This is a genomic window from bacterium 336/3, assembly GCA_001281695.1.
Taxonomy (GTDB): Bacteria; Bacteroidota; Bacteroidia; order Cytophagales; family Thermonemataceae; genus Raineya.
In genome coordinates, this window is record LJIE01000002.1 from 1 (window position 1) to 115,343 (window position 115,343).

A 115,343-nucleotide genomic window follows, 5' to 3' on the forward strand; every position below is an offset into this window, starting at 1 on the left:
AGGTACAAACCTTTTTTTTACTTCCAAATTTTTTTCGAAAAATTTTTAAAGTTTTTTTTAAACTCCTTTTTTCAATGTGTTCAGCGTTTCAATTTCGCCTCGACCTTCTGTCGATTTGGGAGTGCAAAGGTACGAAGTGTTTTTTAATCTCCAAATTTATTTTTAAATTTTTTTAAAAAAATCTAAAAAACCTTCAAATTTCAAGAAATAAGGACTATTTTTTCTTGAAGGGTATCAAACTTAGTATAAAAAAATGACAATTCCAAAATATTTCAACTAAAATATCATTATAATAGCAACCTATTTTTAAACTAAGCTCTATTATGGATATATCTTATATTATCAATGAATTGGGAGAAGAAAGAGAACTTTATATGAACTCTGTTGCTCCTCCTATCTTTCAAACCTCTATGACTTGTTTTAATACTGTGGAAGCTATGCGGGCAAGTCTTTTTAAAGAATCTGAAACTCCATTTTATACAAGAGGTAATAATCCAACTACTGATATCCTCAGAAAGAAGCTTGCCGCTTTAGAAGAATCTGAAGATTGTCTAGTATTTGGTAGTGGTAGTGCTGCAGTAGCTGCAGCTGTATTGAGTTGTTTAAATAGTGGAGATCATATTATATGTGTTCAAAAACCTTATAGTTGGACTAATAAATTATTAAACATTTGGCTTAAGCGATTTAATGTTTCAGTTACAATGATTGATGGCACAGACACTAATAATTATGAAAAAGCTATTCAATCAAATACAAAAGTAGTATTTCTTGAAAGCCCTAATTCATTTACTTTTGAATTACAAGATATTGAAGCAGTTGCTCAGATAGCCAAAAAGCATGGTTTAGTTAGCATTATAGATAATAGTTATGCAACACCATTAAACCAAAAACCTATTCATATGGGGATAGATATGATTGTTCATTCTGGAACAAAGTATTTAGGAGGACACAGTGATGCTGTTGCTGGTGTACTTTGTGGTAGTAAAGCTCATTTGAAGAAAATTTTTGAAGGAGAATTTATGACTTTGGGAGGGGTTATTTCACCTTTTAATGCTTGGCTTCTTCTAAGAGGACTTAGAACTTTACCTATTCGTATGGAGAGGGTTGCCCAAACAACGCCCCAAATTATTGATTTCTTAGCCGACCATCCTAAAGTAAAAAAGATTTATTATCCGTTTCATCATTCGCATCCACAATATGAATTAGCAAAACGCCAAATGAAAAATCCTGCGGGGCAGTTTTCTATTGAAATTGAGGCAAAGAACATTGAGGAAGTAGAGATGTTTTGTAATTCGTTGAAACGTTTTTTGATGGCAGCCTCTTGGGGAAGTTATGAATCACTGATATTTCCTGCATGTACATTATATGGTTCAGAAAATTATAGCTCTGCTCCTTTTCATTGGAGTTTGATACGTTTTTATATTGGCTTGGAGGAAGCAGATGTACTAATTGAAGATTTAAAACAGGCTTTTGATAAGATAAATAATTAAAAAAACAGGCAAAGTGAATACTTTGCCTGTTTTTTAATCTCCTAAATTATACTGAAAGATGGGATGAAGTGTTTTAGGGTCATCTACTAAAACATCTAAATCTTTTATTTTTCCTGTTTTTAAGTCAAACACCCAACCATGAATGCTCAACTCTCTATTAGCCCATGCCTTTTGCACAAAGGATGTTTCTGCAAGGTTATAAACTTGCTCTTTTACATTTAACTCTACAAGTCTATCAGCTTTTATCTTTTCATCTTCGATGTTGTCAAGCTCTTCACGATGTTTGAAATATACTTCTTTAATATTCCAAAGCCATTTATTAACCAAGCCAAAATCTGTATTCTTCATGGAAGATATTACACCACCACAACCATAATGCCCACATACAATAATATGTTGTACATGTAATACTTGAACAGCGTATTGCAAAACACTTAAAAAATTCAAATCTGTATGAACTACCAAATTAGCAATATTTCTGTGTACAAAAACTTCGCCTGGTTTAGCTCCAGTTACTTCTTCAGCAGGTACTCGACTATCAGAGCAACCTATCCATAAAAATTTGGGACTCTGGCCTTTAGCGAGATCCTCAAAATAACCTGGTTCTTTTTCAATCTTTTCTGTTACCCATTTTTCATTATTAAGTAACATTTGTTGGTAAATACTTACATCTACTGCCATAGTATTTTAAAGTTATATGAATTAGTAATTTCAACGAATATAAAGTATTTTTCTTATATTAGGGTATAATTTTAGTTAGAAGAAAAATATTTGCTTGTAAATTTAAACCAAAATATTACATTTGCGTTAAAAACACTACTTAACTTAGTATATTTAAAAAAAAAAATCTATTTTTACATTTTTTACTAAATACTCGTTATATTTAAATACACTTACAACTATTTTTTAAGAAAATTTATACCTTTGAAAATGATTTTTACTTTACAAAAAAACTATGTTCAGTAGCGAAACTCTCTTTTTTTCCTCATTTCTTATTTTTATATTAATCATGCTAGCCCTTGATTTAGGAGTTTTTTCCAAATCAAGTCATATAATTAGCTTTAAAGAGGCTATTATTTGGAGCATTGTTTGGGTTTCTTTAGCATTAGCGTTTTTTGTATTTTTAAGATATGAAGGGCATCTAATTCATGATCCTCAAAATTATGAAGAAATCATTAAACGGGTTGATACAGAAGATAAAGAACTCTTAAAACTTAGCCCTAACAGGCCACATGAAGAGAACCTCCAAGAGTATAGAAATTATATTTCTATAGAATTTCTAACAGCATATTTGATAGAATATTCGCTCTCTGCAGATAACATTTTTGTTATTATTTTAATTTTTGCATCATTTGGCTTACGGGAGGAGTACTTTAAAAAGGTACTGTTCTGGGGCGTTCTGGGTGCTATCATTATGCGTTTTATTTTTATATTTTTAGGCATAGAATTGGTTCAACGATTTCATTTTATCCTTTATATTTTTGGTGCATTCTTGGTGTATCAAGGTATCAAGATTTTCCTTGAGAAAGATGAAGATGATGAGAATATAGATACTCAAAAACACCCTATTGTACGTTTAGCCTCAAAATATTTTGCTGTCTATCCACACTATGAACATGATAAGTTCTTTGTAAAAAAGGATGGTAAAAATATGATGACAACTCTGTTCATCGTTCTCTTAATAGTTGAATTTACTGATTTGGTATTTGCAGTGGACTCTGTACCTGCTGTTTTAGGTATTACACATGACCAACCCATAGCCTACTTTTCTAATATATTTGCAATCATGGGATTACGTTCTATGTTCTTTTTACTATCTAATATCATGCATTTATTCCATTATTTGAAGTATGGTTTAGGTGTACTCCTTACTTTTATTGGAGCAAAGATGTTATTAGAAGTTCCTTTAAAGTCCATAGGGTTCAAACCATCTTATTCTATATATATAATTTTGGCTATTTTAGTAACAAGTATAGTTTTATCTCTTATTTTCCCTAAAAAGGAGGATGAAGACTTGAATAAATCTGTTGTATCTGATGATAAAAAACCCAGTGATGTATGAGTAAAGTAAAAAAATATGGTATTATCGCTTTAATAAGCATTGTTTTAATATTTATAGCTTATGCCTCATTTATGTCTTTTGCTTGTTATAGCGAAGGTTCTCGTTCAGGGGTATTAGATAAATTTTCTAAAAAAGGAGCTATTTTTAAAACATGGGAAGGTGAATTGAGACAAGGCACTGAAGATAGAATTAACCCTCAGAAATTTGTTTTTTCAGTAAATTCATCAGAAGAGCAAACACTTAAAGATTTAGATAGTTTTTCAGGAAAGCAGATTAAGGTCTATTATTGTCAAAAATATTGGACTTTTCCTTGGCAAGGAGATAGTGAATATTTTGTTAATAAAGTTGTTCTTGTTAAATAACTCATCAGTTTATATAAACAAAAAAGCCTTTCTAATTGAAAGGCTTTTTTGTTATTTAACTACAGTAGCTTCTGTTACTTCTTCATTGAATTTGGATATAAAATCTTCAATTTTAAAACTACCTAAATCTCCTTGTCCATGTCTACGAATTGATAGACTGTTATTTTCTTGCTCTTTTTCACCTACTACAAGCATATAAGGAATTTTTTTCACTTCAGCATCTCTGATTTTACGTTGTATTTTCTCATCTCTTTCGTCTACATATCCTCTAATATCTTTTTCAGCTAAGATATTTAAGACTTCCTTTGCATACTCATTGAATCGTTCAGAAATTGGTAAAACTGCAATTTGCTCAGGAGCCAACCACAAAGGGAAATTACCTGCACAATGTTCTGTAAGTACTGCAATAAAGCGTTCCATTGAACCAAATGGAGCTCTATGAATCATTACAGGACGATGTTTTTGATTATCAGAACCAACATACTCTAGTTCAAAACGATCAGGAAGTTGGTAATCTACTTGTATTGTACCTAGTTGCCATTTTCTACCCAAAGCATCACGTACCATAAAATCTAATTTTGGTCCATAAAATGCAGCCTCTCCATACTCTACAACTGTATTTAGACCTTTTTCTAAAGCTACGGCTTGTATATCTGCTTCTGCTTTGTCCCAATCCTCCTCTTTTCCTATATATTTTTGTCTTTCTGTTTGATGACGTAGAGAAATTTGTGCTGTATATTCTTCAAAACCTAAAGCTTTGAAAACATATAAAACCAAATCTATTACTTTTCCAAATTCACTACGAACTTGCTCTGCTGTACAAAAAATATGAGCATCATCTTGAGTAAAACCTCTCACACGAGTAAGTCCATGTAATTCTCCACTTTGCTCATAACGATATACTGTTCCAAACTCTGCTAAACGTAGAGGCAAATCTTTGTAAGAGCGAGGTTTTGACTTATAAATTTCACAATGATGTGGACAATTCATAGGTTTAAGCAAGAATAATTCATCCTCTTCTGGTGTATGAATAGGCTGAAAAGAGTCTGCTCCATATTTTTCCCAATGTCCAGAAATCTCATATAACTTCTTACTTCCAATATGAGGTGTAACTACAGGAGAATAACCTGCCTTCATTTGAGCTTTTCTTAAAAATTGTTCTAAGCGTTCTCTCAATAAAGTTCCTTTTGGTAACCATAGAGGTAAACCTTTACCAACATTTTCAGAAAAAGTGAATAATTCTAATTCTTGCCCAAGTTTTCTATGATCTCTTTTCTTTGCTTCTTCTAGTAAATGTAAATATTCTTTTAGCTCTTTATCTTGGGGAAATGTAACTGCATAAACTCTTGTTAATTGTTTTCTATCAGTTTGTCCAAGCCAGTAAGCTCCTGCAACATTCATTAGTTTTACAGCTTTAATAAAACCTGTATTAGGAATATGAGGTCCACGACAAAGGTCTGTAAAATTTCCTTGTTGATAGAATGTGATTTCACCATCATTCAGTCTATTTAAAAGTTCTAATTTATACTCATCTCCTTTTTCTTGAAAATATTTAATAGCATCTGCTTTAGATATCTCTGAACGTATATATTCATTTTTTTGGCGAGCAAGCTCTAACATTTTTGCTTCTATTTTAGCAAAATCTTCTTGTGTTAAAGCTTTATCTCCTGTATCTATATCATAGTAGAAACCCGTTTCAATCGCTGGACCAATACCAAATTTTGTTCCTGGCAATATAGCTTCAATGGCTTCAGCCATTAAGTGAGCAGAGGAATGCCAAAATGTAGCTTTTCCTTCTGTATCTTTCCATGTTAATAATTGTAGGTGAGCATCTTGATTAATGGGGCGTGTAACATCTTGTACAATTCCATTTATTTTTGCAGAAAGTACGTTACGAGCTAATCCTTCGCTGATACTTAGAGCCACATCTAAGGCTGTAGTACCTTTATTGTACTCCTTTACTGCCCCATCAGGCAGTGTAATTTTAATTTTGTCCATAAAATAAAAGGTTAATATCAAAAACGCACAACTGTTCTTGACAAGTGAAAACTGTTGCAAATGTAATAAAAAAGCCACACTGTATACAGTGTGGCTTTTTTATTTTTTATTTTAAAGATTAGAATTCCCAAAGATTATGTTCGAATTCCATCAATTCCATTTCAGCTTCTTGAGCTTTGTAAAGTTCTTCTATCTGATCTGTATAGATTTGATTCAAGTATTTATCATCTGGGTTAGATACTTTCAAGATTCTTGAAGAGAATACTCTCAACTCAAAGGCATCCATAATACACATGTGTCTGCGATTATTATTAGGATTGTACCAAAGAGCTTCTTTTTGATTAGACTCTACATAAATTTGTCTGAAGTATCTATCAACTTCTTTGTATTTGAAACTAGCTACCTCTTTATCCCCTCCACCTTCACCAAAACCAGGAGCTATTAAGTTAATAGCAATAATATTCATATACATTCTAGAACGTCTTTTATCAAAAATAATTTCTTCTAGAATTTCCATAACATAAATATCATCTGGCTTCAACAATACTGGTGTAATCTGCTCATAAGGGTTTCCTGCCTGATCTATCAACTTTACAGTTTCGAAACCTTTATCCCAAGCAGTATCCTTCACTAGATCTTTTTTATTCAAGAAGAGATCTGTCATACTGGTTGTGATATCATAAGCAGCTACTTTTCCTTCTTTACCTGCTTGTATTAGTCGTGCTGGAAACTCGTAGCCTACTGCTAAAAAAGGTTTGTTCTGTTTTTCTTTCAGATTAATCCTTCTTACAACAGTTTTTCTAAACATAACATCATCTTCCAATACAGGTCTAACAGCATTAGGGTTATACCCAAACTGAGCATTTACAGAGAAGCTTACAAGAAATAACAGAAATAAACAACACTTTTTCATAATATAATAAACTTTGAGTACGCAACACAATTTTAGTTAAGAGGAACGTTCACAATAGGGTTAGCAACTTTTGCAGGAAGAACAGAACCTCTAAAATTAGTTCTTTTAACATCTGTAACTTTGATAGAATATAAATCACCTGGTTTTGCTTTTGCAGAAAGTGATCCTAAAGCTCCTAGACCAGGGACAGTCATAACTGTTCTACCACCACTCTTTAAAGCAATACTAACACCGTCTGCTCTATAGTTAGCTTCTCTAGGTAGAGCTGAAGCGAAATTTGGTTCAGGTTTGATAATAACAGATAGGTTTGATAAACGAGAGCTAATACCATTTGATATATCTACTTCTACACCACCCATCATTACAGCAACTCTAGCTAAAGGTACAGCTTTTACACCAAATTTACGGTCACCAACACGGCTTCCACCACTTGATACAGTCAAAACGCATTCTTTAGCTCCATCATTAGGGATGATAATAATATCGTTTTTAGTAGAGCCTGAAACAAATGAACCACCAGAAACACCATAAGAAGGATTATAACTAGCTCCAAGTTCAGGAACACTTACTTTTAATTCATTACCACAACCTTCATACAATGCAATAATATTAGGGTTTTCAACTACAATGTTGGGCTGAACAACTGTATATTCTTGCTTGAATGTGAAAGTTGTATCTTTACCTTTTACTTTGGTTTTAATTTCACCATTGATGGTGTTTTTACCTGAACCACCAGCAGTAAATTCAATTTCTGCAATACCTTGAGCATTTTTCTTTAATGGAGAACCATTTAAAAATGCTTCCATAGGAATTTTATCAGATGTTGCAGCTAAGAACATAGAACCTTTGATTTTCTGACCTGTAGCCACAACAGAAGATTCTAATGAAATAAAGCCTTGGTATTGATCAGGAGAAGGAGGAACTTCGTTCACACCTACTTTCTTTACAGCTTCTGCTTCATATCTGCGAACCTCATTTTTTAAATGAGCAAGTACAGCTATTGTAGCAGCAACTGGAGTTTGTCCAAAACTTCTGTTTGGATAATCTTTTTTCTTATCTACTTCAGTAGTACCTATAAAGTCATTACATAAAGGTTCTAATTTGAAGCCTTTGAATTCTGCATCAACATTTTGAACAATGTTAGCAAGATCATTAGCGAAGCTATTCATTTTCTTTTGTAATGTATAACCTTCACCACCTTTGCTACCAGCTGCACCAATCATCAAACCTTCCATTTTGGTTTCACCTTGTACGTCAACTGGTTTTTTAGTTTCAGGATTAATACCTCCTGCTTTTTCTATTACCTTTTTCTCAACATCATTCAAGTAGTTAATAGCTTCTGTTGTCTTAACTCTTAAATCTTGAATAGCTTTTACCTTTTTTAAATGTTTGGGTTCTTTATCCAATCCATCTTTTCTTGCTTGTTCTTCAAAAGCTTTTACAGCTAATCCTGTAGCTTTTTCTGATCTTGAAGCACTTTCATCAAGAGCTTCAGCCAAGAAGAAGAACTTATCAATAATTGATGAACTTACCTGCAACGCAAGTAGGGCGGTAAGTACCAAGTACATCAGGTTAATCATCTGTTGCCTTGGGGATTCTTTTGCACCTGCCATATATAAATGCTCTTAGTTTTTAGTTCAAAGTTTATACCAAATTTTGTATGAAGGAGTAAATTTCGTTGGAAATTTACTCTACCATGATTTATGCTTGAGCTCCTTTCATAGCTGTAAGCATACCACCATATACTTTATTTAAAGAAGTTAGGTTGGTAGTTAAGCCACTTAATTGAGTTTTCAATCCTTCAGCATCTTTAGCAGTAGCAACTACATTTTCTACAAGAGAAGTCATACCACCATAGTATTTAGTCAATGCTTCGCTAAATTTCTTGCTATCTTGCAATTCCATTTGGTATGCAGCATTTAAACTGCCCAAAGTTTTTGTCAAAGATTGAATTTGGTCATGGTACGATTTTGCATCTTTCGAAGCATCTGCCATAGCTGTCATAGCTGTCATGGTTGTACCATAAGACTTGTTCATTTCAACTAAAGAGTTTGCTGCTAATTTCACATTTTTAGCATATTCTGCAGTAGCAACAGATGCATCTCCTAAGGTAGTCATTTTGCTCACACTGTCAGAAAGTTGTTTCATACCTGAACCAAAGCTATTAACAGAATCAGCAGAGATAGAATTTGCAATATTTGCTTCAATAGCTGCTAATTTTGCAACCACACCAGCATCTTTTTGAGGTCCATCACCTACACCAGCAAGGCTCTTAGCGATTTTGTCCCAATCAGGTTCTGTATGAGGAGCATCAATCGGAGCAAACGCATACATAAAGAAAATTACTGCTTCAGTACTCAAGCCTAAGATTAGAGCAATCTCAGCACCAGGCCAGTGCATTAGTTTAAACAGGGCACCAATGATAACTACTGATGCACCTATACCAACTACTTTAGGAACGAAGTAGGTATAAAACTTTTCTTTTCCACTTAAAACTTTGTTAGCCATTTTAGTAAAAATTTAGTTGTAACAATTAAAGATATAGTAAAAAACTTAATTCTATATAAAATTATATTTTGTGTATTACTCTTAATAATTTTGAATTAGGATAGTAATACACAAAATATAACGGTTATTATCTTACTCTTTTAATTTCATTTCCTGAAGAGCGACCTAAATATGTCATTGCACAACGGAATCCAATTGAAGAAGAAGTTGAATCAAAATGTTGATATGTTCTGGTACCAGTTTCTAAGAAATAAGCAATATCTTTCCAAGAACCACCTCTCACCACACGGCGAGGATATGCACCAATATTACTGTAACCAATGCTATTAGCATCTGCTTTTTTAATTTGAGGGTCAAATACAGGGTTCAAATCCCATACTGTAGGCACAGCTGCTTCATAATAAGCATCTTGACACCACTCAGCAACATTACCAGCCATATCATATAGTCCCCAGTCGTTTGAGAAATAAGAAGCTACAGGAGCAGTATAAGAGAAACCATCATCATAATAATTACCTCTACCTGGCTTGAAGTTTGCAAGCATACAACCAAGTGTATTTCTTACATAAGGGTTACCCCAAGGATACTTTGCTAAATTTCTACCACCTCTTGCTGCATACTCCCATTCTGCTTCTGTAGGAAGTCTGAAACGAGGGATTGTAGGTAAACCTTGCATACCTCTGTGATAGTCAAGGTGTAAGGTTCTCCATTTGCAGAAGTCTTGAGCAGCCGTCCATTTGATACCAACAACAGGATAATCATCAAATGCAGGATGCATAAAATAATATTCTGTCATAGGGTCTCCCATGTGGTGAGCATATTCGCTACCCCAACGAAGGCTATCAGGTAATAATCTGTTTAGAGTGTTTGTATCAGGGGTGGGAGTTAGATTTTTGAGTACGTTATCTACATAATCAGGATCTATTTGTACCCCTCCACTACTACCGCCTCTTGCATAAGCAGACATTACGTCTGTGAACAAGCGATATTGGTTATTAGTAACCTCCGTTTCATCCATGAAGAAGGCACTAATTGTAATTTGTTTGTTGTAGTTGATTTGAGTGTGAGGTACATCCTCATCTGCTTGTCCCATGTGAAAAGTACCTGCAGGTATTACAACCATGCTTTGTGGAATATATTGATTCCAACCAGGTCTAACCACATCAAATCGATAAATCTCTCCTTTAGAGCTTATGATACGAGCATTGAGGTCTTGATTTTTCATTGTTTTATTCTTGCCACCTCCAAGCAAACCACAACTCTGTAGGAAGATACTCCCAGCGATTAGGAAGTATAACCACACATAACGATGAATCATTTTATTCATAACACCTTTGTATTAACATTGTTGAGTTTTCATTACAAATATAGTGCTAATTTTTTCAAAAAAATTAGCAAAGAGAAAAAAATAAATTTTTTTTATTGGAAAAAACTATCTAGTGCCATGTCTAGGCGTTTCCTGAGTAGGTTTTGCATAACGTTTCACAGGTAAACCATAAGACAAAAATATTTCATGAGAAGTTGGGGCTTTTCCTTGTTTACCAGAAACGGTATAGTCAAAAGCATAGCCAACTCTCATTCGGTTATCTTTAGTAGGATACATACCAATCATGGCTGTCATAGCATCAGATTGTCTATATGCAAGTCCTCCCCAAAATTTTTGATTATAAGTTCCCAAAACAGAAAACTCTATAGATGTGCTTTTTAATCCATTTTCTGGGAGGTTTTTAATGAGAGCAGAAGGTTGTAGCAACCATTGATCATTTAATTGATAATTGTAACCTCCAGTAAGATATAAGTTTCTAGCTAAAGCATTTTCCAACTGTTCTAACCCAAATGTAATTTGAGATTTAAGAAGATGATTGGTGCTAATTCCAACATAAAATTGTTCTTGGGAATACCAAACTCCAAATGCAAAATCTGGTTTTAATTCAGATTGTTTACCATTCAATTGTAAAGCGATTTGATCTGATTCATCAACAAATCTGAATTTATCAAAATCAATTACTTGGTTATAAATACCTGCTCTACCACCAAAAGATAATTTTCCTTTATCTGCAATACTTAAATGATATGAAAAAGAGAGGTGAGCTTCTAAACTATTTATAGGACCTCTTACATCTCTTACTGCATGTAGTCCTATGCCAGAATTTTTCAAATAAACAAAGGGAGCTGTAACAGAAAATATTTGGGTTTGTGGAGAGCCTCCATCATCAAAGGTTGCACCATATCCTGCCCACTGAGTTCTATGCATTAATAGGAAGTTAGCTTTACCATCTGCTCCAGCAACCGCAGGATTAAGATAAAAGCTATTGAACATATATTGACTAAATTGAGCATCTTGTTGAGCTGCAACCCACTTAGGCATTATAGTTAATAATACAATTATAGATGTAAGCTTTTTGATAATATTGGTCATTCTATTAGTTTTAGAAAACTTTGGCTAAATATAGATAATATTTTTTGAAAATTTCAAAATAAATTTCCATAAAAACGCTATTTATTTACACAAATATCTGAAAATAATTATTTTATCCAAATATTCTTTTTATTTAATTTTATTAGCAAGCTTAATATAAGCTTCTAAAGCACCTGTCATTGATGGAGCATTAGGCAACGGAGCTTCGATATCAAGTACCAAGCCCGCATCTTTAACAGCTTTGGCTGTTGTGGGACCGAATGCTGCAATACGAGTTGCGTCTTGTGTAAATTCAGGGAAATTTGTAAATAAAGAAGCTATTCCTGATGGACTATAAAATGCTAATATATCATATTTTACATCTGCCAAATCAGAAAGGTCAGAGGCTACTGTATGATACATCACTGATTCTGTAAAATTAATTTTATTTTGTTCAAGTAAAACGGGTAGTTCATCTTTACGAATATCTGAACAAGGATATAAGAATTTTTCGTCTTTATTTTTTTTAATTGCAGGCATTAAATCTTCAGCTGTTTTCACTCCTGTAAAGATTTTGCGTTTTCTTACTACAATATATTTTTGAAGATAATTTGCAGTTTGCTCAGATATGCAAAAATATTTTGTTTCAGCAGGCATTTCGATACGTAATTCTTTGCAGATACTGAAAAAATGATCAACAGCATTACGACTTGTGAAGATAACACCTGAAAAGTCTAAAGGATTTATTTTTTGTTTTCTGAAATCCTTCATAGCTATTCTATCCACTTGTATAAAAGAACGAAAGTCTATTTTCAAATTATATTTCTTAGCCAGTTCAAAATAAGGTGATTTGGGGTCTGTTGGAGCAGGTTGAGTAACCAAGATGCTTGCCACTTTTTTCATTCTGTTCTGCACGTCTTTAAATAGCATTTCTTTCATTCTAAATTGTTTTTTAATTCTAAAAAGACCTTATTTTTATATAAAAAATAGAATTTTGATATAAATCATAAGGGGTATGATTTCTGAAACGCAAAGGTAAGAAAAAAAATCTAATTTTCTAAATTCTGAAAAGCTATTTGCATTATACCATAATATGATTGTACGTAAAATATATACAAATACTAAAATTGTTTTAAAGATATTATACCAAGTATGCATTTGGTATGGTAAGTGTAGACCTAATAGAAGTAGTCCAAATATTAGGATTAGGTAAAAAAAATGAGATATACGTATGTATTCATAAAAATGTACATTGATAAGTTTTGAGACACTTAGTAAATTCGCTGATGTCCATATAATCATGTACTTTGTTAATGTCCATAAAATAAGTATGCCTACCCAGATACCCCAATTTGCCCATGATAAATTTAGTAACTGATTATTATATTTTTGAAATATTAAAAGTGAGCTTCCTTGATTCATAGCATCTAATAAGTGAAAGAAAGTACCCGTTAGTATTGCATAAGTCAGTAAGAAAAGTATATTGTTATTTTGAAAAACCCTGATAAACAGTGGATTATCTTGTCTTCTTTGTACCTGAAAAAACTTGCTGATTTGTAGATATTCCATCAACATTTTTACATCATATTGTCTTACAAGTGTATATGCTATCAATATAATCAAAATATAAAATGTCAGATGTTTCCTATATTCTTGGATATGATTCTTATTAATGATATCTATTGTTTTTTCTATATTTTTAGATGCTTTTGAGGGTACACCTATTATAGAACTTTCAATATTACCATACAAACTTATAAATATATTTTCTTGGGGGTATTTATTTGCTAAACTATCCAAAGATAAGGTTTGCTCTCCTTTTTTGTACTTTTGTTGTAGTTTATGATTGATATACAGATAGGTATCCTCTTTTAGATTCAAAATGAGTTTGTATTGTCTAAACTGTTTGGGTTTAAGCCAAAAATGTATTAATTTATCTTTTTGATGATTATTTGAGATATAGGCTATATAGCTATTGTAGGAAGCATCATAATAGAGCCAATAATCTTTGAGGTCTAATATGATTTTTTCAATTTTGTTATTTGCGAAGGATTTACTTCCTAAAAAAAGAAAAAAGATAAAAAAAAGAGTTATTTGTTTAAGCCATTTCAAAAATATCATGCTATTGATAAGTAATACGGGTTTGGATACTTCTTCCTAAAGTAATTTCATCAGCATATTCTAATTCGCCACCAATTGGTAAACCTCTTGCCAACGTTGTAACCTTTACAGGATATTCTTTTAGTTTTTTAGTAAGATAAAAAGCTGTTGTGTCACCTTCCATACTTGTTGCTAAAGCAAGTATTACCTCTTGTGTTTCTTCAGATTTCACTCTATTTATCAAACTTTCAATATGAAGTTCTTCAGGACTAATGTTTTCAATAGGAGAAATAAGCCCTCCCAAAACATGATAAAGCCCTCTATATTGAGCTGTATTTTCAATGGCTATGAGTTCCTTAAAAGATTCTACAACACAAATTGTTTTTACATCTCTATTCTTACTGAGGCAAATATTACATAAATCTTCATCTGCAATATTGAAACATCTAGAACAGTATTTGATTTCTTTACGAAGTGTTGTAATAGCATTAGCTAAACTCTCTGTAAAGGTTACATCTTGTTTGAGAAGATGCATAACAAGTCGTAAAGCAGACTTTTTGCCTATCCCTGGAAGTTTAGCTACCTCATTTACAGCATTTTCTATTAATTTGGATGGAAGATTCATAGGTAGAGATTAAACTTCCTAAAATTACTAAATTTCTAAGAAGTTTAAAAGATAAAATTGTCTTAAATTCTAAAAAATTTCAGCAGAAATACCTCTTTCGCAGATACCTTGACGCATGGGTACGAGGTCATCAAAACTTCCAAATTTTACTGTACATTTGCCTTTATAATGAATCAGCCATGTACATTGCTCTGCTTGTTCGGGAGTATGTTTGCAAACCTTGATAAGTGTCTCTATCACATGATCGAAGGTATTAAAATCATCATTAAATACCACCAATTCATGTTCTTTAGCATCTAACTCATCTAAGGCTATATCTTCCTCTACAGTAGGCTTTGTCAGTGTTTTGGTACTCATTATTCTATTCACAATTCATTGAAATTTTAGCTCAAAATTAGCAAAAAACAGAATGTATAACGCATAAAATTGAAATAAATTTTATGTAGGAATATGTCTTTCATAAAAAAAGCTCCAAAGTTTCCTTTAGAGCTTTTCTTTATATAGAAAAAAAATTATTTACCCAAAGCTTTCAAAATTGTAGCTCCTATATCAGCAGGAGAATGAACAACATGAATACCACAGCTTTCCATAATTTCCATTTTGGCTTGGGCAGTATCATCTTTTCCACCTACAATTGCACCAGCATGCCCCATTCTTCTTCCTTTGGGAGCTGTTTGTCCTGCTATGAAACCCACCACAGGTTTTTTATTGCCTGTAGATTTAATATATTCTGAAGCTACAGCCTCATAATTTCCACCAATTTCACCAATCATCACAATAGCATCTGTATCAGGGTCATTCATTAGTAATTCTACTGCATCTTTTGTAGGTGTTCCAATGATAGGATCGCCACCAATACCAATTGCAGTAGAAACGCCTAAACCAGCTTTTGCTATTTGGTCAGCAGCTTCATAAGTAAGTGTACCAGATTTAGATACAATACCTATTCTACCTTGTTTGAAGACGAAACCAGGCATAATACCTACTTTTGCCTCACCTGGGGTAATTACACCTGGGCAATTAGGTCCAATTAAACGAGATTTTTTTCCTTTTAAGTATTCTTTTGCATACATCATATCTTTTACAGGAATACCTTCTGTAATACATATAATTACCTCTATTCCTGCGTCTGCTGCTTCCATAATTGCATCTGCTGCAAATGCTGGTGGTACAAAAATAATAGATACATTTGCTCCAGCTTGTTCTACAGCTTCTTTTACAGTATTGAATACATCACGTTCTAAGTGTTTTTGTCCACCCTTTCCTGGAGTAACACCTCCTACTACATTTGTTCCATATTCAATCATTTGCTGGGCATGGAAAGTCCCCTCAGACCCTGTAAAACCCTGCACTATTACACGAGAATTTTTATTCACTAAAACAGCCATGTTGATAATTTTTATTTTTATGAACTCTTTTTCTAAAACGCACAAAAATACATCTTTTTATAGCTTATCCAAATTTTTAGAAAAGACATACCCAATAACTTTTTTAAGTACAAATATTATTATCTGTTAATCAGCTTATTAAAAACAAAGAGGCAAGAAATCAATCCTACCTCTTTATTCTAATTTTATAATGTATAATTTTTAGTTTACACTAATTTTCATCCAATATAACATCAATAAAACTACTGCTGTAGAAGCTGAAACACCTCCATAATACAAACCAATGCTCAAACCTGCTCTACCAGCTTTTGCTCTATTTAAGACATATGGTAAAGAAGCAATTGCCAAAAGGCTATATACAGCTCCCATTACAACAATCATCATAAAAGAAAATATTTGGTTTCTGACAAGTAAACATGGCAAAGCTATTATAAAAGCAGCAATACAACCATTGATAATAGATTTTGCAGGTCCCCATTTTTCTACTAATTTACTGACAGGTAGAGCTATTATTGCAGAGAAAAGTAGCATTCCAGATTGTAGGTAATCAGGGTCAGTGAAGAACTCTTTGTAAGTATTTCCAAAAAATTGATGATGTACCCACACAGCAGGAATTGCGAACAATAACAATGTTTTAAATAAACCAACAAAGAACCCTGTCAAGAATAAATCTCTTTTTTCTGAACCTTCTACAACTACTTTTTCTAAAGCCTTTTTATCCTCTTCAGTTGGTGGAGTCATAGAAATATTACGAATAGAATATGCTGTAAGTAATACTAAAGCTCCTCCCAACATAAATGTTGCTGTAAGACCTATCTTATTTAATATAAAAATCAAAAATGGTTCAATAGTATAAATTACACCAAATACCATTGTAAGAATAGCTGCTACTTGTGGAAATTTATGGACAGGTGTAAAAGATTCGACTAATGAGATAGCTGGGCTATGAAATGTTGCCATTGCTGCAAGCCAAAAAGTTACTAAAATGGGTAATATCCACTTCAAACCACTACCAGGATCAGTATTTAGTGCTACACTTACAGAAAGGAATATAACAGCGGCAAATGCTGCTCCAGAAATGATAACAGGGAATTTTGTTCCTTTTTCTCTAAAGGCTTTGTCTGCTAAATTTCCTGAAATAGGGTGAAATATCGCTCCTAATATACCTTGTGCAATTAACAATATAGATGCAAATTCTGTAAACTGAAATTTGGAAAGTAATACTGGCTGATACTTCTCATAAGCCAACCAGCCTATCGTAATGGCAGCCTCTAAAGCAGCCAAACTGACTATTTGCTTTGTGAATGAACTCGCAGGTGTTTTTTGAAGTGCAACTTCCATAATTTTTATTTTTAAATTGTATAAAACTATTCTGTTTTTATGTACACGAAATATACGTAACTTGCTTCAAATTTGGATTTAGGTTTCTTAAAAATTATGTTAAAAAAATTAAAAATAGGCACAAGAAGCAGTAAATTGGCTTTATGGCAAGCATATTATATAGAAGAAAGATTAAAAAAAGCAGGATTTGAAACTGAAATTATACACATAGAAACAAAAGGAGATAAAATCTTAGATCGTTCTTTGTCTAAGATAGGTAGTAAAGGGGTTTTTACAGAAGAATTGGAAGAGCAACTCAGAACAGGAGATATTCACTTGGCTGTACATAGTGCTAAAGATTTACCCTCAGAGATGCCCAAAGATTTAGAAATTATTGCTTTTACTGAAAGAGAAAAAGTAAATGATGTTCTGATTAGTTTCAAAAAAGGGGTTTCTTTACAAGATAATATTGTTGTTGGGACTTCTTCTACAAGACGAGTAGCTACTCTCAAACATTTTTATCCACATATCCAAACAGTAGAAATGCGTGGAAACTTACAAACACGTATGCAAAAGCTAGAGAATGGAGCTTGTGATGCTATTATTTTGGCTTATGCAGGTGTACACAGAATGAGTTATGATGAGCATATTGTAGAATATTTGCCTACTCATATTTTTACTCCTGCTGCAGGGCAAGGTAGTGTAGCTATACAAGTTTCAGAGACTTTGGATAAGGAAACAAAAAATGTTATTCAAAACACACTCAATCATACTGAAACATCTTATTGTTTACAAGCTGAAAGAGCTTTTTTACATACTTTACAAGGAGGATGCAGTGTACCTGTGTTTGCTTTGGCTACTGTTCAAGAACAAACACTTTATTTAAGCGGTGGGGTTATCAGTTTGGATGGTGTTCAATTCATTCAAAAAGAAATAAATGCCTCTATAGAAAAAGGAATAGAATTGGGAAATAGTTTAGCTGAAGAAATTTTAGCTTTGGGTGGAAAAGAAATTTTAGAAGCCATTAAGCGATAGTACTATCGCTTAATGGGTATAATTAACTCTCTACCAGGATAAAACTCATCTTTTTCATCTACTGGAGCAATTTGATTGGCTCTTAAAATTTCAAACTTAGTTACTCCATATTTTTGTCCAATTTGCCATAGTTCTTCTCCATCTAAAACTTTATGGAAATCTCTGATAACCACTCTTAAACCTACATCAGCTCGGAGTGTAGATTTATTCGTCATTCCATTAAGTTCTTTTACATGTGAAGCACTCATATTATATATTTCTGCAATTGTTTTGAGAGTTTCACCTTTCTGTACTTTATGAATATGTATTTTCTGTAAATTTTCAGCTTTTCCACGAGCAATTTTAGCACTATCTCTCAAATATTCTTGCTTTTTAGCCTTCTGAATTGAATCTATGCCCTTTCTTATTCTTGCTTTATCATAAAGGTCATAAGCAAGAGTATTGGCTTTATTATCATCATCAGCTACTGTAAATACTAGTAGGGCAAAAATAATACCTACAACTCCTAAAATTATCAAAGGTAAGTGTTTGAAAGCATGTTGATCTTCTACTTCTTCTTTAGAAGTTTCTTCTGTAAGAGCAGTAGCAAATTCTTTACAATCTTTAAATCTTTGGCTTTCAGAATTTTCTGTTGCTGCTTTAATGGCTTCTAATGTTTTTGCTGATATTTTTTTTGCTTTATGAATATCAGGGCTACCTACAAGCATGGTAGTCAATATCTTACCTAAAGAATATATATTACTTTGAATAGTTTTTGTTCCACTTTTCTTGTCTTCAGGACTTTGATAAGCCTCTTCTACAACAGAATTATGAACATTAAAACCTCTTACCTTTACTTGATTGCCGTCTATTAAGATATTTTGAGCACTCAGTTGTGGATGTATGAGTCCTATTTGATGAGCTGCTCCTATAATTTCTAAAATTTGAGAGAATAGGCGAAGAGCTTTATCCTCAGTCATAACTCCCAAACTCTGCACGTACTGATTGAGTGTCAGTTTGCTGTCAGGTCTTTCTGTAATAAGATACCCATTATCAGAAGTTTCAATCAAATCATAGATTAACAAAATCTGATTATGCTGAAAGTTAAGCTTTTGGCTTTCACGCTTTAATTGTTCTTTGGCTTGGGCACTACCTATATGATTGGCATTGAGTGTTTTTACCAACACTTTTCTATCAAACAAAAGATGTTCTGCTTCATAATAATCGAATATTTCATCAGAACTCAGATGTTTTTTTATTTCGTAATTTAATAGCCTTTCGCCAACCAAATTTGCTTTCATTGTTGTCTTCTTTGAAGCAAAATTAATAATTTTTATGAATTAAAATAAATCGTTTTCAAACAAAAAGTTTTGATAAGCGTTGTTGAGTTCTTGCCATAGTTTTGGTTCTTTTTCTTTAGACATGACCTTCAAGCCTTTTTCGTAGACTTCTTTCGCTTTTTCTATTTCTTCTTTTTCTACATAAGCTGAAGCCAAATGATAATAATTTGCTGTGTATTCTGGAAAATCCGTCCAAACTTTTTCATAATAAGGTATGGCTTCATCTAAATTATATTTCCTGTATTCGGTAGCTAATGCATACCAATTGAAAGGGTCTTGAGGCTCTTGTTTACAACAAGTATGTAGCATTTCTAATCGTGTCATGGCAGATTTTGTTTAGATGTAGGCTTTTTGTAGATTTGTTTTCTTAGCAAATTATAGCCTGTGGAAAATCATCTTTATTACAATTATACAAAAGAGGAACTAATTAGAGAAATAGAAAATCTCAAAATTTTGCTCGCTAATGATGAGTTATTAGCAGAACTTCAAGAAACGAACGTTGCATTGCAAGACTTGTTAGACAATTCGAACGATCTGATATTTGTTTGTAGCTCCAAAGGAAACTTATTATTTGCAAATAAAATTTTTTCCACAAAACTAGGCTATCAGTTAGATGATTTGCCTTTTATTAATTTTAAATCTCTTTTAAGCCCATCTCATAAGGTTTCGTTTTTAAGACAACTAAGTAAAGTTTTACATCAAGAAGATACCTCTAAATTCAATCTTGTATTGCTCAACAAACAAGGACAAAAGGTTTATTTAAGAGGCAAACTAAGCATCAGATATGATGATGAGAATATTCCTGTAGCTATCAGAGGCATTATGTATGATGCAACAGATAGAGTTCGTATCCAAGGTGAGCTGACAAGTCAGACGGCTCGTTTGAAAGCCATTTTCGAGAGTGGTTCTCATATTATGTGGTCAGTAAACAGAAAACGAGAGTTTACTTCTTTTAACCAAAATTATGTAAAAGCCTTGCAAATTCAGTATGATATTGTTCCAAAAGTAGGTAATAATTTAGATCATTTGCGTAACGCTTTAGAAAAAGAAGGTTTGGCCGATTTCTGGAAGAAAAAAATGAAAAAAGCTTTTGCAGGTGAACTACAACATTTTGAAATTCAGGCTCGTGATATTTATGGAAATCCTGTTTGGCAAGATGTTTATTTGAACCCTATCCCCTCTCCTGATGGCAGTATAGATGAAGTTTCCGCAATAGCTCATGATATTACAGAAAATAAGAAAGCAAATCAAGAAGCTTTAAAAGCCAAAGAACTTGCAGAACATTCTTTAAAAGTGAAAGAGTCTTTTTTGGCAAACATGAGCCACGAAATCCGAACACCTATGAATGGGATTATCGGAATGGTTGATTTACTGATAGATACACAACTCAATGCCACACAATACGATTATTTGCATACCATCAAAAAATCTTCTGAAACTTTGATGATTATATTGAATGATATTTTAGACCTTTCTAAAATTGAAGCTGGCAAAATGACATTGATAAACAAGCCTTTACAGGTCTACCCTATGATTGAAAAGGTCTATAATCTTTTTTTACCTCAAGCCACTCATAAAAATAATACTCTTAGCTTTGAAATTGATGATAATATTCCCCAAACAATCATTGCTGATGAAACAAGACTTATTCAAATTATTTCAAACCTTACTTCTAATGCTATTAAATTTACAGAGCTTGGGAGTATAAATATTAAAGTTTCTTTGTTAGAAAACTTAGAGAACGAAATGTTGATCCAAATTGATATTATTGATTCAGGCATAGGTATTTCTGAAGAAGACAAAAATATTTTATTTCAAAATTTTAGTCAATTGGATAATAGCCTTACAAAATCCCAAAGTGGAACAGGTTTAGGACTTGCAATTTCTAAAAATTTAAGCCAGATGATGGGTGGAAATATTGGTGTAAAAAATAATTTAAAAGGTAAAGGAAGCATTTTTTATTTCACTTTTAAAGCTCAAAAAAATTTCTTAGAAGAAACTAATTATCAAAAAGTTATACAACAAAAAGATCACCCTCTGACTTTAGATTCTAAAAAAGTTTTATTGGTAGATGATAATGCCATTAATCGAAAGGTAGCGTCAGAAATGCTCAAAAAAATTGGTTTGGAAGTTATGCTTGCCGAAAGTGGAAAAAAAGCCATTCATTTAGCAGAAAATAATTATTTTGACGTAATTCTGATGGATGTTCAAATGCCTGAGATGAATGGTATTGAAGCTATGAAAACTATCAAAAAATTGCCCATCCAGATTCCCTATATTGTGGCTGTTACGGCTTATGCAATGCAAGAAGACAAAAATAATTTACTCATGCAGGGCTTTGATGGATATCTAGCAAAACCTATCAAATTGGAGAATTTAATAGAAATTTTTACAGAAGTAGAACCTCTAAAAACTGGAGAAAACCCAGAAATTCAAGAAATTAATTTGGATGTATGGAACTCTCTAAAAGATATTGCTGATACTGATTTTGTACAAGAGAGTGTAGAAGATTGTATCCATGAAACAAATATTTTGATAAAAGAAATTTGGCAGTATTTTGATAATCAAGATTTTGAGAACATTCAAAAACATTTACACACTCTCAAAGGCTCTACAGCAACTGTTGGCTTTGAGAGGTTTGCCAAACAAACAGAAAGATTAGAACAATTGATTAAACAAAAAGAATTATCTGATTTCCAATTTCATCTATCTACATGGCAAAAAGTTTGGGATAAAGCTATTTTGTCTTATTCAGATACTTTTAAAATATGGAAAGATATATCTTAAACGCTTACTTTTTTAAAACATAATTTTTATACTCTCCAATAATGTATCCTCCTGTTAATTTTTCGACAATTTTTTTCAATTTATCCTTGAATTTGAGCTTATTATAGCTCAAATCTCTATCAAAATGCCAGTTTTTTTGTTCAATACGCTTTTGCATCACTTGAGGATGGGTTTCTGTAAATTTTTCGAGCATGTCTATCTGACTATAATCAAAATCAGCTTTTTTAGGAACATTCTGATTCATCCAATTATCATCATGCCAGTATTTATTGAAGTTTTCTTGCTTTTGTTGCATGGCTTTCGGCTCTTTTACCCATCCATAATGATAGATATAAGCATCTATCAGACATACATTTAATTTCCTATCATTATCTTTTCTAAAACCTTGAGCATCTTTATAAGAATAAATGCTTTTATCATTTCGAATCACTCTTATTTCTCTTCGATACCATTGATACGAATTTCCCACATAATCATAGGAACCATAAAAATGTAAGTATTTAAAAAGTAAGCCATCAATATTGGGCCTGTTTAGGTTTTCTTGCATAGCATTTTTGATAGTCGATAAGTAACGTTCATGTACTACCTCATCTCCTTGTATATAAAAAATCCAATCTGTGTTTTCAGAAACAGCTTGTAATGCCTTATTAGTCTCATCTGCAAGTACTCGCCCACCTTCTCTAAGACTGTCATCCCATGTAGTTTGTATAATTTTAATTTTATGAGGATCAATGTTTTGTATAAGATTCAAGGTATTATCATCAGAGTTTCCAACAGCTATCACAAATTCATCGCAAATGGGTAAAACAGACAATATTGCTTCTACAATAGGATAATCATATTTGATAGCATTTCTAATAAAAGAGACTCCTGTTACTTTCATAAACTCCTTGTTTCTTAGTTTTTCTTTCATAAAATTAAGTTTCTTTCTTATTTTTTCAAAAAAAACATACTTTTACATAAAAATTAGTATTAAAAATGATACAGCAAGAAGAAGACCAGTGGTCAGAAGAAATTACCCCTAAAAACAAATGGTTTGATATTCGTTTAAATGAACTTTGGAAATATAAAGATTTAGTGGGTTTATTTGTTTATCGAGATTTTGTTTCTGTTTATAAACAGACCATTTTAGGTCCACTTTGGCATATTATTCAACCTTTATTTACAACACTTGTATTTTCTATTGTATTTGGGAGTATTGCTCAAATCAATACAGATGGTATTCCACATTTTTTATTTTACTTGTGTAGTATTACTATTTGGAACTATTTTGCAAATTCTATCAACAGTACATCCAATGTATTTGTAACCAATGCATCTGTTTTTGGTAAAGTATATTTTCCTCGTCTTACTGTACCAGTAGCCAATGTTATTTCAGGTTTTATGGCATTTGGTATTCAGTTTCTATTATTTTTAGGTGTTTACCTTTACTTCTTTTTATCTGGAAGTCAAAGTTTTGTACCTAACTTATGGGTATTAGCTGTTCCTGTTTTTGCATTTAATATGGCTTTATTAGGTTTAGGCTTTGGAATTATTGTTTCATCATTAACTACCAAATATAGAGATTTGACTTATGCTATTGGATTTGGGGTACAACTAATGATGTATGTCTCAGGTGTTATTCATCCATTATCCTACATTTCTGAAGAAAAACGTTTTTGGATGATGTTAAACCCTATTTCTACTGTCATAGAAGGATTTAGGTATGCTTTTTTTGGTAAAGGAATTTTTGAAGCTTCAATGCTTTTTTATAGTTTGGGAGTTAGTTTTATCATTTTTATCATAGGAGTTGCTTTATTTCATAAAGTAGAAAAAGGTTTTATGGATACAGTTTAGATTTACAGTATTTTTTATTGTTTATTTTGTTTTTTTAGGTAAAAAAGACTATTTTTCACAAATTTTACCAAATTAAGTATTAAACAACATAGAAAAATGAAAAAATCCTTACTGTTGTCTATTTTCATCTTTTTTACATATCATGTTCTACAAGCTCAATTTGTAATAGCAGATTTTATAGCCTCTTCTAATAGTATTTGTACAGGACAAACTGTTACATTTACAAATACTTCACTTGCAGGTGGTGGTGCAGCTCCAATAAATTCGTGGACATGGAGTTTTGATTTTACCTCAGTAGGTGGAGCTTCTCCCTCTACAGCGAACACTGCTGGCCCTCATACAGTTACATTTAACACTGCGGGTACCTATTTAGTAAGACTTACTGTTACAAATGGTACACAATCTGATACAAAGAGTTTAGCCGTGAATGTATCCGTAGGTATTCCTGTACCCATCGTGGAAGGTTTTGAAGGAACTTTTCCAGCTGTTGGCTGGAGCACAAGCAATACAGGAGGCAGTACCAATTGGGTACAAAATAATTCAACAGGACAAAGTAGCTCAAAAAGTGTTTGGGTAGATTTATTTTCAAATAGCATTGGTTCAAATTCTTTGTTTCTAAATTTACCTCGTGTGAGCCTTACAGGTTATGTAGGAGGAAATGTAGAGTTTTATTTAGCTCATAGAGGTAGTTTTGGTCAATATGCAACTCTTACATTAGAAGCAAGTATAGACTGTGGCGTAAATTACACACAAGTATGGCAAAAAACTGGTTCAGCATTAGCAACCACCACTCCAACAGATGGTTCTGAACTAAATACTCCTGCTACTGGAGATTGGCGTTTAGAAAGTGCTGATATTAGTAGCCTCACTGGTAATCCTGCTGTGCAGTTTCGATTTAAATTGCAAGACCCCGATTTCACCAATAATATATTTTTAGACAATATTAACATCACAGCTTTTACGTCCACTCCTCCCAATGACCCAACAAGTTTGGTAGCAAATGCTCCTGCTTTTAATCAGGTAACTTTAACTTGGACAGACAACTCTAATAACGAATTTGGTTTTAAATTGGAGCGTTCTTTAGACAATATATCATTTAATCAAATTGGTGGAAATTTACCTGCCAATACAACTAATTATACAGACAATACTGTAACCACTAATACAACATATTATTATCGTGTTAGGTCTTACATTGGTACTATCAATTCTAATTATAGTAATACGGCCACTATTACTACGCCTTCTGTAGCTTTAAATACTCCAAGTGGACTAACTGCTACAGCTGTTTCTTCTTCCAGAATTAATTTGGCATGGGTAGATAATGAAATAAATGAGCAAGGCTATAAAATTGAACGTTCTTTAGATGGAACCAACTTTATAGAAATAGCTTCAAACCTCTCAGCAAATGCTACCAATTACTCCGATTTGAGTCTTAGTCCAGGTATACTTTATTATTATCGTGTACGTTGTTATTTGGGAGGTGTAGATTCTCCATACAGCAATATAACCCAAGCCACTACATTTGTAATTATTGGTACCCCCACTACTTTAACAGCTTCAGCAGCTTCAGCAACATCCATTAATTTAGCATGGACTGATAATGCAACCAATGAAAATGGTTATAAAGTAGAACGTTCATCTGATGGACTTGTTTTTACAGAGATTGCTTCCAATCTTCCTGCCAATAGCAATTCTTATTCTGACATAGGTTTGAGTTCAAGCATTTTATATTTTTATCGTGTAAGAGCTTTTAATGGCACTGTTAATTCCAATTATAGCAACACAGCCCAAGCTACCCCAACTGTAACGATTGCAACTCCTACAAGTTTGCAAGCAAATGCTGTATCACCTACACAAATCAATCTGGCTTGGACTGATAATTCTAGTAATGAGGCTGGGTTTAGAATAGAACGTTCCACTGATGGTACAAATTTTACAGATTTAGGTGGTGGTTTACCTATCAATGCTACTACGTTTGAAGATGGAGGATTAATTCCTAATACCACTTATTTTTATAGAATTAAAGCTTTTAATGGTCCTCTTTTAAATTCTGCATTCAGTAATGTAGCTCAGGCGATAACACCTTTACCTACTGCTCTCAAAAATGACATTTCTAATAATATTGTTGTCTATCCTAATCCCAACAATGGTAATTTCTTTGTGGATTTGTCTGAGTTTTCTATCCAAGTACAAAACATTACATTATATAATGCAATTGGTGCAAAAGTATATGAAATCACAAGTGTAATTGACAAAAAAGTTGGTTTTGAACTTACTAACATAGCAAAAGGAGTTTATTATATACATATTATTAGCCAAGATTCAAAAGCTGTTAAAAAAATTGTGATTCATTAATAAAACATTTATCACCACTAAAGTCGTTTAGCATTATGTTAAACGGCTTTTATTTTTATTAAAACAAATATTTTATGAAGTCTTTGTATTTTAAAGAAGAACACACTTTGTTTAGGAATAGTGTTCGCCAGTTTATGGAAAAAGAGGTAGTTCCTCATATAGAAATATGGGAAAATGAGCGAAAAATCCCGAAAGAAATTTTCAGAAAAATGGGTAAACAAGGCTATTTGGGACTAAACTTCCCTGATGCTTATGGTGGTGTCAATGCAGATTTTTGGTATTCAGTTATTTTTCTTGAAGAGATTGCCAAAGTAGGAATTGGAGGTTTCCCAACTGCTGTGAGTGTGCATCAGTTTATGGCTATCAATCATATTTTTAAGACTGGCAGTGATTTTTTAAAAGAAAAATATTTACGTCCTGCTATTCAAGGTGAAAAAATAGCAGCTTTGGGTGTGAGTGAGGCTGGAGCAGGCTCCGATGTATCAGCACTGAGAACAAAAGCTGTGAAAGATGGTGATTTTTATATCATTAATGGTTCTAAAACATTCATTACCAATGGAACTTATGGTGATTTTATCACTTTGGCTGTTTCTACAAGTCCTGAAAATAAGGCTGGTGGTATCAGTTTGATAGTTGTAGATTTGGATAGTGAGGGTATTACACGTACTAAGCTCAACAAAATGGGCTGGCATAGTTCTGATACAGCAGAAATTAGTTTTGACAATGTGAAAGTTCCTATTGAAAACTTGATTGGTATAGAAAATTTTGGGTTTTATTATATTATGGAGAGTTTCCAACTTGAGCGTTTGGTAGCAGGTATTATGGCTGTTGCTAGCTCTCAATGGGTATTAGATCAAACTATCCAGTATATGCATGAACGAGAAGCATTTGGTAAAAAAATAGCTAAATATCAAGCTCTTAGACATACAATTGCAGATTTAGCAACTGAAATAGAAGCAGCCAGACAACTTGTTTATCATACTTGTTGGTTACAAGCGGAAGGAGAAGTAGCTGTTAAACAATGTTCTATGATAAAACTGTATTGTGCTGAGCTTGCTAATAAAGTAGTAGACAAGTGCCTGCAAATCTTTGGAGGTTATGGTTATATGGAAGACTATTTTATATGTAGAGCTTACAGAGACTCAAGAGTAGGTACAATAGCTGGCGGTACCTCAGAAATTATGAGAGAAATTATTTCTAAAATGGTAATTGATGATGTTGATTACAAGCCTATTTATAAAGGTAAATAAATTTATTTTTTTTGTAAGTCTTGAAGAACTTTTTGAATGGAATCAAGTTGTTTTTGGTTCCGTTCAAGTTGTTTTCTTTTTTCAGTACTATCTAATTTCCGCTCCTCAGGGCTTCGTATATCTTTATACTTCTCTAATCCTGACTTTAACATAAAAACTAAATAGAGATATGAAGATAGCAACAATATACTCGCTATTCCTATACCAGCTACTCCATAAGAAATGTATTTTTTGTTTTTTTGAAATAATTGAAGAAAAATAATTAATAGGCTTCCACTTCCTATTATTATTGCCATTATTTGTAATACAAAAACTATCATACTCTATTTAGGCTGATTAAACATATTAGGAACATTATCAGACTCTATTTTTACAATTCTTGTAGGCAATGCAAACTCTCCTCCATTCTGCTTTACAATCTCATAGATTTTAAAGTTTATCTCATCTTTGATACTCATGTATTCAAAAAAATCGTTTGTAATGGCAAAAAAGAATATTGTCATTTTAACAGCATTTGTACCAAACTCCGAGAAAAAAACATGACTATTTTCGTCTGTTTTTGAATGTTTTTGTAAATAATGATGAATCTGTAATTTTATTTCTTGTAAATTAATAATAGGTGTTTGATAGGTTATTTCTATATCAAACCGAGAACGCCAAACATGCCTTTCATTCCAATTGTCTAATGGTTGGTCTATCATCATTTTATTTGGCAAGGTAATCAAGGAGCGTTCTACTGTTCTTATTCTGGTAGTCCTAAAACCTACTTTTTCTACTCTGCCCAAAATACCTCCAACTTGTACCAAATCCCCAGTAATGAATGGCTTATCTAAAAAAATTGTAAATGAAGCAAAAAGATTTTCTAAAGTTTCTTTTCCTGCCAATGCAACAGCTATACCTCCTATCCCCAAACCAGCAACAAGTGTAGTCACATTAAAATCCAATACTCTACTAAGTGTAAAAAATAGTATTAAAAGAATAGCTATAACTTTTGTAATTTCCTTAAAGAAAGGTGTTAAGTGATCATCCAGCTTGCTTTCAGTATATTTAGCTTTTTCCTGAAAATAATTTCCCCAAAAACTTATTACTCTTAAAACTAGAATTGTCCCTAAAATAACCAAAAAGACCTGATACGTTTTGTGTAAAAACATTTGTAAACCAAATTCCTTGGCAGACGTCATATTCCAACTTTTTGGAAATCTTAACTCATTGAATGCTGTGTACACAAATACAAAAACTAATAACCTACCTAGATGATTTTTGGTATATAATACAAAATTAGTAATTAGATTTGTTTCTGTTTTTCTCATAAATATTTTTGAGAAAAACCTGATTACGAGTGGGGCCAAAACTCCTTTAAAAAGTGTCCCTACTAATACCAAAGCTAAAAAATTGGCAATATGTGATGGACTATTATCCAAAATATTACCTTTAAAATACTGATTAACCCACTCAAACATGATTGAAGAAATATAGTTTTAATGACTAAAAAATGGGCAAGTTATTATAAACTCGCCCATTTTTTATTTTTTATAAGTTACCTCTTAGCTCTTGTTCTCTTTCGATTGATTCAAACAATGCTTTAAAATTACCCTTACCAAATGAGGTAGCTCCTTTACGCTGAATAATCTCATAAAATAATGTAGGTCTATCTTCTACAGGTTTTGTAAAAATTTGTAATAAATATCCTTCATTATCTCTATCAACCAAAATATTCAAATCCTTAAGTTTTTTTACATCTTCATCTATCATTCCTACTCTATCATACAAACTTTCATAGTAATTATCAGGTATATACAAGAATTCTACTCCTCTTCTTCTCAACTCGCTGACTGTATGAATAATATCATCTGTTGCTACTGCAATGTGCTGAACACCCGCTCCATAATAAAAATCTAAATACTCTTCTATCTGTGATTTTTTCTTACCTTCAGCAGGTTCATTGATAGGGAATTTAATATAACCTGTACCATTTGAAACTACCTTCGACATCAAGGCAGAGTATTCTGTGGAAATATCTTTATCATCAAACGTTAAAAGCAGTTTAAAGCCCATCACATCTTCATAGAACTTCACCCACTCATTCATTTTACCAAGCTCTACATTTCCGACACAGTGGTCAACGTATTTCAAACCAATAGGTTCTATTTTCATTGTACTTTTAGCAGGTGCAAAACCTGGTATAAAAACCCCTTTATAGTTTTTACGCTCTACAAATGTATGAATAGTTTCTCCATAAGTATAAATTGCAGACATTACAACTTCGCCATATTCATCTGTTATTTTTTTGGGTTCAAATGCAGACTTGGCTCCTCTACTCATGGTTTCATAATACGATTTTTCAGCATCATCAACCCATAAAGCAAGTACTTTTACGCCATCTCCATGTTTTTTTACATGTTCAGAGATTTCGCTATTAGGGTCAAGTGAGGTAGTCAGAACTAAGCGAATTTTATCTTGTTGTAATACATAAGACGCTTTGTTTCTTACTCCTGTTTCAGGACCTGCATAAGCAATGAGTTGATAACCAAACGCAGACTGATAATAGTAAGCTGCTTGTTTAGCATTTCCTACATAAAATTCTATATGGTCTGTACCAAGAATTGGAAGAAAATCTTGCATAATTGTAAATATTTTAGTAAAATGAATGTATTGAAAAGTTTAGAAGCACGTTCAAAAGTACAGTTTTTTATTTTTTTTTCAAAAAAAAAATGGTTTCTTTGAGTTTATAGCAAACTTATATTCAACATATGACATCTAACCTCCAAAAACTCAATCAGGATTTAGTAGAAATAGTAGAAAAAAGAATTCAGCTTGCTGATTTAAAATATGATGACAGTCGTTATGATGAAATAGAAGAACAACTTCATAACTTAGAAGATGATTTTTTGAAAAAATACGATGATTATTTAGAAGATATTTTTTTAGATATTCATGATGAGTATTGTCCTGAGACAGAAGTTCTATCTCCTATTGCTTATTTAGCTAAAAATTATCTTCGTAAAGATGACAAGTCGTATGATGCCCCTGAAGATCAAGGTGTTTGGGTCGAAATCGAAGAAATCCCTGAAAAAGAAGCTCATTTAGTCTTATTACCCAATCCATTACGCATTGTTTTAGCTTCAGGCAGTTTTAGAAAATCAGTTTGGAAAGCAGAAGAGAAATAAACATACTACCATGAAAAACTTTAAGATTCGCCAAATAGCTTATTTCTTTGGTTTTATTTTGTTAATGATGACATTTGTGAATTTCATTGTTGTAAATTCCATAGCCATCCACCCAAAAGAAACTCAGATTATTGGTTATACATTACAAATACGTGAAATCGCTAACCAATTAAAGCTAACACTTACCATTTTGGCTAATCAAGAGTTTTATAATGAAAACTTAGCTGATGATATTAAGCGATTAGAGGGGAAATACAATACCAGTCTTTCTGTTTTAGAGGTTGGTGGACAAATTGAGCATAATGGACAAAAACTATATTTTCCTAAACCTGATGCTTCTACCAAAGTCTTACTTTCAAAAATTAGATATCAATGGACTAGTTATGGCAAAGATGTAGATTTGGTAATTGATAAACTCACAAAAGGAGCAAGTACTGATACACTAAAATTAGATGAAAAGTGGGTTATAGACAAATATGATTTGTTTGTAAATTTACATGATAAGCTTACCACTCTGTATCAAGATAAACTTGAAAATCAATATGCTGGTCTTAATTTAGCCTTTATTTTGTTAGGAATTTTCAATTTAGCAATTATAGCATCTATTTATTATACTGTAAGAAATCTCATTCTTATTCCTATTCAACAGATTTCGGTCACATCCCGAGAATTAGCTCAGGGTAATTTGAGTAAAAAAGTACGGTTCACTTCCAAAAATGAAATAGGTTATATTGCTCAAAACATCAACGATTTAGCTGAAATTGTAGAAAAAGCAACAGACTTCTCTAAAGAAATTGGTCAAGGAAACTTAGATGCCGAATATAAAGGAGATGTTAGAATATTGGAAAATAAGGGTAGTATTGTAGCCGCTCTACAACTTATGCGAGACCAGCTTCGTGAAATTGCCCTCAAAGACCAACAAGAACGTTGGTTGAGTGCTGGTATTGCCGAGTTCTCAGAAATGCTTCGAAATCTTGATACCAGAAATATCAATGAAATGTGCTACCACATTATTAGTTTTGTTGTTCGTTATGTAGAAGCAAATCAGGGACTTATGTTTATATTAAATGATGATATCCCTACAATTAACGAACATTATTTAGAAGCTACAGCAGGTTATGCTGCTAATAAAAGAAAGATATTTAACCAAAAAATCAAAATTGGTGAAGGACTTATAGGACAAAGTTTTACAGATAAAGAAACTATTTTATTAGATGAAGTACCAAATTCTTATGAAAAAGTAATCTCTGCATTGGGTATGGCTACTCCTCGAAATGTTTTAATAGTTCCTTTTACTTATCATGAAGTAGCTTTAGGTGTATTAGAAATACTTTCTTTAAAAAATATTCCTCCATATAAAGTAACTTTTGTTGAAAAAATAGCTGAAATTTTTGCTTCAACAGTATCAGTAGCTAAAGCTTATAACAAAAGTCAAAAACTATTTGCTGAATCTTTGGAAGTAGAAAAACGTATCAGTAGAAGAGGTTAGGCTTTTGTTTGTTTAAAAGGTTTATTTTTAGATGTTTAATTTATAATGTTTTTTTACTAACTTTGTAAAAACTACTAGAACCCTATGAAAATTACTCCTATAGAAATAAGACAAAAAACCTTTGAAAAAAAGGCTTTTGGTGGTTATGATAAAGATGAAGTTACAGCCTTTTTACAAGCTCTTTCTCAAGAATGGGAAAAACTAAACAATGATTTGAGAGAGTTTAAATTAAAACTTGAAATGGCTGAAAAAGAGGTTGGACAGTTACGTCAAGTTGAGTCATCTCTTTTCAAAACACTTAAAACAGCTGAAGATACAGGAAGTCATATCATAGAGCAAGCCAAAAAAGATGCTGAACTGAAGGTAAAAGAAGCTCAACTCAAAGCAGATGAAATTTTAAATGATGCTCGTTCACAATCGAAAAATTTAGTTCAAAAAGCAGATATGAAAGCAAAATCTATGCTTCAACAAACATTATCTGAAATGAAAAAAATGAAAGGTGAATGTAGTATGCTTGAAGATTATAAAGAAAATTTGCTTTCTGAACTCAAAAACATCTCTTATTCTATTTTAGATCGTGTGAATCGTAGTGAAAGCAAAAGTATATTAGATACTTTTGATTCCAAAATAAGAGAAACAGAGGCTGAATTAGAAAAACAAACTGAAGATTTTGAACAAATTGCTGAAAAATATAAAGATGAGTTGCCTCAAAATGATACTCCTAAAAATGATACAAACAACAATTTAGCCTCTTTTTTCGATTCTATTATTTAATTTTTTTCTCTAAAACTTCTTTTAAAGGCATTATCATACTATCTATATCCCCCGCTCCAATCGTTACCACAATTTCGCAAGGCAATGATTGAATAATAGATGTTAAATTTCCCTTGTTACAAAGTAATTTCTCGGTAGCTTGAGCCTTTCCTAAAATCATTTGAGAGTTTATCCCTTCTATGGGTTTTTCACGAGCAGGGTAAATATCCAATAAAATTAGTCTGTCTGCCAAAGATAATGTTTCAGCAAATCCATCCGCAAAATCTCTTGTTCTTGAGTACAAATGAGGCTGAAAAATAGCTGTGATGTGCTTTTCAGGATACAACATTCTCACCGCTGTCAAAAATGCTCGTATTTCTTCAGGATGATGAGCATAATCATCTATTTGGATAATTTCAGGCGTTTTCAAAATATACTCAAAACGTCTTTTTACACCTTTAAAACTCTCTAAACCAGCTTTTATTGAAGATCCTTCTATACCTATACTCTCAGCAACAGATAATGCTGCTAAAGCATTTAGAATATTATGATACCCAGGAACACCTAAAGTAATATTTGAGATGACTTGGGTAGGCGTTTGAACATCAAAAATAAAGTTACCTTCTTGGATTCTTATATTTTGAGCATAATAATCACATTGTTGCAATCCAAAATTCCGTACTTCTATCTGATTTTCAATTTTCAAATTCAATGAGGATTTGATAAAAAGCTTGCCATTTTCTTTAATTTTTCTCACAAACATTTCAAAAGATTCTTTAACGGCATTTGAATTTTGATAAATATCCAAATGATCAGCATCAGTTGAAGTGATGATAGCAATATCTGGGTGAAGTGTTAGAAATGACCTATCATACTCATCTGCTTCTACCACAATTAAAGCTTCTTTATCTTTGCTCAGGAGTAAGTTCGTTGCATAATTTTGCGTAATACCACCTACAAAAGCTGTTACAGGTTTTTGAGCATAATGCAACAGATGGGCTACTATAGATGATGTCGTTGTTTTCCCATGTGTTCCTGCAATCGCAATCGTAAAATTATCTTGTGTGATGAGTCCAAGAGCTTCTGCTCTTTTCAATATCTTAAAATCATTTTTCTTAAAATATTGCCAACCCAAGTGTTCTGTTGGAACAGCAGGTGTGAAAACAACTAAAGTATTTTCACGCAAAAAATTGGAAGGTATCAGATTTGGAGTTTCATCAAATACAATAGACATTCCTTCCTCTTGCAATTGTGTTGTAAGTTGCGAAGGGGTTTTATCATAACCAGATACTTCATATCCTTGAGCCTGAAACCAACGAGCCAAAGCACTCATTCCTATCCCTCCAATACCCAAGAAATAAACTTTTTCAAAATCTTTAAGATTCATAGAATAATTTTAATGATGTAAGTTCTGGCAATTTAATTTAAAAATTTGGTTTTGAACAAAATTTATCTTTATAAAAATTAGATTTTAGCATAAAAATTGTTATATTTATCATGGTATCTAAAATTGATTTATTATGAAGAACTATAAGCTTTTTTCGGGTTTGGTATTGGGAATCAGTACCTGCGTATTGGTAGCATGTGGAGTGGGTGGAGGCTCTAATCTTTCTGTGAATACTGTGGGATGGTCAGCAGAAACACCCGTTGATGTAAAGTTTACTCCAACAAACGATAACTTTAAAGAATTTATAGGAAATTTTCAGCAAGCAAAATTCCCTATGCAATTAGATGAGAGAAATATAGCATTTTTCAGAGCAAAAGCTTCTTTCAAAAATGACCAAATGCAATCTCAAGAGCCTACATGGAAGAAAAAGCTTATTGCCGATAAATTTGAAGAATTCGTACCATCTATCAACGAAGGTAGATTTAGCAGAGTTCCTACACATAGCGAAACACAATATGTAGCAAAACTTGCTGAAAACTCTCAATTTGTAGCTGTTATTTACAGTATTTCTACAGCTTATGGCGATTATGGCTATTCTGAAGATTCAAACAATACACCAGTTCGTTTTATGCTCAGCACTTACAACAATAAAGGTGAAATTATAGACGAAAAAGTGATTGCATATAATGATAGAATGGGAATGTCCACTGCAACTATTGAGAAGAATCTCAAAGTAAAAACTCAGAAATTTGAGAATGTATTTGGTAAAGATGAAGATGGAAATTCTAACTATATCCCAACAGGCAAAAAAGTAAAATCAGAAATTACTTATCAAATTTCTAAGAATGGAACAATTGAGACAGTTGGAGAAAGTAAATCAAAAGATAAAGAAGCGAAAGATAGAACTGATTATGTATTTTAATTAAAAGCTATAAAATAAATTAAAAACTCTAACTCAAAATGGTTAGAGTTTTTTTATGCTCATATATATTTGTTTATCTTTTATAAGTATTAACCAATTTATGAGTAACGAAAAAAACTCATTTAACATATCTGATTATTAAAAAAGTAAATCATAATTAAGTATTTGAAACTCTAAAATTTCTATTATTTAATAAACTTTAAATAATATCATAAACTATAAAAAAGCAAAAGGGCTCTAAATAGAGCCCTTTTATTATGTTTTTTTGTTTTACTAAGGGAATACAACGCCTCTGATATTACGAGCATTTACATCAATCAAAGGAATTTGAGCAATGTAAGTAGTGTTGATAGCCTTGATAAATTGGTTTGCTACAATTGCATAACCTTTAGGAGTTAAGTGAACACCATCTAAAGAGAACAAACCACCACTAATAAATGCAGAGTTTACAGAAACACCATCAATACCGTTATTTTGGATAATTTGGTTAAAGATAGCGTCAGCATCTACAATAGCTAAACCTTTAATTTGAGCAGCAGAACGAAGTTTTGTATTGAATGCTGTAGTTGCTGTACGAATGATTGTTACTTCTTGTCTATCTAATACGATATTGTCTGCAATAGGATTAGCGAGAACAGGAAAATTTGCAGGTCCCACAGGGTTTGCAGGGTTAAAGCTTGGGTTTGGTCTCACAACACCTAAACCAGCAGATAAACCAGTTGTAGCATTTGTAAGAGTAGCTTGTCCTGAAAGCAAGAAGAAATCTATTGCTGGATTCATTTGAAGAACTCTATTACCTCCTGTGATATATACAGCATAGTTGTTTGAGCCTGTTGTAAAACCAGGGCTGTTAAAACCTGCTAACTGATATGCTAAGTTCGCTTGAGCTGCTGTTAAACCACTTGATAAAGGGAATGTAATTCTTGGGAAAACTCCACCATTCGCTGCTGCAACTGCAGGATTTACAGTTCTGACAAAAGGAATAGTTGCAACATCAGGGATAGTAGCCACAACACCTTTTGCTCCATTAGCAGTTAATTTATTTATTAAACTATCTGTACTTGCATTAAATAAAGGCGTTGCTGTAATTGTACCAGGGATACCTGTAGTACTTATAGGATATTGACCCGAAACAAATATACCAGTTGAGTCTCCACCACGAGTAGCATAACCTAATACGTCATTGTTACCTAACCAACAAGTAAAGAATGTAGGATTAGCTTCAGCTACAAAATCTGTATATTTTTTAGCTGTAAGAGGTGGTAATAGACGTTCAAAATAAGGGTTTAATTGAGCAACAGAAGCATTTGTAACTTCTACCATTCTCAAACCTGGGATACCCAAGTTATTGTTAGGACCTTCATGACGAGCCAATTGTCCTGTTGTAGCGTTTGTTACAGCCAATTCTGTTGTTACAGGAGTGATGATAGGACTACCAGTAGATGTCCAACCTGTAATTTGTACATATCCTGAACCGTTTTTCTGAGCTTCGCTAAAAAGAGGCTGAGGGAAATCTCCACCACCTACAAGCTTGAACTGACCAGCAAGATAGTTAGGATATGATTTCATTTGTACATCTCTGTATAAACCACCATCTGCAAAACCAGCAGTAAGTGAATTACCAACAGATACATATTTAGTAAAATCTAAGCTTTTTCCTTTTGAAATAGGCGTTTGATCTAACTTGGGTTTACAAGCAGCAAGAGCCAATGTTCCAAGTGCTGCGTATGCAAAATTTTTATAAGATATCAATTTCATATTAATTTCAAGATTTTTAGATACGAGTTAAACATTTTAGAAACTGTAAGATACACCAAGACTACCAACAATTACTCTTGTTTTGTAAGTTCCCGCAGGACCAACTGGAGCATTTCTATTGTCTAAAGCCACATTAGAGTTTGTTCTTTTAGCTTTATCACCATAAAGAACACTTGCATCAATGTTTAATTTGCCAATTTTATATCCTAAACCACCAGATAAATAAGTAGTATTTGCATCTGGAGTTTCTGCAGTCATGTAACCATCAGGTACAGGAGTAGGGTCAAAATAACCACCAGCTCTTAAACTCAAGTCTTTGATTTTGTACTCAGCACCAGCACCCAATACAATTCTGTCTTTGTAATTACGTGGAGAAGCAGAAAGCGTTGAACCAGCTACAGCATCTTTGAAAGTGAATGCTAATTCTTTATAAGCACTCCAGAATGTATAACGAATATCAAAGTTAAAAGTAAAATTTTCATTGGGCTGTAAAGAAGACCCAAAAGTAAGCACTGCAGGCAAAGGAAGCTCAGAAGTGAAACTTGTTGTAGATGTTCCATTTGCTAAATTAGGGAAACTCGCTGCAAGACTCGCTCCAGCAGGACCTTGTAAGTTCGGAAGGTTTGAGAAAGTAGCTGTTCCATCTTCTACCTTAGCTTTAATTTCAGAACGGTAAGCAATACCTACGCTGATTTGCTCTACAGGTTTGAAAGTTACCCCTAAATTCCAACCAATGCCATTTGCTTTACCATCCAATTCAGAATCAGCAAACAATCCATTAACAGGAAGAGCTGTTTTTCTTTGAAGATTTACACTGCCTAGCATGTATTGGAAACCAGCACCAACAGAGAGTTGTTTGTTGATACGATAAGCGAATGTAGGCTGAATGTAAATAGCTCTTAAAGTTAGTTGTTGTAAAGATGTCTGTCCAACCCAACCATCTTCCCACTTTACTGTAGAACCATAAGGTGTAACTACACTCAAGCCAGCTTTGAAAGCTTTGTCTTTACCAAAACCATAAGCTCCATGTAAATAAAATGGTGTACTAACAGGGTTTTCTGTCTTATAGATTTCACTACCCAATGTAGGTGAAAATTCTATATTAGAGAAAACTGCATTCACACCCACAGCAATCCCACCAGATTCAAGGAAACCAATCGAAGCAGGGTTATAAAAAGCATTACTTACATCTGCTAAAGCAGAACCAGTATTGCCCATCCCTGTTTGTCTAACTCCTTGTAGTATTACCTGAAATCCGCCTGCTTCTGCCCATAACGCAGTACACAAGCCCAGCATTGTAAAAATTATTTTTCTCATAATAAGATAGCATTAAGTTTAAGTTAAGGAAAATTAAATTTCGACAAATTTAAAAACTATAATATAATTTTTGCAATATATAGTTAGTTTTTTTAATTCTGAAAAAACTAAAAAATATTTTTTTATTCAATGACTCTATCTATTGCATGTATTACGCCATTTTTAGCAGGAACATCAGCAACCACTACTTTTGCATCACCAATTGTTATGTTATCACCATTTACAATTACCTTTAATTTTTTACCTTGTAAAGTAGTAATTTCAGGTGTTTTTTGAAGACTTGCAACATCAAATTTTCCTTTTATAATATGTCCTTTTACAAAACTTGCTCCTTGTTTAAGTAGTTGAGTCATTTTTGCTTCACCTAATTGCTCTATTGCTTTGTTGTTGGGTACTAATATAGTATAGGTATCTTCTTTACCGAGCATTTCAGATACATTTGTATTGAGATAAGACGCAAATAAAGAAAAATTTTCGTTTGTATTGAGCATGTCTAAAAGTGTAGGTGTTTCTTGAGCGTTTTCAACAGGTTTTTGCTTCTGAAGAACTTTTGTAGAATCTTGCTCCGTAGCCAGCCCATTTGTTTTTTCTTCTTTACTTCCACAAGAAAGGATAAATGTGGAAATAAAAATCAAATAAATAAGTTTGTGGTACATTTCTATGTATATTTTTTAGATTAAAAACAAAACTTTAGCAAGTTATATAAAATTTGTATAATTTTTGTGCTTTATTTCTCAAAACTTTTACAATGCCTTATTTGTTAAAATATGGCAAAACAACCACTTATGAAACTATTCTTTTTTTTCTTATGGGGATTTCCCTTTTTTTGTTTGGGGCAATATCAATTTCAATTTGATAAAAATCATCAAATTGAGCAAGGTGGCTCAGCAATTCAAAACCCTTGGGCAGGTGGTTTAAACTCTCCTCAGATTTCTACCATAGACTTAAATTTAGATGGGACATTGGATCTATTTGTTTATGACCGCACCAATCAGAAGGTTTATACTTTTATAGCCCATTCTTTTTTGAAAAAGTATATTTATCAGCCAGAGTATGAGAACCTATTTCCTGATTTTAATGGTGCTGGTTGGGTGTTGTTATATGACTATAATAATGACAACAAAAAGGATATTTTTGCTGGCTATAACTTTGGTGTTCAAGCTTATAAAAACACTTCCGTTTCTATTTTGAGTTTTACTAAACAATATGAATTGTTAGAAACAGAAAGTGTTGGTATTCCTTTTAAATATAATCTTTCAATTTTCAGTACAGATATACCTGCATTCCAAGATATAGACGCAGATGGCGATTTAGATGTTCTTTTTTTAGATTTTCATAATGGACAAATGGAATTGCATCTAAATAGAAGTAAAGAAAGATATGGTAATACTGATTTTTTAGAATTTGAACGTATTAATTATTGTTGGGGCGATTTTTTAATTCAAGAGATTAATTGTGATGATATTGTTTTTAATATTGCTTGTCCTTTCAATAATCTAAAATTAAGTGATGGAAGGCAAAAAATAAACCATACAGGAGCTTCTGTATTACTTTCAGATATTAATGGTGATGGTTTGCAAGATTTACTAGTTTCTGGGGTCAGTTGCAATAAAATCTATGTGATGATTAATCAAGGAACAAATAAAGGAGCTGTCTTTAGAGATTTTACAAGCCAATATCCTGCTTCTTTTCCAATTAATTTAGGGGTCTTTACTGCTCTCTACTCTGAAGATGTAACATTTGATGGTAAAAAAGATTTGATAGCAACTTCTAATTTATACGAAAATGAAAATAATTTAGGAGATTTTAGTCAATCTGTTTGGCTCTACAACAATGTTGGTAGCAACAGTATTCCTCAATGGAACTTTTTACAAAAAAACTTTCTACAAAGCGAAATGATTGATATTGGGCAAGGAGCTTCCCCAAGTTTTGTAGATATAGATGGAGATTCAGACCTTGATTTATTTATTGGCAACGAATTCTTTTTCAGTAAACAAAATCCTAACAAATCAACTGTAAAGTTTTATAGAAATAATGGAAATGCCAATCAAGCTCTATTTACTTTGGAGAATGAAGATTTTATGGAGTTATCCAAATATAAGTTTTTAGAAATTCAGCCACAATGGAAGGACTTAAATAATGATGGTAGCCTTGATTTTGGATTGATCACCACCGATTCTACAAATAAAAAAACAACTTTTTACTTTTTTTCTAATCAATCTCCTAAAAACAGAGCTGTTCAATTAAATTCACAAATTCTTCCGTTTCCTATTGCTTTGGAGAAAGGTGATAGACCTTATTTTTATGATATAGATGCAGATGGCGATTTGGATATATTCAATACCAAACCTTTGGGAAATATCGTTTTGTTGGAAAATAACAAAGGTAGTTATGTAGAAAAAAACACAAATGTTTTAAATATTCAAATTTCAGCATTAGGGAGAAATCCAAGCATCACGATTGCTGATTTTGACTTGGACAGGAAGGATGATTTAGCTTTCATTAATAATGTAGGTTTTTTGGAAATTTACTCAGATATAAAGAGTAATTATAATACGAGTCTTTTACCTCAAAGAGATATTATAAAAACTTCTTTAATATCAAGCCAATCAAAACATTTTTTTGGTTCTTTTTCTAAAATATCCAACACTGACCTAAATGGAGATAAAAAGCCAGATATAATTATTGGTTCACATACAGGAGGTATTCAAATTTTATCAAATACTATTGCCAAAGAAATATTACCTTTACCTGAACAAACGGATTTAATATTAAAACCTAATCCTACTCGAAATTATATATATATTCAACCACTTGGTATAGGAGATATTAATATTTATAGTTATACAGGACAAATTCTTTTTTCTTCAAGAATCGAAAGTGATAAAGAATTTGTTGTAAATGTAGAAACATGGGCATCGGGTTTATATATTGTTCGTTTCAAAGATTTAACAGGTGTTAATAAAACTGCAAAATTTGTAAAAATCAACAACTAATTTATTGTGTTCTATGAAAATTATTCTAAAATATAGCTCTATCCTTGCATTTTTATTGCTGATGCTTCCCTTTTCAGGGTATGCAACTCACTTGCAAGCAGGGCAAATAACCCTTACACGCCTCGACCCTGTTCAGCTTACTTACAGAATTACTCTAATTGTTTACAGAGACAAAGTAAATTTATTTGGAAATGGAAACACTGCAGAATTGGCAGAAACTGCAAACATTGTAATTTATGATAATAATAATAGAGAAATTACAAGGCTTACAGCCCCTCTTACCAATTTAAATGATTTAAACTCTGATGTACAACAAGGTACTTATGTAATTAATTATACATTTGCTGGAGCTGGAGCTTTCAAGATAACTTTTGCAGAAAGTTATCGAAATGGTTGTATTGTAAATATGACATCTCCTGATGGCACAGATTTATATGTTGAAAGTCAAATTATTATCAACTCTTTCTTAGGAGTAAATAACTCCCCTATTTTACTTGCTGCACCCATTGATTATGCTGGGTTAGGACAAAAATTTTTACATAACCCTGCTGCTTATGATCCTGACGGAGATAGTTTAGCTTTTAAATTAGTTACTCCTCAAAGTGCCTTAAATACAAATGTTCGTAATTATAGAGATTTAGTAAATTTTTTAGGGCAAGCAGAAGGTGGTGGGCCAGGCTCCGTAAGTATTAGTCCAACACAAGGAACTCTTACTTGGAATACGCCTAACTCTATTGGCTGTTTCAATGTAGCTATTAGGGTAGAAGAATGGCGTAAAAACTCAACTGGTAGATATGTTTTTTTAGGTTATGTAGTAAGGGATATGCAGATTATTGTGAGAAACTCTAATAATCGAAGACCAATTCTTACTTTACCTAACAACCTTTGTGTTGCTGCCAATGAAACTATTGCTACACAAATTTCAGCTTCAGACCCTGATTTACATTGTGTCAAAATAGAAGCTACTGGACAAATGTTTGATGCTAATTCTCCTGCTCCAAGGGCTTTTCTTACTACAAGTAATGGCAGTAATTACACAGGAAATTGTTTAGCATCACCTGCAAATATTACTTTAAATTGGACTCCTTCTTGCGATTATATCAGACAACGTCCTTATCAAATTATTTTTAAAGCTACAGACGGGCCTCCTCCTGTAATAGGTCCAAGTTTGGTAGATATTAAGGTTTTAGAAATTACTGTTGTTGGACCTAAACCTCAAAACTTACAAGCTGTTGCAGATAATACCAATGATGTCATTAATTTAAGTTGGAATCCTTATATCTGTGCTAGTAAAGCACGAGATATGATTATTTGGAGAAGAGACGGATGTCCTACAAATAATCCAGCAGTTTGTGATGTAGGTGCACCAGATGGACAAGGTTATTATGAAATAGGTAGAGTTCCTATTGGGACAACCAATTTTGTAGATAGAACTGCAAAAATCGGGGCTGTTTATTCTTATCGTGTTTCTGCTACTTTCCCTCCTCCTCAAGGTGGTGAAAGTTATGCTTCGGATGAATCTTGTGTAGCATTAGTGATTGATGTTCCTATATTTACTAAAGTAGATGTAACAGAAACTTCTACCACAACAGGCAAAGTACGAGTAGAATTTATTCAGCCTTTTGAATTTCCTTTAGGCAAACCATCTGACCCTTTTGGATATAAAGTTTATAGGGCTGAAGGTATCAATCCTGCTAGTAAAGTGGGCAATTATGCAGAAGTTTTTAGTTTACTCAACAAAAACTCTAATGATACAGATATTATTGGATTTACAGATAATAATCTCAACACCACTGAAAAGCAATATCATTATCGAATAGCATTTTTCTCTAATGCAACCAATGAGGGTAGCAAAGTATTTCGAGATTCTTCGGATGCTGCCTCTACTGTTCGTTTAGATTTAGAATATGCTTCCAGTTGTTTACGCCTTCTTTGGAAATATGATGTTCCTTGGGGAAACAGAGGCTATAATCATGATATTTTCAGAAGTACAAGCAACCCTAATGGTTTTAGTGATATAGGAGATTATTTTGTAAGCTTTCAGAGTAGTGGTTTGTTTGATGATGGTACTGTTTTACAACAAATAAACTATTTCTACTATACTACTACACGAGGTTGGTATTTTAACAATGCCATTAGTGCAAGATACCCAAGTTTAGCTGTACCTTTAGTAAATAATTCTCAAATAGATAATGACAGCCCAAAAGATGTCATTAAGCCATGTCCTCCTATTTTGAGCATTAATCCTATAGATTGTAATAATTTTACACAAACAGAGCCTTACACCAATTTTATCAGTTGGATAAATGACCCTGAAGGAAATACTAATCCTACTTCTTGTGGTAATGTTGGAGATGGGTGTGAATTTGAACCCAATAATATAGCTTTCTTCAAAGTGTATTATAAACCTACATTACAAGCTCAATATACTTTCATTGGACAAGTATCTGGCTCTACATTCAGTTTTGAACATACAGGTTTAATTTCTTTGGCAGGTTGTTATGCTGTAAGTGCTGTAGACAAAGCAGGAAATGAAGGCGATTTAAGCAATGAGGTTTGTGTAGATAATTGTATCAAATTTGAATTGCCAAATGTTTTTACCCCAAATGGAGACAATGTAAATGATGTATTCAAACCTTTTGAACCAGTAAGATTTGTAGAAAGAATAGAATTTGAGGTTTACAATCGTTGGGGCAAGAAAGTTTTTGAGCGAAGCAACGATATTAGAATCAATTGGGCTGGGAATGTAGCCAATACAGTAGAAGATGTAGCGAATTCTGCATTACCAGCAGGTACATATTATTATGTTGCAAAAGTTCGATTCTTCCGATTAGATACATCCAACGCCGAAAAGGTTTATAAAGGTTGGGTACAAATCATGAAATAAAAATAAAAGGCAAGGTTTTCTTGCCTTTTATGCTTTTTGATATGTATTTTGTAATTCTCTTATAGAATTTCAAACATTCAATGTCTTCACTTCGCAGATTAGCCTCAGATACAGTTTGGTATGGTGTAAGTAATATTATTAGCCGTTTTGCCAATTATTTAGTTACACCTATTCATACAAAAATATTTTTACCCAAAGAATATGCTATCATTGGGGATTTGTATATTTATGTTACTTTTTTGAATGTAATTTTCACTTTTGGTACTGAAACCTCTTACTTCAGGTATGCCAATGATATGGATGAAAAGAAGATTTATAATCAGAATTTCACTTCATTACTACTTTATAGTTTTTTACTCTCAGGGATAATTATAGCCTTTTCTACACCTATTACAGAGTTTTTAGGTTATCCTAATAAAGAGAAGTACATTTTATATTTGGGTATTTTAATGGCTGTAGACACACTTTTGAGTCTGCCATTTGCTCGTGTAAGACAACTCAAAAAGAATAAACTTTTCGCTTTTGCAAAAATATTTAATATAGGAGTATATTTATTTTTAAATATTTTCTTTTTATGGTTTTGCAATGATATCTCCCAAGGAAAATACTTAAACTTCCTCCAACCACTAATCACACCCTGGTTTGATACAAAAGATTTGATAGGTTATGTATTTTTATCTCAGCTATTAGCCAATATTCCTTTATTTTGGCTTTTAAGAAAAGAGGTATTTAACTACTCATTTGTTTGGGATAAGGCTTTAGTAAAAAAAATATTTATATATAGTTATCCTATAGCCATATTAGGTTTGGCGGGGACACTTAATTCAGTAGCAGATAGATTTTTTATCAAGAACTATTTACCCAGTCATTTTGGAAATAGAGAACATCTTTTAGGAATTTATTTTGCTTGTATCAAGTTTTCAGTTTTTATTTTAGTCCTTATTCAAGGTTATCGTTTTGCAGCAGAACCTTTCTTTTTCTCCAAAGCTAAAGATAAAAATGCTCCAGAATTGCTTGCTAAAGCTATGGAGTATTTTGTGATTGTTGCCTGTTTTTCTGTATTGGCAGTTAGTTTGAATATAGATTGGCTTAAATTTTTATTATTAGGGAAAAGAGAGTATGATGCAGGTTTAGTCATTGTTCCTACATTTTTATTTGCCAATGTACTTTTAGGCGTTTATTATAATTTAACTGCTTGGTTTAAAATCAGTGACAAAACTTATTATGGAACATATATTTCTATTATTGGTGCTATCATTACTATTATTGGCAATTTAGGTTTACTACCAGTTTTTGGAATATTAGGTTCATCTATTGCTAGCCTTATTACATATAGTTCTATGGCTTTTCTATGCTATTATTGGGGACAAAAATTTTACCCTATTCCCTATAATTTAGTAAAGATATCAGGTTATATTTTATTTTCTACTATTTTAGTTTGGGTAGCAAGCCAAATAGTATTTGAAAATTTATGGACTGGTTTCTTCTTCAAAAACATACTTAATATTATATTTTTGGCCGTTGTTTTTTTCTTTGAAAAAAAGACATTGATGCCTTTTATCAACAAAATTAGAGGTAGAGTTTCTTTGTAAAAAAATTATTACTATTTTTGCGGAAAATTATAATTCACTATTATTCATTATATTATGGCAAAGGCATCTGATGTTTCAAGAGGAAATTTTATTCGTTATGATGGAGAATTGATGCAAGTTGTGGAAGTATTACACCGTACACCTGGCAACTTGAGAGCATTCTACCAAATGAAATTAAGAAATATTAAAAATGGTAAATTGGCAGAAAATCGTTTCCGCCCTGACGAAACTGTAGAGATTGTTCGTGTAGAATTAAAAGAAATGATGTATTCATACAGAGAAGGGAAAAGTCTTGTTTGTATGGATAACGAAACTTTTGAACAAGCGTATATTGATGAAGTAGCTTTTGGAGAAGGTCTGCAATTTTTGAAAGAAGGTATTGTAGTGAAGGTAAGCTTTGATGATACTAATAATGCTATTTCTGTAGAATTACCTGCATCCGTTGAACTTCTAGTTACTTATGCTGAACCTGGTGTAAAAGGAGATACAGCTACCAAAACACTCAAACCTGCAACCTTAGAAACAGGTGCAACTATTAGTGTTCCTTTATTTGTAAATGAGGGAGAACTTATAAAAGTAAATACCACCACAGGTGAATACATGGAAAGAGTAAAATAATTTGAAAAAAACCTTGCACTTGCAAGGTTTTTGCTTTTAGTAAGAATATTTATTAAATTTGATTTGTGTTCATTTATTTAACTAACTTCTTTTCAAGTATGAAAAAAATTATCTTATCAGTATGTTTTTTATTAGTATCTGTATTAGGATATTCACAAAAAGCAGAAGATGTATATCAAGAAGCTTTAGCACGTCTACAAGCTAAAGAATATAAAGAGGCTATTGAAAAGTTAGATTTAGCAATTACTATTAATCCTAAATATCAAGATGCTTATTTACAAAGAGGTTTTGCTAAGAAAGCTCTTTTACAATATCAAGGAGCTTTGAATGATTTTACCAAGGTTGTAGAACTTAACCCTTCACTTACAGAAGCTTACTACGAAAGAAGTAGCCTTTATATGCAAATTGGAAAAGAAACTGAGGCTTTACAAGATTTACACAAAGTAAATCAACTTGATTCTACACATGTACATGCTTATGTAGATAGAGGTAATATTTATAAATCCAAAGATGGTAAATTAGCTATTAAAGAGTATGAAAAGGCTATCAAAGTTAATCCTAAGCATGAAGCTGCTTATTATCATCTAGCTTCATACCATTACAATATTGAACAATATGCAAAAGCTACTAGTGAGTTAAAAAGATTATTAGTTGTTAACCCTAAACATGCAGGAGCATATTCTTTAAAAGGAGAAATTGAATTAACTCAAAAAAAGTATAAAGAGGCCCTTGTTGATTTAAACAAATCTATTGAGATTGACAATACAGTGGGTAGTACATTTACATTTAGAGGTATAGCTCATATTCATTTAGGGCAAAAGAAATTAGCTTGTGAAGACTGGAAAAAAGCCCAAGAGTTGGGAGATGTAGAATGTGAAGAATATTTAGAAAAACACTGCAAATAGTAAAAGCCCAGTTAATAACTGGGCTTTATTTTTTTATAACAGATTTTATACTTTCAATGACAAAGCTAATTTCCTCCTGACTCATTGGAACATATAATGGTATAATAATACTCTTATCACATAAATCCTCTGAGATGGGCAATTTTTCTGTTGAATACCCCTTATAAGCTGTTTCTCTATGTGATGTCATCACTCCTGAACGAGTTGCTATTCCCATATCCAAAAGTTTTTGCATTAACTCATCTCTCAAAATAGGTGTATTTTCTTTGAGATACATAGAATATGACTGATAGTTAGAAAAATATCCTTCTTGTTCAATAGGCAACATAAAAAAATCTATGTCTTTAAATGCCTCATGGTATTGCATCGCTATTTTTCTGCGTTCTTCTACAATCCAATCAAGTTTTTCAAGTTGCTTAATTCCTACAGCAGCCTGAATATCAGTCATTCTATAATTATAACCCAGTTCTAAATGATCTGTAATAATTACTTTTGTAGATTCATGACGAACTCTGTCATTTATAGCCATTCCATGCTGACGAAGCAACTTTAATCTTTCATAGAAGTCTTCTCTTGAGGTAGTTATCATTCCTCCATCTCCAGTTGTAATTACTTTTCGAGGGTGAAAAGAAAAACAGACTAAATCAGAATAATAACCAATTTTATGCCCTTTATAGCTTGAACCAGCAGCACAAGCAGCATCTTCTATCAAAGCTATATTTTGTTCCTTACATAGACTTGTAAAAGCCTCTATATCAGCAGGCATACCTATTTGATGAACAATTAAGATTGCTTTTGTTTTAGATGTAATTTTATTTTTTACATCCTCTATATCAAGATTATATGCTTGATTCACTTCTGCAAAAACAGCTCTTGCACCCATATAACGAATGCAATTAGCTGTAGCAATGTAGGATAGTGATGGACAAATCACCTCATCTCCTTCTTGTACACCAGCTACAATCATAGCCAAATGTAAACCTGTAGTACAGTTAGAAACAGCCACAGCATATTTAGAGCCTACATAAGTTGCAAATTTTTCTTCAAATTCAGCAACTTTAGGTCCTTGAGTAACCCATCCTGTCAAGATGGTATCATAAGCATATTGTGCTTCTTCTTTATCTAAATAAGGTTTTGCAACAGGTATTTTCATAGCTTTAGTTTTTCCAATTTTCAACTTTTACTTCTTGTATAAGATTTTTTTGTTGCATGAGATTTTGATAATATTCTACTGTTTCTTTCAAACCTTCTTTAAAAGTATAGGAAGATTTAAATTTTGTGATTTCGTAGAATTTCTTGGCATCTACCCACAAACGAGGAACATCAGCAGGACGGTCAGGTAGATACTCTATACCTAATTTTTCTTTATTCATGGTTTTGAGTAAGCCTTCCAATAAAAATTTCATAGTATATTCAACACCAGTACCAATATTAATAGTTTCTCCGTTTAAAATAATTCCTTTATCTGACTGTTGTATTTTTAGTAATTCAAATAGAGCTTTGGCTGTGTCTTTTACATAGAAAAAGTCTCTTGTGATACTTCCATCTCCAAAAATCATAGGTTGTTCATTGTATAAAACTCTCACAATACTTCTTGGAAGTATTTCTCCTGCATCTCCTTCATAATGAGCTCTTGGCCCATAATTATTGAATATTCTTAAAACTGTACCTTTCAATCCATAACATTCATTATAGGCATGAACATAGTGTTCGCCAACCAATTTGCTTGCTCCATATACTGTTAAAGGAGCTGTAGGTGCTTGTTCTGTGATAGGAAATTGCTTTGTTTTCCCATAAATTTCAGAAGTAGAAATATAGAAAAAGTGCTTAACGTTCACTTTTTTGGATGCTTCTAAAATGTTCAATGTACCTTCTGCATTGACTCTGTGGTTTTCGAAAGGGCTATGAATAGAATGTCTTACTCCTAAACAAGCTAAGTGAAATACATAATCTATTTCTTGTAAAACAGCATCACAAGTGTTTTTATCTAAAATATCTCCTTTGATAAATTCAAAGCTTTGATTTTTTTGAGCCTCTTCAAGATTATCTAATTTTCCATTAACAAGATTATCTAGTACTCTTACAGAAAATCCTTCCTTTAATAATTTATCTACCAAATGAGAGCCTATAAAACCAGCCCCTCCAGTAACCAATATTTTCATATTTTATTTTGATTTATTTCAACAATTTCATCTATAATAAAAATAGGTCTTTTTCTGCTTGCATCCAAAGTTCGCCATAAATATTCAGCAATAATCCCAAGTGATATATTAGTAATTCCAAAACCAATCATGAGAATAGAAGTTAATGCTGTCCAGCCTTCTTTTATATCATCCAATATCAACTTTCTGGTTATCAAATATATAGCAAATAAAATACCAACAACAAATAAAATTATACCCACAACACTCACTAATCTAATAGGGAAAAAGGAAAATGCGACGAATGAATCTACTAGTAATTTTATTTTTTTATTGAGCGTCCATTTTGACTTTCCTGCTTTTCTAGGTTGTTTTTGATATTGAATAGTGGTTTGTTTGAAGCCAAGTGTGAGTATTTGCAAGAAAATAGAAGAATTGGATTCTATATTCTGATTGAGTTGTTTTTGGATTTTTTGGCTAAACATTACTATATCAAAACCATTTTCAGGAAAATTTTTCACAGCAAAACGTTGCATTAATCTTGCATAAAATCCTGAAAACCAATTTTGTTTTTCATTTCTTACAGCCCATACAATTTCTTTATTATCTTTCTGAATTTCTTCATATAACTGATTTATTAGCTCCAAAGGATCTTGTAAATCGGCGTACATAAAAGTAATGTATGTGCCTTTTGCGTGAAAAATACCAGCTCTAAGAGCTGCATGAGAGCCATAATTTTGCGATAACTTTATAATTTTTGCTTCAAAATAGTTCATAGAAGCACTTTTTAATAGCTCAAAGGAATTATCTTTTGAGCCATCATCAATAAAAATCACTTCTATTTTTTTTTTGCTATTCGTTTTACAAAACGCTATCAAAGAGTCTATTAAGAAAGGGATATTTTCTGATTCATTCAGAAAAGGAATTAATATGGAAATATCAATGTTCATACTATTTCTTTGGCTGGATTGCCCACAATTTTTTTATGAGTACCAAAACTATTTATTACATTTGCTCCCAAGCCTATCATAGTTTTTTCTCCAATGATAGTATTATTTATAATATTTGTTCCACTTCCTATATAGCAACTCTCACCAATATCACAAAAACCAGCAATTACAACATTTGAGCCTATGCATGTATAATTTCCAATTTTTGTATCATGGTGAATTACACTGTTAGGCAAGATAACTACATTATCTCCTATTTGGGCGTTATGGGTAATTACTACTCCTGCCATAATCAAGCAATTGTTACCAACTTTTGCATATTTAGAAATTTGAGCCGTTGGATGAATAATATTCATAAACCTTTCTTGAGGCAAATTTAGACTTTGAATAATTTCCTTTCGTTTTTGAAAATTATTCGGACTACCTACACAAGCAAGAACTTTCGCCATAGAAAAATTGAGGAATGCTTTTCTATCAAATATTTGAAAATCAAGATAAGTATTTCCTATTTTCTCTGGATTGTCATCTACAAACCCTAAGACTTCAAATCTATCATCCAAGCAATCCAAAGCCTCCATACTATTGCCTCCAAATGGAAATAGTAAAATTTGCGTTTTCATTAATATTGATTTATTTTTTCAATAATGTAGTTTACTTCTTCATTTGTAAGTTCTGCATACATCGGCAACGACAAACAATGTTCTGCCAAATATTCAGCATTAGGGCAATCTCCTTTTTTATATCCTAAATGAGCATAAGCCTTTTGTAAATGACAAGGTACAGGATAGTGCATACCAGGAAATATACCTTGTTCGTTTAAGAATTTTTGCAAATTATCTCTGTTTTCAGTTGTAATTACAAATAAATGATAAACAGAATCCGCAAAATCAGGCTGGGCTTGCATTTTAATTTTTGCGTTTGTAACCCCTTTCTGATACATCTTAGCAATTTCTTTTCTCCGATTATTCCAATTATCTAAGTATTGTAATTTTACACTTAAAACAGCTCCTTCTATTCCTCCCATTCTCATATTATATCCTATTTGATCATGATAATAACGTACTATCGAACCATGATTTCTAAGACTTTGCAAGTGTTTAAAGTATTTTTCGTTATTAGTCGTAATACCTCCACCTTCTCCATAAGTACCTAAATTTTTACCAGGGTAAAAGCTAAAACATGCCATTTCACCAAATTGACCAATTCTTTTACCTTTATAATAAGCTCCATGAGCCTGAGCAGCATCTTCGATTAAAAACAAATTATGTTTTTCACATATTTTTTTTACTGCATCTATATCAAATGGTTGTCCATATAGATGAACTCCTGCTATTGCTTTTGTTTTAGTGGTTATTTTTTTTTCTATTTGTGTCGTATCTATTTCCCATGTATCAGGGTTACAATCTACAAAAACAGGAGTAGCATTAGCGTAAGAAACACCCCAAGCTGTTGCTACAAATGTATTTGCTGGCACTATTACTTCATCTCCTTCTCCTATACCCAATGCCAACATAGCTAAGTGTAATGCAGATGTACCATTATTAACAGCTACAGAGTAGTTAGTTTCACAATATTTTGCAAAACTACCTTCAAACTCATCAACATATTTTCCTCCAGAAAAAGCCGTATCATTAAGTACTTGTTCTATTTTTGGTAGAACTTCTTCTTTAATTTGATTATATTGTTTTTTAAGGTCTAAAAATTGGATTTTCATATATTTAATTAAATTACATCATTTATTTCTATTGAGTTTTTAAGACTATAAACTTTTCTTGTGTATTTTCATCCACAATTATAGTTTTTATATCTTTTATCAAAAAATCTATATCTGCAAACTTAGAAGCAACAATATAGTTTATTTTATAATCTTTAATAAATTTTTTTCTCGCCTCAATAACATCTTTATCCTTTATTCTCTTAAAATATTTATCAAAGCATGACACTTCTATCATTCTGCTGACAAATTTATCATTTTTATTAGGTATATCATGAACAGATAAGCAGATTGTATTAAAATTATTGGCAACATACTTAAGGTTTGCTCCCAATACTGAAACATTGGTATTTACAGAAAATTTATGGTTAATATAATAATTAGTGTTTTCAGGTTTATAATCATCTACCCCAAATAAAGAAGCCCCTATAGGATTCAGGGGGGTTATTTTTTATATAACTCTGAATATCATTCAAATACCTTTCACTATAAAATTGTTCAGGATATTTGTTAAAATTAGTTTGGAAGATACATAATCCAATAGTCGTAAAAAAGATAATATACCCCCATTTGTTCGCCTTTTCAAGTGATAACAGGTATAAAAAGTTTATCGTAAAAACCACATTGAGACAAACAATTCCTATATTTTGAAACAACTAAACAGAATCTATCATGGGATTAAACAAAGCCCAACAACATCGAGCAGATGCTACAATCAAAAATAAAGGTAGACATATAGGACTCAAGGCTATATACAATTGTTTAAAAGTTACCTTTTTAATATATACAACGAATATCATAAATATAAAAAAAGGCAGGCTCAACAACATAATTTGCAAAAATGTTCCTCCTACTATATTAATACCTGTTTTTATATAAAATTTTATACTATTGATTGGCTCATAATGAATATTTTGAGATGAATCACCTGTGAGTTGATAGAATAAAATGATTAGCCCAAAGAGTATAAAGGGCAATAAAACTAGTTTCAATATTTCTTTTTTCTTATCCTTTTCTAAAAGGCTTATAACCAACAAAATAACTACTACACTCATTAAAATAGCTGGTGCTACTGTAAAATAAGCTATTGGTATAAGGAGTAGGTTGAGAATACCTTTGTGAATATTTTTTTGTAAAAAAAGTACAGAAGTATAAATTATTGCAATGTATAAGAATGCTATTTTGGGCATTGAAAACCCATTATTGGAAAAAAATTCTATTCCAGAAAGAAATTTAATGGTAATAATAAATTTAAGAAATATACACAAGACTCCTACAAATAAGTCTAATATATTGATATTTTTTTTGAAGTGTTCTATCAATGATATAAATCCGTATGCTATAATGCTTAATAAAAAAGCATTGATTACTATTTCTTGTAAAAAAATGCTTTTTTGTCCAGTAATTTTTATCAGAAAAGCAACTAACCATTCATTAAAATAATGGTATGGTGTTGTTTTATGATAATCTTCTGAAATTAAGTTCTGTACTTGCCAAATATTTTCTTTACCTATTAACGCTAAATACTCACTAATTCTTGCATAACTTATATAATCAACATTTGGAATAGACTTGGGGATTTTTCCTGTAAAATCTCCAAATAAAATATAATATTGAAAGAAATAAAAAAATGAGAATATAGACAATATTAAAAATATACTTTTGAATAATCTCCCATTCTTTAAACTATTATATATTGATACTTGATTAAAAACAATACTTTTTTTGAAGATTATTACATATAACCTCAATAAAATAGGTACAAGAACAAATACCGTTTTAAAGTTTGTTTGATAGATAGCAAATACACATACAACAAGAAATATTCCTATATAGAAATCAGAAAATACTTTTTGATAAGGTTGGTTATCTTCTTTATTAAAAGCATAACTTGCAAGCCAGCCCAATACATACACAAAAAATGTGAAAAGGATATAAACGAGATAGTAGTTTAGTAGCATAGTTCTTTAACTATTTTTATTATTCTATTTTGTAATCATACAGATTTATAAGTTTGATATTAAGTATTTACATTATTTTTTGTTTTATACTTTATTAATTTATCCATAAAGTATATTGTTCCTATCATTAAAATAGGATACGAAGGTATCCAGAATCTCCATTCTGCCAGTTTTATAAAGAAACAAAATAAAATCAAGATATAAATAGGTATTGCAATAAACGTATAGTTTTTATAGTTATTTACACCATATATCAACCCCATGAAACCAAAAACTAAAGTACCATAATATAATAAAGATTGACCAATTTTTATTATCATTTGATATGATTCATAACATTTAAACCATTGATTAACAGGCAAATAGTATGATCCACTATGAAATATTAAATCTTTTACTCGCCTCAAAGAAGATAACAGATAATAATTTAATGGCTTTTCTTTTTGATAATTAGCACTTAATTTATCAAATTCTTGAGCTAGCTTTATATCTTCTTTTTCAGTATAATTTTGATTTAATTCTATCATTCTTTGTTTTAAGACAGATAATTCTTTTGTGGTATATGCCTCTGTCAAGGCATAAGAAGGAAATACATATTCTTTTGTATACTTATCTTCATGAAGGAAATAATAACTTGGAGCTTTTGTTTCCCAAAACACTGTATTTCCTCCCCAACATTTTATAAAGTTGTTCATAGCCTGATGGCTTTGGGATAACCAATATCCTCCAGTAGTATCTTCTTGGAAAGGCACAATTTTTTTATAAACAATATAATTTCTAACAATCCACGGAGATAACATAATTAAGAGTGGTAAACTCACATAAACAGATTTTTGCAAAACTATTTTATATTTCTTATCATATCTTATAAACTCTATACCCAGTAATACAAACAGTAAAACAAAATAGGGTTTTAACAAACATAAGAAACTCAAAAACAGCCCTGATAGATATAAATACTTGTTTATTCGGCTACTTAAATAGGAATAATAATTATAAATAAAAAATATCAGAAGACTTACTGAATAACTTTCTGGAAGTAGATAAAATGACCATGATGTAGTATTTAGGCTTACCAACATGGCTAATATACTCAAAACAAAAAATATTTTTTTTTGTATAATTTGAAGTATCAATAAAGCCAATACCACAATACTCAAACTTTCTAATAAAATCTGGGTAATAATTACCAAATCAGCACTTACAGACTTATCAAAGAACAACCTGAACACATAGTAGGGAATACCATAATATGGCATTCTTCCTGCGTATATTTTTGTTTTTTGTGTAGGATGTTGGTTATAAAAAAAGTACTCTCCTGTTGTCCTATAATTTTCTATGGCTCCTATATAGGAAAATGTATCCCCTCCTATAATAGAAAGTTCTCCTGCTTTCAAATCTGGACTATTACATATAGTTAGTTTTTGAAGATAATAGACTGTACCCAACTTTATGATAAACACGAAAAGAGATACTAATAGTAACTTTTTTCTACTCATAAAATTTATAGTAAAATTTCCTCTCCTTTGTTTTTTATAGATTTTTGAGAAGCTTCTAAGATTTTCACAACTGTTGCTCCTATATGGGCTGATGCTTTTGGGGTGTTTTTTTGTTGAATACTATCTATAAAATCACTTGCCATTGCATATAATGCCTCTGTATTGTTTAATTTGGGGACATAAATATCTCCTACTCGATAATCTACCAATATTTTAGTTTTATCTTCTTCTGATTTGATTTCATAGCCTGTATCATAGACTTTTATTTTTTCTGTAGCTTCTAAATCATTCCAAACAATCATTTTTTTATTCCCTCCTACAAGCATTTGTCTAACTTTTACAGGTGAACTCCATGAACAATTGAAATGTGCTATCTTATTAGAAGCATATTTTAGAGTGAGGTAAGCAATATTTTCTATATCATTATTAGTATGAGAAATACCCGTAGCTTGTACTATTATAGGCTCTTCATTAAGCAAATAATTGCAAATAGATATATCGTGTGCAGCTAAATCCCATAGAACATTGACATCTGGCTGAAATAAGCCAAGATTAATTCTTGTGGAATCTATATAATTGACATTTCCTAATTCCTGTTTTTCAATGAGTTCTTTCATTTTTTGAACAGCCCCTGTATACAAAAAAGTATGGTCTGTCATCAGAATAAGTCCTTTGTTCTCAGCTATTCTGATAAGCTCTTCTGCTTGAGCATATGAAGAAGTCATAGGTTTCTCAACAAGCACATGCTTGCCAGCCAAAAGAGCCTTTTTGGCTAATTCGTAATGACTAAAAACAGGAGTGGCAATCACAACAGCATTTAGAGAGTCATTTCCAAAAAATTCCTCTATAGAAGATGTTGTATTTACATTGGGATAGCTCAGTTTTAAAGCTTGTAGCTTTTTCTCATCAAAATCCAGAACGGTGTGTAGTGTAGCATTCTTCTGAGCGTAAAAATTTCTAACTAAATTTTTACCCCAGTATCCATAACCTATTATACCAATATTCATTTAATTTTAGTTATTTTTTGTTTAAAAATAACTAAAATTTATAAAAAATATAATTGTTCAACATTTTTTCCCAAAATAGAATTTATGGGTACATTCAAGTGATTTTTGAGAATTGTAGCATAGATGCTTCTAAAGTCAATTTCGTATTTTAAATCACCTTCGTCTAAAGACTCTAACTTGGGTGAGCTATTATAAAAACCTTTTTTCTTTAGAGAATTTCCAATAATAAATAAATTATTGGCTGTTCCATGGTCAGTTCCTCCTGAAGCATTTTGAGCTACTCTTCTACCAAATTCAGAAAAAGTTAAAATCAATGTATTGTCCAAATTTCCACTTTGTTTTAAATCTGTTACAAGACTATAAATAGCATCAGAATAAATACCTAATAGTCTTTCTTGTGTATTTAGTTGATTCACATGTGTATCAAAACCTGAAAGAGAGGCATAATATACTTCAATTTCCAAACCACTTTTAATCATTTGAGAAATTGTTTTTAATCTTTGACCAAATTCGTTTTGCGGGTAGTCAACACTTGTCTTTTGTATTTTATTCTTTTCATAAATATATTCAGCAGAAGAAACAGTTTCAGAAAGTGTTTTATACAAATAAGCTACATTTTCATGTTCATGATGATGATTTTGGGAAGAGTTTATCTTTTTATTTTTAGCCATTTTATAAAACTTTTCAGGATTTTGAAGAGCCAAGCCTTTTACTTTCTCCCCTTTCATAGCCAAACTTAAAGTATCATCTAATTCTATAGCAGAAAAAGCTTTACAGTTTTTTTCACAATTTGCATCTAAAAAACGTCCTATCCAGCCACTAGAAAGGTATTCATTGCTATCACTAGCTGTATGCCAAATATCCATAGAACGAAAATGAGACCTGTCAGGATTGGGATAACCAACACTATTAAAAATACAAAGTAAGCCTTCATCATAAAGTTGCTTCATTTTACTCATAATTGGATGCAAACCTTGTTCTGAATTTAATTTTAATACATTTTCTTTGGGAATTGCTAGACGAGGGCGAGTATTGTAATATATATCATTCTCAAATGGAACGATTGTATTTAAACCGTCATTACCACCTGATAATTGTATTATTATCAATCTTTTACCTGCAAAATTTATATTTTGCTCCTCAAAAGCTTTCAGGAAAGACGGTATCAGCCATGTACCTACAGTGGCTAAAGTAGATTGTTTTAAGAATTCTCTACGTTTCATAATTTTTAGATTAACATAACTGAAACTCAGGACTTGTTGTAAGTTGTCTAATTGTATTTTTAATAAAAACCTCTCCAGAACCTTCTATTTTATCATCAGATAAGTTTTTAGAAGCTATTGGCAATAACCAGTTTTGTAGTTTTTCAAAAATTTCTTTTTGAGATGAAGTTTTGATATGTTTTGTAATCTTGTTCCAATCAACTCTTGATTGCAGAATTTTGGCTTCTCGTTTTCCTAAACCTTCTGTATCTACATCTCCATCATCTTTTGAATTAATCTCTACTTCTTTTTGTCCAAAAATCAGATCTGGCAAGGTCATTCTAAACAGTAGAGTTGAGCTATCTATCCAACTTTTTCCTTCTTGCCAACCAGCTACATTGGGTGGATAAAATAAAATTTGTCCTAATACTTTTTGGACAAAAAGCCATGAACGTTCATCTTCAAAGTCTAATCCAAAGAATTTCTGATAATGCACTAAAAGCTCAATCGGAGATTTAATATGTGTTCCTATATTTTTCTGCTCATAAAACCAATCTGCAGAAAGTATTTTTTCTAACAAGGCTTTTATGTCATAGTTTGTTTTTCTAAAATAAGAAGCTAAATCTTGTACAATAGCTTCATCAACTTTATCATTTACAAAATGAGTGTATATCTTTCGAACTATAAAAAGAGCTGTTTTGGGGTTTTCTAAAATGATATTGATAATATCATCTCCATTGAAATTGCCTGTTTTTCCAAAAAAAGTTTTTGAATCAAAATCGTGTTGACGTTCTCTGAATACATATTCCCCTGAAAAATCGAACCCCCAACCAGTAAAAGCTCTTGCTGCTTCTTTGATGTCTTTTTCGGTATAATTGCCTCTTCCTAATGTAAAAAGTTCCATCAATTCTCTTGCAAAGTTTTCATTAGGCTTTTCTTTTCTATTTTGTTGATTATTGAGAAATTGAAGCATTGCAGGGTCTTTTGATATTGCATGCAACAAATCACCAAATTTACCTAGAGCATAGTTTCTCAATAAATTATTTTGTTTTTGAGTCAGATAAGCATTTTGCGTTTTACAAGCAAAATGATTGTGCCAAAAGAGTGTCATTCTTTCTCTTAAAGCACATTGAGGCTCTGTCATTTGCTTGAGCCATAGAACATTAAGGTTTTTTATTTTTTGACGGCTTTCTTTCCTTAGTAAACGTCTTTCTTGTTCAGTAAGATTGTTTCTATCTGCAATTTTAGGACGTTCTACAATTTCTATATTTTTTATTTTGGAAGCTTTGTCGAAAACCTCTTTGATAATATTTTTTAGGTTTTTATTCTTTTGCTGTTCCAGTTCTTCCAAACTTGCTCCAAAACAGGCTCTAAAATATAAGTGTTGTATTTTTTGTTGCTCCTTCATAAGCATTTTTATTTTTATTTTGGACTATCTAAATTGTATAAGGTTTAAAATTTTATTTTATTTATTTTTTTGACATCTTTAGCATAAGTTTTGTGTTAAACAAAACAACTATTTACCTTCAGATTTGGTTATTCTATAAAATTCTATAATTATGCGTTCATCATTAGTTTGTTCCCTCACATTCCTTACCTTCAATATTTTTGCACAACAAGTTGAGCCTGGTGCTATTGGCTATTATCAAGATGCTAGCATTTTTGCTCAATCTACTGTTCCTATGGGAACAGCAAGAGTGCAAGGTTTGGGAGGGGCTAATGTTGCAGTGGGTGCAGATGCTTTTTCTACTGTTTCAAATCCTGCAGGTTTGGGACTTGTTAAAAATGGACAATTTAATATTGGTTTAGCTTTCAACAACTATGGTTCTAAATCTTCTTATATCAATACTGACACTCAAGGTTCTTATAACTATCTGAAATTAAACAATATAAGTATTGTTATTCCTATTGAATCTTTTGGAGATAGCAAATACAAAGGAGGAGGTATTGGTATTTCGGTTATCAGAACCAATAATTTTCAAAGAAGATTTAGTTATTCAGGTACAAATACTCGTAGTACAATGGCAGACCGTTTCACTGCTTTAGCAGATGGAATTAATGCTAATATTCTTGAAGCAGAAGCAGCTTCTGGCGAAATATTAGATTTAGCATCATTGTCTTACTCAGGTTTTGTAATTAGTCCTTATTTAGATGATAGCACTTCTTATTATACTGAGTTTAGAGATGTTAATAATAATTTAGTAGCTCCCATTCGTCAACAAGAAACCTATCAAACCAAAGGAGGAGAAACCACATTTCATATTTCTTATGGAGGCAATTACAATGACAAACTATTCTTTGGTTTTGGATTAGGCATTACGACTTTACGTTACAGCTTAAATAGTGTTTATAATGAAAGTTTGACTCGTCAAGCAGCACCTAGTGAGTTGCAAGAATTTACACTAAAAAATAATCGTTCAACAAAAGGTGGAGGTGTTAATTTTAATTTAGGATTTATTGCTCGCCCAGTAGACTTCATCCGTTTTGGAGCTTCAATTACTACTCCTACTTTTTATGCATTGGCAGAGAAAGATGAAAACACAATGATTGCTATTTCAAGGAATTTCAACCCTGTAACGAATAGCACAATACCTTCAGAGTTAAACTTCCAATATACAAGTCCTTTGAGAGCAAATGCTGGGGCTGCCTTTTTCTTTAACAAAGCAGGTTTCTTCACTTTGGAAGCAGAATGGGTTAATTATAAGGGCATGTCAGTAACATCTTTAGATACTGATATTGAGGCCGACAACAAAACCATTAAAAATTTGTATGGCTCAGCTTTTAATATAAGAAGTGGTATTGAAGGCAGGTTTGATATTTTTAGAGTAAGAGGAGGTGCAGCCTATATGCAAAATGCTTTAAAAACAAAACTTGATGATGTAAACAGAGATATTTTCTCTTTCAGTGGTGGATTAGGATTATATTTAAAAACATTTTCTTTAGATTTAGGAGTGACTTATACACCCAGTAACAGTATTTATACACCTTATACACTCAATAATAGGGATTTGTTTTATTCTGTAGAGAGTAAGAATACTCAAATTTCAGGAATCATGACTGTGTCATTCTTATTTTAATTATAAGTATGTAACATTTTATTTAGTAATTTGTTAGTATGTAGTGTTTAAAACGATACTACTATGAAACAAATTCTGTTAACTTTTTACCTTTTATTTATTTCTTATATATCTTTTTCTCAAGGCTGTAGTAGTGCTGGTTTTTGTACTATGGGAGCTTTGAAAGCAGACCAAACTTTTTCTCCTATTAAAAAAGTAAGGCTTAACTATGTTGAAATTAGCCATCTTATAGCATTTAACGGATTAGGAGAAACTATTCAGGCATCAACAATAGATGCTTCGATTAGTGTTTCTTCTAAAAATAAAATTCAACTTCGTTTGCCATATGCTTGGGTAGAAGGAGATTTAGGAAAGACAAGTGGTTTTGGAGATGTTTACTTTACATACACCAGAAGTCTTTTTCAAAAAGACAAGTACAACATAAGTGTAATGGCAGGAACTAAGATTCCTCGATTTTCTACAAATTTCAATACAAAAGAAAATTTACCCCTTCCTATGTATTATTCACCAAGTTTAGGAACATATGACCTAATTCTTGGAGCTTCTTTCATTAATAAAAGTTGGCTATTGGGTATAGGATTTCAAAAACCTATTTATAATAGAAGTATTGATAATCATTTTTCTCCAGATAAGTGGTTAGGGTCATCTTTGGAGCAACAAGCTAAAAAATATACATATTCTGCTGGTTTGCAGAGAGGTAGTGATATTATGTTAAGAATTGAAAAAAATATCCGTTTCAATCGTTATAATTTTCATGTAGGCTTATTGCCCGTTTACCGTATTGAAGCAGATGAAGTACTCCAAGATAATGTTAGAAAAAAGTTAAAAGGCTCACAAGGTTTAGCAATGACAGGCATTTTAGGTGCTGGCTATAATTTTGATTTACATTCTCGTATCAAATTATTTTATGGACATCGTTTGGTTGCCAGAGAATCTAATGCAGATGGATTGATGAAAACTTCTGTAACCACAATTGCTTATGAATGGCGGTTTTAAAGTTTTATATTTTAATTTTATTTTCAATATATTTGCTGATAGCCTAAATTCATTTTTGCATGAAATCATTTTTCTTTGTTTCCTTATTTTTTATTATAATCTTTGACTCATTTAGTCAATCTGCAAAAGAAAATTATCTTAAAGCATTTGAATTACAGGAGAGAGCTCTTTATAAAGAAGCTAAAAGCTATTTTGAAGAATCTGCAAAAGGTTTTGAACAAAATAAAGATTATGAAAATTATCTACAAGCCAAAACTGACTTATCTTATAATTTACTTAAAAACAATCTATTAAATGAGTCAATTGGTTTATCTGAAAAGAATCTTCAAGAAGCAGAAAAGTTCTCATCAAAATCTGATTTTTGGAAAGCAAAAAATCAGAAAAATATAGCTGAAGCATATCTTATTTTAGGAAAGTCTGATAACAGCAAAGATATTTTAAAACAAAGCATCAATAAATTAGAGCAATTAAATTATCCTGATGTATTAGCTGAAAGTTATAGTCTTTTAGGCATTATTTATTGGCAAGAAGGTAATAATAATTTGGCTTTGGAGTATTTGGAAAAAGGTCTGGATTTACGTCAAAAAAATAATTCAACTGATATAGCAGCTTCTTACAACGATTTGGGCTTAGTATATCAAAATATTGACCCTAAAAAGTCTTTGGAGTTTTATCAACAAGCTTTTGATGTATATAAGACTAAATATATATCCATTCATCCTAAAAATGCTGTTTTATTTACAAATATTGGACTTGTTCAAAAATCGGAAAAAAAATATGCATTAGCTCAAGAAAATTTTGAAAAAGCACAAAATATTTGGAAAAGCCTTTATCCTAATGGACACCCTAACGAAGCTTTTGCGATTAGTAATATTGGTCGTGTTTTTTTAGAAAAAAAACAATATAATACAGCTAATAACTATTTTCAAAAATCTTTAACAATTTATGAAAATGTTTATAACGGGAAACATCCTGAAATAGCAAATACTTATAATCTGATAGCCAAAACATATTTTGAAAGTGGAGAACCTAAAAATGCTTTAGAAAATATTCAAAAATCTTTTATCAATAACTCTAATTCTTTCAGTTCTACCAATATTAAACAAACTCCCTCAACACAAGACGTCATTAATTATACTACATTTTTATACAGTTTAACCCTTAAAGCTGAAAGCTTAGAGCAATTGTATACCACTCAAACTGTAAGACTAAATGACTTAAAAACAGCTATTTATAACATAAAAATTGCTGATACGTTGATTAGTCGAATCAGGCAAAACGCTTCCAGCAAAGCAGATAAGATTCAGTTGGGACAAATTTCTGCTGAACTTTATGAACGAGGTGTTAGATTGTGTCATTTGATGGCTGTTGAATCGAAACAGAAGAAAAAATACAATGAACAAGCATTTTATTTTTCTGAAAAGGCGAAATCTGTTGTCTTACTAGAAGCTATTGGTGATAGCAAAGCCAAAAGTTTTGGAAATATTCCACAAGAAATTTTAAAAGAGGAAGAAGAATTACGATTAAAAATCACTTTTCTAGAGCAACAAATAGCTCAAAAACCATCCGAGAATATCCTTTTAGAGTATAAAAGTCAGTTATTTGAGTTCAATAGACAATATGATGCTTTTCAGAAAAAATTAGAAAAAGATTTTCCTGATTATTTCAACTTAAAATATAGTTCAAAATCTATTAGTATTCAAGATATTAGAAGTGTTTTAGATGAAAAAACAGCTATTCTATCATATATGATTGGTGACCACCATATCTATATTTTTACACTTACTAAAACAAAACTTGAGTTACAGAGTATCAACAAGCCTGAAAATTTTGAAGATAATATAACTTTTTTTCTCAATACGATTCGTTTTAGTGCCTACAAAGGTTTTATAAAAATGGGTTATAAAATTTATAGTGAGATTTTTCCTAAAAATTTACCCAACAAGATAGAAAACCTTATTATTATTCAAGATGGGAAACTCAGCGTTTTACCTATGGAATCTTTGATTACAAAAAAAGTGAATCTGGAGAGTGAAGTAAATTTTCATAATCTACCTTATCTAATTCTCAAAAAATCTGTTAGTTATTCATATTCAGCAACTTTATGGTATCAGAATTTAGTTAAAACTAATAATGCAACTAATCAAGGGATTGCTCTAATTGCCCCTATCGAATTTGAGGGTAGTATAGCTACTTTACCTGGTACAGAAAAAGAAGTGAATGAAATTGCTACTGTTTGTAGGCTTAAAAATTTCAAAACCAATACTTTAATCAAAAAAGAAGCACAAGAAAAACTTATCAAAGCCCTTGATTTGAAAGATTTTTCTATTTTGCACTTTGCCACTCATGGACTTGTAGATGAAGAAAGTCCTGATTTATCACAAGTTTTTTTGGGTAAAAGTGAACAAGAAGACGGAAATTTATTTGCAGGTGAAATCTATAATTTGCGTTTAAATGCCGATTTAGTTACACTTTCAGCATGTGAAGTAGGCTTAGGAAAGCTCACCAAAGGTGAAGGTTTGATAGGTTTGAGTAGAGCATTTCTGTATGCAGGGGCTAAAAATTTGGTTGTTTCTCTTTGGAAAGTTTCAGATGAATCTACAGCAAGGCTTATGATAAACTTTTATACCAACCATTTAGCAAACAAGCAAATGAGCTATGGACAAGCCATGAGAGATGCAAAATTGAGCCTTATTCAAGAAAAAAAATATGCAAGACCTTATTATTGGGCAGCTTTCATTGTTTTAGGCAAATAGCAGAAAATTTGCATTGCACTGTTTTTTTTCATAGTCTTGCATAAAAAACACACATGAAAGGGATTATTCTTGCAGGAGGCTCAGGCACACGCTTACATCCTCTTACATTGGCTATCAGCAAGCAAATTATGCCTGTTTACGACAAGCCTATGATTTATTATCCATTATCTATCTTGATGATGGCACATATCCGAGAAATTCTTATTATTTCAACACCTCACGATTTACCATTATTTCAAAAACTTTTGGGTGATGGTTCTAACTTAGGTTGTAAATTTGAATATGCAGTTCAGGAAATACCCAATGGTTTAGCTCAAGCTTTTGTAATTGGAGAAAAATTTATTGGAGATGACAAAGTAGCTTTAGTACTTGGAGATAATATTTTTTATGGAACAGGGCTTTCTAAAACTCTACAAGCCTGCAATAATCCTGATGGAGGCATTGTGTTTGCTTATCATGTCAATGACCCTGAAAGATATGGCGTAGTTGAGTTTGATAAAGATATGAATGTGATTTCCATTGAAGAAAAACCTCAACAACCTAAATCAAATTATGCTGTACCTGGTCTGTATTTCTATGATAACAGCGTAGTTGAAATAGCTAAAAACTTGAAACCTTCTGCTCGTGGCGAATACGAAATTACAGATGTAAACAAAGAATATTTACAAAGAGGTAAACTTAAAGTACAAATATTAAATAGAGGAACTGCTTGGCTTGACACAGGAACTTTTACATCCCTGATGCAAGCAGGACAATATGTACAAGTCATTGAGGAAAGACAAGGGCTTAAAATAGGCTGTATTGAGGAAATAGCATACCGAAGTGGCTTCATCACAGCAGAACAACTCCAAAAGGTAGCCGAACCTCTTACAAAAAGTGGCTATGGTCAATATTTGCTCAATATCTTAAAACAAGGTAATTAATTCATTCATAAGCATTTTAGATAGTGATAAACTTTTTTCGTAGTAGTTCCATTGGAGGCACTATTCTATTAGCTATTCTGTTTTTAGCAGTTCGGATACCTGCCTATATTTTAGGGGTTGATATTTCTGCTACTGAAGTAAAATATTTGGCTTTAGCCGAAAAAATAGCTCAAGGAGATTGGCTTTATTTAGATATTTGGGATAACTCCGCCCCTTTTTCTGCTTTTTTTTATACTATTCTTTATGGAATTTTTGGTAAAACTAATACTCCTTACTTAGTAATCAGTGGGCTTTTAGTTTTTATACAGGCTATTCAATGGAGTTATTGGCTTGTACGTACAAAAATGTATCAAGAAAGAAATCAAGTACCTGCCATTATTTATTTAGTGATGGCCTGTTTGTGGGCAGATTGTTATACTCTCTCTCCAGAAATTATGGCAAATACATTCCTGATTATGGCTCTTGGAAATACCTTTATGCATCTGAATGAGCAAAATCAGACAGAAAAATCATTTGAGATTGGCTTATATTTGGGTATTGCAGGAATGTTTCATTTACCTTATTTTTTGTTTGTAGGAGGTGTTATTTTAGCTTTTTTATTATTTTCAGGAACACGATTCAAAGAATACGTTCTATTATGTCTAGGTTTATTACTCCCTTTTACACTCATTGGACTTGTTTTTTATTTTAAAAATGGATTTCCAGCATTTGTTAATTTTTTCATTGTTGGCTTTATAAATGTTCCACATCATCTCAATTTAGATACTCTTACTTTTATTACTATAGGAGCTTTTCCTGTAGTTTTAACATTATTTAGTTTTTTAGCTTTGCTACAAAGTGTAGGTTTTATCAATTACCAACTTCGTTGCCAACAAAGTATGTTTTTGGTTTTGATTTTTGGAGTAATTGCATTTTTTATAAACCCTGAAATAGGAATAGGTAGTTTAGCTATTTTGTGGTGTGCTTTATCATTTTTTATAGCTCATCTTTTTTTACTATTCAAAAAGAGAATATTAAGGAATATTATATTTTTATTGTTTTTATTTATAGGCATTGGGATAAATTTTGCTTTTTTGCTCAACACTATTCCTAAAGATTTACAGTCTTACTACCCTAAACCCAAAAAGATAGTCATTCCTCCTATTAAGCAATCAAAAGTTTGGGTATTGAGTTCAGATGTGAGTTGGTATTTATATAACAAAGCCATCACTCCTTTTTTCAACTGGGATTTATCCAAAAAATACCTACAAAAACTTGATTATTACGATATTCAGGCAGATATTTATAATAAAATCATGTTTGAAAAACCTCATATCATTGTGGGTGATGAGAAAACTATTGAGTTACTTTTTAATAAGCTCCCAACAATTGCAGAGAGATATGTAAAAGAAAAATATTACTGGAAATTGAAAAAATAAACCCTATTCTATATGTTTTATATATTATCCAAAACAGTTTTTTACTTGGCTATGCCTCTTACATGGATTTTGGCTTGTTTTGGTATAAGTATTTTCAGTAAATCAGAAAAAAGAAAAAAGCGTTTTTTTGTATTGGCTTTAGGGTTTCTTTTGTTTTTTACCAATCCTTTTTTTATCAATGAGGCTCTTTTGCTTTGGGAAGTACCTGCCACAGATTTATCAAAAACCCCCAATTATGATGTGGGAATTTTACTTACAGGCATTTCCAATGCTCAAAAAAAGCCTGCCGATAGACTCTATCTCAATAAAGGAGGTGACAGATTGACTCATACGCTTATGCTTTATAAAATGGGGAAAATCAAGAAAATATTGATTTCTGGAGGGCATTTTTATGAAAATGATATTAAAGAAGCCCAAGAAATGAAGAAAATATTGATTTCAGCCAATATTCCAGAAAAAGATATTTTTATTGAAGAAAAATCTTTGAATACAAGGGAAAATGCCATTGAATCAGCTAAAATTTTAAAACAAAACCTTCCAAATCAGTCATATTTGCTGATTACCTCAGCATTTCATTTACGAAGAGCCAAAGGCTGTTTTGAAAAGCAAGGTGTTAATGTAACAACCTTTTCTGTAGATTTTTATAGCCAAAATCGTTCGTGGGTGCCAACCTATTGGTTAGTACCCACCGAAAAATCTTTGTATTATTGGTATGTGCTTATCCACGAACTCGTTGGCTATACTATGTATAAGGTATTGGGATATGCTTAATAGCTCAAAAGTATTTTACTCAATTCTGCATCTGCAAAAACTTTCTTGATTTCAGCATTGGCAGAAGCCAAATCTCTACTCATCAGAAGTCTAATATCATTAGGAATAAAATCCATTTTCAAGAAGTTTTTGATATTTTCAATGTGTTCTTTTTTAATTCTATCTTGATTAAGCAAAATATAATTGATTAAACGAGTAGTTATAACAGAAAGGATGTCTACACGCTTTACTTCTTGTTGTACTAAAGATTTAATTCTATCATAGATTTCTTTATCAAACTTTTTGCTTGTCAAAATATCTTCTGGACTGATAATTTTAGCCAAATCGTTATTTAAGAATGCTATAAATGCTGTTACAGTGTTGCTGTCCAAAGTGGAATCAGCAAGCATTTTCACTAAAGAAACATCTTTTTTCAAATCTTTAATTTCTTGAATACTATCAAAAAATTGTACCAAAGTACGAGGGGTTGTACGCTCTCCACTTACCAATTCGGGATAAGCCAATACAAAACTAATTCCTCTTTCATCCACACCATTTTTTTCAGCCCACAAAGCCCACGTTTTGGCATCAAAGGTAAGAGTAATATGTCTCATACGAGTAAGCATTGCAAAATCCATAGGAGTTACAGAATAATCCCCACCATCAGGATTTGCCGTTAGTACAATATGCCAGCCTTTAGGAATTTTCCAACTTACTAATTCATAATTTTGAAGTAATTGCATGATACCTCTCAAAATACGGTCATCTGCTCTGTTTACATCATCTATCAATAAAATACCTTTGCCTTCAGTTTGTGGCACCCATTCAGGTATTGCCAATTTAGTAACCTCTTCACCTTTTTCGTTATTCGAGATATGTGGCATACCTGTCAAATCGCCCATTTCTTCAAACTGGGCTGGAGCAACATAAGCCCATTGGTAGCCATTGGCTTTGGCAAATCTTTCTACAGTTTCTGTTTTTCCTATTCCATGTTCTCCCCAAATACACAAAGGTGTTTTTTTTCTATCTAATTTTTCATTTCGTTCGTTGGTTTCTAACGTATAAGCTAAAAAGTTTTCAAGTTCTTGGGCATTACATTTTGTTCCGTAATAAATATATTGATGTTTCATGCTATATGATATTGTTTTGGGTAAATATAATTATTTTTCAAATTTGGTTTATACTTATTTACGATTGTTTTGATACATTTGCGAATCTTATGGTCTAATTTTCTGATATAAACATGAAAAAGCTATCTGTTATCTTATTTTTATTTTTGAGTATATCTTGCTTTGGGCAAGCTAATTTGTTACAATCAGGTCCTATGGTGGGCTATTCAGAAATGAGAGAAGTATTGCTTTGGGTACAAACCAAAAGTAGTGCAAAAGTAAAATTTGGTTATTGGGAAAAAGGTAGTCTCAACAAAAAGAGTTTTACAGAAGAGTTTACTACACAAAAATCTGAGGCTTTTACAGCTCGTTTGATTGCAGATTTGGTAGAACCTGGTAAAAAGTATGAATACGAATTGTATATCAATAATCAGAAAGTTACTCGTTCTTATCCTTTAGAATTTCAAACACAAACTATTTGGGCATTTCGTACAGAACCTCCTAATTTTAAATTTGTAGCTGGAAGTTGTTTTTATGTAAACGACCAACCTTACGATAGACCTGGTACACCTTATGGTAGTAATTATCAGATTTTCACGAAAATGTATGAGCAAAAGCCTGACTTTATGCTTTGGCTTGGTGATAATACTTACATGAGAGAAGCTGATTGGGGTACAAAAACAGGTATTCACTATCGTTATACACATACTCGTTCATTGCCTGAAGTTCAACCTCTTTTAGGTTCTGCACATCATTATGCAATTTGGGATGACCATGATTTTGGTTCTAACGATTCAGATGGTAGTTTCTCTAATAAAAATTTGACACTTGAAACATTCAAACTTTTTTGGGGGAATCCTAATTATGGAATTACAAATGATGACAAAGAAGGTATTACTGGCACTTTCATGTGGGGAGATATACAGTTTTTCTTATTAGATGATAGATTTTTCCGTACTGCTAACAGAAATTTCGCTACAGAAAGAGGTATTCTAGGCGAAGACCAAATCAAATGGCTCATCAATGCTTTAGCTAGTAGCCAAGCTTCATTTAAAATTATTGCTGTAGGCGGGCAATTTATTAGTGCCTCAAAAGAGAAAGAAAACTTTGCCAATTTCCCTGAAGAAAGACAGAAAATTATTGATGCCATTCAGAAAAACAAAGTATCTGGAGTAGTTTTTATGACTGGAGATAGACACTTTACAGAGCTTTCTAAATTAGAAACACCAAAAGCTCCTCCTATTTATGATATTACAGTATCTCCTCTTACTTCAGGAACACACAGCCCTGATAAAGAAACAAATTCTTTGAGAGTACCCAACACACTTGTAGTAGAACATAATTTTGCTGTTATTGAAGTAACAGGCAAACGCAAAGAAAGAGTAATGTCAATAAAGATTATCAATAAAGATGGAAAGGAACTTTGGAAGCAAGATATTAAAGAAGTAGATTTACAATTTCCTAAAAACTAAAAAAAGCCCTCTTCTGAGGGCTTTTTGTTTATAGTTTGAATACACCACTCCCATCATCTGTTTTAGCTGGAACAGTTTTTTTGACATTCACTAGAGCATTTTCTACCATTGAGGCTGTTTTAGCATCAAAAGAACTCAAAACTTTCTTCATATCAATACCATTAATAACAGCTACGGTACTTGCAATGGTCTCAGCTACAAGATTATAATCATCTAAAATAATCAATCTTTCACCTAAAATACCTTTCCAATACCCCAAAACTTCAGGGTCGTTGTTGTAAGAACCCTGATTGACATGAATATGAAATGCATGATAGCTTCTAAGTACTTCGTCTAATAATTGCTTGTCTGTCAGGTCATCTCCTTGTGCATAGCCCATTAAATCTTTGAGTTTGGCTTGTTGCAGTACATCCCAAGCCATTTCATCGCCAATGGTAAATACAAACGATTTTTGTCCACGTTTTTCGAAGCAATCACAAGAAGTATGTCTAGCACAAAATAGCCAAGCAAGCGTATAAGATTCTCTGTTTTGTCCACCTCCACCACCTTCTAGATAAATTTCAGTAAGCCACATATCCAACTCATCTGTACCAGATTCAAATTGTCCAATTTGGAGTGGAAACCTATCTGAAATATGGTCGCCAATTGCACCAAACAAAATTTGAGGGTGTTCTATTCCATGATCTATCATGGTATTCATCAAAGCTCCTAACTTTTCACGTACTAAAATTTCTGGAATTTTCCCCATACTACCTGTCACATCCAAAAAAACAGCCACTGAAAGAGATTCTGGGTGAATATCTGAATCTCTGCTTTCACGAAGTTTTACTCCAAAAGGAAGCATTTTATCGGAAGCAACTCCTTTTGAGTTATTAGTAAAAATGTCATTGACACTTGAGGAAGTACGGCTTGCTTTTAGATGATCATAAGCATCATCAGACCATTTAGTGTATCCCATAGTTTTAAAAATTAATAGTTTAATATTTTAAATATATCATTGATTTTAATCAGCTTTAATTTTTTATATTTCTAATGGATAAAATTTAGCTTTCCCAAAAAGGCTGTGTAATAGCTTTCTATAAGCATCAAAAGTTTCATAAGGCAATGAATGTGATTCTAATAAAAAATCTATTAAGTTGGGTGTATTCGTTTTTTTGAGTTTTACACCTGTTCCAGTTTTATCACCCAATAAATACAAAGCTGTTCGTTGAACAAGGGTCAAGTCTATATAAGGAATTGCTTTTTTTTCAGTAAATATAGAATTGGGATACCAGTTTAAATATTTATTGGAAATGGTTGATAACTTTTGATTAGTCTGTATCAAATGATAAAATGACAAAACAACAATTCCATGTGTTTTAGGAACAACAGCTATTGATTCTGGATTTAAACCTGCATGGCAAAAACCAACCTGATTAAGCCATGCCACAAACTCAAACAAACGGCTTGTAAGCCATGTAACATGTTTTTCAGGTAATAAAAGACCTGTCAGAGGAATAATATCTTCTTTATGATGTAACTCTAATTTATCACCTTTCCATTCTACGTTATCAGGTAAATACTTCCGAAAATGTTTTGAAGCCTCATCTTTAAGTTTTGTAAGTTTATCAAAATTTGCAAAAGATTTTTTTAATAAACTTTCATCCCCATTTAATATAATATGGTTAGGATTTATAATTTGCATTACTCCTCCATCATCCTTGATTTTCTGATATTTATCTAACTCCTCTTTATAGATATTAATTTTGATTACAGCTTCTGTTGCCTGTGGATGTGAGCATATATCAGGGTGCAGAACTTTCAAGTAATCAATGTATTGTTTCTTGAAAGTGAAGCGAGAAAAAATCTCGTTATAATGAGATGAATTTAGTATTTGATGTATAAGTGTCTCTGTGTTCATAACTTGCATTAATTTAGCCAAAACAGAAAAGAAAAACAAACTTTTAGGCAGAAAAATTGTAGTTTTAAAACCAAAAATATTCAAAGGTATTTCATGTCTTTTACATTATTAGAAAAGCTAACACAACAGCTTCAAAAAAGAGCTGAAGCTGGCAATTTAAGGTCTTTGAAACAACAAAGTACGCTCAAAGATTTTTGCTCAAACGATTATTTAGGGCTTGCTCGAAACGAAGAGTTAGAAAATATTATTCTCGAAAAAATCAAAATCCTGCCTCAACCTCATTTAGGGGCAACAGGCTCAAGACTTATTTCTGGAACACATCTTTATAATTTAGAATTAGAAAGTTATTTGGCAGGTTTGTTTGAGGCAGAGGCTTGTTTGGTTTTCAATTCGGGTTATCAGCTCAATTCTGCTATTCTTTCGACTATTCCACAAAAAGGTGATACAATTCTATGTGATGAACTCATCCATGCAAGCCTCAGAGAAGGAGCAAGATTGAGCCTTGCCAATAAGTTTTATTTTAACCATAGTGATTTAGAAGATTTAGAAAAGAAAATACAAAAAGCTACTGGTGAGGTTTTTGTAGTGATTGAAACTATCTATTCTATGGATGGAGATATTGCTCCCATTCCAGAAATCAAAAAAATATGTAAAAAATATAATGCTCATCTAATTGTAGATGAAGCTCATAGTACAGGATTTTATGGAGATAAAGGACAAGGCTATCTCGTTGAAAAAGAACTACATCAAGATATTTTTGCAAGAATTTATACTTTTGGAAAAGGCATTGGAGGGCATGGAGCTTGTGTTGTAGGGAGTAAAGTTCTTACTGATTATCTTATCAATTTTGCCAGAGCCTTCATTTATACAACAGCATTGCCTTTGTATAGCTTGGTACATATCCGAGAGGCTTTTGAATACATTACCCAAAACCCCACATTACCCCAAAATTTACATACTAAAATCAGTTTATTTAAAAATTTATTATCTGATTTTAAACATGATACAATTTTTTTAAAAGAAAGTATAAGCCCAATACAAATATTAAGAGTTGGAGGTAATGAAAGAACAAAGGCTTTTGCTCAAGAACTACAAACATTAGGTTTTGACATCAGGCCAGTACTCTCTCCCACAGTTAAATCTGGAGAAGAAATTTTAAGAATCTGCTTGCATATATTTAATAATGAGGAAGATATAAAACATTTAGCAAAAAATATTCGCCTCATTGCCTCCAAACTTATTTTATAAAACTCTTGGACTGATTTTTGAAAGGTTTCTTTGGCAGAGTTAAAAACTTTCTTTAGTTTTACGTTGCCGTATTTATTTTTGTTTGTCGGCACGACAAATGTTCATTAAAAACCAAATTCTCTACCAATGAAAAAAATCACAAAGGTTCTGACATTTGGCTTATTAGCATTTGCCTGTGTAAGCCCCTCTTTTGGGCAACTGGAAACCGCTAAAAGTGTTGTTACTACGCAAGTAGATGAAGAATTGAAGTCCTATGTTCCAGCTATTTATGACGATCTTATTATGGAACGTCTAAAGTGCTTGGAGAAGTCTGTGCCTCTTACTTACCACAATTCTGTTCGTAAGCAAATCGAACGTTTTATGGTAAAACAACGTGGACAGATGCAGTATTATCTGATGCGAAAGGATAGATACTTCCCTATTTTTGAGGAAGTTCTGGCAAAGTATGGCTTACCTGATGAGTTAAAATATCTTTCTGTTGTAGAATCTGCTCTTATTCCTAAAGCTCAGTCTTGGGCTTCAGCAGTGGGTTTATGGCAATTCATGCCTTTTACAGGCAGAGAGTATGGTTTGGCTCAGGATTTTTATGTAGATGAGCGTATTGACCCTTATAAATCTACAGAAGCTGCTGCTAAGTTTTTGAAGTTTTTGTATCAAAGATTTGGAGATTGGCATTTGGCTTTGGCTGCTTATAATTCAGGACCAGGCAGAGTTGATCAGGCTATCAGACGTTCTGGTGGCAAACGTACTTTTTGGGAGATTTATCCTTATTTACCCAATGAAACCAAAGCTTATGTACCCATTTTCATAGCTGTAAATTATGTCTTCAATTATCATCAAGACCATTTTACAGAAATGCCTAAAGAGGTATATACTCATATTCCTTCTGATACAATACAAGTAAATCAGTATGTAAATCTGAAAGAATTAGCCAAACAACTAGATGTTGATTTTGAAACTATTCAGATTTTAAATCCTCATCTTAAGAAAAATGTAGTTCCCAAACATTATAAAAACTATTCTGTACGCATTCCAAAAGAAAAAATGGAGTATTTTGCTGTAAACAGAGATAGTATCATGACCGAAGTAAAGAAAGGTTCTTATCAGCCTATTCCTTACCCTACATTTAAAAATCAGGAAGCGATGCTTGCTGCCAATACCAAAGGGAAGAAAAAAGTTACTCATACAGTACAACAAGGTGATTATCTGGCAGGTGTCGCAAAAACTTATAATGTTTCACAAACAGATTTGATGGCTTGGAATAAACTCCGCAACAAGAATTTATATACATCACAAAGATTAGTTTTGTGGGTAGAAGAACCCAAAGAAGAGAAAACTGAACAAGCAGAAGGACAGAATATTGCCAAAAATACTGAAAAAGAAGAAAATAAAGCAAGAACAGTAGAACCAACAAGCAATAAGACTCCTATCAAAACGGTTTCAAATCCTTCACAGGCTCAAATAGGTGCTGTTACAAAAACATCTGTAAAAAAACCCTTATTTTACACTGTAAAACAGGGTGATACACTTTGGAATATCAGCCAAAAATATCAAGGTTTATCTATTGAGAAAATCAAACAACTTAATCCTACTCTTAAAGGAACTAATCTTGTTACTGGTCAGAAAATCCGTGTTGGCTAATACAAATATTTCATTTCCAATATTTTGCCCTCTTTGGAGGGCTTTTTCTTTTAATCCTCAACCTATTTTAACATTCTTATTATTATGAGTTTAGCTATTTTGCAAACATTACAATCTCTTATAGATAAGCCTTTTCCTGAGCAAGCTCCTCCTGTACCCAGATGGATAGGTGGTATACTTAAAAAAATTGAAGAAGGATTTGCAGAAATGCATATCACAGTTCGCCCAGAAATGCTAAATCCATTAGGTTTATTGCATGGAGGCGTTCAATCCATGATTTTAGATGAAGTGATTGGTATGACTGTCGCTGCTATGGATAAGCCTTTTCCTGCTGTTTCTATCAGTCTGAACATGGAATTTATTGGCAAAGCCAAAGAAGGAGATACTATTGTTGCTATTGCAAAAAGTGTACGCAAAGGAAGACAAATCATCCAAATGGAAGGTGAAATAAGATTATTGGATGGCACATTAGTTTCTAAAGCTACTTCTAATATGCTAAATTTATTGCCCAAATAAATTTAGCTTTCAAGCATAAAAATTATTATTTTTGAACATTTATAAAACTGTAACTATCATGATGAAGTATTGCCTAAGCTTTATTTTTTCTTTCTGGAGTTTATGCACCTATTTTGATGTAAAAGGTCAAACAGCTACAAACGATAATATTATTTTGGACACTGCTTACAAATGGATACGTCCAGAGATGAATGTAGTTCAATTCTATCAAAAGCAATCTTTAGAAAATTTTTATAAAAGTTGGAAAAAAAGTAACTCTGAAAAAGTGGTAGTTGTGATGCTGGGCGATTCTCATTTACAGAATGGAGCATATCCAGACCAGCTAAAAAGACGTATGCATAAAACCCTTGGCAATGGTGGTGAGGGATTAATGTTTGCATTTTCAGCAGCTAATACCTATTCTAATATAAATTTTAAGCCTTCGCATAAAGGTACATGGGTTTATTCAAAAAGTTTTATGAATACCCTAAAACTACCTTTAGGTGTTTCAGGTATGTCTGTAAGAACAGATAAAGCCCCTGCCAGTTTGAGTTTTACACTAAAAAATGCTCCTACTATTTCTTACAATACATTAAAAATATTTTTCAAAAGAAGTCCACAAGCCTTTGACATTTCTTTAGATATTGATGGACAAATCATTGATGTTAAAGCTGATACGCTTGATAAAACGCCTTACATCACAGTACAAATCCCTGATGTAAAACAAAATATCACTTTAAATTTAGTTCGAAATCGTCCTGAACAAGCTTTTTTTGAGTTTTATGGTATAAGCTTAGAATCCGATAATAATAAAGGTGCTATTGTACACAATGGTGGTGTGGGTGCTGCTAAATATAATTCTGTATTACGTCAGGAATTATTTGAAGAACAACTTCCTCATTTTCAACCTGATTTAGTAATTATTGATTTTGGTACAAATGATTATTTAATGACTGACAGAATTGAATCAAATCTTGAAAATCAAATCAAAGAAGTTGTTAAAAAAGTACGCAAAGCAGCCCCTCAGGCAAGTATTTTGCTTACCACAGCCCAAGATTTATATTGGAGAAAAATCAATATAAAATCAGGTTTGGAGTTTTCAGAAATGATTCATCGTATAGCTTCCGAAAACAATTGTGCTGTTTATGATTGGTATTGGGTAGCTGGTGGACAAACTGTGATGAGAGATTGGGTAACCTCTAAGATTGCTCAAACTGATATGATTCATCTGAATGAAAAAGGTTATAGATTAAAGGGTGATATGCTTTTTGAGGCTCTCCAAAAAACAATCAACTGGATAGATTCTAACCCTACTCAAAACAAATTGGTATTACAAACAGATAGTTTAAAAGCTGGGCAAGCTCATTTACTTACCAAAAGAGTGTACGCTTATAATTATGTGGCTGTACAACCCAAACCACAGAAAAAGAAAGATTCTGTAGTTGCTATGCCTGTTTTAGTGGTAAAAAATGATAAAAACAACTCTACTACTGCAAAAAAAGTTATCAAACAAACTAAGACACACATAGTTGTTTATGGCGATACTCTTTATGGTTTAGCTCTTAAATATAGAGTTAGTGTTGAAAATTTGATGAAATGGAATGGGCTGGCCAGTAGCAATTTAAATATAGGCAAAGTCCTGATTGTAAAACCTTAATAGTTATTTTAATTTTATGCTCAATTCGACAGATTTCAGGAAAATGGCTCACCAAATAGCTGATTGGATGGCAGATTATTTGGAAAATGTAGAGCATTATCCCGTAAAATCGCAAGTGAAGCCTCGTGAAATCTATGAGGCTTTGTCCAATTTAATGCCTACTAATGGAGAAAATTTTCAGGAAATTTTACAAGATTTTCAAGAAATATTGATGAAGGGTATTACACACTGGCAAAGCCCTAATTTTTTTGCTTATTTTCCAGCTAATGCAAGCTATGAATCAGTTTTAGCAGAAATGATGACTGCGACCTTAGGAGCTCAATGTATGGTTTGGGAAACCTCACCTGCTGCTGCTGAGCTTGAAGAAAAAATGATGGAATGGTTGAAAGCAGCTTGTGGTTTACCAGAAAATTGGCATGGAGTTATTCAAGATACAGCTTCATCAGCAACCCTTTGTGCTTTGCTTTCAGCAAGAGAAGCCTATTCTGATTTCCAAATCAATCAAAAAGGTTTTGAAGGTTATACTAATTTTAGAATTTATACTTCTCAACAAACACATTCTTCTATTGAAAAAGCTGTAAAAATTGCAGGTTTTGGAAAAGAGAGTTTAGTCTATTTGCCTGTAGATGAAAAATTTGCCCTTATTCCAGAAGCATTAGAAAAAGCGATTGAAGAAGATATAAAAGCTGGCAAAACCCCTTTATGTGTGATAGCTTCATTGGGTACCACAGGCTCTACAGCTATAGATCCCCTTGAAAAAATCACAAAAATTAGTCAAAAACATAAAATTTGGCTACATGTAGATGCAGCCTATGCTGGAACAGCTACTTTATTACCTGAATATCGTTTTATGATTAAAGGTTTGGAACTAGCCGATAGTTATGTTTTCAATCCTCATAAATGGATGATGGTTAATTTTGATTGTACAGCTTATTATGTAAAAAGTAAGGAGATTTTAGTTCGTACATTTGAAATTCTGCCCGAATATCTCAAAACACAAGCAGATAGTCAGGTAAATAACTACAGAGATTGGGGTATTCCTTTAGGTAGAAGGTTTAGAGCTTTGAAATTATGGTTTGTATTGCGTAGTTATGGACTTCGAGATATTCAGAAAAAGCTTAGAGAGCATATCCAATTAGCTCAAGATTTAAAGAGAAAAATAGAACAACATCCTCAATTTGAGATACTTGCTCCTGTACAATTAAATTTAATTTGCTTCAGATACAAACCTTTAGGAAATATTTCAGAAGAGATATTAAATCAAATCAATGCAGATTTGCTCCAAAGAATCAACGCATCAGGGAAAGCATATTTAAGTCACACCAAACTCAATGGCAAATACACCATTCGTATGGTAATTGGACAAACGTATGTTTTACAAAAACATGTGGAAAATACATGGGAACTCATTCAACTATTGGCTCAAGAACAAAATACAATGCTTGAAGGTCAATCTTCTTAAATTATTATGAAAGTTTTAATCAAAGACGATATTAGATTACTTACTCATGAACTTCCTTTGATGGAGGCTTTCTATACCATACAAGGTGAAGGCTTCCATCAGGGTAAAGCTGCTTATTTTATCCGTTTAGGTGGATGTGATGTGGGATGTGTATGGTGTGATGTAAAAGAATCGTGGGATGCTGAAGCTCATCCTATTATATCAGTAGAAAATATTATAAAAGAAGCATTAAAGTACAAAGGAAGGCTTGCTGTCATCACTGGTGGAGAGCCTCTTATTTACAATTTAGATTATTTAACCAAAAAACTTAAAGAAGCAGGATTTCAAATCAATATTGAAACGTCTGGGGCATACCCTTTATCAGGGCATTGGGATTGGATTTGCTTTTCCCCAAAAAAATTTAAGCCTGCTCTCGATGAATTTACAGAAGTAGCTCACGAACTCAAAGTAGTACTTTACAATAAAAAAGATTTTGAATGGGCTGAAAGTTTTGCTAAAAAAATGAATAAAAGTGCTAAATTGTTCCTTCAACCAGAATGGAGCAAACAAAATGAACTTATGCCTCTAATTGTTGAGTATGTAAAGGAAAATCCTCATTGGCAAATTTCTTTACAAACACACAAATTCATGGATATTCCATAACAATAGCTATACTCTCAAAATATTTCCTTATGCTTCGCATTTATTTGATATTTTTTCTCTCTTTATTCATTTTGAGCAATCTATATGCCCAACAAGTTTATAGTACCAAAAATAAAACAGCTATAAAACTATATGAACAAGCCCAAGAAGAACTAAAAAGTGGTTATAAAGGCAATAAAAAGGAAAACAGATATGATGAGGCTATTGAACTTTTTGAAAAAGCTATCAAAAAAGATCCTAAATTCACAGAAGCTCACTTGGCTTTAGCTACTAATTATCAAATATTTGGCAAATACTATGATAAAATGCTCTATCATTACGAGCAAGCCGTAAAGAGCTCTCCAGATAGTAAAAAAGTCATGGGTGCATATTATACTTTGGCAGGAGAAAGTCTTAAACAAGGTAAATATGATGAAGCCAAGCAATATGCAGAAAAATTTCTCTCTTTTGGAGATGTTGCAGAAAACTATACAACTGAAGCTAAGAGAATTATTACTTCAACAAACTTTGCCAAAGAAAAAATGGCAAACCCACTGCCATTCAAACCAGTCTCTGTGAGTGATAAAATCAATAAAACTGGGCGTTTACAATATTTCCCTGTTCTTACAGCAGATCAAAACATGATATTCTTCACAGCCATTGGTCTTCCTAAAAAATCGTATAGTGAAGATATTTACATCAGTGTAAAAATGAATGGTGAATGGCAAGAACCAATGATGCTTTCCAATAGGATTAATAGTGTAGAAAACGAAGGTACTTGTAGTATTTCCGCTGACGGTAAATTATTGGTTTTTACATCTTGTTTGGGCCGAAAATCCTTTGGAAGTTGTGATTTGTATATCAGCAAACTCATTGGCGAAGAGTGGACAGAACCCATCAATATGGGAGAAAACATCAATTCTTCTCATTGGGAATCTCAACCATCCCTTTCTGCTGATGGAAATACTTTATATTTTATTTCTGATAAAAACAAACGTAGTGGAAAAGACATTTTTGTCAGTTATCGAAATGCTCAAGGTGAATGGTCTCCAGCAGAAGTTCTTCCTAATTCTATCAATACAAACAAAGATGAGTTTTCACCTTTTATTCATGCAAATGGGAAAACTTTATTTTTCTCTTCTAATGGACATATTGGTTTGGGAGGTTTAGATTTATTTTCTTCAGAATTAGACCGTAATCAGTGGAGTATACCCCAAAACTTGGGTTACCCTATCAATAACCATCTTGACCAAGTTTCTTTATTTGTTACAGCAGATGGTAAAAAAGGATATTATGCTGATGAGAAGAGAAATGGAAATTTAGATATTTCAGCAAATATTCTTGAGTTTGAGATGCCAGAACCTGTAACTGTAAAAATAAAAACACAGTATCTCAAAGGCAGGGTAATAGATGCCAAAACAAAACAATTATTGGAAGCAAATATAGACTTAATCAATCTTGCCAACAATAAAAAAGAGAGTTCTGTATTATCTGATAAATACAAAGGCACTTATTTACTTGTACTCAATGAACAAACAGAATATGCTTTAGAAGTTCATAAAAAAGGTTATGCCTTTAAAAGCCTTCGTTTTGATTATTCCAATAAAAAAGCTGATGATTTAAAACCCATTGAATTGGATATTTTATTAAATCCAATAGAAAAAGGGACAATCTTTGTATTGAATAATATCTTTTTTGATAGTGGTAAATGGGATGTAAGAGATAAGTCAAAATCTGAATTGGATGAACTTATTTTATTTATGCAAGATAACCCACAAGTACGTGGCGAAATATCTGGACACACAGATAATGTAGGTGAAAAGAAAGCAAATTTAGATTTATCGCTCAAAAGAGCCAAATCTGTTTATGATTATCTAATTAAGGGTGGAATCCCTGCTAATAGGCTTGTTTTCAAAGGCTATGGAGATTCTCAACCAACAGCCCCCAACGATACAGAAGAAAACAAACAATTAAATAGAAGAATCGAGTTTAAAATATTGTAGATTTCGTTTCAAACAATATGAATGTAGTTGCTTCATTTGCAAAAGAACATAATCGTATAGCGATTTCATTGATTATCATACTTTCTACATTATTAAGCACATTTGCTTTTGTTGCGGGCATGATTTGGTCTATGATGAACTATTCTTTATCAAAATATCTGATTGTAGTTGTTTCTATTGTAATGTTATTTTCTGCTTTCTACTACTACAAATATTCTTTAGGTTATTTTCAAAAAAAAATCGCAATTTTTATCCTTTATCAAGGTACAATCATTTTATTTTTTAATGGAGGTTTTGAGCAAATGCAAAATGCTGAAACACCCATAAATACTAAAAAATCCCCTGTTTTATTAGCAAGTATAGCCCATCCTATTCTTCAGGATACCCCTTTTCTTCGTAAGATTCTAAAAAAACATAAAAAATCTATCCGAATAATTATACAAAAAATTGCCTCTAAAAAGTGGGGGATTTTTGGCAGAACTTTATTGATGATACTTGTTTTGATAGTTTTGGCAGGTCTTGGTATTTTACTGGCTATGTTATCCTGTTCTTTACTTTGTGCTGGTTATGGTGTAGCTTCTGTAGCAGTTTTACTTGGAGGGGCTGGACTGATAACATGGTTGGGAATTATTATCATCAAAGCTATTTGGAAAAAATATCGAAAACCCAAAGTTATTTCTCAAAATATTCAATAAAATGCAACAAAAAGCCGTTATCAACCAAGATTTTTTAAGCATTATACTCAAACGTTTATGCCATGAACTCATTGAGAGTCATGAGGATTTCAACAATACAGTGTTATTGGGCATTCAACCCAAAGGTGTTTTTGTAGCCCAAAGAATAGAAAAAGAGTTGGAACAAATTACAGGCAAAAAAGTACCCCTTGGTTTTTTAGATATTACTTTTTTTAGGGACGATTTTAAAAAAAGAGAAAAACCTCTTTCTGCAAACTCTACACAAATTAATTTTCTGATTGAAGGTAAAAAAGTGATTCTGATTGATGATGTGCTTTATACAGGCAGAACAGTCAGGGCAGCCTTAGATGCTATGCTTGCCTTTGGCAGACCAGAAAGTGTCGATTTTTTGGTATTGATTGATAGAACTTACACTCGCAATCTACCTATTGAAGCCAAATATGTAGGCAAAGCTGTCAATACAATGGCTTCTGAGCGTGTAAAAGTAGAACTCAAAGAACAAGGACACGAACAAGATTGCATTTGGCTTGTAAAAAATACAGACTAATTATCAAAAAAATATTTGAATATTTCAAAGACTGCTTAATTTTGCTTATTCTTCTACTAAAAACATTAAAATAATTTCTAATATGGATTTCAGAATAGAAAAAGACACTATGGGTGAGGTACAAGTACCTGCTCATGTTTATTGGGGTGCTCAAACTGAACGTAGTCGTAATAATTTTAAAATAGGAGCAGAAGGCTCTATGCCTAGAGAAGTAATTTATGCTTTTGCTTACCTAAAAAAAGCTGCTGCTTTAGCTAATCATGAGTTAGGAGTTTTATCCAAAGAAAAAGCAGACATGATTGCTAGTGCTTGTGATGCAATTTTGGCAGGCAAGTTAGATGACCAATTTCCTTTGGTTATTTGGCAAACTGGTTCGGGTACACAATCAAACATGAATGTAAATGAAGTAGTTGCTTATTATGCTCATGTACAGTCAGGTGGTAACTTAGCTGATGAGAAAAAAGTTTTACACCCTAACGATGATGTAAACAAATCTCAGTCATCTAATGACACCTACCCTACTGCTATGCATATAGCAGCCTATAAAATGGCTGTAGATGTTACTATCCCAGGTATGGAATTACTTGCCAATACGCTTTCTAAAAAGGTAGAGGCTTTCAATGATATTGTAAAAACTGGTCGTACACACTTCATGGATGCTACTCCTCTTACTTTGGGACAAGAGTTTTCGGGTTATGTACAACAAATCAAAAATAGCATCAGAGCTATTAAGAACTCTTTAGAAATGGTCAAAGAGCTTGCTTTAGGTGGTACTGCCGTAGGTACTGGCTTGAATGCTCCCAAAGGTTATGATGTACTAGTTGCTAAAAAAATTGCAGAACTTACTGGTTATCCGTTTGTTACAGCACCCAATAAATTTGAAGCCTTGGCTGCACACGATGCAATGGTAGAGCTTTCTGGAGCATTGAAACGTTCAGCAGTAGCTTTGATGAAAATAGCCAACGATATTCGTATGCTATCTTCAGGACCTCGTTCTGGTATCGGAGAAATTATCATTCCTGATAACGAACCAGGTTCATCTATTATGCCAGGTAAAGTAAATCCGACTCAGCCTGAAGCACTTTCAATGGTTTGTTGTCAAGTAATAGGAAATGATGTAGCCGTTTCAATAGGTGGCTCAAATGGTCATTTTGAGTTGAATGTATTCAAACCATTGATAGCTTACAATGTACTCATGTCAGCTCGTTTATTGGGAGATGCTTGTGTATCATTTAATAACAAATGTGCAGAAGGTATTGAGCCAAATCACAGCATCATTCAGAAGCATTTAGAAAACTCTTTAATGCTTGTAACAGCTCTTAATCCTCATATTGGATACGAAAATGCTGCAAAAATTGCTAAAAAAGCTCACAAAGAAAACAAAACACTTCGTGAAGCTGCTATTGAACTTGGTTTGGTTACCAACGAGCAATTTGATGCTTGGGTAATACCTAAAAATATGGTTGGAAATCTTTAATTTCAAAGCCCTTTATTGCAAAAATAATAAAGGGCTTTATTTATATGCTTATTTTTATGGAAAGAAGAAAATTTGTAAAAAAGGCTCTTTATACTGCCACAGGGTTGGCAGTTGTGAGTGGAGGAGCAACTGGCTTTTTTCATTATCATTTTTCTGATAGAAACAATGCCAAAAGAGTTCTGAATTTTAGCAATTTGCAAGAAGCTTTGAACGAATTAGATAAAATTGAAAAAGCTGCTGAACTTCAAATTGCAGGCGATTGGTCTTTGTATCAGAATCTTATTCATTGTACACAAAGTATAGAGTTTTCCCTATTGGGTTACCCTGAAAACAAACCAAAGTTATTTCAGAATACTATCGGAAAGTTGGTTTTTCATAAATTTGAAGGACAAGGCTATATGCGACACAATCGGAATGAACCCATTCCCAAAGCTCCTGAAATTATCAAGAATGGGGATATCAAAGAAGCTTTTACAAAACTTCGTAAAACTATTTCCGATTTCGAGAAATTTCAAGGAAATTTAGCTCCTCATTTTGCTTATGGTGTGCTTACCAAAGCAGAATATACAAAAGCTCACGCATTTCATTTAGCTGACCATTTTTCAGCTATGGATTACAAAATTTAACACATTCATTCATGTTATTAGACAGCCAGCAAAAAAATTATATTAAGTTTTTACCCTTTGCACTGATTTATGGGGTGCATTTGGTTGGAGCATTCAATGATGTCATGGAAATAGATGCAGCTCAATATGCTGCTATTTCTTGGGAGATGTCAGAGACAAACAACTTTTTAGAAACGAGACAACGAGGGGCAGACTATTTGGACAAACCCCCTTTGTTATTCTGGATTTCAAGCATCAGTTTTAAGCTTTTTGGTTATAATAATTTTGCCTATCGCTTCATTCCTACATTGCTTTCATTTTTAGGGGCTTATGCTACTTTTAAACTTGCAAGAATTTATTATAGTTATCAGGTAGCCTATTTATCAGCACTTTTATTAGCTTCTTGTCAAGCTGTATTCTTGATGAATCAGGATTTACGAACTGACAATATGCTTACTACATTTGTAGTCTTTTCTATCTGGCAATTAGCTGCTTATTTTCAAAGTAAAAAATGGCTTTATTTGATAGGTGGTTTTGTAGGAGTTGGGCTAGCCATGCTTTCCAAAGGCCCTATTGGGCTTGTAATACCAATTTTGGCGTTTGCCAGCGATTTTGCAGCAAAACGCCAATGGGCAAATTTTTTCAAATGGCAGTATTTGGTGGGTTTGGTAGTGTTGGGCTTGGTTTTGTTGCCCATGAGCATTGGTTTGTATCAACAATTTGATTTGCATCCCGAAAAAACGGTTAATAGCCTCACCAATGTTTCAGGATTAAAGTTTTTTTATTGGACTCAAAGTTTTGGAAGAATTACAGGCGAAAATGTTTGGAGTAACAATCCTGACCCATTTTTTTTAGTACATACTACACTATGGAGTTTTCTGCCTTGGTCGTTTTTCTTGGTGATAGCGTTTATTTGCGAAACTCGAGATATTTTTAAAAATAAATTCAAGAAATTAGAAGAAAACAAAGAAATTTTACTTTGGGCTGGGTTTACACTTACTTTTATTGCTCTTTCACGTTCCAAATATCAGTTAAACCATTATATCTATGTGGTTTATCCTTTTGGAGCCATCATGACTGCCAAATGGATTGAAAAAATGGTCTTATGGTCTAAAAAGTGGCTAAATTTCTTCAATATTTGGTTAAACTTTCAAATCATTTTGCTCATATTTTTAGCTGGCGTACTCGGATTTTGGTGTTTCCCTATCGAAAATTGGTGGGTAAGTGCTTTAATCATTACTTTTTTTGGATTTGCTCTTTATACTTCTGTAAAAAGTAAAAACCTCATTGAGAAATTCGTTTTACCCTCCTTTTTTGCTATTTTAGCTGTCAATACACTGATGAATGGTTGGGTATATCCTTACTTACTTGATAATTTTCAAACAGAATCCATTGTCATGAAAGACATCAAAAAAAGCCCAGAGTTAGTCAATTTAGATAACTTTTATATTGTATCAGGCGATTTGATGGGAAATACGCCTGATTTCTATGCTCAAAGAGTAGTCAAGCATGTAGGTACATTGGATGAAATTCCCAATAAAAGCAAGGTTTGGATTTTCTGTGACGATAATTTTTATCAAAATACACTCAGGAAAGCAACCAATGTTCAAGTATTAGAAAAAGAAATATATAACGATTTTCATATTTCGGTACTCACCCCCGAATTCTTAAACCCGAATACACGAAACCAGTATACCAAAAAGACTTATCTGTTAAATATCATTAAAAACTAAATTTAAAGAAGTATGTCTTTCAGTGAGTATTTAGCCAAAATGGCAGGATTAAACGACCCTGTTACCTATGCAATTCCTCTTTTTATTATTGCCGTTTTGGTTGAGCTTTTTATTGATGTAAAGGAAAAACTCCAAGTTTATCATAAGACAGAAGCTTGGGCTTCCATTGCAATGGGGGCTGGCTCAGTGGTGATTAATTTATTCACCAAATTTATGTACTTTGTGTTGTTTAGTTATATCTACGAAAATTGGGCTTTCTGGCAATTGGGGGTTGTTTGGTGGGTATGGCTCATTGCTTTTTTTGCTGACGATTTTTCATTTTATTGGCATCATAGATTAAGCCATGAAATCCGAATTTTGTGGGCTGCTCATTCCAATCATCATTCTTCACAAGATTATAATTTGGCAGTTGCCTTACGCCAAAGTTGGACAGAAGGCATTTATAAGTTTTTCTTCTATGCTTGGATGCCTTTGGTTGGCATTCATCCAATCATAATTTTTACGCTCGCTTCCATTAGTTTAATCTATCAGTTTTTTTTGCATACACAGGTCGTAAAAAAACTTGGTTTTTTAGAGTGGTTTATGAATACGCCTTCGCATCACAGGGTGCATCATGGAACAAATTTGCAGTATTTGGACAGAAACCATGCTGGTATTCTGATTATTTGGGATAGGCTTTTTGGCACTTTTGAACCTGAAAAAGAGAAAGTTATTTATGGTCTTACCAAAAACATTGAAACCAGCAACCCTATCAGAATTGCCACAGCAGAATTTGAAAGCATTGCCAAAGATCTTCAAAAAGCACATAAATGGTCTGATAAAATTAAGTATTTACTCAAACCACCAGGTTGGAGTCATGATGGTTCAACCAAAACGACCAAAGATTTACAAAATTAAAAGCCTTACTAAGTAAGGCTTTTTTATAATTCAACTTTTTCTGTCGGACTTGTTGGATGATATTTTTTAGGGGCATACAAAAATCCAAAGGCTTCTGCTCCATCTTTGCCCAAATGTTTGTGATGAACCTTGTGAGCTCTAATCATTCTACGCAGGTATGGGCTTTTAGCAATAAACTTAATCTTTACTCTTCTGTGTACCAATATATCGTGAAATAGAACATAGAAAATTCCATATCCCAAAATTCCGAAGCCTACCCATTTCAAAAATGCTAATTGTGCAAACTCAAAACCTACAATAATTGTAGCCATCGAAGGTACACTAAAAACAACTGCAAAAAGATCATTTCTTTCAAAAAAACCATGTCTGGGACTGTGGTGCGATTTGTGCCATGACCATAAAAAACCATGCATAATATATTTGTGTGTAAACCAAGCTGCTCCCTCCATTAAGAAAAAAGTAGCAACCATCAAAAATATATTGAAAGCTAATTCCATATTTTATTTAAAATTGTTCTATTACTTCTTTTACTTGTTCCATCAACCACATAGGAGTGGAAGTTGCCCCACAAATTCCTATAGTTTCATTTTTACCAAACCATTCTTGTTTAATATCGTCAGGGTTTGAAACAAAATAAGTGTTCGGATTGGTTTGTTTGCAGACTTCATATAAAACCTTTCCGTTAGATGATTTTGTGCCTGCTACAAAGATAATTTTATCGTAAAATTGTGCAAAATCTCTTAATTCAGTATCTCTGTTTGATACTTGTCTACAAATAGTATCATTGGCATCTACTTCAATTCCTTCTTGTTCTAATTTTTCTTTGATTTCGTAGAATTTATCTGTACTCTTAGTAGTTTGACTATAAAGAGTAAGTTTTGAAGGTAGTTTATCGACTTCCAACTCTGTAATATCCTGAAAGACAAAAGCATTGTTATTAGTTTGCCCTAGAAGACCTATAATTTCTGCATGACCATGTTTACCATAAATATAAATACTCTCATTTTTATCGTAAGAGTTTTTGATACGGTTTTGGAGTTTTAATACAACTGGACACGAAGCATCTATCAATTCAAGGTTATTTTCTAATGCTAACTCATAAGTAGAAGGAGGCTCTCCATGAGCTCTAATTAATACTTTTTCGTTTTGGAGTTCTTTAAGATATTCGTGATTGATAATTTTCAAACCTTTGTTTTGTAATCTTTTTACTTCTTCATCATTATGCACTATATCCCCAAGGCAATATAATTTACCCTCTTGTTCCAGAATATCTTCTGCCATTTCGATGGCATACACTACACCAAAACAAAAGCCCGAATGTTTATCTATAGTAACTTGGAGATTAAGCATATTATAAAATGAGTTTGCACAATATACTCAAAAACTCAAACAATTGTTTAAAAAAAATACGAAAAAATTTTGTTAAGATTTTATGAAATTAAAAAGTGATAGCTTTTGGCTACCACTTTAATCTTACATATTTCTTATCATTTTAAGTTGATTTTTCAGTGTTTTTAACTGATTCTCAGCTTGTTTTATTTTATCTTCAAAACTATTTCTAAAGGCATCACCTTTTTTAGAATCTGCAAAGAATCCTAAGTTATTATTAAGTGTAGCCAGTTCATCTTCTAGTTGTGAGATTCTCTTACGAATTTGCTGTTCTTTTTTAGCAAGGTCTTTTCCTCCCTTACCACTCAAATTAGCCCATTTCAGCTCAATAAGTAGGTCTAAAGCATCTTGGTCTTGCTGTGCAAGATGAGTCGATTTTTCAGCAAGTGACTTTAAAGAAGCATAAAACCTATCTTTTATTTTTATCATTTGTTTACGAGGGACAAAACCAACTGCATTCCACTCTGTAATGGCTTGATCTGCAAGCGATTCTATATCCATATTTGCCAAATCGGCAGAAGAATACCCTTTTAATCTTTCGCAAAGAGCGTTTTTCTTATCGTAATTTTCTTTTTCTTCTTTATCTTTTACAGCAAATTGCTCTCTTCTTTTTGCAAAAAAGCCATCTAGGATAGTTCTGAATTTCTCAAAAATCTGTTCTTTTTGTTTTTCAGGAACTGCACCTATTTCTTTCCACTGTTCTTGTAATTTTTTAAGCTCCTCAGCAATATTTTCTATATTATCTGAATCTGCACTAGCAATCAAGTCTTCTGCTTTTTGGCATAGAGTAAGTTTAGCTTGTAAATTTATCTCTCTTGAGTCATCCAAACCTTTAAAAAACTCTGATTTATTGCGGAAAAACACTTTAAAACTATTCCAAAACTGCTTGGTAATTTCTTTAGATTTCTCAAGTGGCACTTGTCCAATAGCCTCCCATTCTTTTTGGATAGCTAAAAGTTCTTGTGTTGCATTTTGCCAATTTTTAATTTTTTCACCTTTGAATTCTTCAAAAGGGCGTACTTTTTCACAAAGAGCAGTCTTTTTAGCTAAATTTTCATTCATTTCAGCTTTTAGATTCTCTGTCATGTTCTTTTTACGCTCATAAATTACATCCGAAGCATCTTTAAAGCGTTTCCAAACATTTTCCTGCTCTTCTTTATTTCCAACAGGACCAATATGTTTGAATTCATCATGTAGCTCATTAAGTTGCTTAATAGCATCTTTCATAGAAGACAATTGTGCCAGCTTTTCAGCTTTTTCGCAGATTATGAGTTTTGCTTCTAAATTTCTCTTACGATCTAAATCTTTGAGTTCGTTATATAAGCCCAAACGATTATAATAAATTTCCATGAGAGCATTATAACTTGCCCACAAAGCTTTTGCATTAGCTTTGGGAACAGATCCTATTTTTTTCCACTCTTGTTGTAAATCACGAACCTGCTTATGAGTCTGCTCACTTTCTTCTTCTGCATTGACAAGAGATCTCAATTTCTCTATAATTTCTGTTTTCAGATCGAAATTTTTCTTTAAGGTCTTCTCTATTTGTTCTTGAAGAGCTGTTCTTTGTTTTTTGACAAAGCTATATGTTTGGTAAAATTTAGCTTCTGTTGCCTCTTGTTTATATGTAAAGCCATCTTCATCTCCTCCTTCAGCCAAATATTTTTGAAGAGCTTCTTCTTTAGAGTGTGCAACCAAATTATCAAAATGAGGTTTTATTTGCCTGAACAATCTGAACGCCTCATCGATTTGTTCAGGAGTCAAAGATTTTTCCTGATATTTTGTAGTTAGTTGAACAATTTGTTCTTTTGAGTAATGGGAGTAATCTTCGTGTTGCTCCTCTTGCTCTGAAATATGGCTTTCAGATGCCGATGTTACCACCTCTTCAGGGTTACCAAGTACATTTTCTTCTTCCATCATACAAAATCGAATTACCAAATGAAAATTAAAACAACCTAAATATATATAGGTTGGCAAAGATAGTTTTTTTTCAAAAAAAAGGATAGTTTGTTACAAAAAAACTTATCAAGAGAAAAATTTATAGTTTTATTGCGTTTTTTTTTATACTCTTGCAAAAGACTTTGTCTTATTTTTTTATAGTTCATTCTTATTCATAAACGCATGTTTTTACTCAAGGTTTTAGGCAAATTTTTATTGTTTTTTTCTGGTTGGAAAATTAAAGGCAGGCTCCCACAAAACGTTAAAAAAACAGTTATGATAGCAGCTCCCCATACAAGTAATTGGGATTTTTTCTATACAATGGTTATCTTTTCTGCTTTGGGAGTTCGAGTTCGTTTTTTGGGCAAAAAAAGTCTTTTTAAATTTCCTTTAGGTTTTTTAATGAAGTTTTTTGGAGGTATTCCTATTGACAGATCTCAAAATAATAATTTTGTAAGTACAGCAGCAGGTATGATTCAGCAGGCAGAAGAGATGATTTTATTAGTACCTGTAGAAGGTACAAGAGGTTATACAGAACAATGGAAATCAGGATTTTATTATATTGCTCAAGAAGCAGGCGTTCCTGTTAGTTTAGGATACCTTGATTATGGAAAAAAAGAAGGTGGTTTTTTACCTGATTTATTTCATCCTACAGGAAATTATGTAGAAGATGTAGAAAAAATACAACTCATGTATAAAGATATACAAGGTAAATATCCTCAAAACTCTACTTTATATAAAAAATTTGGTAGTAAAACCATGATTTGGTAGTTATAATCTATGAATATGCCTATTAATGACTTTGAAAATCTATCCAAAGAACAACTCATTGATACTTTAAAAAATCTTCTTTCAGAGAGAGAAACGGAAAAAGAAACCCAAGCTTTGATGCAAAAACGGCAAGAAGAAATCTACGATTTCTATGACCGTTATAAAGTTATTTCAAAAATCTCGAAAGAAGGTTTATGGGAAACCCGTATTCCTGAATATTTCACTACTGACACACCTATTTGGTTTTCAGAAGAATTTATTCGTTTACTTGAGTATAATGAAGAAGAATTCCCTCCTGTTTTGCAAACATTTATCAATATTATTCACCCTATTCATAAATATGAGTTTTTATCCAGTCGAATTAATTTTCATAAAGGTTTATGCCCGGATGATATTTATGAGGCTGAAATTTTACTCATGACAGGTTCTGGCGAATATAAATGGTTCGAGATAAAATCTAAATTGGTAAGAGGTTCTCAAAAAAAAGCAGTATTAGATATAGGGGTTCTGCGTTCTATTCATAGTCGCAAAATGGCTGAAGAAGCTCTTAAAGAAGGTGAGCAAACACTTCGCTATATCAGTTATGCAAGCAAAGATGGTATTTATGATGTAAATCTTATTGATTATGAAGCAAGTTTTAGTGAAAACTTTTTTTTACTATTAGGGTATAGCCCCAAAGAAGTTCATCTTACTTGGCAAAACTGGACTGATTTGATTCATCCTGATGATAAAAACAGTTTTTTAGAAGCATATAATAAATTTTTACTCAAAAAATTGAATGCTTTCTCTAAAGAATGTAGAATGCTCTGCAAAGATGGTGGTTATAAGTGGGTGCTTAATAGAGCTAAAGTTGTTCAGTTTGATGATTATGGAATTCCTATCAGATTGATAGGAACACTTACAAATATTGATAAAATAAAAGAAGCTGAACAACAGCTCCGACAGGCATATGTAGACATTAAGGTCTCTAAAGAAAATCTACACCAATATGCTGAAGAGTTAGAAACAACTCTGGAGCAACTTCGCCAAATGCAAGAGCAACTCATTCAAGCTGAAAAAATGGCTTCTTTAGGTGTTTTAGTTGCTGGCATCGCTCACGAACTTAATAATCCCATTGGTTATATCTATAGTAGTACTGAAGGTTTAAAGAATAATATTCAGGATTTATTGACTCTGATTACAGAATATGATAGTCTCTCTGAATCTAATTATTCTACACAAAAGAAAAAAATTGAAGATTTAAAAAGATCTATTTTCTTTAATGATATTGTCAATGAATTGCAAGAACTCATTAATAATATTTATTTGGGAGCTAATCAAACAGCTGAGATTGTCAAAGGACTTCGTAACTTCTCTAGAAGTAACGATTCTTCTCTAGAAGCTGTTGACATCAATGAAACATTAGATATTACACTGGCATTACTACAAAACCAGTTTAAAGATTCTTTTGAAATAGACAGAGCTTATGATGAAATTCCTTCTGTGATTGCTTATCCTGTCAAAATTAGTCAAGTATTTATGAATATTATTATCAATGCTGTACATGCTATTGAAGTTGCCAAACCTGCCACCAAAAAAATAATTCTTCAAACACAAAAACTACCTGATGATAAAGTTCTAATTTCTATTTCAGATAATGGGATTGGTATTTCTAAAGAGAAACAAAAAAGAATTTTTGAACCTTTCTTTACAGATAAAGAGGTTGGTAAGGGTACAGGCTTAGGTCTTTCTATCAGTTTAGGGATTGTAGAGAGTTTAGGTGGAAAAATCAATGTAATTTCAGAAGAAGGGAAAGGAAGTACTTTTCAAATTATTTTGCCTGTTAAGCAAAATATCAATGTATCAAGTACTTAAGCTTTTATTTTTTTCTGCATCAATTTTTTACTAAATCCTTGAAATATCAGTAATTCAGCCAATAATAAGTTGGGTATCCAACTCATAAATGAAAGCATAACATAAATTTCTATGTCTGTCCAAGTATTGAGTAAATCAAATTTAGAAATACTAAACATATAAAGCCTTAATGTAATAGCCGAAAACGTCAGAGCATAGCTTCTAAGCATCCAATTGGCATGAAGGATAACTTTTTTCTCTCTGATAAGTTTATATGACCAAAATGTAACAAACCACCACAAACTCGATAAAAACACGAAACTAAATTTGGAGACAATATTCCCATTTGCATAAAAAGACATTACAAGCCCCGATGGAGCAGAAATAAATAAAATAACTCCTACATATAATTTACCAATATTTCGATGCCATTGAGCTTTTTCGTACATCAGTGTACGAGAAAATTGTGTTGCACCAGCCAATAATACAATAGGAGCTGAAAAAATATGCAGATAAAAAACACTTAAATACAAATTCCTTACCCATTCCTGCCCTCCCAACAAAATTTTCTGTTTGGTAAACAAAAAATCAATATTGATTTCCCATGTAGTATAAGGAACTGTAATAATGAGCATACGATAAGTAAAGAAAAACACCAAAAAAGTGCCTAAAATCTTAATGAATGCAAGCTTTTCTTTCCAGAGAACAGGAAAAATAAAAATACAGGCAACAAGTACCGAAAGCCAATAAATACTAAAAAATTGGCTTCGGGCTATAAAACGCCATTCAGCATACAAATGAGAGAAAACTTCTTGCACAATCTGTTAAATTTTAGTGTTAAAGTAACAAAAAATGTGCAATATTTTCTCTCATTTAAGTTTTTTTGAGGCTACAAGCGAAAAGAGTAGCAGTCTGCCCAGCAAATTAAGAACACCATTCTTTCTTTATTGGGCTTGCTCAACCTATGTTGAGCTACTTTCTTCTTTTGTTTATAAAAGTTTCAGAAAGGCAGAATAAAATTCTGCTTGAATTGATAAGGGCGAAGTATCACTTTCCTACGGCACTCAATGAGTTACAAAACAAAATATACTCTACGCAATGTATTTACGTAATTGTATATTTTTTGGGAAAAATCAAGTATATTCCTCTAAATCACTTTCACAACTCAAACAATAATAGAACTCATCTTTAACAATATTAATAATCCCACAATTTTTGCATACACTAAAAATAAACTCTGTTGTAAAAAAATCAGGAAAATCGATATTTATCTTCAATAATGCTTGTTTGACAAATTCCCAAGATTTTGCAGAAGGGCAGTATCCTGTTGATTGGTTTGTAATCTGAGATATACTTATACCTTCCAATTTATCCTTTTTAAAGGTAATTTCTCCTGCTGATAAAACTTCTTCTCCATTTGCACAGACAACATGCTCAGACCTTCTATCATTAATTCTTAAATTTTCGTTTAAGTCAATAACAAATGTAGCTATTATCTCATGCTCAGAGTTAAATTTATGATTAGTATCACTAATCCAGTCTATAATATCTTTTTGAGACAGAATAACTTTTCCAGCCTTTTCTTCACTTACTTGTTTGAGTATTTCTTTTGCCCCTATATATTTATACATAAATTTATTCAATAGTTTTTACTATCTCTAAAAACTCCTTTGTATTATGAGTTGTGGGTTGTTCATAGGTAATATATCCTTTATCACTATTACAAAATATTTTCAAGTCGTTAAAAACTTTGTCTTCAATGGAAGTATTTAGATACATTGTTTCACAAGAAATGCCTACAATTAAGTTGTCATCATCTGTAAAAAAGCACATTGCAATTCTAATATCTGAACTTTCATTATTTGCCCAATAAATGGTATATATTTCGTGTTTATTTTCTATTAAATAATCTATCAACTCTGTTGAAGTCTCAAATGTATTTTTTGTTTCTTTGGCGTATAGCGGTACCTCATAAATATCAGATGTTTCACTTCTTAGAGGGACAAACTTATCCAAAAAAGAATTGATAAACTCTTTTGTTCTTGTATTTGTAAGAACATAGCAATTTGCAAAATATCCTCGTTTTTCCATATTTGCCTTATATAGTAGTGTTGTATTAAATTTATTTCACAAAAAAAGCCTTGAAAAACTTAGTTTTCAAGGCTTGAATTTATCAAAAAGGATTCTATAATTATCCGTTTGCCACTTCAATATTTACACTTTTTCCTTTGATGGTATTGTTTTTCATACCTTTGATTACTTTTTGAACATCTTGTTCTGCAATCTCAACAAAAGAAAATTTATCTAAAATATCAATCTGACCAATGTTATTGAAAGAAATGCCTGTTTCACCTGTAAACGCTCCTACGATATCGTTCGGACGAACTCTATCCATTTTTCCTACATTTACAAACAAACGTACCATTCCTTTAGCACCACTACCTTTGCGTGGTTTTTTCTCGTCTCCTCTATCAAAACGTGATGAACGGTCTTTGTCTTTTCTGTCAAATTTCTTATCTCTATCTCTTCCTTTATCTTTTCTATCTCCTCTATCTTCTTTACCCATGATATCATTCATATCCAAATCAACATATTCTGTTTTTTGGTTACTCCATTGCAACTGGATAAGAGCTTTGATAATTGTTTCGTCTTTTGCCCCTGAATGACGTAGTTGTAACATCAAGTCATGGAAAGCACTTAAATCTTGGTTTTCAGCTACTTCCAATACTCTTCCTACAAAATGAGCTTGTTTCATACCAATCAAATCTTCGATAGAAGGTACAACCCCCCTTTCAATTTTCTTTTTGGTATAATCTTGTATTTCACGCATACGAACAAACTCTCTTCCTACCACAAAGGTAAATGCTTTTCCAGATTTACCTGCTCTACCTGTTCTACCAATACGGTGAACGTAGTATTCGGGGTCAAGAGGAACGTCAAAGTTAAATACAGCATCCACATCCGAAACGTCAATACCTCTGGCAGCCACATCTGTTGCAACCAAAATATTAATTGTTCCTTCTCTGAACTGCTTCATTACTTTCTCTCTTTGGCGTTGGTTCAAATCGCCATGAATTGCCTCAGCTTTGTAACCTCTTTCCATCAATTCTGCTACTACTTCATCAGCTTTTCTTTTGGTATTACAGAATACAAGCATCAATTGTAGATTATAGAAATCTATTAATCTACACATCACTTCTACTTTTGCATTTCCTTTGATTTCGTAGTATAACTGCTCAATATTTTCGGCTGTAAGTTCTTTACGAACTACTTTTACGATAGCAGGATTATTTTGGAATTTTTGAATAATTGCCAAAATAGGCTTCGACATCGTTGCTGAGAATAGCAAAGTTTGTCTATCAAAAGGTAGTTCTTCTAAAATACCTTCAATATCTTCTCTAAAGCCCATATCAAGCATTTCGTCTGCTTCATCCAAAATAGCAACTTTTACATTGTCTAATTTGAGTGTTCCTCTTTCAAGGTGGTCAATGATACGACCTGGTGTTCCTACAACAACATGAGCTCCTGCTTTTAGGGCTCTAATCTGTCTGTCGATAGGGTCTCCACCATAAACGGTAACACATTTAATTTTTTTGTATTTGCTTAATTTCTCAAACTCATCTGTTACTTGTAAAGCTAGTTCTCTAGTTGGGCAAAGCACCAACACCTGAACTTGTTTTTCAGTAATATCAACTTGCTCTAATGCAGGTATCCCAAAGGCAGCTGTTTTACCTGTACCTGTTTGAGCCATTCCCATCACGTCTCTACCTTCTAAAGCTATTGGTATAGCCTCTGCTTGAATTGGTGAAGCCTCTGTAAAACCCATGTCGGCGATTGCCTGCTGCATTTCTTCTGAAATGGGCAACTGGCTAAATAAAATTTTTGTACTCATTATTAATTTTTAACTATTTGTAAGTCTTTTTTATAGACTCTATAAAAAAGAAAAAAACAAACGAGAGCCTTGCTCTCGTTTTCGACTATGATTCTTTCTTCGTTTTAGAGCTTTTTTTAGGTTTTTCTTCTACCTCTTTAGCTTCTGTTTCTTTTTTGGCTTTAGCTGTAGTTTTTTTAGGTTTCTCTTCTTTAGCCTCTACTACTTCTTCTGTTTTCTTTTTAGCTGTAGTTTTCTTAGCTGAAGTTTTAGCCTCTTCTTTTACTTCCGAAGTTTCTTCTTTTTTCTTAGCAGAAGTCTTTTTGTCTGTTGTTTTTGTTTCTTCTTGTTTTTCAGTAGCAGTTTCTTTCTTGGCTTTTGCTGCTTTTTTCTCTTCTTTTGCAGGCTCTTCTTTTACTTCTTCTTGTTTTTTCAGTACATCTGGAGCTTCTTTGAATAAAATGTTATACCATTTTACCAATTTTTTCACATCCGAAGGATATACTTTATCTACATCAAATTCAGGAAGAATTCCTTGTAGAAATTGCATCAAATCTGCTGTACCAGCTTTGCTATCCACAGGAAGTTTATCTTGATATTTTTCGTAAATTATATTTAAAACATCTTGCAAGGGCACTGAGCCATCTTTGGTAGTTGTATAAATAGATATTTCTTTTAAGATAGAAACTTTACCAGCAGAGCCTACTGCCATTTTCTTTTTCTGAGCGTCTAATGTTTCAACGATTACTCCTGTACGAGATGGCTTAAGCACACGGAAAAGCCCTTCTTTTCCTGAAATAGATGCGATTTCTTTTAATTCCATTGCTAAATCAATCTTTTTACTTTACAATTACTTAAAATTTTGATTCAATTCCTTGATAAAATTCAATATTTCTGAACTTCCTACTTTTTTTTCTGATGAAGTTATAAAAAAGCGAGGAAATACTTCAAAATATTCTAACAAAACTTTTTTATAGTTCTCCACATTACTATTCAGTTGCGTGGCTGAAAGTTTATCTGTTTTTGTGAAAACTATTGAAAAAGGCAATTGGGCTTCTCCCAACCAAAGCATGAACTCCAAATCATTTTTTTGAGGCTCAAGGCGAGAATCCACCAAAACAAATATACAAAGCAAGTTTTCTCTCTGACTGAGGTACTCGTAAATCATTTGTTCCCAAGCTTCTCTATCAGTCTTACTTACTTTGGCAAATCCATAACCTGGCAAATCCACTATAAACCATTTATCATCTACTACAAAATGATTGATGAGTTGTGTTTTACCTGGTGTTTGAGAAGTTTTTGCTAAATTTTTATTGTTGGCAAGCATATTTATCAGGGAAGATTTCCCCACATTCGACCTCCCAATAAAAGCATATTCGGGCTTGTTGGCAGTTGGGCACTGACTAAATGCTTTACTACTTTTTACAAATTTGGCTTCCACTACGTCAAAACTAAGTTAAGTTTGCAAATTTACGAAAATTTAGGCAAATACAAATTAATTGCAAAGAATATATTTAGTATTTGTAAAATTATCAGCTATTTATCTTTTTTTTAAACTGATGTAAGTTTTTTAAACCTTTTTACTTCAAAAAAGTCTAAAAAATATGTAATTTTGTTCCCTATAATCTAAAAACGAAAACACAAAATGAAAAAATATCTTTTAAATTGTTTTTTAATCGTGAGTTTACAAGCCTCTTTTGCTCAAAATACAACTCAGCAAACTTCTCCCGAAGAAAAAGCAAAGAAAATACTTGTAGATGTAGAAAGTAGATACAAGTCGGCAAAAGCTCTACGAGCAGACTTTATTTATGAAATGAAAAATGATGCTAACAAAGCTAAAGAAGAAGTAAAAGGTAGTTTTGTAATGAAGAAGAATAAATTTAAGTTAAAATTGGCAGATCAAGAAATCTATAATAATGGTACAACTGTATGGACTTATTTAAAAGATGCAAACGAAGTAAATATTTCTGACTACTCCCCTGAAAGTGAAGACATTACCCCCGAAAAAGTATTTACCTTGTATAAAAAAGACTACAAATATGTATTTATCAGGGAGTTTACAGAAAATGGAAAAGTTTATGAAGAAATAGACTTACAACCCACAGACCGTAGCAAAAAAATATACAAAATTCGTTTGGTTATCAATAAAAAGACAAAGAGTATCAAAAGCTGGGAAATTTTTGAAAAAAATCAGAATCGCTTCAAATATACTGTCAATAGCATAGAGTATAATGTAGCAGTGGATGACACTTTCTTTGTTTTTGATAAAAAGAAATACCCTAAAGTTACAGAAATAGATTTGCGATAGTATTTAAAACCTTATATTCAGGCTCTTAGATTTGGTCTAAGAGCTTTTTTGTTGCTTCCAAAAGCTCTGTTTTTTTCTGTTCCCAAGAAAAAAAAGCCTCAATATGTTTTCTTGCATTTATACCTATTTCTTTTACTTTTTCTGGATAAGAAAGCCAAATACGAATAGCTCTTGCAAGTTCCATGGGTCTATCAGCCCTGATAAGTTTACCCAACGTTTCGCTATCAATAATATCCCTTGTTACAGGCATATCTGAAGCTATTACAGGTGTCCCCACAGCCATTGATTCAAAAACTTTGAGTGGAGAACAGCCTTGTTCCAAATTTCGACTGCACTCCTTCAGTGGAGCAACAGAACAAACAGCATGCTCTACCCAAGCATATAATTCTTGCTTGGGTAGCTGATATTTCCATATTATCTTTTCCTCTAAACCTATTTTTTCAGCAAATTTTACATAAGCCTTACTATGTCGAGGTTTATGAGATGAGCAAATCACTAATTTTAAGTCTGTATCTTGTAATAGTCTAAAAGACCTTAATAATGTATCTACACCCTGCCAGCTTTGTAAAGCTCCAAAATAAATTACATATTTTTCGGGGGCTTCTTCTGGACGAGGTAATTTTTCTGGGGTTTCTGCACCATTTGTAATAATTTGTATTTTTGATGGTTTTACACCTTTTTGTATCAAAAACTTCTGAATGATTTGAGAGGGAACAATAATGATATCTGCATTTTCTAAACAAAACCATTCTAATTGACTAATTTGTTTGAGTATTTTGTCAGAAATTTGATACCTATAAGGCAATTCGATAGAAGGTAGTGCATTTACTTCAAAAATGGTTTTGTATCGTTTGTTAGGATTAAGTAAAATGGGTACTCCACCCCAAATATCTCTAAAATGACATATTTTCAAATTGGGTTGTGTTCTCAGCCAAAATAATAGCTGTTCACTATAAAGTTCTGTTCTTTCTAAAAAATTAGGATTTTCACTTTTGAAACGCCAAACATCTATTCCATTTTCCCATGTTTCTGATTCTGGTAGTTTTTCATCTCCCAAAACATATAACATTCCTTTAGAATATGTTTTTAGAAGAGTATTGGCAAAATGATGAATATGTGTAGCTGCTCCCTTCGCTGATGGGAACACATCAAAGGCTGTGTAAAGAGATGTATAGCGTTGTTCCATAGTCCAAAAATACATAAAAAAAGCCTCTAAAAAAGAGGCTTTCTGTTTTTTTATAATCTACTGGTAGGTGCAATAAATAGTGAACTAATAGATTCGTATTCGTGTACACTACGAATTGCTTTCGCAAATAAATTTGCTACACTTAAAGCATTGATTTTACTTGATTCTTTTCTTAAAGGAATGGTATCAGAAACGATTAATTCTTCTAAAACAGAATTTTCGATATTATCATAAGCCTTGCCTGAAAGTACAGGATGCGTACAAATAGCTCTCACTGTTCTTGCTCCTTTTTCTTTAATAATTTGAGCAGCCTTTGTAATAGTTCCCCCTGTATCAATAATATCATCTACAATAACTACATCAGCACCTTCCACATCTCCTATAATTTGCATTGAAGCAATTTCATTAGCTCTTTTTCTGTGTTTATCACAAACGACCATGTCTGCAGCAAAAATAGTTGCAAAGGCTCTAGCTCTTCCCACACCCCCTACGTCTGGAGCAGCAAATACAAGTTTAGGCAAATTGATGCTTTGTAAATAAGGCACAAAAACAGCTTGTCCATCCAAATGATCCACAGGAAAATCGAAGAATCCTTGAATTTGCCCTGCGTGTAAATCGCAAGTGATAAGCCTATCTGCTCCTGCTGCCGAAAGTAAGTTTGCAACCAATTTGGCAGCAATAGCAACACGAGGTTTATCTTTTCTATCTTGGCGAGCATAACCAAAATAAGGCATTACTACTGTTACATACATAGCAGAAGCTCTACGAGCTGCATCAATGAGTAATAATAGCTCCATCAGATTGTCTGCTGGTGGAAAAGTAGATTGTACTAAGAATACATGACACCCTCTTACAGATTCAGTGAAGCTTGGAGAAATCTCTCCATCACTAAAACGTTGAATAGACACCTCTCCAAGAGGTTTACCATATTCGTGGGCGATTTTTTCTGCCAAATAACGAGAGGCAGTTCCAGAAAAGAATTTTACGAAAGCGAGGTCAGCCATGATTTAGAAAACTTTTCGCAAAATTACATTTCTTTTATTCAAATGCTGACTTTATACAGAAAAAATTTTGATTTTTGTCCTAACTTATATAAATCTGAAATAGTAGCTTGGTATTCTTTATCATATATAATATGCTTATGAATACTCAAGACCTCAAATTACGCCCTCGATTTCAGTTCAATACTTCTATGAGTAGAGATGAAATTGTAGAAAAATTTAGAATAGAGCTTTCCAAGAATAATCCTCATCATTTTACAGGAATGCTCACAGATTTTCATATTCAAATAAAATTTCCATCACATGTACACAAATTATGGACACCTCACATGGAAATCAATTTGGAAGAAAACTTACAAGACAAAAGCACCTCTGTAAGAGTTTTATTAGCTCCTGTTTCTACAATTTGGACACTTATTATCTTTCTGGGCATTGTGGTAAGCACCAGTATTTTTATTGGTCTGATGTTGGGAGTTTCTCAATGGATGATACATCAAGAAATATGGGGATTTTATATCGTAGGCTTAGGTAGTATTGTACTATTAACATTGTATGTAATTGCCCGACAAGGCAGAACTTTATCAAGAAAAGAAATGCCACAACTCAAAGAGTTTGCTGACCAAGTATTTGAATGTGATTGTATGAATAAATAAAAACCCTTTCAAATTGAAAGGGTTTTTAGAAGTGATTTCTCAAGTTCACAAGTTTTGTAACTTGTTGTTATTTATAAAAGAGATTATTTTACTTCTTCAAATTCTGCATCTGTTACGTCAGAATCTTTGTTTGTATTCGATGACCCGTTTGTGTCAGTATTGGTTGTTCCACCATCTCCTGTATTCTGATACATTTCAGTAGAAGCTTGTTGCCATGCAGCGTTCAATCTTTCTAAAGCGGTGTCAATACCTGCTACATCCTTGCTGCTATGAGCTTGACGCAATGCTCCTAAAGCATCTTCAATAGCTGTTCTACTACCTGCAGAAAGTTTATCACCATATTCTTTCAACTGTTTTTCAGTTTGGAAAATCATGGTATCAGCAGCATTAACTTTCTCTATTTTGTCTTTTTCTGCTTTATCAGCATCTTCATTCGCTTTTGCTTCATTTTTCATCTTCTCAATTTCTTCTTTAGAAAGACCAGAAGAAGCTTCAATACGAATTTTTTGTTCTTTTCCTGTTGCTTGGTCTTTGGCTGTTACATTCAAGATACCATTTGCATCAATATCAAAAATCACTTCTACCTTAGGTATACCACGAGGAGCAGGCATGATACCATCCAAATGAAATCTTCCAATTGTACGGTTTTGACTCGCCAAAGGTCTCTCTCCTTGCAATACGTGAATAACCACAGATGCCTGATTGTCTTCAGCAGTAGAAAATGTTTCAGATTTTTTAGCAGGAATGGTTGTATTTGCTTCAATCAACTTTGTAAATACACCACCCAAAGTTTCGATACCTAAAGCAAGAGGTGTAACATCCAGTAACAATACGTCTGTTACTTCTTTGTTAAGAACTGCACCTTGTACAGCAGCACCTACTGCCACAGCTTCATCAGGGTTTACGTTTTTAGAAGGTTTTTTACCAAAAAACTTCTCAACTTCTTCCTGAATTTTAGGGATACGAGTAGAACCACCTACTAAGATTACTTCGTCTATTTCACTTACAGAAATACCCGCATCTTGAATAGCTTTTTTACAAGGTTCAAGCGTTCTGCGTACCAAATCATCTACCAATTGCTCAAATTTAGCTCTTGAAAGAGATTTTACCAAGTGTTGAGGTACACCATCTATTGGCATGATGTAAGGTAAATTGATATCTGTAGAAGGAGATGAAGAAAGCTCAATTTTTGCTTTCTCAGCAGCTTCTTTCAAACGTTGAAGAGCCATAGGGTCTCTACGTAAATCAATGGTTGGATGCTCTTTCAAGAACTCTTCTGCCAACCAATCAATGATTTTTTGGTCAAAATCATCACCACCTAAGTGTACATCACCGTTGGTAGATTTTACTTCAAATACACCATCACCCAATTCTAATACAGAAATATCGAAAGTACCACCACCTAAGTCAAATACTGCAATGGTTACATCTTTATTACGTTTATCCAAACCATAAGCCAAAGCTGCTGCTGTAGGCTCATTAATGATACGTTTTACTTCCAACCCTGCAATCAAGCCAGCTTCTTTAGTTGCTTGGCGTTCAGCATCATTGAAATATGCAGGTACAGTAATAACAGCTTCTGTAACAGTAAAGCCTAAATAGTCCTCAGCTGTAGATTTCATTTTTTGTAAAATCATCGCAGAAAGCTCTTGTGGCGTATAAAGTCTATCACCAATACGAACACGAGGTGTGTCATTTGTGCCTTGTTCTACTGTATAAGAAACGTGTCTAAGTTCGTTACTTACTTCAGAGTATTTTTTACCCATGAAGCGTTTAATAGACATAATCGTTTTCTTAGGGTTTGTAACTGCCTGTCTTTTAGCAGAATCACCTACTTTGCGTTCCCCATTTTCTAAGAATGCTACAATTGAAGGTGTTGTACGGCGACCTTCGCTATTGGGGATTACAACCACTTCACTTCCTTCCATTACTGCTACACAAGAATTGGTAGTCCCTAAGTCGATTCCAATAATTTTTCCCATTTTTAAACAATTAATTTAAAGTGAGTATAAAGATTTTTGTATTTGATTTAACAATCTATATGCCAAGAGTTTTTAACTGCCAAATTGACAGAAAAAACAAAAAGACAAAATCTTATTTTATTTTTCTTCAAAAAAGTTTCTTTTTAAAGATTATTTTCGCATTTTTGCATCAAATTTAGTATTAAATTTCAAATCAAACCTTCACAGCTATGTCAGAAAAAAAGTATTTAAAATTGGATGATATTGATCTCCAGATTTTAGAAAAATTACAATTAGACTCTAAAATTACCAATGCTCAACTTGCCAAAGAAATTGGTCTTTCACCTGCTCCTACACTTGAGCGTGTAAAAAAATTAGAAAATTCAGGTTTAATTAAAAGTTATCATGCCGTTTTGGATACCGAAAAAGCGGGTCTGGGTGTAACCACGTATGTGCAAGTTTCTTTGGTTAGTCACAAGAAAGCTGTCATTGAAGCCTTTGTTAAAAAAATTAATGAAATCGATAATGTGATAGAATGTCATCACATGACAGGTGCAGCAGACTTTTTATTGAAAATTTCTGCCAAAGATATTCCTTCTTATCAAAAACTTATGCTTGAGAAAGTAAGTGAAATTGAAGAAATCAATCATATGCAATCCATGATTGTGCTTTCTACTTTCAAGAGAAATCCAGTATTACCCATTGCTCAAGCAATGGAAGCTTAAAAAAATATTGCAACAAAGTTGCATAATTGAAAAACATTTTGCAATATTGTTGCACAATAAAGTTGTGTACTCAAACGTTAAGTTTATACAACAGAATTGTTGTTTTATTAAGCGACCAAAGGAACCCCCTATTAAGGAGGTTTTTTTGTTTTATGCCTGTTTCATGTATTTTTCAAGGCTTGCTTTGGCTGTTTGTTGCACTTTATTTTTTAAAAATCCCGTCCAACCTAACAATAGACCTGTCATTCCGAGAGCTTGCCTACTCCAACGATGGAAATCGAATTTATCATTGTGTTTTACAATTTTACCATCTTTAAATTCAAACTCTGCATGAATAATATTGTGTACTTTTCTGCGAGTCTGCGAAAAAGTATAATGGGCATCCCAACGGCATTTTCCTTTGTTACCCTCAACGGACACTTCTGAAAACTCTAATTTTAGGTCTGCTCCTCTCTCGCAGAGCATTTTCCACATGGCTCTTACCTGTTGTGCATTCAGATTTACAAAGGCTGGATCATTGAAGGTAGCTTCATCGTGGTAGCATTGTCCCATCGTGGCAGAGTCTTTGCGTGCAAAAGCCTCATAAAAAGTTTGAATTGTTTCTTGATTTGTACTCATAACTTTGGTGTAAAAGGTTTATTAGTTTTGTTCTTGTAAAGAGTCTATCACTTTACGCATATTATCGAAATGAGAGCCTTTCCAATACACTTTTTGGCAGGCATTACACTGAAAAAACTCCTCATATTCTTCTTGAATTAAAATAGGTAGCTCTTCTAAAATATTTTCTTTAGCTACATGTTGTATGCCTCCATTGCAGGTAAGGCATATTGAAAAGGGAGAAATTTTTGGCAATAATTCATATCTTTTTATCACTTCTACAATTTGTTTTTCTACATCTTCACTTCTCAAAAAATAGCCATACGTTACATTTTTTCGTTTCAGAAGTCCAATATCTCTTGTCAGCACTATTTTATTTTCTCTTTCGGCTATGGCAGCAATTTCTTCATCGGGTACACCTTCATCTGTTACAGTCCTAAAACCGAGCATTCTTAGATATTTAGTTAGTTTCCGAACGTTGAAATCTACCATAAAATCTAAATTAGACACTGGAGGACGTACAATACAAGGCATTTGCAGTTTTGCATGATACGGAAAAACTTCTACATTGTCTTCATTTTGAAGTCTGTAACTAAAATTGACAGACTGTTTGTTCACAAGTACCCACTCTACTTCGGTATGTGGAATGCCTTGTACTTCAATAGAATCTTTGACAGTTGAGTTTTCCTCAAAAAAATAAGTATAAGTCTGATTTCTATTTACTTTATCCAAAAACACATTGAAGTCTTGATGAAAAGTAAAATGTACAAAGTTAGACATAGTTAATAGCATTTTTATTTATACAAACTTATCTTTTTTGGGCAATTAGACACTATATTTTTATGAAATTTTCAGATAGAACCCTAAATTTGCTTTAAATATCTAAGTTTTATGAGAATCGGAATTATTTGTAATAGTTTGTCATGGGGAGGTTTGGAGCTGTTTATGGGAAAAATTGCTTTGTGGTCGAAGCAGGAAGGACATTCACCTGTTATTTTTTGCCCGCCCAAAAGCAAAATAGAAGCCTATGCGAAGGAAAATAAACTCGAATATATTTCATTTTCAACATCTTGGAAATATGCAGACCTTTTGGCAATGTATAAACTCAAAAAGATTTTCAAAAAACGCCAAATAGAGACCTGCCTCATTGGGCATTCTAAAGATATTGGTTTACTGGCTCTTACGAAAAAGATATTTGGTTTACAATGTAAATTGGTTTATCCACAACAAATGCAGATAGGTGTGGATAAAAAAGATTTTTTACACACATTTTTCTATAATGCCCTTGATACTTGGATTTCCCCGCTTCCTTGGCTCAAAGAAAATACGCTTCAGCGTACCCGCATTAAACCAGAAAAAGTAAAAGTTATTCCTTTTGGCATTGATACACAATTATTTATAAACAATACCACAAGCCAGCAAGAAGCCCGAAAAAGTCTAAAAATCTCTCACAATGATTTACTCATTGGCATCATTGGCAGATTTGACCCTGCCAAAGGGCAAGAGTATCTTGTCAGGGCGTTGGCTATCCTGAAAGGCAAAGGTATTGAAGCAAAAGTTGTGATGATTGGCGAAGAAAACGTAGGCGATAAACGAAACTATTTACAGTACCTCAAAAGTATTATGCAAGAGCTTCATTTAGAAGATGATGTATATATTCGTCCGTTTCAAAAACAGATACAAACAGCTTTCAAGGCTTTGGATATATTTGTAATGGCTTCTATTGATGAAACCTATGGTTATGTAACCCTTGAGGCTATGGCAAGTGGGCTGGCTGTAGTGGGTGCAAATGCAGGCGGAACTGCTCAGATTATCAAGCATCAGGAAAATGGAATGCTTTTTGAAAACAAAAACCCTCAATCTCTTGCCCAAGCCCTGATGGATGTCATTTTACACCCTGAAAAAAGACAAGCCATGAGCCAAAAAGCCCAACAAGAAGCCCAAAATACTTACGACTACCGCAAGCAAATACACGAAATGTTTGGCTAAATTTATTGTTTCATTTTAGAATAGAAAAGTGATTTTATGAGCTTATACTTTATTTTACAAAGTAGTTTTAAATATTGAAATAGAAAAATTTTATTAAAATCTTACATTTATTTAAGACTATTTTTAAAGACAAAAAATTGCTTTAGAGCCTCCTTTAGTATTTTTACAAAACTATTTGCACACTTTTCTTACACACCCTAAAAATCAGGGATTCCCTGATGCGTGGAAGTTTTTTTGTATGTAGATTGGGGAGAAAAAATTAAACATAGCCTAATACAAAAATGGATAATGCTACTCTTGTTACAGGAAAAAAATATATTAAAGATATTTTTAGCCAAGACCAATTTTTTAATATTCCAGAATACCAACGCCCTTATGTTTGGGGTGAAGAGCAAATTATTGCCTTACTAGAAGATATAAGTAAAGCCATGGAACATGATGATAGTAAAGAATATTTTTTAGGTTGTATGATTTGGAATACTCATCATGATAAAACACATAAAAACATAGAATATGTTTATCAAGATATATTAGATGGTCAGCAAAGGTTCATTACTCTATTTCTACTGCATGGTGTAATACGAGATATATCTACACAAGAAAAACTTAGAGACAGTGTACAAAAAAGACTTGTACAAGAAGCTGATGTTTATAGTAATATCCCTTCAAGAAATAGAATAGAGTTTGAAATACGTGATGATAAAGAGTTTTTAGACAAATATATTATTAACAATGAGGGTACTTTATTAGTGAATGAAATAGCTGAAATATCTGAAAATTTAAAGTATAGTGCTTCTGTCCGAAATATGGCATCTGGAATATTAATAATGAAAAAATGGTGGAATGTTAAATTTATGGAAAATATAGGCACAGAAGAACATTATCTTGCTGATTTTTACAAATATTTATCTAACAAAGTTCTAGCTCTATATCTAGCTACTCCCAATAACTTAGACGATGCTTATAATTTATTTACAGTACTGAATAGCCGTGGCTTACAACTACAAGTTTCTGATATTCTCAGAGCTCAAAATCTAAGAGTAATAGAAAATCCAGATTTAAGAAAACTTTATGCTAATAAATGGTCTGAGTTTGAAAATGCAATATCTTCTCCTTACAGAAGTTTTGACGATTTCTTATGGGCATTAGTATTTATTAAAATGAAATACAGAAGTGATGACAATCAAAGTTTGACGAAAGCTTTTGAATTCATGTTTAAAAAGAACCTTCTAAATAAGGGAACAGACACTCTTGATTATGTAGGAAAATATATAAAACATTATGAAGCCATTACAAATGGGAGTATTACCAATCGTGAAAGTTTAAACTTATTTAGTAATCTTAACTTTATATTATCTAGTGTTTATGGGAGTCAGTATTTAACTCCTTTAATGCATTATAGAGAATGTTTTGGAGAAAATAAAATAATTGATTTTATGATAAAAATTGATAATTTATTTTCTATTACTTGGTTATTAGGTCGTAGACACTCTATAACTAGAACATTTATTATCCTTAGAAGAATGGATAATTATCATGATTTATTTAAGAAAAAAGAAATTTCATTAGATAATGCTATAGATGACTTTTTAAATGACCTTTGTTTACAATATGATTTTTTTGATGAAAGTGTTTCTTCTGAAAAGCCTATTAATTTATCAGATTTTATAAACCTTCTTGAAAACGAAAAATGGGGAGCATATGTTGGTACTAGAATCAATAAGACTCGATATTTATTACTCAAGATGGATATGTTAATGAGTAATGCCTCCACAATAATACAATATAATAAAGATTCGTCTTCCGTAGAACATTTGATGCCTCAAAAAATAGAAAATAGTGATTGGCAAATAGACCCTATTATACATAAAGAATGGTTACATAAACTTGGAAATCTAGTACTAATAGATAAAAATAAGAATTCAGCCTTAAGTAATAAATTATTCCAAGAAAAAAAGATTAAGTATCAAGGAGCTATTGAAACACGTGCAAATACTAATTTTATTTTTATGACTTACCATGCTTGGAATGCTGAAAATATAGAATTAAATCATAAAAGAACCATACACTTATTAACTCAATACTACCAAGGAAATAGTTTAAAAGCTTTTCAACAAATAAAAAAGAATCTGAATTCTAATTATATCCTTTAAACCACAAAAGGCTCATTTCTGAGCCTTTTGTGGTTTTATTCAGATTTTTTTTCTCCTTGTCCTATATTTTTAAATCCAATCACCAATAAGGCAATTGCAAATACCGTTTCTACGACATTTAAGAAATAGAAGCCTCCAGTGATGGAATAATAAGCACTCATGAGAGCAATAATACCTGATACACCCAACTCTGAGCTTCTTTCAGAATCGCTTACAGGCTTTCCTTTAAATCGGTTATAAATTGCATACGCCACCAAAGCCGTCAAGATAAGATTCCATATAGGAAAACTCACTCCACCAGCAAATTGTAGGTAAAGAAATATAGCTTCAATAATTCCTACAGCAATCCAAAGTATTCTTTCTAAATCCGTAATTTTCATAAAACATAGGTTAAAGGGTTATGCAAAAGAATAAACTTCAATATGTTTATTTTAAACTATTTACGCAAATTATTATTTTATATTTTTAGGAAACTAAAAAAAATGCAAAAATTTTTATTAAAAAATTTGGAGAATATAAAACCGTATATTACCTTTGTAACATGAAAAAGAACTACACACATATTGCATTGCTCAGCCTGCTAGGTTTACTCTTATCGAGTAGCGGGGGCTATCTGTATGCGTAATTTGTGCATCATTTATATATCTATATAAAGCCTCTGAAGTAATTTAGGGGCTTTTTTTATTGCCTTTGGTTTTGGTAAAATTGGTGAAGTAGCTACTCACGTTCAATCTTACCATAGCCTCAAAATTCGGATTTATCTTTCAATGTTTTATTCCAAAATCATACATTTTTGGAGGCAGGAGAAGTATGTTTGTTCAAAATTAAAATATTAAAAAAGTACAATTTTTATATATACCCCAGTGGCGTAACTGGCAAACGCACCAGCCTAAGAAACTGTTTTTTCTGAGTTCGAATCTCAGTTGGGGTACTCATACCGATATGGTGGAATTGGCAGACACGACAGTTTTAAACACTGTTTTCTTTGAAAGTTATGAGGGTTCGAGTCCCTCTATCGGTACAAAATATATGCCCCAATGGTGTAATTGGTAAACATAGCAGTCTTAGACACTGTTTTTCTGGGTTCGAATCCTAGTTGGGGTACTTTATTGCCAATATGTTTGGAATTGGTAGACATGACAGACTTAAAATCTGTTTTCCTTAAAAGGAATTAAGGGTTCGAGTCCCTTTATCGGTACAAAATATATGCCCCAATGGCGTAATTGGAAAACGTAGCAGCCTTAGAAACTGTTTTCTCTAGGTTCGAATCCTAGTTGGGGTACTTTTATACCGATATGGTGGAATTGGCAGACACAACAGCTTCAAAACCTGTCTCTTTTGTGGAATTAAGGGTTCGAGTCCCTTTATCGGTACTTTTTCGATAATTTTTCTTAAATTGCTGATGACAAACAATCTTACATCAAAACCTTATAGGTTTGCAAGTATTTGTAAATTAAATCAAAAACCTATAAGGTTTCTAAATATTGAATGTGTTGTCAATACTTATTTTTCAAGAGTTATGTGCAATCAGAATCATCAGTTTGTTTTTTGTATGTGTGGCTCAGAAGAAGAGCTTTTGGAGAGTGATTATGTTTGGATACTCACTCGGCTGGTAGGGCTGAAAGAAGGAAAGTTTGTGGGTAAAATTCTGCCTCCCACCAACGATTTAGGCAATGGCATTACACCTGAAAACCTCGTAGAGCAACTCAATCAATCCAATATTTTTGATTTTGAGTACGAACCCAATGAAAATGATAGCCTTAAAATTAGTTTTCAGAAAGTTAGTGAACTGAAAGAATATTTTACACTTATTTATAGAGATGGCAAGTGGCAATCAGGCAGAAATCCTCTTTTTAGTAGTATTACCAAACAAATTGCCAAAGGGAAAATCAGAGAAAAAATATGATAAAATCTATTTTATCTTGGTTTGTTAATTTTTTTCATTCTAAAAACAATATTTTGCCTCCTGAAAATGCTCCAATAGAAAATCTAAAAGATGAACTGATTGGCGTTTGGACAACCTCATACGGTTCGGATGGCGGGTTTAGTATGGTTTCTGGCTTTGGTATTCAGTTCAAAGAAAATGATAAAGCTATAGATATGTATTGGGGCATGCATGGTGAGGAATTTCAAGAAATTGACTGGACAAGAATCAGTGAAAGGAAAATTCTTCTTAAATTTAAAATAGAAGCCGATAATTATGAATCTGAGCCTGAAAATGCTGATGATTGGGAAGAAGTAGAAATTGAATATGACATAATTAACTTTACAGATGGTTATGGAATTTCATATCTGCAATTGGTAGAAAAAGGCTCTTTGTATTTTTGGCATTACCCAGAACCCATTTATAAGCAATAACAATTCGTAGATTTGTATACAAGAACAAAGTCGTTTCAAAGATTGAAACGACTTTATGAAATCTCTCAAAAATATTATTTTAATATAAAATGGCTTCTTTGAGCGTATCGTAGTATTGAATATCATAATCCTCAAATTTGAAATCAGGATTTTCTTTGATGATACGTTCTTTTCCTATTTTTACACTCATCTTGAAGTATTGCAGATTGGGCAATATTTTACGATAAGACTTCAATCCATAATTTGCCATTTCTTTTTTCCAAACCGTATGATACCACTCCATAGAAGGCTGGTGAAAAACTTTTAGAGAAGTTTTGTCAAAGATAAATTTGACAGTTTTATTCTTTTTGATAAAACTGCCTATGGTATTGAAATGATTCTGGAAATCTTCCATCGGAATATACTCCGATTTTGTGGTACAGATAATAAAATTATCTGATGAAGAGTAAACAGCTTCTAAAAATTTACTACTTGAAATCATAGTTTTTTCGGTTTCTAAAGCGTTCATAACTAATTTTAATAATGGTTAAACATTAAAAATATTGAAGGATTTGATGTTATAACATCTAGTTAAAGTAAATGTTTAGAAACAGTATATTTTTATAAAATAAGCTCATTTTATGATCGCAATAAAAAAACCTATAAGATTTCAGAAATCTTATAGGTTTTGGTTACGCTTATACTTGATAACTCATTATTGGTTAATATCTTTCTTCTCTTTTAATTTAAGAATAGAGTTTTCGATATTCTTTTTGTTTTGTTCATCAGGCTTTTGAGTTAGAGCCAGTTCTGCATATTTCAGAGCATTTTTAAAATCTCCTACTCCCGAATAGCCTCTGGCAAGTCCCCAACTGGGTGTCCAACTGGTGGGGTTTTTCTTGGCGTTCATCTTGAACACTTCCAAAGCCTCATTGTATTTCTTTTGAGCTATGAGTTGTCTGCCATAGCCATGTACTTCCATCATAGCACCCATAGGCAAAGCCTCCTTCATCAAAGCATCTGCTTCTGCCTGCTTGTTTAATCTTGCTAAAATCATGGCTTTCGTAGAAAGCGTGGTAAAATTTTTCTCGCCTGTTCCTCTCAAAGAAATTGCATTTTCTGCCCATACCAAAGCTTCTTCAAGATTTATATTGTTACGTAAACAATAACTAGCTGCCTGATTCCACGATTGCCATTCAAAGCCTTTATTGCTTTTGAGTTCCTCACGAATAGATGCCAAAACAGTATTGGTTACATCCACCTCTACTTTAAAAGGAATGTACCATTTTTCCCAAGCCAATACAATATCTGCCGAATTGCGAGTTTGGTTCATAAACTCATATTCCAAAAATTCTTTGCTGGTTTCTACTTTTTTAGGTTTTACAGTTACTCGAAGAGCATCATTAGCTGGGTCATAAAAATAGCTTCCCCATGCCTGAGCGTTTTTAGAAAAGATTACTGTTACCTCGTTTTCTGACACAACAGTCATAAATAAGCCATATTTTCCTGCTGCAAGAGCTTTACCTTCCACTTTTACATCTGTAGAAAAGGAAATAACTGTATTTTCGTTGGCTCCTGCACGCCAAGGAGAAGATTTGCTTGTTCCAAAACCCAAATCGGTATTACCAAATGGAACTATATCGCCCCAAATTTTACCTTCACGCCCTTTTACAGCAGGGCGACCGTATGCCACAGAGATTTCTGTAAGACCAATAAATTCAGTAACAACTGCTTTTTTGCTTCCTCCTTCGGTAGGCAAAGTAAGCTGGCTTTGAGCAAAAACCATATTCGCACTACAAAAAAGAGCAATGGCTAAAGTAGATAAACGTTTTCTAATCATAATTAAACATTGATTAAGTGAAATAAAATGTTTTGAGTTTTGATTAAAAACGCTAATAGAAGTTTTCTATTATTTTTTAGAAGGTTTAAAATTTAGGTTAGGTCCAAAATGTGTTCTTTTAAGTACTAGAGTGTATTTTCCGATAAGTTTTTCTTTCTCAGAGTCTTTTTCATAAATATTTGCATGTAATGTACTTATTTTGAGTTGCCTGATAAATTTGGCTAGAACACCTCTTGTATATAAAAGTTGTTCTTGTGTCATATTGAGTGGAATATATTCTAATATCAACTCCTTACCATCTTTATAGTTGAAAATAATTCTATTATCAGAGAAACTTTTATAACGATAACGTTCTCCTTTGGAGTTTATCAGAACTTCTCCATTTTTATTTTCCTGGCACATGAGCTTAAAGTTTTCGCCATCTTCTGTTTGTACCAATACTTCGTAATATAAATAGCCATAAGATTCTTGGTTTAGATACTCCAAGAACATTTTTTCGTTGATTTCATCTAATTCTTCTACATAAAAAAGAACTTCAAATGTGTTTTTACCATCCTTGAGAGATTGTACTCTACCTCCAAATTTCAGGGGACGTATTAAATTAGATTCGTAAACAATATTGATAGCAGGCTCTTGCCAAGCTCCCAAAGAAGCACTGCCTTGTTTAGGAAAATCTTTGATAGGCAAGTTTTCTGTTTTAATAGTACTTTTGCTGTTTTTGGGCTGATAGATATATTCTACATCAAAACTGGTTTTGCCTGCTTTCATTTTTTTCTCCTCTGTTGAAAAAAAATGAAGATTACCTTTTAAATGATAACTCATGGAGCCTTTTTGCAAGTATTCTCTGATTTGATGCACTGTAACCAATGAAGGATATACCAAATAAGCGTTGTAGTCATAGAAACCCCTCAAATATAAACTGGAAGTTTGTATGTCAGCACCTTTCTGATGAGGTGTAGCCACCCATTCAAAACCATCATCCTGATTGATAAAAGCTATACAAATTGTATTGGGGGTTAAACCATATTCTACTCCACCCTGAGCCCTTTTTACTATCATTATTTTTTCTTTCACAGTTCCCCAAATTACTTCTTTTACTAGTAGCTTATAGCTATCTATTATTTCAGCATTTGGATTAACAGCACCCAAGTATTCGGCTATCACAATGGTTTTTGTTTTGGAAATCATTTCGCCAAACTCTATATACAAAGGCTCAGCAGAAACTTGATATGGTACAACTACCAATATTAGCAACAATAGTATTATTTTGAGGACTTTCATAAAAAATGGTTTTGATA

96 protein-coding genes, 6 tRNA genes and 5 pseudogenes are annotated in these 115,343 nt (G+C 32.5%); 52 read left to right on the top strand and 55 right to left on the bottom strand.

Annotation, left to right across the window (positions count from 1 at the left end):
* The first annotated feature begins 323 nt into the window (after positions 1-323).
* Positions 324-1,490, top strand: a complete 1,167-nt coding sequence (locus AD998_19255) for a cystathionine beta-lyase (GenBank protein KOY84595.1) — start codon at positions 324-326, stop codon at positions 1,488-1,490.
* Positions 1,491-1,523: 33 nt separating this feature from the next.
* On the opposite strand, the gene AD998_19260 is transcribed toward AD998_19255, so the two are convergent.
* Positions 1,524-2,171 (bottom strand): carbonate dehydratase, encoded by a 648-nt coding sequence (locus AD998_19260; protein ID KOY84596.1) that lies wholly within the window; start codon positions 2,169-2,171, stop codon positions 1,524-1,526.
* 274 nt (positions 2,172-2,445) lie between these two features.
* Between AD998_19260 and AD998_19265 the strand changes: the two genes are divergently transcribed.
* Together AD998_19265 and AD998_19270 are read left to right on the top strand one after the other, a co-directional pair.
* A complete protein-coding gene (locus AD998_19265; protein ID KOY84597.1) occupies positions 2,446-3,552 on the top strand; it encodes a hypothetical protein in 1,107 nt (368 codons plus the stop codon).
* Positions 3,549-3,914 (top strand): hypothetical protein, encoded by a 366-nt coding sequence (locus AD998_19270; GenBank protein ID KOY84598.1) that lies wholly within the window; start codon positions 3,549-3,551, stop codon positions 3,912-3,914. The genes AD998_19265 and AD998_19270 overlap by 4 nt, the downstream gene beginning before the upstream one ends.
* A 51-nt stretch (positions 3,915-3,965) precedes the next feature.
* Here AD998_19270 and AD998_19275 read toward each other — a convergent pair whose 3' ends face one another.
* From AD998_19275 to AD998_19330, 12 genes are all read right to left on the bottom strand, one after another.
* Positions 3,966-5,912, bottom strand: a complete 1,947-nt coding sequence (locus AD998_19275) for a threonyl-tRNA synthetase (GenBank protein KOY84599.1) — start codon at positions 5,910-5,912, stop codon at positions 3,966-3,968.
* A gap of 118 nt (positions 5,913-6,030) precedes the next feature.
* Positions 6,031-6,825, bottom strand: coding sequence for a hypothetical protein (locus AD998_19280; GenBank protein ID KOY84600.1), 795 nt, complete (start codon positions 6,823-6,825; stop codon positions 6,031-6,033).
* A 32-nt stretch (positions 6,826-6,857) separates the two neighbouring features.
* Complete coding sequence (locus AD998_19285) at positions 6,858-8,438, bottom strand: hypothetical protein (GenBank protein ID KOY84601.1); 1,581 nt, start codon at positions 8,436-8,438, stop codon at positions 6,858-6,860.
* A gap of 88 nt (positions 8,439-8,526) precedes the next feature.
* Entirely contained in the window at positions 8,527-9,333 is an 807-nt protein-coding gene (locus AD998_19290; protein KOY84602.1) for a hypothetical protein, read from the bottom strand.
* Positions 9,334-9,460: 127 nt separating this feature from the next.
* Positions 9,461-10,660 (bottom strand): gliding motility protein, encoded by a 1,200-nt coding sequence (locus AD998_19295; protein KOY84603.1) that lies wholly within the window; start codon positions 10,658-10,660, stop codon positions 9,461-9,463.
* Positions 10,661-10,765: 105 nt separating this feature from the next.
* On the bottom strand, positions 10,766-11,701 hold the full coding sequence (locus AD998_19300) for a hypothetical protein (GenBank protein ID KOY84732.1): 936 nt from the start codon (positions 11,699-11,701) through the stop codon (positions 10,766-10,768).
* 180 nt (positions 11,702-11,881) lie between these two features.
* The gene (locus AD998_19305) at positions 11,882-12,670 is read right to left on the bottom strand and encodes a uroporphyrinogen-III synthase (GenBank protein ID KOY84604.1); all 789 of its coding nucleotides are present in this window, start codon (positions 12,668-12,670) and stop codon (positions 11,882-11,884) included.
* Between the two features lie 36 nt (positions 12,671-12,706).
* Positions 12,707-13,852, bottom strand: a complete 1,146-nt coding sequence (locus AD998_19310) for a hypothetical protein (GenBank protein ID KOY84605.1) — start codon at positions 13,850-13,852, stop codon at positions 12,707-12,709.
* A 1-nt stretch (position 13,853) separates the two neighbouring features.
* On the bottom strand, positions 13,854-14,456 hold the full coding sequence (locus tag AD998_19315; GenBank protein ID KOY84606.1) for a recombination protein RecR: 603 nt from the start codon (positions 14,454-14,456) through the stop codon (positions 13,854-13,856).
* Positions 14,457-14,525: 69 nt separating this feature from the next.
* Positions 14,526-14,813 (bottom strand): Clp protease ClpS, encoded by a 288-nt coding sequence (locus tag AD998_19320; protein ID KOY84607.1) that lies wholly within the window; start codon positions 14,811-14,813, stop codon positions 14,526-14,528.
* A 155-nt stretch (positions 14,814-14,968) separates the two neighbouring features.
* Positions 14,969-15,844: a succinate--CoA ligase gene (locus AD998_19325; protein KOY84608.1), complete on the bottom strand. Its 876-nt coding sequence runs from the start codon at positions 15,842-15,844 to the stop codon at positions 14,969-14,971.
* A 201-nt stretch (positions 15,845-16,045) separates the two neighbouring features.
* Positions 16,046-17,185 carry a hypothetical protein gene (locus tag AD998_19330; GenBank protein KOY84609.1) on the bottom strand — a complete coding sequence of 380 codons (1,140 nt, stop codon included), beginning with the start codon at positions 17,183-17,185 and terminating at the stop codon, positions 16,046-16,048.
* 96 nt (positions 17,186-17,281) lie between these two features.
* Between AD998_19330 and AD998_19335 the strand changes: the two genes are divergently transcribed.
* Positions 17,282-18,199, top strand: a complete 918-nt coding sequence (locus AD998_19335; protein ID KOY84610.1) for a porphobilinogen deaminase — start codon at positions 17,282-17,284, stop codon at positions 18,197-18,199.
* Between the two features lie 2 nt (positions 18,200-18,201).
* Here the strand turns inward: AD998_19335 and AD998_19340 are convergent, their stop codons facing one another.
* Positions 18,202-19,479 carry a hypothetical protein gene (locus AD998_19340; protein ID KOY84611.1) on the bottom strand — a complete coding sequence of 426 codons (1,278 nt, stop codon included), beginning with the start codon at positions 19,477-19,479 and terminating at the stop codon, positions 18,202-18,204.
* Positions 19,480-19,518: 39 nt separating this feature from the next.
* On the bottom strand, positions 19,519-19,827 hold the full coding sequence (locus AD998_19345; GenBank protein KOY84733.1) for a hypothetical protein: 309 nt from the start codon (positions 19,825-19,827) through the stop codon (positions 19,519-19,521).
* A 792-nt stretch (positions 19,828-20,619) separates the two neighbouring features.
* Between AD998_19345 and AD998_19350 the strand changes: the two are divergent.
* Positions 20,620-22,161: pseudogene (locus AD998_19350) on the top strand (hypothetical protein).
* 148 nt (positions 22,162-22,309) lie between these two features.
* On the opposite strand, the gene AD998_19355 reads toward AD998_19350, so the two are convergent.
* Positions 22,310-23,188, bottom strand: coding sequence for a glycosyl transferase (locus tag AD998_19355; GenBank protein KOY84734.1), 879 nt, complete (start codon positions 23,186-23,188; stop codon positions 22,310-22,312).
* A 95-nt stretch (positions 23,189-23,283) separates the two neighbouring features.
* Here AD998_19355 and AD998_19360 point away from each other — a divergent pair, with 95 nt between their 5' ends.
* The 3 genes and pseudogenes from AD998_19360 (at position 23,284) to AD998_19370 (ending at position 27,749) form a co-directional block, all read left to right on the top strand.
* Positions 23,284-24,141, top strand: coding sequence for an ABC transporter permease (locus AD998_19360; GenBank protein KOY84612.1), 858 nt, complete (start codon positions 23,284-23,286; stop codon positions 24,139-24,141).
* 927 nt (positions 24,142-25,068) lie between these two features.
* Positions 25,069-26,178 (top strand): annotated as a pseudogene (locus AD998_19365) (hypothetical protein).
* Positions 26,179-26,573: 395 nt separating this feature from the next.
* Positions 26,574-27,749 (top strand): acyl-CoA dehydrogenase, encoded by a 1,176-nt coding sequence (locus AD998_19370; GenBank protein ID KOY84613.1) that lies wholly within the window; start codon positions 26,574-26,576, stop codon positions 27,747-27,749.
* A gap of 2 nt (positions 27,750-27,751) precedes the next feature.
* Here AD998_19370 and AD998_19375 read toward each other — a convergent pair whose 3' ends face one another.
* The 3 genes from AD998_19375 to AD998_19385 form a co-directional block, all read right to left on the bottom strand.
* Positions 27,752-28,069, bottom strand: a complete 318-nt coding sequence (locus tag AD998_19375) for a hypothetical protein (protein ID KOY84614.1) — start codon at positions 28,067-28,069, stop codon at positions 27,752-27,754.
* 3 nt (positions 28,070-28,072) lie between these two features.
* Positions 28,073-29,170, bottom strand: coding sequence for a hypothetical protein (locus AD998_19380; GenBank protein ID KOY84735.1), 1,098 nt, complete (start codon positions 29,168-29,170; stop codon positions 28,073-28,075).
* 109 nt (positions 29,171-29,279) lie between these two features.
* Positions 29,280-30,371 (bottom strand): 4-hydroxyphenylpyruvate dioxygenase, encoded by a 1,092-nt coding sequence (locus AD998_19385; GenBank protein ID KOY84615.1) that lies wholly within the window; start codon positions 30,369-30,371, stop codon positions 29,280-29,282.
* Between the two features lie 128 nt (positions 30,372-30,499).
* On the opposite strand from AD998_19385, the gene AD998_19390 reads away from it, so the two are divergent.
* From AD998_19390 to AD998_19400, 3 genes are all read left to right on the top strand, one after another.
* A complete protein-coding gene (locus tag AD998_19390; protein KOY84616.1) occupies positions 30,500-30,916 on the top strand; it encodes a hypothetical protein in 417 nt (138 codons plus the stop codon).
* Between the two features lie 10 nt (positions 30,917-30,926).
* Positions 30,927-32,405 carry a hypothetical protein gene (locus tag AD998_19395; protein ID KOY84617.1) on the top strand — a complete coding sequence of 493 codons (1,479 nt, stop codon included), beginning with the start codon at positions 30,927-30,929 and terminating at the stop codon, positions 32,403-32,405.
* Between the two features lie 84 nt (positions 32,406-32,489).
* On the top strand, positions 32,490-33,179 hold the full coding sequence (locus AD998_19400; protein ID KOY84618.1) for a hypothetical protein: 690 nt from the start codon (positions 32,490-32,492) through the stop codon (positions 33,177-33,179).
* Here the strand turns inward: AD998_19400 and AD998_19405 are convergent.
* On the bottom strand, positions 33,172-34,545 hold the full coding sequence (locus tag AD998_19405; GenBank protein ID KOY84619.1) for a UDP-N-acetylmuramate--alanine ligase: 1,374 nt from the start codon (positions 34,543-34,545) through the stop codon (positions 33,172-33,174). The two genes, AD998_19400 and AD998_19405, sit on opposite strands and share 8 nt — an antisense overlap.
* Positions 34,546-34,678: 133 nt before the next feature.
* Between AD998_19405 and AD998_19410 the strand changes: the two genes are divergently transcribed.
* Positions 34,679-35,467, top strand: coding sequence for a hypothetical protein (locus AD998_19410; GenBank protein ID KOY84620.1), 789 nt, complete (start codon positions 34,679-34,681; stop codon positions 35,465-35,467).
* 273 nt (positions 35,468-35,740) lie between these two features.
* Here AD998_19410 and AD998_19415 read toward each other — a convergent pair whose 3' ends face one another.
* From AD998_19415 to AD998_19425, 3 genes are all read right to left on the bottom strand, one after another.
* Positions 35,741-37,225 (bottom strand): hypothetical protein, encoded by a 1,485-nt coding sequence (locus AD998_19415; GenBank protein ID KOY84621.1) that lies wholly within the window; start codon positions 37,223-37,225, stop codon positions 35,741-35,743.
* A 36-nt stretch (positions 37,226-37,261) separates the two neighbouring features.
* On the bottom strand, positions 37,262-38,542 hold the full coding sequence (locus AD998_19420; protein KOY84622.1) for a hypothetical protein: 1,281 nt from the start codon (positions 38,540-38,542) through the stop codon (positions 37,262-37,264).
* 122 nt (positions 38,543-38,664) lie between these two features.
* Positions 38,665-39,198 (bottom strand): hypothetical protein, encoded by a 534-nt coding sequence (locus AD998_19425; protein KOY84623.1) that lies wholly within the window; start codon positions 39,196-39,198, stop codon positions 38,665-38,667.
* Positions 39,199-39,309: 111 nt separating this feature from the next.
* On the opposite strand from AD998_19425, the gene AD998_19430 reads away from it, so the two are divergent.
* From AD998_19430 to AD998_19450, 5 genes are all read left to right on the top strand, one after another.
* Positions 39,310-41,538 (top strand): hypothetical protein, encoded by a 2,229-nt coding sequence (locus AD998_19430; GenBank protein ID KOY84624.1) that lies wholly within the window; start codon positions 39,310-39,312, stop codon positions 41,536-41,538.
* Between the two features lie 13 nt (positions 41,539-41,551).
* Positions 41,552-44,425, top strand: a complete 2,874-nt coding sequence (locus AD998_19435; GenBank protein ID KOY84625.1) for a hypothetical protein — start codon at positions 41,552-41,554, stop codon at positions 44,423-44,425.
* Positions 44,426-44,505: 80 nt separating this feature from the next.
* On the top strand, positions 44,506-46,017 hold the full coding sequence (locus AD998_19440; GenBank protein KOY84626.1) for a hypothetical protein: 1,512 nt from the start codon (positions 44,506-44,508) through the stop codon (positions 46,015-46,017).
* Between the two features lie 54 nt (positions 46,018-46,071).
* Positions 46,072-46,635 carry an elongation factor P gene (locus tag AD998_19445; protein KOY84627.1) on the top strand — a complete coding sequence of 188 codons (564 nt, stop codon included), beginning with the start codon at positions 46,072-46,074 and terminating at the stop codon, positions 46,633-46,635.
* Positions 46,636-46,733: 98 nt separating this feature from the next.
* Positions 46,734-47,540: a hypothetical protein gene (locus tag AD998_19450; protein ID KOY84628.1), complete on the top strand. Its 807-nt coding sequence runs from the start codon at positions 46,734-46,736 to the stop codon at positions 47,538-47,540.
* Between the two features lie 25 nt (positions 47,541-47,565).
* On the opposite strand, the gene AD998_19455 is transcribed toward AD998_19450, so the two are convergent.
* From AD998_19455 to AD998_19505, 11 genes are all read right to left on the bottom strand, one after another.
* Positions 47,566-48,693: an aminotransferase DegT gene (locus AD998_19455; protein ID KOY84736.1), complete on the bottom strand. Its 1,128-nt coding sequence runs from the start codon at positions 48,691-48,693 to the stop codon at positions 47,566-47,568.
* Between the two features lie 4 nt (positions 48,694-48,697).
* A complete protein-coding gene (locus AD998_19460; GenBank protein KOY84629.1) occupies positions 48,698-49,702 on the bottom strand; it encodes a 3-beta hydroxysteroid dehydrogenase in 1,005 nt (334 codons plus the stop codon).
* Positions 49,699-50,631, bottom strand: coding sequence for a glycosyl transferase family 2 (locus tag AD998_19465; GenBank protein ID KOY84630.1), 933 nt, complete (start codon positions 50,629-50,631; stop codon positions 49,699-49,701). The genes AD998_19460 and AD998_19465 overlap by 4 nt, the downstream gene beginning before the upstream one ends.
* Positions 50,628-51,251 carry an acetyltransferase gene (locus AD998_19470; protein ID KOY84631.1) on the bottom strand — a complete coding sequence of 208 codons (624 nt, stop codon included), beginning with the start codon at positions 51,249-51,251 and terminating at the stop codon, positions 50,628-50,630. Before AD998_19470 ends, AD998_19465 begins: the two co-directional genes overlap by 4 nt.
* Positions 51,251-52,345, bottom strand: coding sequence for an erythromycin biosynthesis sensory transduction protein eryC1 (locus AD998_19475; GenBank protein KOY84632.1), 1,095 nt, complete (start codon positions 52,343-52,345; stop codon positions 51,251-51,253). The genes AD998_19470 and AD998_19475 overlap by 1 nt, the downstream gene beginning before the upstream one ends.
* A 28-nt stretch (positions 52,346-52,373) precedes the next feature.
* Positions 52,374-52,583, bottom strand: coding sequence for a hypothetical protein (locus tag AD998_19480; GenBank protein KOY84633.1), 210 nt, complete (start codon positions 52,581-52,583; stop codon positions 52,374-52,376).
* A 418-nt stretch (positions 52,584-53,001) separates the two neighbouring features.
* Complete coding sequence (locus tag AD998_19485; protein ID KOY84634.1) at positions 53,002-54,306, bottom strand: hypothetical protein; 1,305 nt, start codon at positions 54,304-54,306, stop codon at positions 53,002-53,004.
* A 59-nt stretch (positions 54,307-54,365) separates the two neighbouring features.
* Positions 54,366-55,805, bottom strand: coding sequence for a hypothetical protein (locus AD998_19490; GenBank protein ID KOY84635.1), 1,440 nt, complete (start codon positions 55,803-55,805; stop codon positions 54,366-54,368).
* Between the two features lie 5 nt (positions 55,806-55,810).
* Entirely contained in the window at positions 55,811-56,812 is a 1,002-nt protein-coding gene (locus tag AD998_19495; protein ID KOY84636.1) for an oxidoreductase, read from the bottom strand.
* Between the two features lie 38 nt (positions 56,813-56,850).
* On the bottom strand, positions 56,851-58,035 hold the full coding sequence (locus tag AD998_19500) for a twin-arginine translocation pathway signal (GenBank protein KOY84637.1): 1,185 nt from the start codon (positions 58,033-58,035) through the stop codon (positions 56,851-56,853).
* 10 nt (positions 58,036-58,045) lie between these two features.
* Positions 58,046-59,428, bottom strand: coding sequence for a hypothetical protein (locus AD998_19505; protein KOY84638.1), 1,383 nt, complete (start codon positions 59,426-59,428; stop codon positions 58,046-58,048).
* Positions 59,429-59,573: 145 nt separating this feature from the next.
* Between AD998_19505 and AD998_19510 the strand changes: the two genes are divergently transcribed.
* From AD998_19510 to AD998_19535, 6 genes are all read left to right on the top strand, one after another.
* Positions 59,574-61,091 (top strand): hypothetical protein, encoded by a 1,518-nt coding sequence (locus tag AD998_19510; protein ID KOY84639.1) that lies wholly within the window; start codon positions 59,574-59,576, stop codon positions 61,089-61,091.
* Positions 61,092-61,154: 63 nt separating this feature from the next.
* Positions 61,155-62,087 (top strand): hypothetical protein, encoded by a 933-nt coding sequence (locus AD998_19515; protein ID KOY84640.1) that lies wholly within the window; start codon positions 61,155-61,157, stop codon positions 62,085-62,087.
* Positions 62,088-62,146: 59 nt separating this feature from the next.
* A complete protein-coding gene (locus AD998_19520; protein KOY84641.1) occupies positions 62,147-64,843 on the top strand; it encodes a hypothetical protein in 2,697 nt (898 codons plus the stop codon).
* Positions 64,844-64,896: 53 nt separating this feature from the next.
* A complete protein-coding gene (locus tag AD998_19525; GenBank protein ID KOY84642.1) occupies positions 64,897-65,766 on the top strand; it encodes a glucose-1-phosphate thymidylyltransferase in 870 nt (289 codons plus the stop codon).
* Between the two features lie 23 nt (positions 65,767-65,789).
* Positions 65,790-67,184, top strand: coding sequence for a hypothetical protein (locus AD998_19530; protein ID KOY84643.1), 1,395 nt, complete (start codon positions 65,790-65,792; stop codon positions 67,182-67,184).
* Between the two features lie 12 nt (positions 67,185-67,196).
* On the top strand, positions 67,197-67,955 hold the full coding sequence (locus tag AD998_19535) for a hypothetical protein (protein ID KOY84644.1): 759 nt from the start codon (positions 67,197-67,199) through the stop codon (positions 67,953-67,955).
* Here the strand turns inward: AD998_19535 and AD998_19540 are convergent.
* Positions 67,952-69,076, bottom strand: a complete 1,125-nt coding sequence (locus tag AD998_19540) for an ATPase (GenBank protein KOY84645.1) — start codon at positions 69,074-69,076, stop codon at positions 67,952-67,954. The genes AD998_19535 and AD998_19540 overlap by 4 nt on opposite strands.
* 101 nt (positions 69,077-69,177) lie before the next feature.
* Here AD998_19540 and AD998_19545 point away from each other — a divergent pair, with 101 nt between their 5' ends.
* The gene (locus AD998_19545; protein ID KOY84646.1) at positions 69,178-70,515 is read left to right on the top strand and encodes a phosphodiesterase; all 1,338 of its coding nucleotides are present in this window, start codon (positions 69,178-69,180) and stop codon (positions 70,513-70,515) included.
* 28 nt (positions 70,516-70,543) lie between these two features.
* On the opposite strand, the gene AD998_19550 is transcribed toward AD998_19545, so the two are convergent.
* Together AD998_19550 and AD998_19555 are read right to left on the bottom strand one after the other, a co-directional pair.
* Positions 70,544-71,473 (bottom strand): hypothetical protein, encoded by a 930-nt coding sequence (locus AD998_19550; GenBank protein KOY84647.1) that lies wholly within the window; start codon positions 71,471-71,473, stop codon positions 70,544-70,546.
* Between the two features lie 63 nt (positions 71,474-71,536).
* Positions 71,537-72,499, bottom strand: a complete 963-nt coding sequence (locus tag AD998_19555; GenBank protein KOY84648.1) for a hypothetical protein — start codon at positions 72,497-72,499, stop codon at positions 71,537-71,539.
* 9 nt (positions 72,500-72,508) lie between these two features.
* Here AD998_19555 and AD998_19560 point away from each other — a divergent pair, with 9 nt between their 5' ends.
* The 13 genes and pseudogenes from AD998_19560 to AD998_19620 all read left to right on the top strand — a co-directional run bounded on the left by AD998_19560 (position 72,509) and on the right by AD998_19620 (position 87,496).
* Positions 72,509-73,663 (top strand): hypothetical protein, encoded by a 1,155-nt coding sequence (locus tag AD998_19560; GenBank protein KOY84649.1) that lies wholly within the window; start codon positions 72,509-72,511, stop codon positions 73,661-73,663.
* A 1,461-nt stretch (positions 73,664-75,124) separates the two neighbouring features.
* Entirely contained in the window at positions 75,125-75,304 is a 180-nt protein-coding gene (locus AD998_19565; protein KOY84737.1) for a hypothetical protein, read from the top strand.
* 96 nt (positions 75,305-75,400) lie between these two features.
* The gene (locus AD998_19570; GenBank protein ID KOY84738.1) at positions 75,401-75,820 is read left to right on the top strand and encodes a thioesterase; all 420 of its coding nucleotides are present in this window, start codon (positions 75,401-75,403) and stop codon (positions 75,818-75,820) included.
* Between the two features lie 160 nt (positions 75,821-75,980).
* Positions 75,981-77,456, top strand: a pseudogene (locus tag AD998_19575) (hypothetical protein).
* 16 nt (positions 77,457-77,472) lie between these two features.
* Positions 77,473-78,918 (top strand): amino acid decarboxylase, encoded by a 1,446-nt coding sequence (locus tag AD998_19580; protein KOY84650.1) that lies wholly within the window; start codon positions 77,473-77,475, stop codon positions 78,916-78,918.
* A gap of 6 nt (positions 78,919-78,924) precedes the next feature.
* Positions 78,925-79,560, top strand: a complete 636-nt coding sequence (locus AD998_19585; GenBank protein ID KOY84651.1) for a 7-carboxy-7-deazaguanine synthase — start codon at positions 78,925-78,927, stop codon at positions 79,558-79,560.
* Positions 79,561-79,589: 29 nt separating this feature from the next.
* The gene (locus tag AD998_19590) at positions 79,590-81,542 is read left to right on the top strand and encodes a hypothetical protein (GenBank protein ID KOY84652.1); all 1,953 of its coding nucleotides are present in this window, start codon (positions 79,590-79,592) and stop codon (positions 81,540-81,542) included.
* Between the two features lie 17 nt (positions 81,543-81,559).
* Positions 81,560-82,237, top strand: coding sequence for a hypothetical protein (locus tag AD998_19595; protein KOY84653.1), 678 nt, complete (start codon positions 81,560-81,562; stop codon positions 82,235-82,237).
* A 1-nt stretch (position 82,238) separates the two neighbouring features.
* A complete protein-coding gene (locus AD998_19600; GenBank protein ID KOY84654.1) occupies positions 82,239-82,784 on the top strand; it encodes a PyrR protein in 546 nt (181 codons plus the stop codon).
* An 82-nt stretch (positions 82,785-82,866) separates the two neighbouring features.
* Entirely contained in the window at positions 82,867-84,261 is a 1,395-nt protein-coding gene (gene fumC / locus AD998_19605; protein KOY84655.1) for a fumarate hydratase, read from the top strand.
* Between the two features lie 113 nt (positions 84,262-84,374).
* A complete protein-coding gene (locus AD998_19610) occupies positions 84,375-84,887 on the top strand; it encodes a hypothetical protein (protein KOY84739.1) in 513 nt (170 codons plus the stop codon).
* Positions 84,888-84,898: 11 nt separating this feature from the next.
* Positions 84,899-86,599 (top strand): hypothetical protein, encoded by a 1,701-nt coding sequence (locus AD998_19615; protein ID KOY84656.1) that lies wholly within the window; start codon positions 84,899-84,901, stop codon positions 86,597-86,599.
* Between the two features lie 39 nt (positions 86,600-86,638).
* The gene (locus tag AD998_19620; GenBank protein ID KOY84740.1) at positions 86,639-87,496 is read left to right on the top strand and encodes a C-5 sterol desaturase; all 858 of its coding nucleotides are present in this window, start codon (positions 86,639-86,641) and stop codon (positions 87,494-87,496) included.
* A gap of 23 nt (positions 87,497-87,519) precedes the next feature.
* Here AD998_19620 and AD998_19625 read toward each other — a convergent pair whose 3' ends face one another.
* The 3 genes and pseudogenes from AD998_19625 to AD998_19635 form a co-directional block, all read right to left on the bottom strand.
* Positions 87,520-87,993: a beta-carotene hydroxylase gene (locus AD998_19625; GenBank protein ID KOY84657.1), complete on the bottom strand. Its 474-nt coding sequence runs from the start codon at positions 87,991-87,993 to the stop codon at positions 87,520-87,522.
* 7 nt (positions 87,994-88,000) lie between these two features.
* The gene (locus tag AD998_19630; protein ID KOY84658.1) at positions 88,001-88,846 is read right to left on the bottom strand and encodes a 4-hydroxy-3-methylbut-2-enyl diphosphate reductase; all 846 of its coding nucleotides are present in this window, start codon (positions 88,844-88,846) and stop codon (positions 88,001-88,003) included.
* A gap of 123 nt (positions 88,847-88,969) precedes the next feature.
* Positions 88,970-90,730 (bottom strand): annotated as a pseudogene (locus AD998_19635) (hypothetical protein).
* A gap of 273 nt (positions 90,731-91,003) precedes the next feature.
* Here AD998_19635 and AD998_19640 point away from each other — a divergent pair.
* A complete protein-coding gene (locus AD998_19640) occupies positions 91,004-91,591 on the top strand; it encodes a hypothetical protein (protein ID KOY84659.1) in 588 nt (195 codons plus the stop codon).
* A 9-nt stretch (positions 91,592-91,600) separates the two neighbouring features.
* Positions 91,601-93,445 carry a hypothetical protein gene (locus AD998_19645; protein KOY84660.1) on the top strand — a complete coding sequence of 615 codons (1,845 nt, stop codon included), beginning with the start codon at positions 91,601-91,603 and terminating at the stop codon, positions 93,443-93,445.
* Here the strand turns inward: AD998_19645 and AD998_19650 are convergent.
* The 6 genes and pseudogenes from AD998_19650 to AD998_19675 form a co-directional block, all read right to left on the bottom strand.
* Positions 93,442-94,140: a hypothetical protein gene (locus AD998_19650; protein ID KOY84741.1), complete on the bottom strand. Its 699-nt coding sequence runs from the start codon at positions 94,138-94,140 to the stop codon at positions 93,442-93,444. The two genes, AD998_19645 and AD998_19650, sit on opposite strands and share 4 nt — an antisense overlap.
* Positions 94,141-94,557: 417 nt before the next feature.
* Positions 94,558-95,055 (bottom strand): hypothetical protein, encoded by a 498-nt coding sequence (locus tag AD998_19655; protein ID KOY84661.1) that lies wholly within the window; start codon positions 95,053-95,055, stop codon positions 94,558-94,560.
* Between the two features lie 4 nt (positions 95,056-95,059).
* Positions 95,060-95,515 carry a hypothetical protein gene (locus tag AD998_19660; protein KOY84662.1) on the bottom strand — a complete coding sequence of 152 codons (456 nt, stop codon included), beginning with the start codon at positions 95,513-95,515 and terminating at the stop codon, positions 95,060-95,062.
* A 100-nt stretch (positions 95,516-95,615) separates the two neighbouring features.
* Positions 95,616-97,316, bottom strand: coding sequence for an RNA helicase (locus tag AD998_19665; protein KOY84663.1), 1,701 nt, complete (start codon positions 97,314-97,316; stop codon positions 95,616-95,618).
* Positions 97,317-97,638: 322 nt separating this feature from the next.
* A pseudogene (locus AD998_19670) lies at positions 97,639-98,118 on the bottom strand (hypothetical protein).
* 27 nt (positions 98,119-98,145) lie between these two features.
* Entirely contained in the window at positions 98,146-98,736 is a 591-nt protein-coding gene (locus tag AD998_19675; GenBank protein ID KOY84664.1) for a GTP-binding protein, read from the bottom strand.
* A 204-nt stretch (positions 98,737-98,940) separates the two neighbouring features.
* On the opposite strand from AD998_19675, the gene AD998_19680 reads away from it, so the two are divergent.
* Complete coding sequence (locus AD998_19680) at positions 98,941-99,603, top strand: hypothetical protein (GenBank protein KOY84665.1); 663 nt, start codon at positions 98,941-98,943, stop codon at positions 99,601-99,603.
* 25 nt (positions 99,604-99,628) lie between these two features.
* On the opposite strand, the gene AD998_19685 is transcribed toward AD998_19680, so the two are convergent.
* Complete coding sequence (locus AD998_19685) at positions 99,629-100,804, bottom strand: hypothetical protein (protein KOY84666.1); 1,176 nt, start codon at positions 100,802-100,804, stop codon at positions 99,629-99,631.
* Positions 100,805-100,839: 35 nt separating this feature from the next.
* Positions 100,840-101,793: a ribose-phosphate pyrophosphokinase gene (locus tag AD998_19690; GenBank protein KOY84667.1), complete on the bottom strand. Its 954-nt coding sequence runs from the start codon at positions 101,791-101,793 to the stop codon at positions 100,840-100,842.
* A gap of 131 nt (positions 101,794-101,924) precedes the next feature.
* Between AD998_19690 and AD998_19695 the strand changes: the two genes are divergently transcribed.
* Positions 101,925-102,443, top strand: coding sequence for a hypothetical protein (locus tag AD998_19695; protein ID KOY84668.1), 519 nt, complete (start codon positions 101,925-101,927; stop codon positions 102,441-102,443).
* Between the two features lie 83 nt (positions 102,444-102,526).
* On the opposite strand, the gene AD998_19700 is transcribed toward AD998_19695, so the two are convergent.
* Complete coding sequence (locus AD998_19700) at positions 102,527-104,425, bottom strand: molecular chaperone DnaK (protein KOY84669.1); 1,899 nt, start codon at positions 104,423-104,425, stop codon at positions 102,527-102,529.
* Positions 104,426-104,634: 209 nt separating this feature from the next.
* Here AD998_19700 and AD998_19705 point away from each other — a divergent pair, with 209 nt between their 5' ends.
* Positions 104,635-105,129, top strand: coding sequence for an AsnC family transcriptional regulator (locus tag AD998_19705; GenBank protein ID KOY84670.1), 495 nt, complete (start codon positions 104,635-104,637; stop codon positions 105,127-105,129).
* A gap of 150 nt (positions 105,130-105,279) precedes the next feature.
* Here the strand turns inward: AD998_19705 and AD998_19710 are convergent, their stop codons facing one another.
* Positions 105,280-105,747 (bottom strand): ketosteroid isomerase, encoded by a 468-nt coding sequence (locus AD998_19710; GenBank protein ID KOY84671.1) that lies wholly within the window; start codon positions 105,745-105,747, stop codon positions 105,280-105,282.
* A 21-nt stretch (positions 105,748-105,768) separates the two neighbouring features.
* Positions 105,769-106,506 carry a hypothetical protein gene (locus AD998_19715; GenBank protein ID KOY84672.1) on the bottom strand — a complete coding sequence of 246 codons (738 nt, stop codon included), beginning with the start codon at positions 106,504-106,506 and terminating at the stop codon, positions 105,769-105,771.
* A 111-nt stretch (positions 106,507-106,617) separates the two neighbouring features.
* On the opposite strand from AD998_19715, the gene AD998_19720 reads away from it, so the two are divergent.
* Together AD998_19720 and AD998_19725 are read left to right on the top strand one after the other, a co-directional pair.
* Positions 106,618-107,715 carry a hypothetical protein gene (locus AD998_19720; protein ID KOY84673.1) on the top strand — a complete coding sequence of 366 codons (1,098 nt, stop codon included), beginning with the start codon at positions 106,618-106,620 and terminating at the stop codon, positions 107,713-107,715.
* Positions 107,716-107,996: 281 nt separating this feature from the next.
* Positions 107,997-109,868: a hypothetical protein gene (locus tag AD998_19725; protein ID KOY84674.1), complete on the top strand. Its 1,872-nt coding sequence runs from the start codon at positions 107,997-107,999 to the stop codon at positions 109,866-109,868.
* A 35-nt stretch (positions 109,869-109,903) separates the two neighbouring features.
* Here the strand turns inward: AD998_19725 and AD998_19730 are convergent, their stop codons facing one another.
* Positions 109,904-110,248, bottom strand: coding sequence for a hypothetical protein (locus AD998_19730; protein KOY84675.1), 345 nt, complete (start codon positions 110,246-110,248; stop codon positions 109,904-109,906).
* Positions 110,249-110,725: 477 nt separating this feature from the next.
* On the opposite strand from AD998_19730, the gene AD998_19735 reads away from it, so the two are divergent.
* From AD998_19735 to AD998_19770, 8 genes are all read left to right on the top strand, one after another.
* Positions 110,726-110,799: transfer RNA gene (locus tag AD998_19735), tRNA-Leu, on the top strand.
* 5 nt (positions 110,800-110,804) lie between these two features.
* Positions 110,805-110,892: transfer RNA gene (locus AD998_19740), tRNA-Leu, on the top strand.
* 7 nt (positions 110,893-110,899) lie between these two features.
* A tRNA-Leu gene (locus tag AD998_19745) sits at positions 110,900-110,972 on the top strand.
* Between the two features lie 7 nt (positions 110,973-110,979).
* Positions 110,980-111,069: transfer RNA gene (locus AD998_19750), tRNA-Leu, on the top strand.
* A 7-nt stretch (positions 111,070-111,076) separates the two neighbouring features.
* A tRNA-Leu gene (locus tag AD998_19755) sits at positions 111,077-111,150 on the top strand.
* Positions 111,151-111,157: 7 nt separating this feature from the next.
* Positions 111,158-111,241: transfer RNA gene (locus AD998_19760), tRNA-Leu, on the top strand.
* Positions 111,242-111,420: 179 nt separating this feature from the next.
* On the top strand, positions 111,421-111,774 hold the full coding sequence (locus tag AD998_19765; protein ID KOY84676.1) for a hypothetical protein: 354 nt from the start codon (positions 111,421-111,423) through the stop codon (positions 111,772-111,774).
* A complete protein-coding gene (locus AD998_19770) occupies positions 111,771-112,226 on the top strand; it encodes a hypothetical protein (protein KOY84677.1) in 456 nt (151 codons plus the stop codon). Before AD998_19765 ends, AD998_19770 begins: the two co-directional genes overlap by 4 nt.
* A 79-nt stretch (positions 112,227-112,305) precedes the next feature.
* Here AD998_19770 and AD998_19775 read toward each other — a convergent pair whose 3' ends face one another.
* From AD998_19775 to AD998_19785, 3 genes are all read right to left on the bottom strand, one after another.
* Positions 112,306-112,707 carry a hypothetical protein gene (locus AD998_19775; GenBank protein KOY84742.1) on the bottom strand — a complete coding sequence of 134 codons (402 nt, stop codon included), beginning with the start codon at positions 112,705-112,707 and terminating at the stop codon, positions 112,306-112,308.
* Positions 112,708-112,920: 213 nt separating this feature from the next.
* A complete protein-coding gene (locus tag AD998_19780; GenBank protein ID KOY84743.1) occupies positions 112,921-113,991 on the bottom strand; it encodes a hypothetical protein in 1,071 nt (356 codons plus the stop codon).
* A gap of 123 nt (positions 113,992-114,114) precedes the next feature.
* On the bottom strand, positions 114,115-115,326 hold the full coding sequence (locus AD998_19785; GenBank protein ID KOY84678.1) for a hypothetical protein: 1,212 nt from the start codon (positions 115,324-115,326) through the stop codon (positions 114,115-114,117).
* Between the last annotated feature and the right edge of the window lie 17 nt (positions 115,327-115,343).

Bases quoted from the DNA above. Each gene is read 5' to 3' on its own strand.
- AD998_19525 (KOY84642.1), top strand. From the start codon at position 64,897: ATGAAAGGGATTATTCTTGCAGGAGGCTCAGGCACACGCTTACATCCT.
- AD998_19715 (KOY84672.1), bottom strand. From the start codon at position 106,506: ATGTCTAACTTTGTACATTTTACTTTTCATCAAGACTTCAATGTGTTT.
- AD998_19425 (KOY84623.1), bottom strand. From the start codon at position 39,198: ATGTACCACAAACTTATTTATTTGATTTTTATTTCCACATTTATCCTT.
- AD998_19430 (KOY84624.1), top strand. From the start codon at position 39,310: ATGGCAAAACAACCACTTATGAAACTATTCTTTTTTTTCTTATGGGGA.
- AD998_19640 (KOY84659.1), top strand. From the start codon at position 91,004: ATGTTTTTACTCAAGGTTTTAGGCAAATTTTTATTGTTTTTTTCTGGT.
- AD998_19700 (KOY84669.1), bottom strand. From the start codon at position 104,425: ATGGGAAAAATTATTGGAATCGACTTAGGGACTACCAATTCTTGTGTA.
- AD998_19400 (KOY84618.1), top strand. From the start codon at position 32,490: ATGAAAATTACTCCTATAGAAATAAGACAAAAAACCTTTGAAAAAAAG.
- AD998_19335 (KOY84610.1), top strand. From the start codon at position 17,282: ATGTTAAAAAAATTAAAAATAGGCACAAGAAGCAGTAAATTGGCTTTA.
- AD998_19470 (KOY84631.1), bottom strand. From the start codon at position 51,251: ATGAAAACGCAAATTTTACTATTTCCATTTGGAGGCAATAGTATGGAG.
- AD998_19285 (KOY84601.1), bottom strand. From the start codon at position 8,438: ATGGCAGGTGCAAAAGAATCCCCAAGGCAACAGATGATTAACCTGATG.
- AD998_19625 (KOY84657.1), bottom strand. From the start codon at position 87,993: ATGGAATTAGCTTTCAATATATTTTTGATGGTTGCTACTTTTTTCTTA.
- AD998_19770 (KOY84677.1), top strand. From the start codon at position 111,771: ATGATAAAATCTATTTTATCTTGGTTTGTTAATTTTTTTCATTCTAAA.
- AD998_19260 (KOY84596.1), bottom strand. From the start codon at position 2,171: ATGGCAGTAGATGTAAGTATTTACCAACAAATGTTACTTAATAATGAA.
- AD998_19280 (KOY84600.1), bottom strand. From the start codon at position 6,825: ATGAAAAAGTGTTGTTTATTTCTGTTATTTCTTGTAAGCTTCTCTGTA.
- AD998_19545 (KOY84646.1), top strand. From the start codon at position 69,178: ATGAAAAAGCTATCTGTTATCTTATTTTTATTTTTGAGTATATCTTGC.
- AD998_19465 (KOY84630.1), bottom strand. From the start codon at position 50,631: ATGAACATTGATATTTCCATATTAATTCCTTTTCTGAATGAATCAGAA.
- AD998_19665 (KOY84663.1), bottom strand. From the start codon at position 97,316: ATGAGTACAAAAATTTTATTTAGCCAGTTGCCCATTTCAGAAGAAATG.
- AD998_19455 (KOY84736.1), bottom strand. From the start codon at position 48,693: ATGAAAATACCTGTTGCAAAACCTTATTTAGATAAAGAAGAAGCACAA.
- AD998_19535 (KOY84644.1), top strand. From the start codon at position 67,197: ATGTTTTATATATTATCCAAAACAGTTTTTTACTTGGCTATGCCTCTT.
- AD998_19340 (KOY84611.1), bottom strand. From the start codon at position 19,479: ATGAAAGCAAATTTGGTTGGCGAAAGGCTATTAAATTACGAAATAAAA.
- AD998_19645 (KOY84660.1), top strand. From the start codon at position 91,601: ATGAATATGCCTATTAATGACTTTGAAAATCTATCCAAAGAACAACTC.
- AD998_19305 (KOY84604.1), bottom strand. From the start codon at position 12,670: ATGAAAGAAATGCTATTTAAAGACGTGCAGAACAGAATGAAAAAAGTG.
- AD998_19320 (KOY84607.1), bottom strand. From the start codon at position 14,813: ATGAGTACCAAAACACTGACAAAGCCTACTGTAGAGGAAGATATAGCC.
- AD998_19730 (KOY84675.1), bottom strand. From the start codon at position 110,248: ATGAAAATTACGGATTTAGAAAGAATACTTTGGATTGCTGTAGGAATT.
- AD998_19410 (KOY84620.1), top strand. From the start codon at position 34,679: ATGAAGAACTATAAGCTTTTTTCGGGTTTGGTATTGGGAATCAGTACC.
- AD998_19690 (KOY84667.1), bottom strand. From the start codon at position 101,793: ATGGCTGACCTCGCTTTCGTAAAATTCTTTTCTGGAACTGCCTCTCGT.
- AD998_19255 (KOY84595.1), top strand. From the start codon at position 324: ATGGATATATCTTATATTATCAATGAATTGGGAGAAGAAAGAGAACTT.
- AD998_19630 (KOY84658.1), bottom strand. From the start codon at position 88,846: ATGCTTAATCTCCAAGTTACTATAGATAAACATTCGGGCTTTTGTTTT.
- AD998_19275 (KOY84599.1), bottom strand. From the start codon at position 5,912: ATGGACAAAATTAAAATTACACTGCCTGATGGGGCAGTAAAGGAGTAC.
- AD998_19490 (KOY84635.1), bottom strand. From the start codon at position 55,805: ATGAGTAGAAAAAAGTTACTATTAGTATCTCTTTTCGTGTTTATCATA.
- AD998_19720 (KOY84673.1), top strand. From the start codon at position 106,618: ATGAGAATCGGAATTATTTGTAATAGTTTGTCATGGGGAGGTTTGGAG.
- AD998_19440 (KOY84626.1), top strand. From the start codon at position 44,506: ATGTCTTCACTTCGCAGATTAGCCTCAGATACAGTTTGGTATGGTGTA.
- AD998_19475 (KOY84632.1), bottom strand. From the start codon at position 52,345: ATGAAAATCCAATTTTTAGACCTTAAAAAACAATATAATCAAATTAAA.
- AD998_19480 (KOY84633.1), bottom strand. From the start codon at position 52,583: ATGATAGAAGTGTCATGCTTTGATAAATATTTTAAGAGAATAAAGGAT.
- AD998_19360 (KOY84612.1), top strand. From the start codon at position 23,284: ATGATACAGCAAGAAGAAGACCAGTGGTCAGAAGAAATTACCCCTAAA.
- AD998_19585 (KOY84651.1), top strand. From the start codon at position 78,925: ATGAAAGTTTTAATCAAAGACGATATTAGATTACTTACTCATGAACTT.
- AD998_19355 (KOY84734.1), bottom strand. From the start codon at position 23,188: ATGAAAGTAACAGGAGTCTCTTTTATTAGAAATGCTATCAAATATGAT.
- AD998_19550 (KOY84647.1), bottom strand. From the start codon at position 71,473: ATGGGATACACTAAATGGTCTGATGATGCTTATGATCATCTAAAAGCA.
- AD998_19415 (KOY84621.1), bottom strand. From the start codon at position 37,225: ATGAAATTGATATCTTATAAAAATTTTGCATACGCAGCACTTGGAACA.
- AD998_19265 (KOY84597.1), top strand. From the start codon at position 2,446: ATGTTCAGTAGCGAAACTCTCTTTTTTTCCTCATTTCTTATTTTTATA.
- AD998_19325 (KOY84608.1), bottom strand. From the start codon at position 15,844: ATGGCTGTTTTAGTGAATAAAAATTCTCGTGTAATAGTGCAGGGTTTT.
- AD998_19685 (KOY84666.1), bottom strand. From the start codon at position 100,804: ATGTATTTTTGGACTATGGAACAACGCTATACATCTCTTTACACAGCC.
- AD998_19580 (KOY84650.1), top strand. From the start codon at position 77,473: ATGCTCAATTCGACAGATTTCAGGAAAATGGCTCACCAAATAGCTGAT.
- AD998_19725 (KOY84674.1), top strand. From the start codon at position 107,997: ATGGATAATGCTACTCTTGTTACAGGAAAAAAATATATTAAAGATATT.
- AD998_19375 (KOY84614.1), bottom strand. From the start codon at position 28,069: ATGATAGTTTTTGTATTACAAATAATGGCAATAATAATAGGAAGTGGA.
- AD998_19600 (KOY84654.1), top strand. From the start codon at position 82,239: ATGCAACAAAAAGCCGTTATCAACCAAGATTTTTTAAGCATTATACTC.
- AD998_19705 (KOY84670.1), top strand. From the start codon at position 104,635: ATGTCAGAAAAAAAGTATTTAAAATTGGATGATATTGATCTCCAGATT.
- AD998_19445 (KOY84627.1), top strand. From the start codon at position 46,072: ATGGCAAAGGCATCTGATGTTTCAAGAGGAAATTTTATTCGTTATGAT.
- AD998_19290 (KOY84602.1), bottom strand. From the start codon at position 9,333: ATGGCTAACAAAGTTTTAAGTGGAAAAGAAAAGTTTTATACCTACTTC.
- AD998_19765 (KOY84676.1), top strand. From the start codon at position 111,421: ATGTGTGGCTCAGAAGAAGAGCTTTTGGAGAGTGATTATGTTTGGATA.
- AD998_19450 (KOY84628.1), top strand. From the start codon at position 46,734: ATGAAAAAAATTATCTTATCAGTATGTTTTTTATTAGTATCTGTATTA.
- AD998_19370 (KOY84613.1), top strand. From the start codon at position 26,574: ATGAAGTCTTTGTATTTTAAAGAAGAACACACTTTGTTTAGGAATAGT.
- AD998_19695 (KOY84668.1), top strand. From the start codon at position 101,925: ATGCTTATGAATACTCAAGACCTCAAATTACGCCCTCGATTTCAGTTC.
- AD998_19435 (KOY84625.1), top strand. From the start codon at position 41,552: ATGAAAATTATTCTAAAATATAGCTCTATCCTTGCATTTTTATTGCTG.
- AD998_19785 (KOY84678.1), bottom strand. From the start codon at position 115,326: ATGAAAGTCCTCAAAATAATACTATTGTTGCTAATATTGGTAGTTGTA.
- AD998_19680 (KOY84665.1), top strand. From the start codon at position 98,941: ATGAAAAAATATCTTTTAAATTGTTTTTTAATCGTGAGTTTACAAGCC.
- AD998_19710 (KOY84671.1), bottom strand. From the start codon at position 105,747: ATGAGTACAAATCAAGAAACAATTCAAACTTTTTATGAGGCTTTTGCA.
- AD998_19310 (KOY84605.1), bottom strand. From the start codon at position 13,852: ATGATATTTTTGAAATGGCTTAAACAAATAACTCTTTTTTTTATCTTT.
- AD998_19485 (KOY84634.1), bottom strand. From the start codon at position 54,306: ATGCTACTAAACTACTATCTCGTTTATATCCTTTTCACATTTTTTGTG.
- AD998_19330 (KOY84609.1), bottom strand. From the start codon at position 17,185: ATGGAAGTTGCACTTCAAAAAACACCTGCGAGTTCATTCACAAAGCAA.
- AD998_19560 (KOY84649.1), top strand. From the start codon at position 72,509: ATGTCTTTTACATTATTAGAAAAGCTAACACAACAGCTTCAAAAAAGA.
- AD998_19405 (KOY84619.1), bottom strand. From the start codon at position 34,545: ATGAATCTTAAAGATTTTGAAAAAGTTTATTTCTTGGGTATTGGAGGG.
- AD998_19385 (KOY84615.1), bottom strand. From the start codon at position 30,371: ATGCAAGATTTTCTTCCAATTCTTGGTACAGACCATATAGAATTTTAT.
- AD998_19595 (KOY84653.1), top strand. From the start codon at position 81,560: ATGAATGTAGTTGCTTCATTTGCAAAAGAACATAATCGTATAGCGATT.
- AD998_19300 (KOY84732.1), bottom strand. From the start codon at position 11,701: ATGCCTAAGTGGGTTGCAGCTCAACAAGATGCTCAATTTAGTCAATAT.
- AD998_19780 (KOY84743.1), bottom strand. From the start codon at position 113,991: ATGGTTTTTGCTCAAAGCCAGCTTACTTTGCCTACCGAAGGAGGAAGC.
- AD998_19515 (KOY84640.1), top strand. From the start codon at position 61,155: ATGAAACAAATTCTGTTAACTTTTTACCTTTTATTTATTTCTTATATA.
- AD998_19660 (KOY84662.1), bottom strand. From the start codon at position 95,515: ATGGAAAAACGAGGATATTTTGCAAATTGCTATGTTCTTACAAATACA.
- AD998_19590 (KOY84652.1), top strand. From the start codon at position 79,590: ATGCTTCGCATTTATTTGATATTTTTTCTCTCTTTATTCATTTTGAGC.
- AD998_19395 (KOY84617.1), top strand. From the start codon at position 30,927: ATGAAAAACTTTAAGATTCGCCAAATAGCTTATTTCTTTGGTTTTATT.
- AD998_19270 (KOY84598.1), top strand. From the start codon at position 3,549: ATGAGTAAAGTAAAAAAATATGGTATTATCGCTTTAATAAGCATTGTT.
- fumC (KOY84655.1), top strand. From the start codon at position 82,867: ATGGATTTCAGAATAGAAAAAGACACTATGGGTGAGGTACAAGTACCT.
- AD998_19420 (KOY84622.1), bottom strand. From the start codon at position 38,542: ATGAGAAAAATAATTTTTACAATGCTGGGCTTGTGTACTGCGTTATGG.
- AD998_19615 (KOY84656.1), top strand. From the start codon at position 84,899: ATGTTATTAGACAGCCAGCAAAAAAATTATATTAAGTTTTTACCCTTT.
- AD998_19505 (KOY84638.1), bottom strand. From the start codon at position 59,428: ATGCTTATGAAGGAGCAACAAAAAATACAACACTTATATTTTAGAGCC.
- AD998_19655 (KOY84661.1), bottom strand. From the start codon at position 95,055: ATGTATAAATATATAGGGGCAAAAGAAATACTCAAACAAGTAAGTGAA.
- AD998_19390 (KOY84616.1), top strand. From the start codon at position 30,500: ATGACATCTAACCTCCAAAAACTCAATCAGGATTTAGTAGAAATAGTA.
- AD998_19775 (KOY84742.1), bottom strand. From the start codon at position 112,707: ATGATTTCAAGTAGTAAATTTTTAGAAGCTGTTTACTCTTCATCAGAT.
- AD998_19620 (KOY84740.1), top strand. From the start codon at position 86,639: ATGGCAGGATTAAACGACCCTGTTACCTATGCAATTCCTCTTTTTATT.
- AD998_19520 (KOY84641.1), top strand. From the start codon at position 62,147: ATGAAATCATTTTTCTTTGTTTCCTTATTTTTTATTATAATCTTTGAC.
- AD998_19460 (KOY84629.1), bottom strand. From the start codon at position 49,702: ATGAAAATATTGGTTACTGGAGGGGCTGGTTTTATAGGCTCTCATTTG.
- AD998_19295 (KOY84603.1), bottom strand. From the start codon at position 10,660: ATGAATAAAATGATTCATCGTTATGTGTGGTTATACTTCCTAATCGCT.
- AD998_19495 (KOY84636.1), bottom strand. From the start codon at position 56,812: ATGAATATTGGTATAATAGGTTATGGATACTGGGGTAAAAATTTAGTT.
- AD998_19315 (KOY84606.1), bottom strand. From the start codon at position 14,456: ATGAATCTTCCATCCAAATTAATAGAAAATGCTGTAAATGAGGTAGCT.
- AD998_19500 (KOY84637.1), bottom strand. From the start codon at position 58,035: ATGAAACGTAGAGAATTCTTAAAACAATCTACTTTAGCCACTGTAGGT.
- AD998_19345 (KOY84733.1), bottom strand. From the start codon at position 19,827: ATGCTACATACTTGTTGTAAACAAGAGCCTCAAGACCCTTTCAATTGG.
- AD998_19510 (KOY84639.1), top strand. From the start codon at position 59,574: ATGCGTTCATCATTAGTTTGTTCCCTCACATTCCTTACCTTCAATATT.